Origin of the sequence: Youngiibacter multivorans, assembly GCF_017873395.1 — a bacterium.
In the GTDB taxonomy this organism is placed as follows: domain Bacteria; phylum Bacillota; class Clostridia; order Clostridiales; family Clostridiaceae; genus Youngiibacter; species Youngiibacter multivorans.
In genome coordinates, this window is record NZ_JAGGKC010000001.1 from 1 (window position 1) to 115343 (window position 115343).

The 115343-nt window shown below is 43.6% G+C and carries 107 protein-coding genes, 6 tRNA genes, 1 rRNA gene and 1 riboswitch (1 of these 115 running past the window's edge); of the genes, 80 read left to right on the forward strand and 34 right to left on the reverse strand.

The features are described from left to right. The 8 genes from J2Z34_RS00005 to dnaA all read right to left on the reverse strand — a co-directional run. Positions 1–78, reverse strand: a 16S ribosomal RNA gene (locus J2Z34_RS00005); the annotation flags it as partial. Between the two features lie 709 nt (positions 79–787). After that, positions 788–3298 carry a DNA gyrase subunit A gene (gyrA, locus tag J2Z34_RS00010; protein WP_245250455.1) on the reverse strand — a complete coding sequence of 837 codons (2511 nt, stop codon included), beginning with the start codon at positions 3296–3298 and terminating at the stop codon, positions 788–790. Between the two features lie 58 nt (positions 3299–3356). Further along, complete coding sequence (gene gyrB / locus J2Z34_RS00015) at positions 3357–5279, reverse strand: DNA topoisomerase (ATP-hydrolyzing) subunit B (RefSeq protein WP_245250441.1); 1923 nt, start codon at positions 5277–5279, stop codon at positions 3357–3359. A gap of 16 nt (positions 5280–5295) precedes the next feature. Beyond that, the gene (gene remB, locus J2Z34_RS00020) at positions 5296–5556 is read right to left on the reverse strand and encodes an extracellular matrix regulator RemB (protein ID WP_023386788.1); all 261 of its coding nucleotides are present in this window, start codon (positions 5554–5556) and stop codon (positions 5296–5298) included. 2 nt (positions 5557–5558) lie between these two features. Beyond that, positions 5559–6653, reverse strand: a complete 1095-nt coding sequence (gene recF / locus J2Z34_RS00025; RefSeq protein ID WP_209457797.1) for a DNA replication/repair protein RecF — start codon at positions 6651–6653, stop codon at positions 5559–5561. A 69-nt stretch (positions 6654–6722) separates the two neighbouring features. After that, positions 6723–6938, reverse strand: a complete 216-nt coding sequence (locus tag J2Z34_RS00030) for an RNA-binding S4 domain-containing protein (RefSeq protein ID WP_209457798.1) — start codon at positions 6936–6938, stop codon at positions 6723–6725. Between the two features lie 4 nt (positions 6939–6942). Beyond that, positions 6943–8043, reverse strand: coding sequence for a DNA polymerase III subunit beta (gene dnaN / locus J2Z34_RS00035; protein WP_209457799.1), 1101 nt, complete (start codon positions 8041–8043; stop codon positions 6943–6945). Positions 8044–8345: 302 nt separating this feature from the next. After that, positions 8346–9695 carry a chromosomal replication initiator protein DnaA gene (dnaA, locus tag J2Z34_RS00040; protein WP_209457800.1) on the reverse strand — a complete coding sequence of 450 codons (1350 nt, stop codon included), beginning with the start codon at positions 9693–9695 and terminating at the stop codon, positions 8346–8348. 560 nt (positions 9696–10255) lie between these two features. Between dnaA and rpmH the strand changes: the two genes are divergently transcribed. The 11 genes from rpmH (at position 10256) to J2Z34_RS00095 (ending at position 18848) form a co-directional block, all read left to right on the forward strand. After that, entirely contained in the window at positions 10256–10390 is a 135-nt protein-coding gene (gene rpmH, locus J2Z34_RS00045; protein WP_209457801.1) for a 50S ribosomal protein L34, read from the forward strand. Between the two features lie 55 nt (positions 10391–10445). After that, positions 10446–10814 (forward strand): ribonuclease P protein component, encoded by a 369-nt coding sequence (gene rnpA, locus J2Z34_RS00050; protein ID WP_209457802.1) that lies wholly within the window; start codon positions 10446–10448, stop codon positions 10812–10814. Next, complete coding sequence (gene yidD, locus J2Z34_RS00055) at positions 10795–11007, forward strand: membrane protein insertion efficiency factor YidD (protein ID WP_209457803.1); 213 nt, start codon at positions 10795–10797, stop codon at positions 11005–11007. Before rnpA ends, yidD begins: the two co-directional genes overlap by 20 nt. Positions 11008–11036: 29 nt before the next feature. Beyond that, positions 11037–11708 (forward strand): YidC/Oxa1 family membrane protein insertase, encoded by a 672-nt coding sequence (locus J2Z34_RS00060; protein ID WP_209457804.1) that lies wholly within the window; start codon positions 11037–11039, stop codon positions 11706–11708. Positions 11709–11732: 24 nt separating this feature from the next. Beyond that, positions 11733–12350: an RNA-binding cell elongation regulator Jag/EloR gene (gene jag / locus J2Z34_RS00065; RefSeq protein ID WP_209457805.1), complete on the forward strand. Its 618-nt coding sequence runs from the start codon at positions 11733–11735 to the stop codon at positions 12348–12350. Positions 12351–12453: 103 nt separating this feature from the next. Further along, on the forward strand, positions 12454–13824 hold the full coding sequence (gene mnmE / locus J2Z34_RS00070; protein WP_209457806.1) for a tRNA uridine-5-carboxymethylaminomethyl(34) synthesis GTPase MnmE: 1371 nt from the start codon (positions 12454–12456) through the stop codon (positions 13822–13824). Between the two features lie 9 nt (positions 13825–13833). Beyond that, positions 13834–15717 carry a tRNA uridine-5-carboxymethylaminomethyl(34) synthesis enzyme MnmG gene (mnmG, locus tag J2Z34_RS00075; RefSeq protein ID WP_209458076.1) on the forward strand — a complete coding sequence of 628 codons (1884 nt, stop codon included), beginning with the start codon at positions 13834–13836 and terminating at the stop codon, positions 15715–15717. A 1-nt stretch (position 15718) separates the two neighbouring features. After that, entirely contained in the window at positions 15719–16435 is a 717-nt protein-coding gene (rsmG, locus tag J2Z34_RS00080) for a 16S rRNA (guanine(527)-N(7))-methyltransferase RsmG (RefSeq protein WP_209457807.1), read from the forward strand. 261 nt (positions 16436–16696) lie between these two features. Continuing rightward, entirely contained in the window at positions 16697–17458 is a 762-nt protein-coding gene (locus tag J2Z34_RS00085) for a ParA family protein (RefSeq protein ID WP_209457808.1), read from the forward strand. A 13-nt stretch (positions 17459–17471) separates the two neighbouring features. Beyond that, on the forward strand, positions 17472–18317 hold the full coding sequence (locus J2Z34_RS00090) for a ParB/RepB/Spo0J family partition protein (protein WP_209457809.1): 846 nt from the start codon (positions 17472–17474) through the stop codon (positions 18315–18317). 3 nt (positions 18318–18320) lie between these two features. After that, positions 18321–18848, forward strand: coding sequence for a DUF4446 family protein (locus J2Z34_RS00095; RefSeq protein ID WP_209457810.1), 528 nt, complete (start codon positions 18321–18323; stop codon positions 18846–18848). Positions 18849–18868: 20 nt separating this feature from the next. Here J2Z34_RS00095 and J2Z34_RS00100 read toward each other — a convergent pair whose 3' ends face one another. Genes J2Z34_RS00100 through J2Z34_RS00110 form a run of 3 tightly spaced genes read right to left on the reverse strand, consistent with a single transcriptional unit; the run spans position 18869 to position 21565 of the window. Next, positions 18869–19291 (reverse strand): hypothetical protein, encoded by a 423-nt coding sequence (locus J2Z34_RS00100; RefSeq protein ID WP_209457811.1) that lies wholly within the window; start codon positions 19289–19291, stop codon positions 18869–18871. Further along, complete coding sequence (locus J2Z34_RS00105) at positions 19288–20415, reverse strand: AI-2E family transporter (RefSeq protein ID WP_209457812.1); 1128 nt, start codon at positions 20413–20415, stop codon at positions 19288–19290. The genes J2Z34_RS00100 and J2Z34_RS00105 overlap by 4 nt, the downstream gene beginning before the upstream one ends. After that, positions 20408–21565 carry an aminotransferase class V-fold PLP-dependent enzyme gene (locus tag J2Z34_RS00110; protein ID WP_209457813.1) on the reverse strand — a complete coding sequence of 386 codons (1158 nt, stop codon included), beginning with the start codon at positions 21563–21565 and terminating at the stop codon, positions 20408–20410. Before J2Z34_RS00110 ends, J2Z34_RS00105 begins: the two co-directional genes overlap by 8 nt. 257 nt (positions 21566–21822) lie before the next feature. On the opposite strand from J2Z34_RS00110, the gene J2Z34_RS17865 reads away from it, so the two are divergent. The 12 genes from J2Z34_RS17865 to J2Z34_RS00170 all read left to right on the forward strand — a co-directional run bounded on the left by J2Z34_RS17865 (position 21823) and on the right by J2Z34_RS00170 (position 31445). Then, positions 21823–22515 (forward strand): CPBP family intramembrane glutamic endopeptidase, encoded by a 693-nt coding sequence (locus J2Z34_RS17865; RefSeq protein ID WP_209457814.1) that lies wholly within the window; start codon positions 21823–21825, stop codon positions 22513–22515. A gap of 77 nt (positions 22516–22592) precedes the next feature. Next, positions 22593–22850: a putative Se/S carrier protein gene (locus J2Z34_RS00120; protein ID WP_209457815.1), complete on the forward strand. Its 258-nt coding sequence runs from the start codon at positions 22593–22595 to the stop codon at positions 22848–22850. An 11-nt stretch (positions 22851–22861) separates the two neighbouring features. Further along, entirely contained in the window at positions 22862–23041 is a 180-nt protein-coding gene (locus tag J2Z34_RS00125; RefSeq protein WP_209457816.1) for a DUF951 domain-containing protein, read from the forward strand. Positions 23042–23146: 105 nt separating this feature from the next. Continuing rightward, entirely contained in the window at positions 23147–23434 is a 288-nt protein-coding gene (gene rpsF / locus J2Z34_RS00130) for a 30S ribosomal protein S6 (protein ID WP_023389169.1), read from the forward strand. Between the two features lie 13 nt (positions 23435–23447). After that, positions 23448–23882: a single-stranded DNA-binding protein gene (locus J2Z34_RS00135; RefSeq protein WP_209457817.1), complete on the forward strand. Its 435-nt coding sequence runs from the start codon at positions 23448–23450 to the stop codon at positions 23880–23882. A gap of 22 nt (positions 23883–23904) precedes the next feature. Next, positions 23905–24165 (forward strand): 30S ribosomal protein S18, encoded by a 261-nt coding sequence (gene rpsR / locus J2Z34_RS00140; RefSeq protein ID WP_023389171.1) that lies wholly within the window; start codon positions 23905–23907, stop codon positions 24163–24165. A 155-nt stretch (positions 24166–24320) separates the two neighbouring features. Beyond that, positions 24321–25331 (forward strand): DUF2232 domain-containing protein, encoded by a 1011-nt coding sequence (locus J2Z34_RS00145; RefSeq protein ID WP_209457818.1) that lies wholly within the window; start codon positions 24321–24323, stop codon positions 25329–25331. Between the two features lie 28 nt (positions 25332–25359). After that, positions 25360–27324 carry a DHH family phosphoesterase gene (locus tag J2Z34_RS00150; RefSeq protein ID WP_209457819.1) on the forward strand — a complete coding sequence of 655 codons (1965 nt, stop codon included), beginning with the start codon at positions 25360–25362 and terminating at the stop codon, positions 27322–27324. A 2-nt stretch (positions 27325–27326) separates the two neighbouring features. Next, positions 27327–27773 (forward strand): 50S ribosomal protein L9, encoded by a 447-nt coding sequence (gene rplI, locus J2Z34_RS00155; RefSeq protein ID WP_209457820.1) that lies wholly within the window; start codon positions 27327–27329, stop codon positions 27771–27773. 54 nt (positions 27774–27827) lie between these two features. Further along, complete coding sequence (gene lonC, locus J2Z34_RS00160) at positions 27828–29663, forward strand: Lon family ATP-dependent protease (RefSeq protein WP_209458077.1); 1836 nt, start codon at positions 27828–27830, stop codon at positions 29661–29663. A 9-nt stretch (positions 29664–29672) separates the two neighbouring features. After that, positions 29673–31007, forward strand: coding sequence for a replicative DNA helicase (locus J2Z34_RS00165; RefSeq protein WP_209457821.1), 1335 nt, complete (start codon positions 29673–29675; stop codon positions 31005–31007). An 18-nt stretch (positions 31008–31025) separates the two neighbouring features. Continuing rightward, entirely contained in the window at positions 31026–31445 is a 420-nt protein-coding gene (locus J2Z34_RS00170) for an NUDIX domain-containing protein (protein WP_209457822.1), read from the forward strand. Positions 31446–31462: 17 nt separating this feature from the next. Here J2Z34_RS00170 and pgsA read toward each other — a convergent pair whose 3' ends face one another. After that, positions 31463–32038, reverse strand: a complete 576-nt coding sequence (pgsA, locus tag J2Z34_RS00175) for a CDP-diacylglycerol--glycerol-3-phosphate 3-phosphatidyltransferase (RefSeq protein ID WP_245250444.1) — start codon at positions 32036–32038, stop codon at positions 31463–31465. Between the two features lie 217 nt (positions 32039–32255). Between pgsA and J2Z34_RS00180 the strand changes: the two genes are divergently transcribed. Both J2Z34_RS00180 and J2Z34_RS00185 read left to right on the forward strand, forming a co-directional pair. Then, the gene (locus J2Z34_RS00180) at positions 32256–33542 is read left to right on the forward strand and encodes an adenylosuccinate synthase (RefSeq protein WP_209457823.1); all 1287 of its coding nucleotides are present in this window, start codon (positions 32256–32258) and stop codon (positions 33540–33542) included. 124 nt (positions 33543–33666) lie between these two features. After that, positions 33667–34560, forward strand: coding sequence for a hypothetical protein (locus tag J2Z34_RS00185; protein WP_209457824.1), 894 nt, complete (start codon positions 33667–33669; stop codon positions 34558–34560). A 57-nt stretch (positions 34561–34617) separates the two neighbouring features. Here J2Z34_RS00185 and J2Z34_RS00190 read toward each other — a convergent pair whose 3' ends face one another. Then, positions 34618–35571: a helix-turn-helix domain-containing protein gene (locus tag J2Z34_RS00190; protein ID WP_209457825.1), complete on the reverse strand. Its 954-nt coding sequence runs from the start codon at positions 35569–35571 to the stop codon at positions 34618–34620. 96 nt (positions 35572–35667) lie between these two features. Here J2Z34_RS00190 and J2Z34_RS00195 point away from each other — a divergent pair, with 96 nt between their 5' ends. Beyond that, positions 35668–36153: a hypothetical protein gene (locus J2Z34_RS00195; RefSeq protein ID WP_209457826.1), complete on the forward strand. Its 486-nt coding sequence runs from the start codon at positions 35668–35670 to the stop codon at positions 36151–36153. Positions 36154–36348: 195 nt separating this feature from the next. Here the strand turns inward: J2Z34_RS00195 and J2Z34_RS00200 are convergent, their stop codons facing one another. Further along, entirely contained in the window at positions 36349–37599 is a 1251-nt protein-coding gene (locus tag J2Z34_RS00200; RefSeq protein ID WP_209457827.1) for an aminoacetone oxidase family FAD-binding enzyme, read from the reverse strand. 182 nt (positions 37600–37781) lie between these two features. Between J2Z34_RS00200 and J2Z34_RS00205 the strand changes: the two genes are divergently transcribed. From J2Z34_RS00205 to J2Z34_RS00235, 7 genes are all read left to right on the forward strand, one after another. Then, complete coding sequence (locus J2Z34_RS00205; protein WP_209457828.1) at positions 37782–38168, forward strand: CoA-binding protein; 387 nt, start codon at positions 37782–37784, stop codon at positions 38166–38168. A gap of 130 nt (positions 38169–38298) precedes the next feature. Next, a tRNA-Glu gene (locus J2Z34_RS00210) sits at positions 38299–38373 on the forward strand. Between the two features lie 17 nt (positions 38374–38390). Then, a tRNA-Val gene (locus J2Z34_RS00215) sits at positions 38391–38466 on the forward strand. A gap of 13 nt (positions 38467–38479) precedes the next feature. After that, positions 38480–38556: transfer RNA gene (locus tag J2Z34_RS00220), tRNA-Asp, on the forward strand. A 34-nt stretch (positions 38557–38590) separates the two neighbouring features. Continuing rightward, a tRNA-Val gene (locus J2Z34_RS00225) sits at positions 38591–38666 on the forward strand. A 13-nt stretch (positions 38667–38679) separates the two neighbouring features. Continuing rightward, positions 38680–38756 (forward strand) — tRNA-Asp (locus J2Z34_RS00230). A gap of 3 nt (positions 38757–38759) precedes the next feature. After that, a tRNA-Thr gene (locus J2Z34_RS00235) sits at positions 38760–38834 on the forward strand. Between the two features lie 370 nt (positions 38835–39204). On the opposite strand, the gene J2Z34_RS00240 is transcribed toward J2Z34_RS00235, so the two are convergent. From J2Z34_RS00240 to J2Z34_RS00260, 5 genes are all read right to left on the reverse strand, one after another. Beyond that, complete coding sequence (locus J2Z34_RS00240; RefSeq protein WP_245250445.1) at positions 39205–40233, reverse strand: ATP-binding protein; 1029 nt, start codon at positions 40231–40233, stop codon at positions 39205–39207. Then, complete coding sequence (locus tag J2Z34_RS00245; RefSeq protein ID WP_209457829.1) at positions 40190–41140, reverse strand: DnaD domain protein; 951 nt, start codon at positions 41138–41140, stop codon at positions 40190–40192. The genes J2Z34_RS00240 and J2Z34_RS00245 overlap by 44 nt, the downstream gene beginning before the upstream one ends. A gap of 39 nt (positions 41141–41179) precedes the next feature. Next, entirely contained in the window at positions 41180–42001 is an 822-nt protein-coding gene (locus J2Z34_RS00250) for an MBL fold metallo-hydrolase (protein ID WP_209457830.1), read from the reverse strand. A 65-nt stretch (positions 42002–42066) separates the two neighbouring features. Next, the gene (locus J2Z34_RS00255; protein ID WP_209457831.1) at positions 42067–42516 is read right to left on the reverse strand and encodes a hypothetical protein; all 450 of its coding nucleotides are present in this window, start codon (positions 42514–42516) and stop codon (positions 42067–42069) included. A gap of 43 nt (positions 42517–42559) precedes the next feature. Continuing rightward, the gene (locus J2Z34_RS00260; RefSeq protein ID WP_209457832.1) at positions 42560–43099 is read right to left on the reverse strand and encodes a hypothetical protein; all 540 of its coding nucleotides are present in this window, start codon (positions 43097–43099) and stop codon (positions 42560–42562) included. A gap of 391 nt (positions 43100–43490) precedes the next feature. On the opposite strand from J2Z34_RS00260, the gene J2Z34_RS00265 reads away from it, so the two are divergent. From J2Z34_RS00265 to J2Z34_RS00295, 7 genes are all read left to right on the forward strand, one after another. Then, entirely contained in the window at positions 43491–44750 is a 1260-nt protein-coding gene (locus J2Z34_RS00265) for a UDP-N-acetylglucosamine 1-carboxyvinyltransferase (protein ID WP_209457833.1), read from the forward strand. Between the two features lie 10 nt (positions 44751–44760). Further along, a complete protein-coding gene (locus tag J2Z34_RS00270) occupies positions 44761–45543 on the forward strand; it encodes an MBL fold metallo-hydrolase (protein ID WP_209457834.1) in 783 nt (260 codons plus the stop codon). A 1-nt stretch (position 45544) separates the two neighbouring features. Next, a complete protein-coding gene (locus J2Z34_RS00275; RefSeq protein ID WP_209457835.1) occupies positions 45545–45760 on the forward strand; it encodes a CxxH/CxxC protein in 216 nt (71 codons plus the stop codon). Next, on the forward strand, positions 45761–46264 hold the full coding sequence (locus J2Z34_RS00280; protein WP_209457836.1) for an SEC-C metal-binding domain-containing protein: 504 nt from the start codon (positions 45761–45763) through the stop codon (positions 46262–46264). It abuts the gene before it with no gap. Positions 46265–46556: 292 nt separating this feature from the next. After that, on the forward strand, positions 46557–47096 hold the full coding sequence (locus J2Z34_RS00285; RefSeq protein WP_209457837.1) for a globin family protein: 540 nt from the start codon (positions 46557–46559) through the stop codon (positions 47094–47096). Positions 47097–47099: 3 nt separating this feature from the next. Beyond that, complete coding sequence (locus J2Z34_RS00290; RefSeq protein WP_209457838.1) at positions 47100–47549, forward strand: 23S rRNA (pseudouridine(1915)-N(3))-methyltransferase RlmH; 450 nt, start codon at positions 47100–47102, stop codon at positions 47547–47549. A 54-nt stretch (positions 47550–47603) separates the two neighbouring features. Further along, positions 47604–49610, forward strand: coding sequence for an LTA synthase family protein (locus tag J2Z34_RS00295; RefSeq protein ID WP_209457839.1), 2007 nt, complete (start codon positions 47604–47606; stop codon positions 49608–49610). Between the two features lie 165 nt (positions 49611–49775). On the opposite strand, the gene J2Z34_RS00300 is transcribed toward J2Z34_RS00295, so the two are convergent. The 3 genes from J2Z34_RS00300 to J2Z34_RS00310 all read right to left on the reverse strand — a co-directional run bounded on the left by J2Z34_RS00300 (position 49776) and on the right by J2Z34_RS00310 (position 53178). Next, positions 49776–50927, reverse strand: a complete 1152-nt coding sequence (locus tag J2Z34_RS00300) for an iron-containing alcohol dehydrogenase (RefSeq protein WP_209457840.1) — start codon at positions 50925–50927, stop codon at positions 49776–49778. Between the two features lie 605 nt (positions 50928–51532). After that, positions 51533–52891 (reverse strand): PFL family protein, encoded by a 1359-nt coding sequence (locus J2Z34_RS00305; RefSeq protein WP_209457841.1) that lies wholly within the window; start codon positions 52889–52891, stop codon positions 51533–51535. A gap of 17 nt (positions 52892–52908) precedes the next feature. Further along, a complete protein-coding gene (locus J2Z34_RS00310; protein WP_209457842.1) occupies positions 52909–53178 on the reverse strand; it encodes an ACT domain-containing protein in 270 nt (89 codons plus the stop codon). 103 nt (positions 53179–53281) lie between these two features. Then, a riboswitch (glycine riboswitch) is annotated at positions 53282–53365 on the reverse strand. A gap of 234 nt (positions 53366–53599) precedes the next feature. Between J2Z34_RS00310 and J2Z34_RS00315 the strand changes: the two genes are divergently transcribed. Continuing rightward, the gene (locus J2Z34_RS00315) at positions 53600–54160 is read left to right on the forward strand and encodes a hypothetical protein (RefSeq protein ID WP_209457843.1); all 561 of its coding nucleotides are present in this window, start codon (positions 53600–53602) and stop codon (positions 54158–54160) included. A gap of 60 nt (positions 54161–54220) precedes the next feature. Here the strand turns inward: J2Z34_RS00315 and J2Z34_RS00320 are convergent, their stop codons facing one another. After that, positions 54221–54976, reverse strand: a complete 756-nt coding sequence (locus tag J2Z34_RS00320; RefSeq protein ID WP_209457844.1) for a nitroreductase family protein — start codon at positions 54974–54976, stop codon at positions 54221–54223. Between the two features lie 100 nt (positions 54977–55076). Between J2Z34_RS00320 and J2Z34_RS00325 the strand changes: the two genes are divergently transcribed. Then, positions 55077–57626, forward strand: a complete 2550-nt coding sequence (locus tag J2Z34_RS00325) for a PEP/pyruvate-binding domain-containing protein (protein ID WP_209457845.1) — start codon at positions 55077–55079, stop codon at positions 57624–57626. Positions 57627–57728: 102 nt separating this feature from the next. Then, a complete protein-coding gene (locus J2Z34_RS00330) occupies positions 57729–58472 on the forward strand; it encodes a phosphatase (protein ID WP_209457846.1) in 744 nt (247 codons plus the stop codon). A gap of 110 nt (positions 58473–58582) precedes the next feature. On the opposite strand, the gene J2Z34_RS00335 is transcribed toward J2Z34_RS00330, so the two are convergent. Continuing rightward, a complete protein-coding gene (locus J2Z34_RS00335) occupies positions 58583–59176 on the reverse strand; it encodes a TetR/AcrR family transcriptional regulator (RefSeq protein WP_209457847.1) in 594 nt (197 codons plus the stop codon). Next, positions 59176–59766: a TetR/AcrR family transcriptional regulator gene (locus J2Z34_RS00340; protein WP_209457848.1), complete on the reverse strand. Its 591-nt coding sequence runs from the start codon at positions 59764–59766 to the stop codon at positions 59176–59178. Before J2Z34_RS00340 ends, J2Z34_RS00335 begins: the two co-directional genes overlap by 1 nt. A 239-nt stretch (positions 59767–60005) precedes the next feature. On the opposite strand from J2Z34_RS00340, the gene fdrA reads away from it, so the two are divergent. The 5 genes from fdrA to arcC all read left to right on the forward strand — a co-directional run bounded on the left by fdrA (position 60006) and on the right by arcC (position 66533). Further along, entirely contained in the window at positions 60006–61544 is a 1539-nt protein-coding gene (gene fdrA / locus J2Z34_RS00345; protein WP_209457849.1) for an acyl-CoA synthetase FdrA, read from the forward strand. Continuing rightward, positions 61545–62966 (forward strand): YlbE family protein, encoded by a 1422-nt coding sequence (locus tag J2Z34_RS00350; protein ID WP_209457850.1) that lies wholly within the window; start codon positions 61545–61547, stop codon positions 62964–62966. 66 nt (positions 62967–63032) lie between these two features. Beyond that, on the forward strand, positions 63033–64286 hold the full coding sequence (locus J2Z34_RS00355; RefSeq protein WP_209457851.1) for a dicarboxylate/amino acid:cation symporter: 1254 nt from the start codon (positions 63033–63035) through the stop codon (positions 64284–64286). A gap of 62 nt (positions 64287–64348) precedes the next feature. Further along, the gene (locus J2Z34_RS00360; RefSeq protein ID WP_209457852.1) at positions 64349–65566 is read left to right on the forward strand and encodes a dicarboxylate/amino acid:cation symporter; all 1218 of its coding nucleotides are present in this window, start codon (positions 64349–64351) and stop codon (positions 65564–65566) included. A gap of 22 nt (positions 65567–65588) precedes the next feature. Then, a complete protein-coding gene (gene arcC / locus J2Z34_RS00365) occupies positions 65589–66533 on the forward strand; it encodes a carbamate kinase (protein WP_209457853.1) in 945 nt (314 codons plus the stop codon). Positions 66534–66615: 82 nt separating this feature from the next. Here arcC and J2Z34_RS00370 read toward each other — a convergent pair whose 3' ends face one another. Beyond that, positions 66616–67818, reverse strand: a complete 1203-nt coding sequence (locus tag J2Z34_RS00370) for a DNA polymerase IV (RefSeq protein ID WP_280922286.1) — start codon at positions 67816–67818, stop codon at positions 66616–66618. A gap of 202 nt (positions 67819–68020) precedes the next feature. Here J2Z34_RS00370 and J2Z34_RS00375 point away from each other — a divergent pair, with 202 nt between their 5' ends. Continuing rightward, on the forward strand, positions 68021–69772 hold the full coding sequence (locus J2Z34_RS00375; RefSeq protein WP_245250446.1) for a flavocytochrome c: 1752 nt from the start codon (positions 68021–68023) through the stop codon (positions 69770–69772). A 54-nt stretch (positions 69773–69826) separates the two neighbouring features. On the opposite strand, the gene rpiB is transcribed toward J2Z34_RS00375, so the two are convergent. Continuing rightward, on the reverse strand, positions 69827–70276 hold the full coding sequence (gene rpiB / locus J2Z34_RS00380) for a ribose 5-phosphate isomerase B (protein WP_209457855.1): 450 nt from the start codon (positions 70274–70276) through the stop codon (positions 69827–69829). Continuing rightward, positions 70273–70725 carry an MOSC domain-containing protein gene (locus J2Z34_RS00385; RefSeq protein ID WP_209457856.1) on the reverse strand — a complete coding sequence of 151 codons (453 nt, stop codon included), beginning with the start codon at positions 70723–70725 and terminating at the stop codon, positions 70273–70275. Before J2Z34_RS00385 ends, rpiB begins: the two co-directional genes overlap by 4 nt. A gap of 483 nt (positions 70726–71208) precedes the next feature. Here J2Z34_RS00385 and J2Z34_RS00390 point away from each other — a divergent pair, with 483 nt between their 5' ends. From J2Z34_RS00390 to J2Z34_RS00420, 7 genes are all read left to right on the forward strand, one after another. Then, positions 71209–72627, forward strand: coding sequence for a sodium:solute symporter family protein (locus J2Z34_RS00390; protein WP_209457857.1), 1419 nt, complete (start codon positions 71209–71211; stop codon positions 72625–72627). Positions 72628–72797: 170 nt separating this feature from the next. Further along, positions 72798–73343, forward strand: coding sequence for an NADH peroxidase (locus tag J2Z34_RS00395; RefSeq protein WP_209457858.1), 546 nt, complete (start codon positions 72798–72800; stop codon positions 73341–73343). 461 nt (positions 73344–73804) lie between these two features. Then, a complete protein-coding gene (locus tag J2Z34_RS00400; protein ID WP_209457859.1) occupies positions 73805–74983 on the forward strand; it encodes a BMP family ABC transporter substrate-binding protein in 1179 nt (392 codons plus the stop codon). 137 nt (positions 74984–75120) lie between these two features. Further along, positions 75121–76656 (forward strand): ABC transporter ATP-binding protein, encoded by a 1536-nt coding sequence (locus J2Z34_RS00405; RefSeq protein WP_209457860.1) that lies wholly within the window; start codon positions 75121–75123, stop codon positions 76654–76656. Further along, a complete protein-coding gene (locus J2Z34_RS00410) occupies positions 76649–77743 on the forward strand; it encodes an ABC transporter permease (RefSeq protein ID WP_209457861.1) in 1095 nt (364 codons plus the stop codon). Before J2Z34_RS00405 ends, J2Z34_RS00410 begins: the two co-directional genes overlap by 8 nt. After that, positions 77743–78699, forward strand: a complete 957-nt coding sequence (locus tag J2Z34_RS00415) for an ABC transporter permease (RefSeq protein WP_209457862.1) — start codon at positions 77743–77745, stop codon at positions 78697–78699. Before J2Z34_RS00410 ends, J2Z34_RS00415 begins: the two co-directional genes overlap by 1 nt. 289 nt (positions 78700–78988) lie before the next feature. After that, positions 78989–79438 carry a phosphate-starvation-inducible PsiE family protein gene (locus J2Z34_RS00420; RefSeq protein WP_209457863.1) on the forward strand — a complete coding sequence of 150 codons (450 nt, stop codon included), beginning with the start codon at positions 78989–78991 and terminating at the stop codon, positions 79436–79438. A gap of 134 nt (positions 79439–79572) precedes the next feature. Here J2Z34_RS00420 and thrC read toward each other — a convergent pair whose 3' ends face one another. Continuing rightward, on the reverse strand, positions 79573–81054 hold the full coding sequence (gene thrC / locus J2Z34_RS00425) for a threonine synthase (RefSeq protein ID WP_209457864.1): 1482 nt from the start codon (positions 81052–81054) through the stop codon (positions 79573–79575). Positions 81055–81362: 308 nt separating this feature from the next. On the opposite strand from thrC, the gene J2Z34_RS00430 reads away from it, so the two are divergent. From J2Z34_RS00430 to J2Z34_RS00500, 15 genes are all read left to right on the forward strand, one after another. Then, entirely contained in the window at positions 81363–84065 is a 2703-nt protein-coding gene (locus tag J2Z34_RS00430) for a glycoside hydrolase family 3 protein (protein ID WP_209457865.1), read from the forward strand. Between the two features lie 71 nt (positions 84066–84136). Next, positions 84137–86590, forward strand: coding sequence for a beta-glucosidase family protein (locus J2Z34_RS00435; protein WP_209457866.1), 2454 nt, complete (start codon positions 84137–84139; stop codon positions 86588–86590). After that, positions 86590–87087 carry a GtrA family protein gene (locus J2Z34_RS00440; RefSeq protein WP_209457867.1) on the forward strand — a complete coding sequence of 166 codons (498 nt, stop codon included), beginning with the start codon at positions 86590–86592 and terminating at the stop codon, positions 87085–87087. Before J2Z34_RS00435 ends, J2Z34_RS00440 begins: the two co-directional genes overlap by 1 nt. Before the next feature lie 155 nt (positions 87088–87242). Next, a complete protein-coding gene (locus J2Z34_RS00445; protein ID WP_209457868.1) occupies positions 87243–87953 on the forward strand; it encodes a LytR/AlgR family response regulator transcription factor in 711 nt (236 codons plus the stop codon). Next, complete coding sequence (locus J2Z34_RS00450) at positions 87950–89296, forward strand: ATP-binding protein (protein WP_209457869.1); 1347 nt, start codon at positions 87950–87952, stop codon at positions 89294–89296. Before J2Z34_RS00445 ends, J2Z34_RS00450 begins: the two co-directional genes overlap by 4 nt. 93 nt (positions 89297–89389) lie before the next feature. Then, complete coding sequence (locus J2Z34_RS00455; RefSeq protein WP_209457870.1) at positions 89390–90406, forward strand: glycosyltransferase family 2 protein; 1017 nt, start codon at positions 89390–89392, stop codon at positions 90404–90406. Continuing rightward, complete coding sequence (gene glf / locus J2Z34_RS00460; protein WP_209457871.1) at positions 90406–91518, forward strand: UDP-galactopyranose mutase; 1113 nt, start codon at positions 90406–90408, stop codon at positions 91516–91518. Before J2Z34_RS00455 ends, glf begins: the two co-directional genes overlap by 1 nt. A gap of 252 nt (positions 91519–91770) precedes the next feature. After that, the gene (locus tag J2Z34_RS00465; protein ID WP_209457872.1) at positions 91771–92901 is read left to right on the forward strand and encodes an aldo/keto reductase; all 1131 of its coding nucleotides are present in this window, start codon (positions 91771–91773) and stop codon (positions 92899–92901) included. A gap of 165 nt (positions 92902–93066) precedes the next feature. After that, positions 93067–93762 (forward strand): FadR/GntR family transcriptional regulator, encoded by a 696-nt coding sequence (locus J2Z34_RS00470; RefSeq protein ID WP_209457873.1) that lies wholly within the window; start codon positions 93067–93069, stop codon positions 93760–93762. Positions 93763–94088: 326 nt separating this feature from the next. Continuing rightward, positions 94089–94436 (forward strand): CidA/LrgA family protein, encoded by a 348-nt coding sequence (locus J2Z34_RS00475; RefSeq protein ID WP_209457874.1) that lies wholly within the window; start codon positions 94089–94091, stop codon positions 94434–94436. Beyond that, positions 94436–95125 (forward strand): LrgB family protein, encoded by a 690-nt coding sequence (locus tag J2Z34_RS00480; protein WP_209458081.1) that lies wholly within the window; start codon positions 94436–94438, stop codon positions 95123–95125. Before J2Z34_RS00475 ends, J2Z34_RS00480 begins: the two co-directional genes overlap by 1 nt. A gap of 32 nt (positions 95126–95157) precedes the next feature. Then, entirely contained in the window at positions 95158–95946 is a 789-nt protein-coding gene (locus J2Z34_RS00485; RefSeq protein ID WP_209457875.1) for an electron transfer flavoprotein subunit beta/FixA family protein, read from the forward strand. 14 nt (positions 95947–95960) lie between these two features. After that, positions 95961–97160, forward strand: coding sequence for an electron transfer flavoprotein subunit alpha/FixB family protein (locus J2Z34_RS00490; protein WP_209457876.1), 1200 nt, complete (start codon positions 95961–95963; stop codon positions 97158–97160). A gap of 2 nt (positions 97161–97162) precedes the next feature. Continuing rightward, positions 97163–98560: an FAD-binding oxidoreductase gene (locus J2Z34_RS00495; protein ID WP_209457877.1), complete on the forward strand. Its 1398-nt coding sequence runs from the start codon at positions 97163–97165 to the stop codon at positions 98558–98560. Positions 98561–98889: 329 nt separating this feature from the next. Beyond that, a complete protein-coding gene (locus J2Z34_RS00500; protein ID WP_209457878.1) occupies positions 98890–99516 on the forward strand; it encodes a GntR family transcriptional regulator in 627 nt (208 codons plus the stop codon). 175 nt (positions 99517–99691) lie between these two features. Here J2Z34_RS00500 and nudC read toward each other — a convergent pair whose 3' ends face one another. Next, positions 99692–100534 (reverse strand): NAD(+) diphosphatase, encoded by an 843-nt coding sequence (gene nudC / locus J2Z34_RS00505; RefSeq protein ID WP_209457879.1) that lies wholly within the window; start codon positions 100532–100534, stop codon positions 99692–99694. A gap of 411 nt (positions 100535–100945) precedes the next feature. On the opposite strand from nudC, the gene J2Z34_RS00510 reads away from it, so the two are divergent. From J2Z34_RS00510 to J2Z34_RS00520, 3 genes are read left to right on the forward strand one after another with little or no spacing between them, the layout of a single operon-like run. Continuing rightward, positions 100946–101956 carry a ketopantoate reductase family protein gene (locus tag J2Z34_RS00510; protein WP_209457880.1) on the forward strand — a complete coding sequence of 337 codons (1011 nt, stop codon included), beginning with the start codon at positions 100946–100948 and terminating at the stop codon, positions 101954–101956. Between the two features lie 35 nt (positions 101957–101991). Beyond that, entirely contained in the window at positions 101992–103014 is a 1023-nt protein-coding gene (locus J2Z34_RS00515) for a ketopantoate reductase family protein (RefSeq protein ID WP_209457881.1), read from the forward strand. Between the two features lie 54 nt (positions 103015–103068). Further along, positions 103069–104379 carry a GntP family permease gene (locus J2Z34_RS00520; RefSeq protein WP_209457882.1) on the forward strand — a complete coding sequence of 437 codons (1311 nt, stop codon included), beginning with the start codon at positions 103069–103071 and terminating at the stop codon, positions 104377–104379. A gap of 140 nt (positions 104380–104519) precedes the next feature. Here J2Z34_RS00520 and J2Z34_RS00525 read toward each other — a convergent pair whose 3' ends face one another. Continuing rightward, positions 104520–105902, reverse strand: coding sequence for a sigma-54 interaction domain-containing protein (locus J2Z34_RS00525; protein ID WP_209457883.1), 1383 nt, complete (start codon positions 105900–105902; stop codon positions 104520–104522). A 319-nt stretch (positions 105903–106221) separates the two neighbouring features. On the opposite strand from J2Z34_RS00525, the gene J2Z34_RS00530 reads away from it, so the two are divergent. From J2Z34_RS00530 to J2Z34_RS00555, 6 genes are all read left to right on the forward strand, one after another. After that, positions 106222–107079 (forward strand): beta-keto acid cleavage family enzyme, encoded by an 858-nt coding sequence (locus J2Z34_RS00530; RefSeq protein ID WP_209457884.1) that lies wholly within the window; start codon positions 106222–106224, stop codon positions 107077–107079. Between the two features lie 131 nt (positions 107080–107210). After that, positions 107211–108527, forward strand: a complete 1317-nt coding sequence (locus J2Z34_RS00535; protein ID WP_209457885.1) for an acetyl-CoA hydrolase/transferase family protein — start codon at positions 107211–107213, stop codon at positions 108525–108527. Positions 108528–108587: 60 nt separating this feature from the next. Continuing rightward, complete coding sequence (gene fabG, locus J2Z34_RS00540) at positions 108588–109328, forward strand: 3-oxoacyl-ACP reductase FabG (RefSeq protein ID WP_209457886.1); 741 nt, start codon at positions 108588–108590, stop codon at positions 109326–109328. A gap of 29 nt (positions 109329–109357) precedes the next feature. Beyond that, complete coding sequence (locus J2Z34_RS00545; protein ID WP_209457887.1) at positions 109358–110515, forward strand: thiolase family protein; 1158 nt, start codon at positions 109358–109360, stop codon at positions 110513–110515. A 57-nt stretch (positions 110516–110572) separates the two neighbouring features. Further along, positions 110573–111235 carry an aspartate/glutamate racemase family protein gene (locus tag J2Z34_RS00550; RefSeq protein ID WP_209457888.1) on the forward strand — a complete coding sequence of 221 codons (663 nt, stop codon included), beginning with the start codon at positions 110573–110575 and terminating at the stop codon, positions 111233–111235. A 335-nt stretch (positions 111236–111570) separates the two neighbouring features. Further along, positions 111571–112857 (forward strand): DUF4317 domain-containing protein, encoded by a 1287-nt coding sequence (locus J2Z34_RS00555; protein WP_209457889.1) that lies wholly within the window; start codon positions 111571–111573, stop codon positions 112855–112857. Positions 112858–112949: 92 nt separating this feature from the next. Here the strand turns inward: J2Z34_RS00555 and J2Z34_RS00560 are convergent, their stop codons facing one another. The 3 genes in view from J2Z34_RS00560 to J2Z34_RS00570 are tightly spaced (each overlapping or abutting the next) and all read right to left on the reverse strand, a layout consistent with a single transcriptional unit that may run on beyond the window. Continuing rightward, a complete protein-coding gene (locus tag J2Z34_RS00560; RefSeq protein ID WP_209457890.1) occupies positions 112950–113720 on the reverse strand; it encodes an aminotransferase class IV in 771 nt (256 codons plus the stop codon). Further along, positions 113717–115084, reverse strand: coding sequence for an aminodeoxychorismate synthase component I (gene pabB / locus J2Z34_RS00565; RefSeq protein WP_209457891.1), 1368 nt, complete (start codon positions 115082–115084; stop codon positions 113717–113719). The genes J2Z34_RS00560 and pabB overlap by 4 nt, the downstream gene beginning before the upstream one ends. Continuing rightward, positions 115068–115343: the final stretch of an anthranilate synthase component II gene (locus J2Z34_RS00570; RefSeq protein ID WP_209457892.1), read on the reverse strand. 330 nt of this gene lie beyond the right edge of the window; only the last 276 of its 606 coding nucleotides appear in the window; its start codon lies off the right edge, out of view; its stop codon occupies positions 115068–115070. Before J2Z34_RS00570 ends, pabB begins: the two co-directional genes overlap by 17 nt.

Below are 115343 nucleotides of genomic sequence, written 5' to 3' on the forward strand. Positions count from 1 at the left end.
TTCTTCTCCCCGCTCGACTTGCATGTGTTAGGCACGCCGCCAGCGTTCGTCCTGAGCCAGGATCAAACTCTCAAATTAAAAGTTTGCCTTGGCTGTCTCTTTCGTTTCCTACTCGAGACGTCTTCCTCCAACCAATATGGAGGTGACTCAAAAAAATTTACTCTGGTCTTATTACCTATTTCTGTTTAATTTTCAAAGAGCTTGTTGCTTCATGTCAGAAGCGACATTGACTATCTTACCACCTTAATCAACGTCCCTATTTGAACTAAACGCGATTGATGTTGATTAGATGCTAAATGCTCTAAATATCTCACTAAATCTCCATTTTACTATTATTGATACACACGGTATTGTTTATTAACAAACATGATTTCAAAAATCCAAATCCATATCCTGAAACCGTTGTAATCACGGATGTTTTTGTAAAAAATAAAATTATCATCTGTTTTCTTGATATTTACGCTTGGATTCCAGATCTTTCAAAACCCGCTGTTTAAGCTGGTTTTACTGTTATTCCGTTGTCAAATCATTGAATTGTTGATATGCATTTGGCTGTAAGGCTTGAATTTGTGATTATTAATCAGGAGATTTCATTATATAAGTTATACTGGAAGCTTCACGAATTGAACATCTAAGCGAATAAGCTCTTTGATTTGCTACTCATTTTGCCAGCTTTTAGGTTTTCTAAAGGCTTGCTTATGCTTTTCAATTGAGTTTTTTCCTTTTCTACAATATATAAAGAGATAAAAAAAGGGATCGTATAAATACGATCCAATTGTAGCTTCAGTTATTCTTCAGACTCTTCGTTCGAGTCATCTTCATCGTAGACATCCAATTCTAATTCAATTTCATCATTGTCATTATGGATACCCTTGCTTATTGTTTCATCGCTGTCTATCTCTTCTACCTCAGGTCCCTCTTCGTCTCTTGATGCAATTATCTTTGCCATAGAAACAACCTTGGTAGTGTCAGATGTCTTCATCAGCTTTACTCCCATGGTATTCCTTGAAGTCTCCGAGATCTCAGCTATGCTGATCCTTATTGCAACACCATCGGAATTTATGAGCATCAGCTCATCTTCCTGGCTGCAGGATCTTGCGCCTACAACAGGGCCAGTCTTGGTCGATACCTTGTAGGTTATCAGGCCTTTACCGCCTCTTCTCTGCAGGTGGTATTCGCTTATAGGGGTCCTTTTGCCAAGTCCGCTTTCAGATACTACCAGGAGGTCTTCACCTTCTACTGCAATATCAAATGATACGCATATATCTCCGGATCTAAGGTCTATTCCCTTGACTCCAGACGCGGTTCTTCCCATGGTCCTTATCTCGTTCTCATTGAACTTGATGGAGTAGCCATCTTGCGTTACTAATATAAGGTCAGCGTCTCCCCTTGTGAACTTAACATTAAGCAGCTCGTCGCCTTCCCTTAGGTTTATGGCTATCAGACCATTCTTCCTTATGTTTGAATAGTCCTCCAGACCTGTTTTCTTGACTATTCCATTGGCAGTGCAGAACACCAGGAATCCATCCTGATCCATATCAGCTATTGAAATCACTGCCTGAATCTTCTCATCCTGATCCAATGGTATTATATTTACAAGGTTAGTACCCTTGGATACTCTGCCTGCATCAGGTATTTCATAAGCCTTAAGCTTATATACCTTGCCTTTGCTTGTGAAGAAAAGGAGATTCTTATGAGTGGACGTCACGAACACCTTGGATACAATGTCATCTTCCTTAGTTGACATTGCCTGAATTCCCCTACCGCCCCTCTTTTGTGAAGAGTATGTGGTAGCCTGAATTCTCTTTATATATCCGGATTGTGTGAGGGTTATTACTACATCCTCTTCTGATATGAGGTCTTCGTAATTGATCTCATCATCCTTCTTCTCTATCCTTGTTCTTCTTTCATCACCGTATTTTTCCTTGATCTCAATAAGTTCATCCCTGATTACGTTAAGGAGTATGGTCTCACTTCCTAGTATTTCTTTAAACCTAGCTATCTGGACCATAAGCTCATCAAACTCTTCTACGATCTTATCTCTTTCAAGTCCGGTAAGTCTTCTCAGCCTCATGTCCAGTATCGCTACAGCCTGCTTGTCAGAGAGTCCGAACCTGGTCATAAGCTCATTCTTGGCTATATCGGTTGTCTTAGAGCCTCTAAGTATCTTGACTACCTCATCGATATTATCAAGGGCTATGAGCAATCCTTCAAGTATATGCGCCCTCTCTTCAGCCTTGGCCAGTTCAAATATGGTCCTTCTGGTAACTACCTGTTTCTGGAAGTTCAGATAATGAACAAGCATCTCCCTCAGGTTCAATACCTTCGGCTCGTTATCGACAAGCGAAAGCATTATAATTCCAAATGTATCCTGGACCTTAGTATGCTTGTAAAGGTAATTGAGTGTTACATGCGCATTTGCATCCTTTTTAAGCTCAATTACTATTCTCATTCCGTCTCTGTCAGATTCATCCCTAAGGTCAGAAATACCAGTGAGCTTCTTTTCCTTGACATGGTCTGCAATATTCTCTATGAGCCTTGCCTTGTTTACCATATATGGAAGTTCAGTGATTATTATCTTCTGTCTGCCATTCTCTTCCTCGATGTCACTCTTGGCTCTTACAATAAGCTTGCCTCTTCCTGTCTCGTAAGCTTCCCTGATGCCTGATACTCCCATGATGGTTCCGGAAGTCGGGAAATCAGGACCCTTTATAAAGGCCATAAGATCAAGCACCGTAGCATCAGGATTATCAATAAGCAGTATTACGCCATCTATTACCTCTCTCAGATTGTGAGGAGGAATATTGGTTGCCATTCCTACCGCAATTCCTGATGATCCGTTTACCAGAAGATTTGGATATCTCGATGGAAGAACAGAAGGCTCTCTTTCCTCACCATCGAAGTTATCTACAAAGTCGACTGTATCCTTGCCAATGTCACGCAGCATTTCTACAGCTATCTTAGCGAGCTTTGCCTCTGTGTACCTCATTGCCGCAGCTGAGTCCCCATCGACAGAACCGAAGTTTCCATGACCATCTACCAGCAGATATCTTATCGAAAAATCTTGTGCAAGTCTGACAAGCGCATCATAAACCGAGCTGTCGCCATGCGGATGGTATTTACCCAGAACGTCTCCGACAATCCTGGCGCACTTTCTAAATCCCTTTTCAGGCGAAAGTCCCAGCTGCTGCATCGAATATAATATCCTTCTGTGAACAGGCTTCAATCCATCCCTTACATCAGGTAATGCTCGTCCTACAATAACACTCATTGCATAGTCGATGTAGCTGGTCTTCATTTCTTTTTTTATGTCAATTGAAATGACTTTTCCTTCGTTGTACAATTGCTACACCTCCCTAAATGTCCAGATTTACAACTTTTTTAGAATTTCTCTCTATGAATTCTCTTCTAGGTTCAACCTTGTCTCCCATGAGAATTGTGAATATCTCATCAGCAGCCTTTGCGTCCTCGACAGTAGCCCTAAGCAGTATCCTGTGTTCAGGATCCATTGTAGTATCCCAAAGCTGCTCTGCATTCATTTCTCCAAGACCCTTGTATCTCTGTATATTTACAGAGCTGTCCTTGCCGCCTATTTTTTCAAGTACTGTTTCAAGTTCCTTGTCTGAATATGTGTACTCGACGAATTTACCCTTAGTAACCTGATACAGCGGTGGCTGTGCAATATATACATGTCCGTGATCAATAAGGTCTTTCATGTACCTGTAGAAGAAAGTCAGAAGAAGTGTCCTTATGTGGGCACCGTCAACGTCAGCATCTGTCATTATTATTATTCTTGAATACCTTAGTTTTTCCTTGTCAAAATCCTTGCCTATTCCTCCGCCAAAAGCAGTAACCATAGACCTTATGGTATCGGACCCAAGTATCTTGTCCAATCTCTGTTTCTCGACGTTCATGATCTTTCCTCTGATAGGAAGAATAGCCTGGAACTGTCTGTTCCTGCCCTGCTTTGCTGATCCACCCGCAGAGTCTCCCTCTACGATGTAAATCTCGCACTCAAGAGGATCTTTCGAAGCGCAATCTGCAAGCTTGCCAGGAAGTGATCCTCTTTCAAGAACGCTCTTTCTGGTCAGCTCCCTTGCTTTTCTTGCCGCTTCCCTGGCTCTTGCAGCCATAAGGGCCTTATCTATGACAATCTTTCCAATCTGAGGATTTTCTTCAAGTATTGTCTGAACGCATCTTCCTACTACATTGTCCACAATGCTTCTTACTTCACTGTTTCCAAGCTTTGTCTTGGTCTGGCCCTCAAATTGAGGGTTCTCAAGCTTCACTGATATTACTGCAGTAAGACCTTCCCTTATGTCTTCTCCGGACAGGTTCTTATCATTTTCCTTGATATGCCCGAATCTTTTGCCATAATCATTTATGACCCTTGTCATTGCCCTCTTGAAACCGTCGAGATGTGTTCCACCCTCTGTAGTATCAATGTTGTTGGCATATGTGAATATGTTTTCGTTGTAGCTGTCATTATACTGAAGTGAGACTTCTACTGCGTATCCGTCTTTCTCTTCCTCCATGTATATAGGTTCCTTATGAAGAACTTCCTTGTTCCTGTTTAGGTACTCTACGAAGCTCTTAATTCCACCTTCATAGAAGTATGATTCCGTCTTTTCATCACGTTCATCATAAAGAGTAATCCTGATCCCCTTGTTGAGGAATGCGAGTTCACGCAACCTGTCTGAAAGTATCTCGAAGTCAAATTCAAGCTCCTCGAATATTTCATCGTCAGGCTTGAAATATGTTCTGGTGCCAGTTCCTGTACTTTCACCAATTACCTCAAGTATACCGAATGGGATACCTCTTCTGAATTCCTGCTTGTAGAGTTTGCCATCTCTCTTTACATAGACTATGCAAACTTCTGATAGTGCATTTACAACTGAGGCTCCTACACCATGAAGTCCTCCTGAAACCTTGTATCCTCCACCTCCGAATTTACCTCCTGCATGCAGCACTGTCATTATTACTTCCACAGATGATTTGTTTAGCTTCTTGTTTATACCAACAGGCATTCCTCTTCCATTGTCTTCAACGGTAATTGAGTTATCCTTATGGATATAAACCTCTATGTGGTCACAGAAACCTGCAAGTGCTTCATCTATGCTATTGTCCACGATTTCATATACAAGGTGGTGAAGACCCCTGGAAGAAGTGGTTCCGATATACATTCCCGGCCTTTTTCTTACAGCTTCAAGACCTTCAAGTACCTGGATCTTACTCTCGTCATATAATTCGCTATTTTCGATTTTCTCGATGTCTGTCATTGCTTTTCCTCCTTCCTTAGTCTTCAAAATTCAGTTCAGTTCTTTTGGTAAGAGTCCTGGATGAAATCGGCGACAGGTAAATCTTTGATTTCTTATCCATCTCAGTTATTATGAAAGATTTTGGTTTCTCATTGTTGATTCTTTCGACAAACCCATCTTCCTCAGCCAGTCTTAGAAACTGACTTGTATCCGGACTGTACATCGTGGTTTCCAGATCGAATATTCCTATAACAGACTTAAGAGGTACTACTATATTTTCTCCAAGGTGCAGAAACAATTTCAATCCTCCTTCCATGTCAGTGAACCGTCCGTGACATTAAACAGCCTGTAATCCCCTGTCAGATAATCCTCGATATTCTCGACTCCTGTGCAGGTTATCACAGTCTGTATGTTTTCTATGGATTTCAATATGAACTTCTTTCTAGAAAGATCAAGCTCCGAAAGTACATCATCCAGCAGCAGAACAGGATATTCGCCCTTGATATCCTTGATTATTCCAAGGGAGGCAAACTTCATGGTTAGAACCGCAGTCCTCTGCTGTCCTTGTGAACCGTAGCTTCTAACATCCACACCATTGATATTGATTATAAAATCATCCCTGTGTGTACCGACTGAAGTATTTCCTTTCTCCATATCTTTTTCTCTGTTCTTGGAAAGATTCATCAGAAAATCATCTTTCATCGATTCAGAATAAGGAACAGATGGGACATAAATGAATTCTACATTCTCACGACCAGATGTGATCTCGTGATGTATGTCCTTGCCCTTTGAATTCAGCATCCTGATATAGTTCATCCTCTGTTTCATGATATAGAGGCCACTATCAACAAGCTGATGGTCATAAACATCGATCATATTTCTGTCCATTCTCTTGTTTTTCATCAGCGAATTTCTTTCGTTAAGGACTTTATTATACGAAACGAGTGCATTGTAGTATTTCCTGTCAAGCTGACTTATTTCCATATCAAGGAATTTTCTTCTCAGCGATGGAGATTCTTTGACGATCTTAAGGTCTTCAGGAGAGAACATGACAATATTCAGGACACCTATAAGGTCTCCCATTTTTTTGATTCTGATTTTGTTTACTCCAATTGATTTCTTGCCGTCATTGAGGATGAATATGTCGATATCCTTGTCCAGTCGTTCCCTTTCGATGTGAAGTTTAATTCTTGCACTATCTTCTCCCCATCTGACAAGTTCTTTATCTTTTGAAGTCCTGTGAGATCTGCCAAATGCGCAGAAGTACATAGCCTCAAGAACGTTTGTCTTGCCTTGGGCATTTTCACCCTGGAAAACATTGACTCCGTTACCGAGATCCATATTCAGCTCTTTATAGTTCCTGAAATTCTGAAGAGTCAGTCCGTTAATTCTCATCGTAAAAAACACCCACAATATATTATACCACATACAAAGTTAACTTTGCATGTGGTATATGGTACGGACTTATTCAGCTTCCTTTACAGCACGGTATGTCTCTCCGTTGAATTCAACAACATCCCCGGGATATACTTTCTTGCCCCTCTGCAGTATGACCTCTCCGTTTATCTTTACCAAGCCGTCAAGTATGTATGCCTTTGCTTCAGATCCAAGTCCTACCGCCCCGCACCATTTCAAGAATGAGTCCAGCTTTATGAATTCTGTTCTAATAACTATATCCAATTCTTTACCTCGCAATTCTAACAGGCAGCACAAGATACTTGCAGTTGTCCTTGATCCTGTTCTTTATGATGCAAGGGCTGACGCTCGATGTCATCTCAAACAGTATCTCATCTTCTTCTATTACTTTGAGCACATCAATGAGATATCTGGAATTGAACGCAATCTCGATAGGCTCTCCTTTTGATGTTATGGAAAGCTCTTCCCTGACCTTTCCAAACTGTGAGTTGGATGTAATAACCATCCGGCCACCATCTATATTCATCTTGATCAGATTGCTCGTTCCATCCTTTGACATGAGTGATGCCCTCTCGATGGAATCATGAAGTACAGCTTTGCTTGTAGTAAAGCTGAGTCTGTAATCAGTTGGCAGGATTGATTCATACTTAATGAAGTCTCCAGACAAGAGTCGTGAGACTATCTTAGTGTCCTTTATTTTGAACATGATGTGGTTGTCGTTGAAGGATATGTTCACATTCTCAGTTGAGTCAGACAATATCTTATTGACTTCATTTAGTGTCTTTCCAGGTATAACTACAGAAAAATCATCGACAGAATCAAGATTTTCTGTTCTGAGCGCCAATCTGTATCCATCAAGAGCTACCATGTTGAGTACACTGTTCTTAACTTCAAACAACACTCCCATAAGTATCGGCCTTGCCTCATCCTGTGCTACAGCAAAATTGGTACCTGAGATAAGATTCTTAAGTAAAGATTCCTTTATTTCGACTCCACTTTCCCTTCCAATTTCTGGAAGATCTGGAAAATCATCAGCATTCAGAAAAAGAAGATTAAAAATAGAATTTTCACATGTAACAGTAATAGTGTTGTTTTCAGTTGTAACAACATCAACCTCACTATTGGGAAGCTTCCTTACTATCTCACCGAAAAGCTTGGAATCAATAACTATGGTTCCATCCTCAACTACAATCGCAGGTACTTTAGTCTCTATGCTCAGATCTATATCAGTACCCCTCAATATAAGTCCTTCGCTTGTTGTCTCAATATATATACCTTCAAGGACCTGCATGGTCGACTTCCCCTGAATAGCTTTTTGAACAGTAGATATGCCTTCGACCAAATCCTTCTTCTCACATCTGAAATGCATGAACAAAACCTCCTGAATTCATTGAATGTAACATTGTTTCGCAGTGGATGAATCGATCAACAGAATGGAATCCGCTATTTGCCTATATATAGATAATAATATATTAATTTTAGTTGTAGTAGTAGTAGGCTGCGGTATAGTGTGGATAAGTTCCAAACCTTATAATTCTGAGTGAAAATCATAGTTTTCAACATGTGGATAAAGGACATCATTTGACACCTACTTATCCACAGTGTTAGAACCCAAAAACGGAGTTCTATCTTATCCACAGCTTCTGATAATTTAAATCAACAATTTGTTAATTATTGGCTGCTCAGTTTCTTTGTTATCAGTTTTATTGCACCTGCGAGTGCGTCGTCAGTCTTCAGGGCCTCCGATATCTTTTCGTAAGCATGGATAACGGTAGTATGATCCCTGCCTCCGAACTCTTCTCCAATCTTTGGAAGAGACATGTCAGTCAGCTTTCTTGACAGATACATTGCTATCTGCCTTGGAAAGGCAACATTCCTGGTCCTTCGCTGAGACTTCAGTTCCTGAATGGACATATTATAATAGTTGGATACAACATCCTGGATCAGGTCTATTGTTATGCTCTTGGACTGAGTGGACGAAATGATGTCCTTGAGAGCCTCTGCAGCCAAATCTACAGTAATATTCTTATTGTTAGTAAGGGAAGAGTATGCCATTACCCTTATTAGGGCGCCTTCAAGCTCTCTGATGTTGGATTTGATTTTTGTAGCAATATAAACCATTACTTCACTTGATACCACATAATTTTCGGTTTCAGCTTTCTTTTTAAGGATCGCAATCCTGGTCTCAAAATCAGGAGCCTGTATATCTGCCTGAAGTCCCCATGCAAACCTTGTTCGAAGCCTGTCTTCAAGAGTGGGTATCTCATTTGGCGGTCTGTCGCTAGAGATTATTATTTGTTTCCTTGCTTCATAAAGCTCGTTGAATGTATGGAAGAATTCTTCCTGGGTGCTTTCCTTGCCGGCAATGAACTGAATGTCATCCACTAGAAGAACATCAACATTCCTGTATTTGTTCCTGAACTCAGCGTTCTTGTCGTATCTTATTGAATTTATAAGTTCGTTTGTAAATTTCTCAGATGATACATATACCACATTAGCCCTTGGATTTTGTGTAAGTATATGATGCCCTATAGCATGCATCAGATGAGTTTTTCCCAGTCCTACACCGCCATAAAGGAATAGCGGATTATATGCGTTTGCCGGAGATTCAGCTACTGCAACAGAAGCAGCATGAGCAAACCGATTAGAGTTTCCGATGACAAACGAATCAAATGTATACTTTGTATTGAGTGTTCCGGTATTACTCTTCTGAACCTCAGGAACCGGTGCAGCTGATTTGGTTTCAGCTGAAGGGGCTAAATCAGGAAGGCCTCCGATCACATAATCAACCTCAATATCTTCATCAAGAACATGCTTGACAGCTTCCTTGATTAGAACCTTGTATCGTTGTCTGAGTATGTCCAGGGTTAGTTCATTAGGGACATCGATGTAGAATACTCCACCCCTTGTACCGATTGGAACCAGTCCAGCTATCCATGTGTTGTAGCTGACCTCAGACATGATCTCCACTTTCAGCACTTTGAGTATATTATCCCAGTTTTCTTTGAGTCGGGCATCCATATGAAGTATCCTCCTAAAATGTTTATATAAATAATGAAAGATTTTTTAGCACGTTTTTAACCTTAACAGGTTGTATACAGGTTATAAACAGCAAAAGAAGAATAAAATCATCATGTTGACAAGTCTAATCAACATGATGTTAATATTGTAGATATTGAACAAAAACGGGCTGATTTGATAAAAAACCAGATAAAACAGCCAACATTGTTCATTTCATTTAATCATTGGTGCACTAAGGAAAAACTTTCTGGTCCATATTTATCCAAAGTGGAAGTAACAGCTTATGCACAGGTTTATCAACAGTTGTGGATAAACTCACCGTTTTAGTAAAGTTATCAACAACTCCACATAATAATAGCATATAAAAAAAGGGGTGTACAATAAGTTATCCACAAATAAGGTGGGCTAAATATAATGCAGCATCATGTTTCCAAGTTCCTTGACACTGATATGGTCCATGAGTATAATAGGAGAGTAAATCCTGATTATGATGTCCGTATTGGATAGTGTAAAGTTTTTAGGATATCAGCACCTATTAAACAACGAAGGGGGTGTCTAATATGTTTATGACATACCAGCCAAAGGTTAAGCAGAGAAAGAGAGAGCATGGTTTCATGAAGAGAATGGCTACCAAGAATGGTAGGAACGTGCTCAAGAGAAGAAGACTCAAAGGAAGAAAAAGACTAACAGCTTAAGGGCCGCATCACGTGGCCTTTTTCTGCAAATTGAGCTGAAAGGAAAATTGTCTCCATGAAACATGAAAAGATAAGAAAGAATACTGAATTCCGGAATGTCTACAGGAGAGGCAAGTCCTTATCGAATTACCTACTTGTTCTTTACTACATTAAAAATAGAAGGAACATTACTGATGGTGTAAAATTCAACAGGGTAGGCATATCGGTCAGCAAGAAAGTTGGAAAAAGTGTAGTCAGGAGCAGGGTCAAAAGACTGATTAGCGAAGCTTACAGGCTAAACAAACCGAACTTCACCGAAGGCCACGATTTTGTTTTTGTGGCCAGAACATCCAGTAGCGGTAAAAGCTATAAGGATATAGAGAAGGCAATGCTCGGTCTTTTTAAGAAGGCGGGACTGACAAAAATTGAAAACGATACTGATTAATATTATCAGGTTCTATAGAAAATATATATCACCTATGAAGCAACCAAGCTGCAGGTTTTACCCGACTTGTTCTCAGTATGCTATTGAAGCCATTGAAAAATATGGATCAATCAAGGGTACGTATCTGGCAGTAAGGCGAATTCTAAAGTGTCACCCATATCACAAGGGAGATCCCTATGATCCTGTAAAATAACTATTGGTGAAAGCCATGGAGGTAATAAGTTGTTAGAGCCATTAAACCAATTATTCATCAGCGCCTTTCACATTATCAAATCCTTTCTGGACCAGTTCGTAACTGATCCTGGAAATCAATGGGGATTGACCATAATAGTATTCACAGTACTCATAAACTTCCTTATGTTCCCATTGAACTATAAGCAGATAAAATCAATGAAGAAGACCCAGGCTATACAGCCTGAAGTTAAAAAGCTTCAGGAGAAGTACAAGAATGATCCTCAGAAGCTCCAGGAAATGACCATGAAGCTTTACAAGGACAATAACGTTAGCATGTTTGGAGGCTGCCTGCCTCTTCTTATTACCTACCCTATCTTCATAGCCATGTTCAGCGTATTCAGAAAGCTTGCTGAAGAAGGTTCCATAACTGGCATGAAGTTCGGTCCGCTAATACCGGATTTAGGATCTAAGGGAAATATAATCCTTTCAGTGCTTGCAGTTGTCACTATGATTCTTTCAACCTGGCTCAGCCAGAGTAAGAACAAGGCAGTCAAAGATGATGCGATGACAAAGCAGACGAATATGATGAGCTATAGCATGTCTCTTCTATTTGGATTCTTTACGTATACATCAACGGCAGCACTAGGACTATACTGGGTAACTGGAAATGTATTCAGGATAATACAGACACTTATTCTGAATTATGTAGAGAAGGAATAAATATCCAGATAAGGTGGTATTGATATGAAAGCATTAGAGTTTTCAGGAAAAACAGTTGATGATGCTCTCTCGAACGCACTCAAGGAACTCAAGGTCGAAAAGGATCGGGTTGAATATGAAGTAATTGAGGAAGGCAGCAAGGGTTTACTTGGAATCATTGGAACTAAGCCAGCTCTGATACGTGTTACTGTAAAGAAGAATGCGCCAGAGGAAGCTACAAGATTTTTGAGTGGTGTACTGGATTCAATGGGAATCGTTGCAGAAATCAAGGTCAAGGAAGAGGATGACGTACTCAGAATAAACCTCTCCGGACCCAAAATGGGTCTCATCATCGGATATAGAGGTGAGACACTTGATTCACTTCAATATCTTACCAGTCTTGTTGTAAACAAGATCAGCGGATACAAGAGAGTAGTGCTCGATACTGAAGGATATAGACAGAAGCGTGAAGACACACTTAAAAGACTTGCAGATAAGACAGCGTATAAGGTAAAGAAATACGGAAGGTCCATGAAACTGGAACCGATGAATCCATATGAAAGAAGAATCATCCACTCAGCTCTTCAGGGTGTTGATAGTATTAAGACATACAGCGTTGGCGATGAGCCATATAGAAGAGTTGTAGTTGAACTGGATAAGTAGAAGCGAGCCTGAGTGAACTCAGGCTTTTTTTTGTGATGTAACTACCAATTATTCGCTTATAATAAGGATTAACAGATTAAACCAGGAAGAGTAAGGAGATGCCATGAGAGACTTTGATACAATTGCAGCCATAGCTACACCACCAGGTGAAAGCGGCGTAGCCTTGATTAAAATATCTGGAACCGATGCAAAGACAATTGTCTCAGAGATCTTCAAAATGAAGACAGGAGGCATATTTCTCAACAGCAGGCCATGGACCATGCATTATGGACATATATTGGAACATGATAGCGGCGACGTAATCGATGAGGTTGTAGTAAGCTACTTTATGGCGCCTAAGAGCTATACCGCTGAAGATGTTGTGGAAATAACCTGCCATGGAGGGTATGCTTCAACAAGGCGTATACTGGAACAGGTTATGGTAATGGGTGCTAGACCCGCAGCTCCTGGAGAATTTACAAAAAGAGCATTTCTTAACGGGCGTATTGATTTGGCTCAGGCTGAAGCCGTTATTGATATTATCAATGCAAAGACGGATCAATCCATGAGAACAGCTATGGCACAGTCCCAAGGCCGCCTTTCAAGGGAAATTTCAACAATCAGGGAGAAGTTGCTGAATATGCTGGCTTTCATAGAGGTAACGGTTGATTTTCCTGAGGATGACCTTGAATCGGCCACTGCAGAAAAGGTGAAGGACAACGCTTTAGAGATAGTCGAAAAAATCGAATCACTGCTCAAGACCTCTGGAGAAGGAAAAATTATCAGGGATGGGCTTAGAACTGTAATTGCAGGGAAGCCTAATGTAGGGAAATCATCCCTGTTGAACACATTGCTTATGGAAAACAGAGCAATCGTAACAGACGTCCCAGGTACGACGCGTGATGTGATAGAAGAATATCTGAATCTTGACGGAATACCGATAATACTTGTTGATACAGCTGGAATCAGAGACACTCAGGATATCGTCGAGAGGATCGGTGTTGACATATCAAAGCAAAAATTGGTAGAAGCTGACCTTGTCCTGTTTATGCTCGACAGGTCAAGACCAATCGACAATGAAGACCTGGAAATAATTACTCGATTGGAAAATAACAGATATATTGTGCTATTGAATAAGACTGATCTTGAAGACCGGTTGGATTACGACCACCCTATTCTTCAGGATGCTATACAAGTATCGGCAACTAATGGATTCGGAATCAGCGAGCTTAAGAAGAGGATCAAGGATATGTTCTTTGATGGGACCGTAAAGGCTGGCGAGTATTCTGTTTCAAATGACAGGCATAAGGAAGCGCTCATGAGAGCAAATGAGAGTCTAAAGGATGCACTTGCAGCCTTGAAGGGAAATATGCAGCTGGATGTCGTATCAATAGATTTGAGCACAGCATGGAGTTACCTAGGTGAAATTACTGGAGATACACTGCAGGAAGACCTTATAGATAAGATTTTCTCGGATTTCTGTGTAGGAAAATAAGGAGTATCAATTATGTATGAAGCAGGAATATACGACGTCATTGTAGTCGGGGCCGGACATGCAGGTTGTGAAGCTGCCCTGGCGTCTGCCAGGCTTGGCTGCAGGACTTTAATGTGTACTATGAACATCGACAGTCTGGCATTTATGCCTTGCAATCCTAACATTGGCGGAACATCAAAGGGTCATCTTGTAAGAGAAATCGACGCTTTAGGTGGTGAGATGGGTATTAACATCGATAAGACATTGATTCAATCAAGGATGCTTAATTTGTCCAAAGGTCCTGCTGTTCACTCTTTGAGGGCGCAGGCTGATAAAATGAAGTATCAGCTGGAAATGAGGAAGATTGTCGAGAGTGAACCTAACCTCACCGTAAAGCAGATAGAAGTAACATCACTTATAAGCGATGGCAGCTCTATAGCTGGTGTAATGACAAAAAATGATGCCAGCTACAGGGCTAAGTCTGTAATATTGTGTACAGGAACATATTTGAAGAGCAGGATAATAATAGGTGAAACCTCATATGAATCCGGTCCTAATGGACTTTCGTCTTCAAAAACATTAACTGACAGCCTAAAAGACCTTGGAGTCAGGATAATGAGATTTAAAACAGGAACACCAGTTCGAATACATAGAAGAAGTGTTGATTTCTCTTTAACCGAAGAGCAAAAGGGAGACCAAAGGATCATACCGTTCTCCTTTCTGACTGAGAATATCGAAAGAGACCAGGAGAGCTGCTTTCTAGTATATACCAATGAAGAAACTCATAAGGTGATATCAATGAATAAGCACAGGTCTCCAATGTTCAATGGATCCATCGAGGGTGTCGGGGCCAGGTATTGTCCTTCCATTGAGGATAAGATATTCAGGTTTCCTGACAGGGAAAGACATCAGTTGTTCCTGGAACCAGAAGGACTCTATACACAAGAAATATATGTACAGGGCATGTCGTCTTCATTACCCGAAGAGGTTCAACTGGAAATGCTTCATACAATACCGGCTTTGAAAAATGCGGAAATAGTAAGATGCGGCTACGCTATCGAGTATGATGTCATAGATCCGCTACAGCTGTCCCCTACTCTTGAGTTCAAAGAAATAGGAGGACTATATGGTGCCGGCCAGATAAATGGAACATCTGGCTATGAAGAAGCTGCAGCTCAAGGATTGGTAGCTGGCATTAATGCGGCATTGAAAGTCACTGGTAAGGAGCCACTCATAATTGACAGATCACAAGCATATATAGGCGTACTGATTGATGACCTGGTAACTAAGGGTACAAATGAACCATATAGGATGATGACGTCCAGATCTGAATACAGGCTGCTGCTCAGACAGGATAATGCTGATTTGAGACTTACCGAGTTGGGAAGAAAGGTAGGTCTGGTTACAGATAATAGATACCATATATATGAGATTAGAAAAATGAATATAGAAAATGAAATTCAAAGGCTAAAAGCAGTACAAATTACAGGTACCATTGAAACAAATAGAATCCTTAATGAGCTAGGTACCGTTGAATTGAAAAAACCTACAAGTCTCTATGAGCTTATAAAAAGACCGGAACTTGATTACTTTAAGATTTCTGTTCTTGATGCTAACAGACCTGATTTGCCAATTGACGTAATGGAAGAAGTCAGTACAATCAGCAAATATGAGGGTTATATTGTTAAGCAGCTAGAACAGGTTGCACAATTTGAGAAATATGAGAAGAAAAGGTTAGATGCGATAAAGGATTACAAGGATATCAAGGGCTTGCGAATCGAGGCACAGCAGAAACTGAATAATATCAAGCCTTATAACCTAGGTCAGGCATCTAGAATTTCTGGAGTTAATCCTGCTGATATTTCAGTAATAGCAATTTATCTAGAGACGATCAAGAAAACCAGGGAGGAATAGTATGTACTTTGAGTATATGAAATCATGTGTAAATGAAATGGGTATTGAGTTTGATGAAATTGCATATGGTAAGTTCATCAGATACTCTGAAATGCTGATAGACTGGAATTCACGGATCAATCTGACTGCAATTACAGATATGGATGGAATAATAAAGAAGCATTTCATAGATTCACTTAAAATATTTGAGTTCTCACCAATAAAGAAGGCTCGGAAAATAATTGATGTTGGGACTGGTGCCGGTTTCCCTGGAATTCCAATGAAAATCATAAATGATGATTTTGAACTGACTTTACTCGATTCACTTAATAAGAGAATTGATTATCTCAAAGAGGTTTGCAAGGAATTAAAGCTTGAGAATGTCGATTTTGTCCATGCAAGGGCTGAGGACGGAGCAAGGATGCCGGAACACCGAGAAAAATATGATTTAGCTGTTTCAAGGGCTGTGGCTAACATGGCAGTTCTTTCAGAGCTCTGCTTGCCTTTTGTAAAGACGGGAGGTTATTTCATAGCATTAAAGGGTCCTGGAGTGGAAACTGAACTTAGCGAAGCCAAGAAAGCCATTACTGAGATGGGCGGGAAGCTTTTAAAGGTAATTAACGTTGCAATAAAGGACACCGACTTAAATCATAATATTGTTGTTGTAGAAAAAATAGCCAAAACACCATTAAAGTACCCCAGACAAGCAGGGCTTGTATCTAAAAATCCAATAAAGTAGAAGACGCGATGTTTCACGTGAAACATCGCGTCTTCTACTTTTAATCATTACGCTATTTATTGCTGGTATAACAAGAGTAGACAGTATTGTTTCACGTGAAACAATACTGAAACTACACTTTGCTTAATGTTTCACGTGAAACATTAATAATCAATCTACTCCACCTAATGTTTCACGTGAAACAATTTACAATTCGACTGTTAAATGCAATCACTGAAGGTTATAATAGAATAGTATGAGAATAAGAATTCGGGGGATAACATGAAAGTAGTATGTGTATTTAATCAAAAGGGTGGGGTCGGTAAGACAACAACCAATATCAATATAGCTTCATATGTCGCCTTGAAGGATAATAAGGTCTTGGTGATTGATATGGATCCACAGGGGAATACAACCAGTGGATTTGGAATTGACAAGGAAAAGCTTGAGTATTCAACCTATGACCTCCTTCTTACGGATGCTGAGCTTGATCTTGTGATCCAGCCGGTTGAAAGCACAGGCAATATTAAAATTATTCCATCTAACATTGAACTGGCAGGAGCAGATCTTGAACTTGCTATGCTGCCTGACAGGGAAAAAATACTAAAGAACAGGTTGGAAGGAATCGTTGAAAGATATGACTATGTTTTCATAGATTGCCCTCCATCACTTGGGTTACTTACTATTAACGCTCTAACAGCTGCCAATTCAGTTATAATCCCAATGCAATGTGAATATTATGCTCTTGAAGGGATAAGTCAGCTGATTAAGACAATTAACCTAGTGAAAAAAGGCTTAAACAAGGATTTGGAGATTGAAGGTGTTGTTTTGACAATGTTCGACTCAAGAAGAAATCTTCAACTTCAGGTAGCTGAAGAATTGAAGAGTTATTTTGGAGAGCTGGTTTATGAAAACACAATACCTCGAAATATCAGATTGGCTGAGGCACCAAGCTTCGGTATGCCAATATTTGCGTATGACGATAAATGCAAAGGAGCAGAGTCGTATTCTGATCTGGCAGATGAATTTCTAAGGAAGCAATAAAGGAGTGAATTTGGTGGCAAAAAAATTCGGATTAGGAAAAGGATTGAATGCGCTGTTGCCTGAGTCTGAAGACGCATCAGGAGCAGTCGATAGCATTGACATAAATAGGATCAAGCCCAATAAGGAACAACCCAGAAAATATTTTGATGAAGAAAAGATATTCATGCTTTCAGAGTCAATAAAAGAACATGGAATGATCCAGCCTATAATAGTAAAAAAAGAGGGCGAAGACTATAGTATCATAGCTGGCGAAAGACGCTGGCGGGCAGCTCGAAAAGCGGGACTCAAAGAAATACCTGTCATAATGATGGACCTTTCAGAGAAGGATGTACTTGAAATATCCCTTATAGAAAACATTCAAAGACAGGACCTGAATCCTATGGAAGAAGCCAGTGCTTTCAAGAGGCTGCTTGATGACTTTAACCTTACTCAGGAAGATCTCTCTAAAAAGCTGGGGAAGTCAAGGACAGCTATTGCAAATACGATTAGGCTCCTGAATCTTGATGCGAGAGTACAGGAATTTCTAATTGAAGGAATATTGTCTGAGGGCCATGGTCGTGCCTTGCTTGGACTTGAGAACTGCGATGACCAGTATCATGCTAGCCAGAAGGTAATTGATTTTAGTCTGAGTGTAAGAGAAACTGAACAACTTGTAGCAGGTTTCCATACAGAGAAGATAGAGAGACATAAAAAAGCTCTGGACCCATATTTGTCTGACCTTGAAAAAAGGCTAGGAGAAGCACTTGGTACAAAAGTAAGATTTAAGTCAAAAGCAAAGAACAAAGGAAAAATCGAAATAGAGTATTACAGTTCGGACGAACTTGAAAGAATACTGGAATTTCTGAAGGTAGAGGATTAAATAATGGATATCAATTACATATATGAACTAATATATAATAATATATCTACAATTTCAATTGTGCTTGCTTCTTTGTTTCTGATTTATACAGTGGTCTTCCTAATACTCCTTGTAAGAACAAATAAGCTTCAGCGGAAATTAAATAGACTCATGAAGGGGACCAGTGCAGTATCACTTGAAGAAATGATCGGTTCTTATCAGGAAAAGGTAGATACTGCTAAACAGAATTCAGAAATGTGCGTGGACAATTTAAAGCTATTGAACAGCCAGATAAGGAATTGCGTACAGAAGGTTGGAGTAGTGAGGTTCAAGGCGTTTGAAGATGTTGGAAGCGATCTCAGCTATTCTGTTGCCTTACTTGATGACCATAATGATGGAGTTGTAATAACAAGCCTTTTTGGACGTAATATCAGCACATCATACGCAAAGCCAATAGAAAAAGGAGAATCAAAGTATGCTCTCTCTGATGAAGAGATGTATGCTATGAATAAGGCCATGGGCCTCGAGAAAAAGAGCAGGAACGGCAAATGATGCTGTCCCTGCTCCTTTTACTATATATCATTTTTTATTTCGTTTAGTTTGGAATCTGCCCACTCCCAAAATTCGATCAATTTGGTCTTGATAGTCTGAAAATCCTCGTTATCTGTAAGCTCATTTAGAAGGGTCTCATATCTGGATGTCATTTCAGTCTTGAATTCAGCATACTTTTTCTGGGTAGCCTCGCTTGCTGCTGAAAGGTCGATTTCTTCCATCTTTTTGCTGAATTCTGAGAAGTCTCTGGCAAACTCTGATCCCTCGAGTAAATCTTCGCTTTTATACTTGTCAATTATCGAATTTGAGTAATCAACCGCGCTATTTAGTATTGTCTCAGCCTTTTCCAGCAATTCCTTTCCTTTGTCTGGAACTTGGAAGCTGCAGCCTGCGAGCAGGAAAGTAAGACAAATTACAGATGCTGTTTTTTTGATGTGATTCATTGAATACCTCCTTGGTTTTCCGCATTTCCAGCAAAGGTATCGATGACCTTTACCTTCTGCATAACCTTGAATCCAACAGCCATGAACATCAGATAGAACATTCCAGGAACTCCATTCAGCTTCAGTCCGATGAAAATTGCCATGATTGTTATAATTGGACTCATATCCAGGGTGCTCGCCACGATTCTCGGTTCCCAAATATTCCTGCCAACTGCTACAATCACCCACAGTATTACAAGTCCGAAAGGCACTACAATGTTCCCGTGTGCAAAAAAGTAAATCCCGAGAGGAATATACGCTGCCGAAACACCAAGTATAGGCAGAAGATCCAGGAAGGCCGTTACCAGGCCAAGGAGCAGGGCATATGGTATACCGAGTATCATATATCCAACGCTGGAAATCATGCCCGTTATAAATATTACAAGCAGATATGAAAGTGCATACTTTATAACCATATCCTTGCCTTCGTTAAAAATACCGATAAATCTTCCTTCATGTTCCTTTTCAATAGGCATGTATTTCAAAAGAAAATGGGGTTCCTTGACCATAAGCCGAGTAAACAGGAATGTACAGACAACAGTAAAGATGATTACGAGCAAGAGTGACGGAATACCAGTAATTGAAACCATAGAAAATTTACCTATGGCAGTCCCCAATGAAAGTGAAATATCCCTAATAGACATTAAGGCACTGTTGAGCATCTGGTTTCCAGATTCTATCAATCTTGGATCAAGATTTTCAATTTGAGATATGAGCCAGTGATATCTTTCGTTGAACCAGAACATTATGCTTTCGCCATTCTCAGTGAAATAATTTACAACAGATACTCCGAAAATCACTGCCTGGTTTGCAATGCTGATAACGAGCATTGTTAGCAGAGTTCCAATTATGCCGAAAAAAAGTGCTATTATGGGAAGTCGAATATATTTTTGATCTATCCCAAATTTGGAGCTTAACCTCCTGATCAGTTTAGAAAGAACCGATGCAAATATGAATGCCAGCACAAATGGAATGGTATAGCGAAGGGTAGTGGTGAATATTATGAAAGTCAGAGTGTAGCATACAAAGTATATTACAATCTGGTCATATCTTTTAATATGGTCCTTAACGGCACCGTTAGTCATGGCTAACTCCTTTCAACATTGAGAATGCGCTGAATAGAGCATCAATATCGCCTTCATTGGTCATATGGTTGAAGCTGATACGCAATGAACCGGAAATCTCAGTTCCAAATACCCTATGGGCAAGAGGAGCACAATGCAGTCCAGACCGGGTTGTGATACCAAATTCATTATCTAGAACATAAGATACAAACGAAGGGTCCAGATCATTGACTGTAAGTGAGAAGCAAGGTATTCTTCCTTCATTGCAGTTCAGACCATGCAGATTTATGTAGCTGAACCTTTCAAGTTCATCTAGAAAATAAATCATGAGGTCGCGGCTTTTACTCAATATGGAATCTAAGCCTTCTTCAAGTATATGATTCACGCCAGCAGACAGTCCTGCTATGCCTGGAATATTTGCAGTACCTGCTTCATATTTATCAGGAAGAAACATTGGGTGTGATAAACTTGATGAATCGGATCCTGTACCACCTGTAAATACCGGAACCATTTCGCTGTCAAGTCTGTCATTAACTATGAAACCACCGGTACCCTGCGGTCCTAAGAGCCCCTTGTGGCCTGTGAATGCAATTGCATCAGCTGACAGTTCATTGATGTTGACAGGAATGTAGCCAGCAGTCTGTGCTGCATCTATTGCGATAAAAATATCTTTGTTGCGCAGAACTTGTCTTGCAGAAGTAATATCCTGGACAGTACCGCATAGATTTGAAGCATGTGTCAGCACAATTAGTTTCGTCTCTTTTTTCTCAAGATTTCTTATTTCTTCAATTTTGATGCGTCCGAAATCATCAGCACCTAAAAGGTCATAGGTTATGATTCCATTCTGCCTAAGCCTTTCGAGGGGTCTCAGGACAGAATTATGCTCCATGACAGATGATATTACGTGGTCTCCTTTCTTTAGAAGACCAATCATTAATGTATTAAGCGATTCAGTGACTGATGACTTCAAGATAACATTATCAGGTGACTTAATACTAAATAATGCTCCGATATTCTTCCTTGCATCCAATAGTAACCTTGAACTTTCAAGCGAAGAAGAACCAGAACCTCTTCCTGGATTTCCAAAATTGCCTGACATTGCGTTGCAAACCGCATCAGATACACTTATGGGTTTTATTAAAGATGTAGATGCGCAATCTAAATATATCATTTATTTACTCCTGCTTTTCGAAAAGTGAATCAAAATATGTAGAGCAGTACATCTACATTTTATCATTTGCTGCCTTAAGAAACTACTTGCTAAATGAGCCTGGTAATCCACGAAAGGTTTATAATCATTCAAAGATGGTTTGCTGACTCCGCAAGTGTAAGTCGAAATCATTCAAATCGTTAATTAATGATTAAAATACATATGATTATAGGGTAAAAGGATATAATATTAAGTAATATAATGAATAGGGTGATTTTGTGAAATCTGTTAAAAATGAAGCTATGGCAATTTCCATGTTGATCTTAGCTAGCTGCGGCATTATATTCTTTGTCGATAAAGTGATTATGCCAGTTTACTTGGTGAAATCAATTTTTAAGGTCATTACGTTCATCGGAATTCCAGCTGTCTATTCAGTTGTAACCGGCAAAAACCTATTCAAGGGTTTGTTTTCCGGAAAGTCTGGGATTATAAGGCCTGCAGCGCTTGGAATAGCTATCTATATACTAATGATTATAACATTTTATCTGGTAGCAGGATTTATTGATCTTGAAAACATAAGGCAAAGGCTGTCATCAAACCTTGATGTTGAACGTGATAATTTCATAATTGTTGCTTTGTACATCTCAATCATAAATTCCTTGATTGAAGAAATCTTTTTCCGTGGAATTGCCTTCATCAGGATGAAGGAAGTTTCTGGTAGAGCATACAGCTATGTATTATCTGCAGGGAGCTTCGCTGCCTATCATGTTGCCATTCTTGAAGGTTGGGCTGATATGCTGATAGTAATATTGGCAATCGTCGGGTTGTTCGTTTCCGGTCTATTCTTCAATTACATTGACGGATACTCTCAAGATATCAAATTTTCCTACCTTGTCCATATGTTTGCCAACTTTGCGATAAATACAATAGGATTGCATATGTATGGGTTCATTGATCTTCCATTTCTCTGATTAACTTGTTGCATTGGTGCAGGATTTGCTATAATAAAGTTTGCGGAACAGCTTGAAACAAGATTCTGGGAGGAAAAATGAACATTTATCTGATTACCTTCAAAAATACACAGGATGCCATGAAAGCTGAAGAAATATACAAAGCTGAAGGAGTAAAGTTCAGTGTCTATCCGACTCCTCCAATGATACTTGGAAGCTGCGGGCTAAGTCTGAGGCTGACTGAAGATGACTATATTGAAAAAGGCAAAGGGTTGCTTGAAAAAATATCCTATAAGGCAGTATACAGTTTCACTGTAAATGGAATAATAAAGGTAGAGCATGGGAACACGCTGTGAAAGGAGCAGGTATGATCAAGGAATATGATATCGGCACGAAAGTGCAGATGAAAAAACAGCATCCGTGCGGGAGCTATGAATGGGAAATAATAAGAGTTGGTGCTGACATAAAGATAAAGTGTCTCGGATGCCAGCGAATAGTGATGCTGCCCAGGAACAAATTTGAAAAAGATGCGAAAAAAACTGTATAGACCAGATTTTTATTTGCATAATGTAATCAATAGTGATAAAATAATTTGATGTAATCCCTGCTATGCGAAATGCATGGCCGTAGTCCGGGGGGAGGAGGTGACATGATGAGAAAGTATGAAACTATATTCATATTGCATCCATCATTCGACGAAGAGGCAGTAACTGCTTCAATCGAAAAGTTCAAGGGTGTAATAGAAAATGGTGGAGGCACTATCGACAATGTTGATCTTTGGGGCAAGAGAAGACTTGCTTACGAGATAGACAAAGTCAACGAAGGCACGTATGTGCTCGTGAATTTCCAGGCAGAGCCTGAATTACCGAAGGAGCTCGACAGGATATTCAGAATCACTGACGGCGTAATCAGACACATCATAGTAAACTTGGAAAAGTAAAAGGTGGTGCAGTATGAACAAGGTAGTATTGATAGGAAGACTAACTAAGGATCCTGAACTCAGATATACTCCGGGGTCGGGGACTGCAGTAACTACTTTGACCCTAGCGGTCGACAGGAGATTCACCAAAGATACCCAGCAGAAAGAGGCAGATTTCATACCTGTAGTAGTATGGGGAAAGTCAGCTGAATCCACTGCTCAGTACATGAGCAAAGGTAAGCTTATGGGTGTTTCTGGAAGAATACAGACCAGGTCATATGAAGCCAAAGACGGTGGAAGAAGATACGTCACGGAAGTAGTAGCAGAAGAGGTCCAATTCCTTGAGTGGGGCGCAAAAGGCCAGAACTCAGGTGAGGGTGGATTCGGAGGCTATGGTAAAGAGGATTCTGGATTCGGATCGTCATTTGACGATATGACTCCGGTTGATGATGGAGAGATTCCATTCTAAACTTAGGTAAGGAGGTTAAACAATGAGCAGAGAGAACTCAAGGGATTTCAAAAAAGGCAATCCAAGAGTTAGAAGGGCAAAGAGAAAAGTTTGTTCATTCTGTGTGGACAAGGTTGACAGCATAGATTACAAAGATGTAGCAAAACTCAGAAAGTATGTCACTGAGAGAGGAAAGATTCTCCCAAGGAGGATTTCCGGTACTTGCGCAAAGCATCAGAGAGCGCTGACTGAATCCATAAAGAGAGCAAGAAACATAGCTCTTCTACCATTTACAACAGAGTAAGAAGTTGGAACCGTGATCCATATTGGGTCACGGTTTTAGTATATATTCAGGCATTGTTGCATTAGGTATCAAAAAAATTTACAATTAGAATAGTATTCGTCTGAATAGACCTATTCTAAGCTTAAGCGGAAGACCGCATTTAAAGGATGATATAAATGAGAAACAGCAAGACCGAGAAGCTTGTCAAAGCTTCGATTTTAACTTCAGCAATTGTAGTGCTGGCACTTGCCGGCTTCTATCTCCCTTTCGTCGGTATCATTACTGTCGTGGCAGCGCCAATTGTTACAGCGATGATATATAAGACAAGCGGAAAAGGATTTACGGTAATCTCCTTTTTCTCGACTCTGTTCATACTTGGCATGATGATCGACCCGATATCCGCGCTTAGTCAGACTATTGTCTTCTACTCAACTGGAATTGGACTGATGTTTATGCTGAGTCATGATTTTTCACCACTTGTGGAAATCCTGATCATCGCATTTTTCATAGCGATTGGATATGTCGCAATGGTAGGAATAGATCTTGCTTTCATTACCAATATGAGCCTGACTGAAATGGTTGATATGAACATAAAGGTTCTCCAGGAATCAATGAGGGAAGCGGTCAAGATGTATGAGGGAATGGGGGCTGATTATGCTAACGAGCAGTCAGTTAAAGACATCATGGCGCTTACTGTCGATAAGGTCATGATTATGATACCAGCTTCACTTGCAATGTATTCCCTGGTATCAGCGTATATTTTGAGGAAGGTATCCGAGAGGGTATTCAAACCATTTGGCATAACTTTGAGCAAGCTCCCAAGTTTTGACAGCATCAAACCGAACATGATGCTGATTTCAGCAACGCTGTTCCTTTCCATAATCGGAATTTCTTTGATGTACTTCGAAATACCTGCAGGTTCATCAGTGATGTATTTCGGTAAGACCATGTTTGACATTACTGCAGGCATAGGCGGCTTGTCACTTATAACCTATTACATGGTCAGGAAGCTCAAATTCAACAAGTTCACAAGATTCATGGCAATATTTCTCATCCTGACTACACCAATACTAACTTATATAATGATGATTGCTGGTGTAGTAGATAGCGCATTTGACTTTAGGAATACCAGGGAGGATGGCTTGTTCAGCATTCTCCGCAGGAAACTAAAGGGAACGGAAAAATAGAAACATCCACATGAAAGGATTGATCTGAATGGACAAGTACTACAAGTTCAAGAAAAGTGATCTCCTTTATGCTGCGATAATTGCGGCTTCTTTGGGTACGTTAGCCTATTATGGGCATCATAAGGAAGCTACAGTGCTATTTATCATGTCTGTTGCCGCACTTGTGTATCTTGATTCCTTATATATCTATAAAAGGAAGAAATGGGATCGCTTCGTCGATACAACTATAAAGAAGATGTACAAATCAGTTTATGAATCCGCTGAAAGCGCTGATTTCCCGATAATACTTGTGGGGAGAGGCGGAGATATTGTATGGAGCAACAAATCTGCCCAGGATGCATTCGGATGGGAAGAGATTGAATCAGGATTTGAGGTAATTACGGGAAAGAAAGCTGATGATCTTTTCGTTGAAAATAGTCCGGAAAGCATTGATATTGAAATCAAAGAGAAAGTCTATCATATAAATAACGTATATATTAAAAGCAATGAAGGAGAGTTCGATGAAGAGATGTCCCTCTTGACCTTCATTGACATTACAGACATCAGAGATGCTGAAGAGAAGAGTGTATCTGTAATGCTGCTCGAAATTGATAACTTCAGCGACCTGATGCAAAGTATAGAAAATGACAAGAAGCCGTTTCTGCTTGCGGAGCTGGAAAAAGCCATTTTCGGATATGGTCAGAACACAATGTCTCTTGTTAAAAGATATGAAGCAAATAAGTACATGCTCATTGTTCCCAATAAGTTCCTGGATGAGGAAATCAGGAAAAAGTTCAACATCCTTGATAAGATCAAGGAAATTGACCAGGGAAACACTATAGAACCAACAATCAGCATAGGTGTAGGAACCGATGGTCAGAATCCAAGGGAGAACGCTCAGCTTGCCAATGCGGCCAAGGAGCTGGCGCTTGGAAGAGGCGGGGACCAGGCAGTAGTGAAGACTAAGGAAAATCTTCAATTCTTTGGTGGAAAATCCAAGGAGATTGAAAAAAAGTCGAGGGTTCGTTCCAGGGTGGTTGCACATGCACTTCGGGATCTTATGGCTGAGAGCGGTAATATATTTATCATGGGGCATAAGAATCCGGATATGGATTGTCTTGGTGCTGCTATCGGAATAAATGTGATTGCAAGGGGACTTGGTAAAGAAGCCAGGATTCTTCTCGAGGAACCAAATTCCAACATTTTGCCTCTACTGAATAAGTTCAGGGCAGCAGAAGCCTACAAGGACACATTCGTAAGCGTCGATTATGCTGCAAGAACGATGAAAAGTGATGATTTGCTGATTATCGTCGATGTTCATTCAGAGAATTATGTATTAGATAAAGAAGTGATCAAAAATTTCAGCAAGAAGATAATTGTGGACCACCACAGGAGAGCTCCGGACCAGATACAGGGGAGCACGATGTCTTATATTGAGAATTATGCATCATCAACATCTGAACTGGTTACTGAGCTGATACAGTATATATTTGAAAAACCGAACCTTTCAATATTGGAGGCTGAGGCTTTGTTCGCGGGTATAAGGGTGGATACTAAAAGCTTCAATTTCAAGACAGGTGTAAGAACCTTTGAAGCGGCATCTTTCCTGAAGCGGCTTGGTGCAAGCAGCCAGGATATCCGGGAATTATTTGCTAGTGACCTTGAATCTTATGTGAAGAAATCTGAATTAATCAGGAAAGCTGTAATTGAAGATAATATTGCAATTACAACCTACGATGGTGATGATGCAGACCTGCTCCTTGCAGCACAAGCCGCTGACGAGCTGGTAGGCTTTAAGAACATCAACGCATCATTCGTGCTAACAAGAGATAAGGGTGATGTTGTCATTAATGGGAGGTCAATGGGTATCCAGAATGTCCAGGTTATTCTTGAAGCCCTGGGAGGCGGAGGTCATATGACCATGGCTGGAGCCAGGCTTAAAGGAGTTTCTTTAGAGGAGGCCCTTCAAAGGCTAAGGGATGCAATTACAGAAAACAAGAAAGAGGAGGAGTAGAATTGAAGATTATTCTGCTTAAAGACGTTAAAGATTTAGGGAAAAAAGGTGATGTTGTAGACACATCAGATGGATATGCAAGAAACTATTTGTTCCCCAGGAAGCTTGCTCAGGAGGCTACGTCTGAGAATCTTCATGTCGTTAACATGAAGAAGGACAGCGAGAGAAAGCTAAAGCTTAAGGAAATTGAAGAAGCGCAGGCAATTGCTGAGAAAATGAAAAACAAGGAAGTTACTGTCAATGTAAAGGTCGGTGAAAATGGAAGATTATTTGGAGCCGTTACAAGCAAAGATGTGGCTGAGATAATAAAGAAGAACTTTGGGATCGATGTAGATAAGAAAAAGGTTGTTGTCGAAACAATCAAGATGGTTGGCAGCTATGATGTCGAGGTCAAGGTATACCCTGAGATTTCTGCAAAGTTCAAGCTGAGCATTGCACCGACAGAATAGGAGGTAGTTTTGGACAAGACGAACAAGAGACCTGTCCTGGATGAGTCTGACCTCATGGCAGAAGTTAAGGTCCAGCTGGAGATACTTGAAAATGTCCTGGATAAGGGGGCAGTCAAGGCCAGGGCTGTGAAGTTCAAACTTAACAAGCTGCTGAATGGTTCAGTTTATCAAAAAGCATATGCTGTTAACATGATTGCATCAGATGGCACAAGCAAGGTTAAGATTCCAAATCAGGAAGATATTTTTGATGTAATCGAAGATACAAATAAGTGGATATCGGAGTCAATAGCACGGAACTTTGTTCAGAGCAACATAGAGAAGGAAGTCGAGATTGCTATCATGAACAAGCAGGACAAGTATATCGATGAGATGAGGCTGTCAGTGCTTAGCAAAAAGAAGGGTCCGGAAAATGCAAAAACAAGGAAGAGATACAATGATCTGGTGAAACTGGACAAGAAGAATCTTACAAAAAGCCTTCAGTCGCTTTTAAGACCGGAGACCTTTGATGAACTTGTAGGTCAGGAACGCGCTGTGAAGTCGCTTCTGTCAAAGATTGCATCTCCATATCCTCAGCACATAATATTATACGGACCGCCTGGTGTTGGAAAAACTACTGCGGCAAGAATCGCGCTTGATGAAGCGAAGAAGCTGAAATTCACCCCATATGGCAAGGATGCTAAATTTGTTGAGGTAGATGGAACGACACTGAGATGGGATCCAAGGGAGATTACAAACCCACTTCTTGGTTCGGTGCATGATCCAATTTATCAGGGCAGCAAACGGGATCTTGCCGAAGGTGGAATTCCTGAGCCAAAACCAGGACTTGTTACCGAAGCCCATGGTGGCGTGCTCTTCATAGATGAGATCGGAGAGCTTGATGAAATACTCCAGAACAAGCTGCTTAAAGTCCTGGAAGACAAAAGAGTGGAATTCTCATCCTCATACTATGATCCTGATGATGAGAATACTCCTGAATATATCAAATACCTGTTTGAAAAAGGAGCACCAGCTGACTTTGTGCTGATTGGTGCAACAACGAGGGAGCCTCAGGACATTAGTCCTGCATTAAGGTCAAGATGTACAGAAGTATATTTTGAACCTCTTTCGCCATCAGACATTCAGGTAATCGTGAGAAATGCTGCCAGGAAGCTTCAAGTTGAGCTTGAGGAAGGGATAGAAGAGACAATCTCAAGATATACAGTTGAAGGCAGAAAGGCCATCAATCTTCTTGCTGATGCTTATGGGCTTATATTGTACAATACAAGATCAGCTGACCTGATGAACGTCAGGATAAAAAACAGTGATCTGGCTGAGGTAATAAAGATAGCCAGGCTTTCTCCATTTGAAATGAACCATGAGGGTGAGAAAAAGGAAGTCGGTCACATTTATGGCCTTGCTGTATCAGGTTATATCGGATCGACACTGGAAATAGAAGCGACGGTATATCCTGCCCGTGAAAGTGGAAAAGGTGCTGTCAGATTCAATGATACTGCAGGATCAATGGCCAAGGACTCGGTATTCAACGCGGCTTCTGTCATAAGAAGTGTTACCGGTAAGGATATGGCTGATTATGATGTACATGTAAATGTTATTGGAGGTGCCAATATTGATGGTCCTTCAGCAGGTGCTGCAATAACAGTCTGCATAATAAGCGCGCTGCTCGACAAACCTATAAGGCAGGACATTGCAGTCACCGGTGAGATATCCCTTAGAGGAAAGATAAAACCGGTTGGTGGCATATTTGAAAAGATCTATGGCGCAAGGAGAAAAGGTATCAGGCTAGTTCTGATTCCCGAAGATAACAAGGCGGAAATGCCTGGAGACATTAAGGACATTGAGGTAAGGACAATTAGGGATATAGATGCTCTGCTGAAGATTGTGCTGGAATAGGGGGATTATATGGAAGGAAATACATTGAGAATAATGCCCAATAACCAGGATGCAGAGCAATCCGTGCTGGGTTCAATGATACTTGACAAGAATTCCATAGCTCAGGTGCTTGAAGTGCTGAAGGCTGAGGACTTTTACAGGGAAGGTCATAAGACCATTTTCCTTGCCGTACTGGACTTGTTTCAAAGGGATATTCCAATAGACCTTGTTACAATGACTGAGCTTCTCAGGTCAACTGAAAAGCTGGACCAGGTCGGAGGGATATCCTATCTTACTGAACTTGCAAGCTCAGTGCCATCTACTTTGAACCTAAGCTCATATATCAAGATAGTCTCAGAAAAGTCGCTTCTCAGGAAACTGATAAGGGCTTCTACAGAGATAATGGATGACAGCTACAGCAAGCAGGATAACGTTGAAGGTGTACTGGACAGCGCAGAGAAAAGGATATTCAACATTGCTGAAAAGAGGTCTTCTGGTGGATTTGAACCGCTTAGCACAATACTTGAACGAGGCTTCATTGAGATTGAGAGGATGTTCAACAACAAGGGAGCGACGACGGGCGTGCCGTCACCATTTCCTGAGCTGGATGCTAAGACCTCAGGATTCCAGAAGGGCGACATGATCCTTATCGCTGCAAGGCCCTCCATGGGAAAAACAACACTTGCTCTAAATCTTGCTGAACATGCTGCGTTAAGGGCAGGAAAGAGCGTAGCGATTTTTTCTCTGGAAATGTCAACTGAACAGCTAGCCTACAAGCTGCTGTGCTCTGAAGCTAATGTTGATATGCTTAAGCTTAGGACAGGAGAGCTTGATGACAAGGACTGGGAAAATATTGCAAGGGCATCAGGACCGCTATCTCAGGCTAAGATATTCATTGACGATACTGCAGGTATCTCAGTTACTGAAATGAGGTCCAAATGCAGAAGACTGAAGCTTGAACACGGTATCGACATGATTATGGTCGATTACCTTCAGCTCATGAGCGGATCGGGTGAAAACAGGCAGCAGGAAGTATCAGAGATCTCCAGGTCAATAAAAGCACTGGCCAAGGAGATGAGCTGCCCTGTGATAGCGCTATCGCAGCTTTCCAGAGCTCCGGAGCAAAGGGCTGACCACAGGCCGATGCTGTCGGACTTGAGGGAATCAGGCTCCATAGAGCAGGATGCAGACCTTGTCATGTTCCTTTACAGGGATGAATACTATAATAAGGATTCTGAAGACAAGAATATCGCTGAATGCATAATAGCTAAGCAGAGGAACGGTCCCGTAGGAACAGTAAAACTTGCATGGCTTGGACAATTCTCAAGGTTTGCAAGACTTGATACTGTACACAGGGATTATTGATATCCAGTGGGAGATAAAATGAAAGAGAGATCCTTTGGAGCGGTTGTAATTGATGAAAAAGGAAGATATCTTCTCGTAAAGCATAGATATGGCAGGCACTGGGACTTTCCCAAAGGACATATGGAAGGGGACGAGAGCCCTCTGGAAGCTGCACTAAGGGAAGTGCTCGAGGAAACTGGACTGGAGCTTGAATTGTTTGGAGAGCATGTTCTGAAGTCAACCTATTCGCCTAAGGCCGGAATCGAAAAGACAGTAGACTTTTATATAGGCAGGGGAATAGGAATTGTTGAGATTCAAGAGGCCGAGATTGAGGATTGTGGATACTTTTCCTTTGAAGAAGCTCTTATGAAGATAACCTATGAGGAGAGCAAGGCAGTACTCAGAGAAGCTTCTGTGCTGATCGCCGAGCGAAACAAGAGAAGATACAATGATAAATAACAAAAAAAGGGCTTGAATTACAAGTCCTTTTTCTTTTCCAGGGTTATTCTGATATAGGATATCATAGCTACCATACCCACCAAGGCTGCCGCAACAAGAATAATGAGACCCATGTTCCTGTTGAATACCAAAGTGACCATTGATACATGAAAGAGAAAGGTAGCGGTTTTTCCGAATTTGTTCGCTGGGTTTATAATTCCCTTACGGTAGGTAAAAATTCCACCGACTATCATGAAAATCTCTTTTGCGAGTATTATAATTAAAAGAAACAATGGAACAATACCAGTGATTGTAAAGGACGTCAGGGCTGTTATAAGCATCAGCTTGTCTGCAAGAGGGTCCATTACAGTGCCGAACTTGGTAATCTGGTTGTATTTTCTAGCTATATAGCCATCCAGTACATCTGTTGCGCCAGCTAGAACGAAGATACCTACAGCCTGAAGCAGATGGGTTTCCGGTGAAGAGAAATAAACGGCCAGGAAAATGGGAATAAGAAATATCCTGAATACTGTCAGCATGTTTGGTATGTTCATATCAATTCGGTCAGCCTTTAGCCGACCCTCCTCCTTCCCAAGGGAGTACCCATGCTTCATTTGTCAATTTACAAATTTGAGAGTTCTTTCAATTTCATTATATCCTACTTATGTAATTTTTTTGGGGTGTTATCAATAAATTAACAACCATAAACATTAACAGGGATAGTATAAAAAACACGAATGATAAAAGTCTATTTGATGATTTCTTTTGTTTCTGTTAATATAGTTATTGGTAATGGTGTGAAATTGTTTCGTTTATGAGGGGAGATATATTATGTCAACTTTAGTAATAGTAGGTGCTCAATGGGGAGACGAGGGCAAAGGAAAGATAACTGATTATCTTGCAGAAACTGCTGAAGTGGTTGTGAGATTTCAAGGTGGCAATAATGCTGGTCATACAGTTGAAGTAAATGACAAGAAGTACAAACTTCATCTGATACCTTCAGGAATATTATACGATGACAAGCTGAATGTAGTAGGAAATGGTGTGGCCTTTGATCCCAGAGCATTTTTTGAAGAAATTGAATACCTTGAGAATCTTGGAATAAAGATTGATAGCAGCAAATTGATAGTGAGCGACAGGGCTCAGCTTATAATGCCATATCATAAAGTTCTCGACCAGCTAAAGGAAAAGGCCAGAGGAAAGAATGACATTGGAACTACAGGAAAGGGTATCGGACCTTGCTATACTGACAAGTATGAGAGGTCAGGAATAAGAGTTTGCGACCTGATGCATGCTGAAAGCTTCAGAGAAAAGCTTGCGGACAGCCTGGCACAGAAGAATGAGTATATCGTTAAAGTTCTCGGTGGCGAAGCGCTTGATTTCGATACCATTTATAATGAATACATTTCATTGGCAGACAAACTCAGACCTTTCGTAAAGGATACCTCTGTAGTTGTATACAACGAGATCAGAAAGCAGAAGAGGGTGCTATTTGAAGGTGCACAGGGAATGCTGCTTGACATCGATTATGGAACATATCCGTTTGTAACATCATCGAATACCACTGCCGGAGGCGTTGCAAGCGGCGTAGGCATTGGTCCCAACATGATTGAGAAAGCAATTGGAGTTACCAAGGCGTACACTACCAGAGTAGGCAAGGGGCCATTCCCGACTGAACTTAATGATTCAACCGGAGAATGGATCAGAGAAAAAGGCTTTGAATACGGTACGACAACTGGAAGAAGCAGAAGATGTGGTTGGCTTGACCTGGTAATTGTAAAGACTTCAATGAGAGTATCGGGACTAACATCCCTTGTACTTACTAAGATAGATACGCTCGCCGGTCTTGAGACAGTCAAGGTTTGTACCGGGTACAAGCTGAGAGATGAAATCATCGACTATGTTCCCGCTAGCCTTGTTGACCTTGCTGAGTGTGAACCGGTGTATGAGGAGTTCGAGGGCTGGGACAATTCGGTTGAAAAGGCTACATCCATTGATGAAATGCATCCGAATGCAAGAAAATACATTGAAAGAATTGAGGAGCTCCTGGATATCAAAGTCTCGATTGTTTCTGTGGGACCTAGAAGAGACCAGACGTTCAAAAAATCATCCTTATGATCAATGCATAAAAACAAATAATAAATACAAGATGTGTAAAAATCCCGATTTCAACCGGGATTTTTTTCATTGCATTTGTGTTACTATACAATCACAGGAAGAGTCTAAATGCGGAGGTGGAATAATGTTTGAGTATGGATTGGCAACTATGATTATATTGCTTGCAGCTGCGTTCTTGAAATTAGCCTATACTCACATTAATTCGCTCCCGATAAAAGTAGAGAGCTACAAGGTTAATGAATACATGGCCTTGAAGGAAAAAGAGCGCTCAATAAAAAGGAATATATTGCTGTCAGACAGACCAATCCCCGAATACCTTGGAAATGATTTAAGCTATATAACTGAAAAGTTAAATCATTTCGATGAAAAGATCGAGGATCTGAAGAATCTTGCAGACGATAGTCTTTCTGCCCGTGGATACAGCAGAAGCCAGATATCCGCAATCAGAAATTTCGACAGGACAGATAAAATGAGAGAAGCAGCATCACCAGAAATGATAGGTGAGCTTACAATATGCAGAAAATACTCCAAATCAAAAGACAATACTGCTTTCAAGATAGTTGTTGATTTCTGCTGGAATGGTGCGCCACTAATTGACACAGGAGATTTTTATTCTGTAGAAGGAATTACCAGAAGCGGAAACGTGTATGTATCAGATGCTGTAACTTCACTGCATTACTGCGATTCTAACGGAAAGATGGTTAAATCACATAAAGCAGTTTGGAAGCCCGAAGAGACAATAAGAGGAATGGAAGTAGCATTCACAGCACCTGTGAAGAGAATATTCAAGATGGATACAGAATGGGAAGGATCTCTTAGAAAAGGAACAATCATGTACGAGGCTGTTGCAGACGGTAACATAAGAGAAGTAGATGCAATAGTAAAGTACAGCCATACTGGAAGCGAAATGACAGAGGGATTGGAGTACGCCTGGACAACTTCAGAAAAGTACGGAGATATGGCAATTAATCCTCTCTGCAACATAGGTGAACTTTATGGAAGCAGCATAGCTAAATGATAACTCCTCCAAATAAATCGGAAGGGCCAAAATGGAGCAGCATTTTGGTCCTTCAAATCAGTTTATATCAATATTGTAATTCTTCTTGGTTGATTCGATATAAAGCCTTTTAAGTTCATGTCTGTCGAGTATTTCGAGGATGTATATGGACTTTCTCAATGAATCCATGTAGTCCGGATATTTAAGGTGGTATTCTGCGATTCCCTTCCTATAATAGAGGAAAAAAAGATTCGAGAAGTCATTGGTTGATTTTCCCAATTCAATACCTTCAGCCGCATAGTTATAAACCTTTTTATGGTTATACAGATTGTGGTAATTGTAAGATAGATTGAAGTATATGATCAGCTTGAACTTAACTGGTACAAGCTCATACTTGTCAAATATTGACATCTTCTTAAGGATGAATTCCATGATTGAATTGCTAAGGGCATAATTTTCAGAATCCGATTCAAAAAGTGCAATCTGAAGAAGCATCCTCAGCTCAAGAAAGTTGTAATTAAACTTCTTGAAAGAGGAAATCGAAAAATCTGGATTATTGATTTTAAGTGTCTCAATGAGTGAGTTCTTTGAAGCAAATTTTGCCTGGCTGGAAGATTTCTTGTCATAGTAAACAAGAATAGAGTCTGAATAAGACAGCAGCATATCAAAATCTGAAAACTGAACTAGATTATCCATTGATGCACTGCCCTTAATGTCAAACAGATTGTCGCGAATGGAGTATAGCTTAGTTACATCATTGTAGGTTATCGCTTCATCTAGCTGCTCGTATAATGCAAGAATATTAGTTTCATTCTTGAAGTAAAATAACAATCCCATAAGATCGAATTTATAAACATGGGAAAGAATTTCAATAGTATCATATCTTGGTATTACAAGTCCGTTTTCCAGGTTAGTGAGCGTGTCTTCGTTAAGTCCAGATATTCTTCTTACATCAGATTGATTAAGTCCGAGATATTTTCTGATTTTTCTTAATTCAGCCCCGTATTTCTTCATATCATAGGTCGAAAACATACACACACCCCCAAAATCCAGATTCAAACCCAGAAAATATTTTTTTAAAATATGATAGTATTATAGCATAAATAAGAATCATTGGGGGATGACGTAATGAAGAAACTACTTAACAGGGTGATGCTACTTATTTCAGTGACTGCACTGACCGTTTCGGTATTATCATATAATCCTGTAGCACTAAAATCCATAGCAGGCAAGAATGATGATATACCAAGAATCTCGGGAGTTGAGCTCATCGCAGGCAAGAATGATGACATACCAAGAATTTCAGGAGCAGAGCTCATAGCAGGCAAGAATGATGACATACCAAGAATCTCGGGTGTAGAGCTCATAGCAGGCAAGAATGATGACATACCAAGAATCTCGGGTGTAGAGCTCATAGCAGGCAAGAATGATGACATACCAAGAATCTCGGGAGTAGAGCTCATTGCGGGCAAGAATGATGACATACCAAGAATTTCAGGAGTTGAGCTCATTGCAGGCAAGAATGATGACATACCGAGAATCTCGGGAGTAGAGCTAATTGCAGGCAAGAACGATGATATACCAAGAATTTCGGGTATTGTACTGGGAGCATAATTTGTGGACCCCGTTGCCAGGTACTACTGCCAAGGTCCTGGCACTCCAAATATAACTACTAAGGGACTGGGACATTGAGTCAATTGAACGATGATCCTGGACCCTATAGTAATTGCAACTCCAAATCCATATATAGACTGAAGGAAGCCCATGCTGTTACTCGCCTTGCAGCTGGGCTTCCTTATTTCGCTGAATTTATTTTTTTGTCTTTTTTTCCATTTCAATTCCTTCAAGGACAGAATGAGCAGATGACCATGCCCACTGCAGATTGTAGCCACCGCATGCTCCTATTACGTCAATTACCTCGCCGGTAAAGTACAAGCCAGGTAATTTTTTTGATTCGAGGAAATCAGTCAGCTCCCTGGTGTCAACACCTCCGTATGTGCCTTGTGCCATATTGAAGCCCTGTGTTCCGGTTACTGCAAATCTCCAGTCCTTCATTAAAGAAGATAACTTTGAAAAGCATGAATAATCTATTGCCATGGACGCACTTGAAGGCTTGTCAACGCCGCTTTCCTTCAACAGGGTAGAGATCATCTTTGAGTTTATAACGCCCTTTAGAAGGTCCAGGGCGCTTCGTGAGCCGAATATGGCAACCCTTTCTGAAATCATGGCCTTGACCTGTACTGAATCCATTTCAGGCATCATGTCCAGTCCTAGTGTAAGCTTCCTGCCCTCAGCAATCAGAGGTGCCGCGAATCTGGAAAGCTGTAATATTGGAGGACCTGAAATTCCGTAATCAGTGAACAGAAACTCGCCGAATTCAGTGTGAACCTTCTCCAACCCATCGTATAGGGTTCCGAAGCCATCAAATTTGATGCCGCTGAGAGCCTTAATATTGGGATAGTCCAGCTTTAGCTGTACAAGTGCCGGAACCGGCGCTAACACGTTGATTCCGAGGCTTCGAATAACTTTGTACATCGAGCCGTCTGACCCGGTAGAGGGCATTGAGGCACCGCCAGTGGCTATTACAAGCAGATCGCAGCCAAATGAGGAGGTATCGGTAACTACTGTGAATCCTGAGCCCTGTTGTATTGACTTGACCTTCTCATCAAGGTAAAGGGCAACGCCCTTCTCCTGAAGGGACATCCTCATGACATCCACAACCGATGATGCCTGAAGGGACATTGGATACATCTTCCCCTCCTCAAGAGTTATGAGCGGCAGCCCCAGGCTATAGAAATATGCCTCTGCTTCATCGCTTCCATACTTTTTAAGAGGAGGGTAAGTATAATCTCTATTATGTGACGAATACATTACAGGATTTCCCGCAAGGCTCGAATTATTCGATATGTTGCATCGGCCGTTTCCTGTAGTAAGCAGCTTTTTAAGTATCCTGTCCTTCGATTCAAGGATGGCTACATCATGGCCATAGTCTTTCAGCAGAAGTGAAAGATAAATGCCTGAAGCACCACCACCTATGATAATAATCTCGTGTCTGTTCATAACATACCTCTCATTCCAGGTTTCCCTGTATTGGATTAATCATAGCAAACTAAGGTGCAGGAGTAAACAAATGCAAATCTAGCAGCGACATGGCAAATGTCAGAAAAAGTTCACTAATATTCGATTCAGGAAATGTATAATAGAATCATATCGTTTAACCTATTTGGAAGGAAGTGGCGTAAATGGATGACAAGTGGTATGAGGCTGAGGACCTGCTCGAGTTCAAAAACTGGGTAGTTGCTGGAAATGTTATGGAACCCTACAAGTATGCTTTCAGGATAATGAATGCTCTGGTCAGGAATGGCTACAACGTGCATGGCCTTCATCCATTGGATATTCATGAGGATGTTGCCAGGAGCTTTTCTGAGATAAAGGACAGGATTGATGTACTTAACCTTTGTGTAAACCCTGAGAGAGGAATTGAAATAGTCAAAGATGCCAAAGCCCATGGAGTAGACAAGGTGCTGGCGCAGCCTGGTGCAAGAAGCAGAGAGATTGAGGAATACTGCAAGGAGAACGGTATGTCATATGTTGAAGGCTGCACTCTGGTAGAGCTTGGAAAGCTATAATTTCAGACCAAATTGTTTCTTAGGTTTTATAAAAAATCAGTTGACAGCATTCCTAAAATTGGGTATTATAGTCTTTGTCAGGTTAAGGCCTGTTAAACATGCGTGAAAAAAGTAAACATATTTATGACGCGGCCCCTTGGTCAAGCGGTCAAGACACCACCCTTTCACGGTGGTAACAGGGGTTCGATTCCCCTAGGGGTCACCATTTACTTTTTTTATTCTGGGAGCATAGCTCAGCTGGGAGAGCATCTGCCTTACAAGCAGAGGGTCACAGGTTCGATCCCTGTTGTTCCCACCATTTTCCTTAATATGGCCCAGTGGCTCAGATGGTTAGAGTGCCGGCCTGTCACGCCGGAGGTCGAGGGTTCGAGTCCCTTCTGGGTCGCCAATTTAATCTTCACAGCATAGCTGTGATTTTGCATGGGAGCATAGCTCAGCTGGGAGAGCATCTGCCTTACAAGCAGAGGGTCACAGGTTCGATCCCTGTTGTTCCCACCATTTTTCTTAATACGGCCCAGTGGCTCAGATGGTTAGAGTGCCGGCCTGTCACGCCGGAGGTCGAGGGTTCGAGTCCCTTCTGGGTCGCCATATGCTGGTGTGGCTCAATGGTAGAGCAGCTGACTTGTAATCAGCAGGTTGATGGTTCGATTCCGTTCACCAGCTCCACAAAAATACCGAAGCTTTATTGCTTTGGTATTTTTTTTTGTTCCCAGTTTGTATAGCCCTTATAAGAAGAAGTTTAGAGCCTCGGCAACCTAATAATCCACAAATATGTGCATAAGTGTGGATAACCTGTGACTAACTACGGAAAATTGTGGATAAGTCCATATGAAATTAGCCCAGATAGGTTAATGAAAACATTGACAGGACTGTTAGTACTGTATTTGGATATACTAAATAGTGTGTAGCAACTTACAATATACACAACATATTGTAAGAACTTGATAAATATAATGTAAACGAGTTGCAATACTAATACTATTTTTTTGGTTGTGGATAATATCTATTTTCAAAGATATTGAGAAGGACTCTGGAATTAGCCCAGAGCCCTTCTTTTTTCCGTATTAATCTTAATTCTTAGGTCATCTCCAGAAAACTTGTATAATGAGAAGTCTCCCATCAGCCTTGAAAAGATTCTTTCCTGATACTTTGATTTCAATCCGTCAATCGTCAGGTTTGTGGATATGAGCATCTTCTTCTTTCTAAGAAGCTTTGTGTTGATGAAGTTGAAAAGTTCTACCTTTGCAAATTCAGTAGTCAGCTCTGTACCCAGGTCGTCAATTATAAGTAAATCGCAGTTCATAAGGACATCCATGAGTTCATCATTGTCATTGAACTTTATGTCCTTGAGGTTCTGAATAAGTGAGTCTGATGTCCTGTAGACAACGAACCAGCCCTGATTGAGCAGTTCGCCAGCCATGCATGTCGAAAGGAAAGTCTTGCCGACACCAGGATTGCCATAAAAAAGCAAATTTTCCTCAGATGAATTAAAGTTCTTCATGTAGTCATATACCGACTCTAATATCGATTCTATGTTTTTTCTGGGACTAGGATCCTCACTGGAAGAATTGGAATAAAGATCAAGCCTGAAGTCCTTGAAGGAATATTTCCTGATCATATCGTTGAAGTCCGAGTTCTTATAATAAAGGTTCACGAGCTTCTGTTTATAGCAGTTGCACTTTGCGGTGCCAACATACCCGGTATCAAGGCATTTTCCGCATCTGTGCCTTATGCTGAGGTAGTCCGGAGTCAGCCCTCTCTCTACAAGAGCCTCCATCTTTTCTCCTCTGAGCTCAGTTATCTCAGATTTTAGCCTGTCGAATGTCTCCTCACGGTTATCCCTTTGCTTGAAATTCAACATCGCAAGCTCCAGACTGAGTTTGGCTATTCTTTTTTCTATGTCGACAACGCGGGGCATGTTCTGTTCTGCCCACCTTTTCCTTTCCTGAAGGGCGTCGCTCTCTTCTTGACGTATTTTTTCATACTCTTCCATTATCAGAGAATGGTATCCTCTTATCATTCTACTCCCTTCCCAGAAGCTTCTTCTCGAGCTCGCTGTAGTCATACTCTCTTTCTGTGAAATCTGGATTATCCTTCTTGCCAGTCTTACCCTTTGCCTTTGGCGGCTTTTTCCTTGAATCTACTTCATCTGGTGTCTTTATGTTCTCTTCATTCCATGACCTGAGTATCGCATCAATATACTTCATTTCACCTTTCCCGAGGTTATTGAAGCTGATATCGCATGCCTTTAGTATCATTTCTGTTGAGAAGGCATAGGCCGTGAACCATTTGTCCAGAAGGTCCTCCTGAGGCTTCATGATCTCAGCTTCCTTCATTCCCAGATAAGTAAGCACCTTTCTGTAGCTTGACCACTTGTCTTCATGCTTCCTGATGTTGCTTTGTGCAAGCGCGACTGTGTTGATGCCAAGAGAGTTCCAGTTAATGGCGACCTTCTCCATATATCTTAAGTCAGACACACCTCTGTTGAGACAATGCTGAACTAGCAGCATTACGACCTCTCCGGGGAATGAATACTCTGACTTAAAGGACAGGAAGGTATCCATTTCACGTGTGCTCAGCGGTCTGCCCATCATCGACTCGATTTCCACAAGCATTCCATCGGAATATTCCTTTTGGACATCTGGCTTAGCTGATGGCGATGCAGGTCCCTTAACGGCAATGTCACTATTTAGCTGTATGGATATGTTACCTGCGGCATCTATTGTCTTCATGCTTATGAGCTCTTTCTGGTTCCAGTACTCCAGCGCTTTCAGAACATCTGTCTCAAGAAGTCCCAATGTGTCCGCCAGAAAGGATGTGGTTACTCCTATCTCGCCTATCTGCATGTATCGTACAAGCATGATATATACCTTCACGTATTCTCCACGAGCTGCAGGCATGAACTCGTCGACAAATCTGGCACTTAATGGAACGATATTATAGTTTTCCTGTTTGAGCATGAGAGTAGTCATGAATATCTCCTAATTGGGATTTGTTCTCCCATAAATATGTTAAGGTCTGGGTAACGGATACGTCCTGCCAATTTCTCCTGGCAGCACTCTTGGATCGGATGACTGCAATGACAGAAGCTTCATAACCGTGTTTTCATCATCATCAAGGGCAAACTGAAATGCCTGATAGTGAATCGGGAAAAAAAGTCCTCCACTCATACCCTTAAACATCCTGTAGGCGTCGTCAGGGCTTGAATGCATATAGCTCAATGATTCAGGAAGGTAGTTTCCAACAGGAAGGAATGCGATTGAACATTCATTGCCATCCAATACGTCCGTATAGGCGGTATCTCCCATTACTATTATGCGTTCTTCACCATATATTATTTCATAGCCGTTGGTGGGCTTACCGGTTCCTTTATAATATCTTCTGCCGTCATGGGCAAGCTCGATTGCCCTTATAGTAACCGGACCATGATTGTAGGTCTCCTCATGCTTCAGCTCAGTTACGTTCCTGAAGCCTGTTGAAATTAAATTTGCACCGTATCCCGGGGGTACTATGATCCTGGGATTGCCTTCAAACCTTTTAAGCGACTTTAAGCTGTAATGGTCCATGTGCTCATGAGATATCAGTATGAGATCGGTCCTCATATGATTACGGGAATCAAGTATGTACTTCCTTCTGAAAAATCCGAAGCTGTTCTCAAAGACAGGATCAGTTATGATCCTGACTCCGCGAATATTCATAGATACGGTCGAATGCCCGAGCCAGTTGAATGAGGTTTCTTCAAGCGGTTCAGGTACGATTACCTTTCTTTGCTTCAAAAGCATGCTCAGGTTCAATTTAATCAGATTATAAAGGAATCTGTTTCTGTTTTCCATTGGTTCCTCTTTCATTTTAAGTTGGGTCAGATAAAAAAGTAGACCGGGCATTTAGAATATGCCGGTCATTGAATCTTTTCAAACTCTCCGGCAATCTCCTCTTGTGTCAATCCAAGAGACCCTGCCAGCATAAGCATGTCTTCCAGGAGATTTTCATAACTGTCTGTTGTTGGAGACATGAACAGTTCGTTTACGTTGATAAATAGATTTATAAGCTGGGTAGTGATATCTACATCACTGCCTTTCGGTTCCCAGGAATCCATGGTTGAGCCTGTTTCCTTACCAAGGAAAAGCACGTATTCAAGTGATAGCGTGAAATAGTGAATTATTTCTTGCCTGGTTGCACCTTTCTGAAGCGCTTCCGAAGACGTGGTCATAGTCGCTCCTGATAGTGCCCCGAGCAGAGTCAGAAGCTTAAGGTATGACTTCTTCCTGGCGTTTCCTGGTTTAGCATATGATGTTATGGCATCGCTTTGGATGCCGCTGGATTCGGAAAGAAACTTCTTAAGATCCATTTCACTACCTCCAAGCGTCCAGCTTAGTTGTGAAAAAATGACTTCATATTATATTGGGATCTACAAGTTCAAAAACGGTATAGACCGATTCCTTTTTGAAGTTCAGATTTTTCCATAGCTCAAATCTATCCACCCTGAACAGCTTATCGTCCCCGGACTTGAGAACAGGTTCGACTTTATCAAGCTCCTTTGACCGTTCTCCAGAAAACAGGATCAGCTGAGCTGTGTTATCTACGGATTCCTCAGGTCTTACCTTGAAGCCGTGAAGACCAAGCATGGTGTTGAATTTTCTGGAAATTCTCTTGAGGTAGCCAAAATTGACAACCTCCAGGCCTATGGTCTTGTTCTCCTCATCAAAAACAAGATTGCCTTTGACGTCGATCTTAAAATACCTCATTGCCTTGATCATGTCCTTAAGGATCGGTTCAAGCTTTGCAGGATCCGGATCTTCGATGACTTCCATGATCACGCCATAATAGGAGGTCTTTTTTTGGGGCCTTAGTTTTTTTACCAGATTCCGGGTTGCATTCTCTATGATTTTTCCGGAGTTGCGGTCAAGCAGTGCGACAAGATAATACTTCATAAACGGGGATCATTGCAACATGTGCAGGATCCCTTCACCTCGCTTCCAAGAATGTCGTCGTGATTATAATTTCTTCATAACTTTAATGTAAAATCCATTTGGCGGCGTTTCGAAAGCTGTAGGCTCCGATTTCTATGCCAGTAGAATAATTATAGCATAAATCGCAGATAAAGAGGATTCATTCGGTTCTTGACAGGCTCGTGGGCTATGTTTAGAAGGTACAATTCATATGAGTGCAAAATGAATTTTTTACAGCGCTACTTTATGCTATAATATAGTGGTTATAAAAAATGGGCTGACCATATACATAGGTCGGGTTGAGTGAGTTTTCAGCAACAAATAATGGATATGCGGGCTTTATAAGCAATGATTGAATATGAGGGTGGAAAAAATGGAGAAACTTGTTGTCAGAGGTGGCAAGAGCCTATATGGGGAGATTGACACCAGCGGTGCAAAAAATGCCGCTGTAGCTATACTTCCTGCAACTATAATGGCATCAGAAGGTGTGTGCGAAATAGAAAACATACCAGATATTGACGATGTCAATTGTCTTGAGAGGATTATCGGGTCACTTGGCTGCAAGATAAACAGAAGCGGAAGCAGTGTCACAGTTGACGCCAGAGGAGACATTAGGAAAGTTGCAGACACTGAAGATGTAAGAAAGATGAGAGCATCCTATTACCTTATTGGGGCTTTGCTTGGCAGGTTCAAGGAAGCAAGGGTGGAGCTTCCGGGCGGCTGCGCTATCGGAGTAAGGCCTATAGACCAGCATATTAAGGGCTTTGAGGCACTTGGAGCAACTGTCAAGATGGAGCACGGGTCAATATATGCTGTCGCTGACAGGCTCATAGGAGCTAACATATACTTTGATGTTGTGTCCGTTGGAGCGACAATCAATGTCATGCTTGCTGCGTCACTTGCTGAAGGGCAGACTATTCTTGAAAACTCAGCGAGAGAGCCCCACGTGGTTGATGTAGCCAACTTCATGAATACAATGGGAGCTGACATCAAGGGAGCCGGTACTGATGTCATCAGGATAAATGGAGTAAAGTCCCTAAAGGGATGCTCATACAGCGTTATTCCTGACCAGATTGAAGCGGGAACATACATGATTGCAACTGCCGCTTGCGGTGGTGAAGTGAAGATAATGAATGTCATACCGAAGCATCTGGAATCAATATCTGCAAAGCTTATTGAGATGGGAGTATCCATAAAGGAATATGACGACTACGTAGTCGTAACATCTGACAGGTCCAAGCTAAAGGCTATCAACATAAAGACCATGCCATACCCGGGATTCCCGACTGATGTCCAGCAGCCTATGAGCGCACTCATGTGCATTGCCAAGGGCAGGAGCATCATAAACGAGAACATCTGGGAATCAAGGTTCAAGCATGTTGATGAGCTCAAGAAGATGGGTGCCAGCATCATGGTGGAAAGCAGGACGGCAATCATCGAAGGCGTTGAGAAGCTGACAGGCGCAGTAGTAAGGGCAACTGACCTTAGAGCTGGCGCGGCTATGGTCATAGCAGCACTCATGGCAGAAGGAAAGAGCGAAGTGCTGGACATAGAGCATATAGACAGAGGCTACCCTCACATCGAGGATAAATTCAGGAAGCTGGGAGCCGACATAACCAGAGAGAAGTGCTAGGAGTGTTAGAATGATATTTTGCTCCCTATATAGCGGAAGCAGTGGAAACAGCATATTCACCGGGTCTGAAAAGACCAAGGTCCTGATTGATGCAGGACTGACCGGAAAGAGCATAATAAGTGCACTTGAGAACATAGGGGAAAACCCTGCTGAACTGAAGGGCATTCTGGTAACTCATGAACATGTTGACCATATCAAGGCAATAGGGATATTGTCACGACGATTCAACATACCCGTATATGCCAATGCAAAGACATGGCAGGCCATGCAGTCATGTATAGGGAATGTCAGCGAGTCGAACATCAGGGTCTTCGACAGGTCATTCATTATAGGAGACCTTGAAGTTTCAACCTTCAGAGTTCCGCATGATGCAGCCGCATGTGTGGGATATACGATCAGCGACGGGAAAAAATCGGTCAGCGTCGCTACTGATATCGGCGTTTTCACTGAAGAAATCAGGCTTGGAGTAAAGGACTCAGACCTGATACTTCTTGAAAGCAACCATGATATCGAGATGGTAAAGTTCGGACCTTACCCGTATCCGTTGAAACGGAGAATACTTGGCGAGCTGGGACATCTTTCAAATGTTGATTCTGGCCTGGCGGCACTGGAACTTCTCAGGTCCGGTAAAAAGAAGATAGTGCTGGGGCATTTGTCAGGAACCAACAATGTTCCTGAACTGGCATACAAGACTGTCGAGAATATCCTGATTGAAGGTGGTCTGACTCTGGGAGCGGATGTTGACCTTTCTCTGGCCAGCAGAATAAGGCCTTCAAGCTATAGCGAGGTGTAAAGTGAAGGAAATATTCTGTTGCATAGACCATTCAGATATTGCCATTGATGACTTTGTTAATGAGAATGAAACATTTCCAATAATGGAAATTTCAGAAGCAAACAAGTGCGGTTATTGCATGAGTGCTGCTGCATACGTGCTTAAATTGCCGGCAGACCATAATATTATGGAAGCTGGAAACCAAAATAGAAGTAATGATCAAGGAGAGATTGACTAAATGAGCTTATACAAAGATTGGAACGACATGGTAGTAGATTTTGTACAGACAAAAGGTGAGAAGGCATTCTGGGATGTGTATTCTGACATTGAGAAGAGGATATACGAGGAAATCCTGACAAAAGGCAGTGAGAAATTCACCTATACAATGAAAGGACTTGCTGAGAAGATAGACACAACAGTAGAGTTTGCAATGGGGTTTACAGACGGAATCAATGATTCTTTAAGGAATACTCTGAATCTTGAAGAGCTGGGTGCAGAAGATGAAGTTGAGCTGGATATTGACTTTGAGAAGCTTTATTTCAACATGCTCGATGCGAAAGCAGAGTATCTGTACACAATCAGCGCGTGGGAGAATCTTCTGAGTGATGAAAAGCGCGAAGATATAAAGAAAACATGGAAGAATTCCAGAACAGTTAAAAATGAGGTTAAGATTGGAAGGAATGACCCATGTCCATGTGGAAGCGACAAGAAATATAAGAAGTGCTGCGGAAAGGCATCGTAATATTGCTGAAGCGAAACCCCGGTGATTCCGGGGTTTCATCATTAATATTGTATATCAAAAATATACAAATCAAGTTTTACGTGATGTGTAGTTGAATATTTGAAAAGAATACTGACTTGACTAGAAAATTACTGAAGATATCTCTAAAAACTGAAAATTTCATTAAATTATCCGAAATGAAACCATTTTATGTGGCAATAATATTAATATGAATATGATGCGGGGAGATGACCTCTTTGCAAAAATGGCCAGATTGGCATTAATGAGTTGGCTTAAGAGGGGTGAACCCTGTATGAAGAAACGGTTTGTTCTCATGGCAGCAGTCATGTCTCTATTCCTTTCATCCTGTGCACTTGGAGATTCAGTAAGCCTCCTGGAGGTAAAACAGAAGACATTTAAGGATTCTTCCGGAAGCTTTTCTGTTGAAGCTACGACAAAATGGAGTGAAGACAGTTCGCTGCATGAGGAGTCAAGGCTTTCGCTGGCAAATGTTGATGAAAGTGCTTATTTCATTGCACTTCTAGACCATAAGTCTGGATTTTCAAGTGAGATGACACTCAAGCTATACTCAGAGTTGGCGGGGGAAGCTACCTCTGAAGGACTTCAGGATGCGGTAACCGATGGAATGGAGAACATAACAGTAAACGGCCTGGAAGGCTATGGCTTTACTATAACAGGGACCATAGAAGGCGTAAGGATTACATACATGTTCGTTATTCTGGAGGATGATGAGAATTTCATTCAGCTGGTTGTCTGGAGCAGCGAGAAAATGGTGGGCGAAAATAGGCAGGAGTATATGAAGATTCTGTCATCATTTGAAAGGATAGAGTAGTTGTTGGAAATCAGGATATTGTCAGTTGGCAAACTGAAGGAAAAATACCTATCTTCTGCACAGGAGAGCCTGTTGACAGAAATTTCAAAAAGACACAGGGTCAGGCTTGTTGAAATCAAAGACGAAAAGACAATTGATGGAGCAGGCACGAAGGAAGAGGAACGAGTCAGGAATATTGAGGGTCAGAGGATACTATCGACAATAAAGGAAAAGGGCAGAGTAATCGTCCTTGATGTCAGCGGAAAAGCAGTAAGCTCAGACTATTGGTCTAAGAAAATCAGAGAATCTGACGATGAAAAGGGACTGCTCTACCTGATCATTGGTGGCAGCCTTGGAATCTCAACGGATGTGCTGAAGCTCTCAGATGAGAGGGTAAGCTTTTCCAGGATGACATATCCGCATCAGCTTTTCAGGATCATGCTTCTGCATGAGATTGCAGCAGCTTCAAAATAGTAGAAATGAAGTTTATCAGAGTGAAAAAATCAGAAGTATAAAAGAGGTAAATTGATGAGAAGAAAAAAGAGACTTGCCCATGCATCCCACGGAAGTACGCTTGAAGGACTTGACCTCCTTGTTTATATCCTTATTTCCGTGTTTTACATGGAGCTGATATTAAGATTCAACACTTCAGAGAAGTTCGTATCTATCGGCCTTGTGTACTCACTTCTTTTTTCATTGTCACTTAGCGCAGGAGTTTATCTGCTTGCGACTCTGTTCAGGGATAAGGCAAGAAATTTCATAACCTCATTCGCACTAATCGCACTGGGGCTTTTATTTTCTTCCCAGCTCATATACTTCAAGTTCTTCAAGACATTCTATACGGTATATTCCGCAGGGAATGGAGCCACTGTCATGGAATTCATGAATGACATAATCACTCAGGTAATAAGAAATATTCCCTGGCTGATTGCGATATTCATACCTGCCATCGCATATATAGCTTTTTTCAGGACGAAAATAAGCTCATACAGGATATCTGGAGTGGAAAGGGCTGTGATTGCAACTCTGATTGTCATTCCTCATATACTTGCCCTTGGAGGGATATATATCGGTGACAAGGAACAGAACTCTGCATATGATGTTTACTTCAAGACAAATTACCCGATTGCATCGGTTGACAATCTTGGTCTGTTTACAACAATGAGGCTTGATCTGAAAAGAACGATCTTTGGATTCGATCCCGTTATCGATGTACCTATAGTAGAGGTTCCTGCCAAGGAAAATGAGCCGGGACCAACTGGCCCTACAACTCAGACACCAACTGAGGAGCCAGTGAAGCCAGTCGAATACAATGTTATGGATATTAATTTTGATGACCTAATTGCAGGAGCAGGTAGCGATACAGTCAAGAAGATGCACCAGTATTTTTCCACACTGGAGCCAACTGCAAAGAATGACTATACTGGAATGTTCGAAGGTTACAATCTTATACTTATAACTGCAGAAGGCTTCTCGAAGTATGCGGTTGACAAGGATGTCACCCCGACGCTCTACAAGATGCAGACCGAAGGATTCAACTTTACCAACTTCTACAATCCTATTTGGGGAGTATCCACATCAGATGGAGAGTATGTTGCAACCACGAGTCTGATTCCAAAAAGCGGTGTCTGGAGCTATTACAAATCAGGAAGCATATACATGCCATTTGGAATGGGAAATATGCTGTCTCAGTACGGATACTCAACAAGGGCATACCACAACCACACCTATACTTACTACAAGAGAAACATTTCCCATCCGAACATGGGCTATGATTACAAGGGTGTCGGAAATGGACTTGATGTAAGGAAGACATGGCCGGAGTCAGACATCGAGATGATGGAGAAAACAGTTGATGAATTCATAAACGATGAGAAGTTCCACACCTATTACATGACTGTAAGCGGACACATGATGTATACATTTGACGGTAACTTCATTGCAAAAAAGAACAAGAGCCTGGTAGATAGCCTCCCTTATAACTCAAGCGGCAAAGCTTATATGGCAACTCAGATAGAGCTTGATAAGGCAATGGAGTATCTTCTTAAGAGGCTTGAAGAGGCAGGAGTTGCAGACAAGACTCTTATAGCTATAAGTGCGGACCACTATCCTTACGGACTTGAAGAGAATGACCTGAACAATCTGGCAGGACATACAGTAGAGAAGAACTTTGAGCTCTATTCAAGCAGCTTCATACTATATGCAAAGGGAATGAAACCAGAGACGATAGACAGGCCGGTATCGAGCCTTGACATCATTCCGACTATAAACAACCTTATGGGAAATAAGTATGACTCAAGACTTCTCATGGGTATTGATGCTTTCTCGGACACACCTCCGCTTGTAATATTCTCTAACAGGAGCTTCATATCAGACAAGGGAAGGTACAATTCGACTACGAAGGTTTTCACACCAAATGATGGAGTAACAGTCGAAGAGGACTACAGGAAGAACATCTCAGCTCTGATAGACAGGAAGTTCACGTATTCCGCCCTGATCCTGGACACAGACTATTATGCGAAGGTCCTGAAATAACAGAAATCAGGAGGTATTTAAGAGGCGGGCTTCTTAAGTACCTCCTGTTCATTTGTTCAAGAACCGGATGATCGATGAACATTGACCACACTAGTGATAAGCAAATATAGCTGCAGCAATAAGCCACCTTGTCAGACAACAAGGTGGCTTAGGTCGTTTAATTAGTTACATTGCCTTCCTGAAAAGCTCTATTACCTGCTCGAGCGTTGCAAGTCTCGGGTTAGTCAGCTGACATGCGTCAAGCTTGGCGTTCTTCGCCATTACTTCGAAGTCCACTTCCTTTACATTGAGCTTTGATAGTCCGTCAGGGATACCAACAGCCTTGGACAAGGTCTTTATGGCTTCAATAGCGACCTGGCCGGCATCATTGACTGAAAGTCCATCTACACACTCACCCATTGCAACTGCTATGTCCCTGAACCTGTCTGCCTTGGCAAGAAGGTTGAACTGCGATACTACAGGAAGAAGTATTGCGTTGCAGACTCCATGAGGAAGATTGTAGAAGCCGCCCAGCTGATGAGCCATAGCATGTACATAACCAAGGCTGGCATTGTTGAATGCCATACCTGCAAGGAACTGAGCATAGGCCATCTTCTCTCTTGAGACCATGTCGGTTCCATTAGCTACAGCCTTAGGCAAATACTCTGCGACAAGCTTGATTGCCATGAGGGCTGCTGAGTCAGTAAGTGGATTCGCTATAGTCGAAACATATGCCTCGACTGCATGCGTAAGTGCGTCCATACCTGTTGCTGCAGTAAGTGAAGGAGGCATTCCTGCCATGAGTTCAGGATCATTTATGGATACCTTGGCTGTTACTCTCCAGTCGATAATAGCCATCTTTACTTTTCGGGAAGTATCGGTGATTATACAGAAGCGTGTCATCTCTGAAGCAGTACCAGCAGTAGTATTTAATGCAACATATGGTACAAATTCGTTCTTGGATACATCAACGCCTTCATAGTCCTTTATGTTGCCGCCGTTTGACGCAAGTAGACCGACCCCCTTGGCGCAATCATGTGATGATCCTCCGCCTAGGGATACAAGTGAATCGCATTTGTGCTTTTTCCATGCCTTCAATCCAGCTGCAACATTCAGGTCTGTCGGGTTTGGCTCTGCTCCGTCAAATATGACTGCTTCAAGCCCGGATGCCTCGATAATGCCTTTAACCCTGTCGGCCATTCCGAACTTTGCCAGCATTGCATCCGTGACTATGAGGACTTTCTTTCCTCCGAGTACCTTAATCTTTTCACCGACTTCGTTGACTGTTCCAGCTCCGATAAGATTGACTGTTGGGATGAAATACGCGCTTACTGCCATGCTTCTACCTTCCTTTCAAATAAGTTTTATTGGAATAACAGTTACATGAAGAATATAACATGATGTAAACGTAAACAGAAGATGGGAAAAGCATATATATTCAAGTAGGTCAGTTAAAAAAATGTCTATATGCATAAATATGCTATATATTACAATAAAAACGCAAATATATGCATAAGAATTTATAGCCTGACCAATATAATGGAAAAGGAGTATCTGTTGCGCTGCAAAATTTCACTTCAAGCTTTTGTTAATCAAAAAATAAACAGATAAGTGTGCATCTGATTGGCTGTTTTAAGCCATTTTCGAAATCCGTGTAATACCATTAAGCGTATATTTAGAATATTTGAATATTTAAGCAATAAAAAAGCTGTGGTTAACATAGATTGTTCCATTACCGGACAAATTAATTTGTGGTTGTAAAGTCTATTTTCGCGAAAATGTGCCAATATATGACATAAAATAGCGAGAAAACTGGATTCAACTAGAATTGTCGCAATTATCAGCAATCAGTTTATCAAAGGCGTGTTTAGAGTGTATCAAAGAAGAACAAAAAACAACATCCGACACTTTAGCGCCGAATGTTGTTTTTGTTCCATTATGGATCAATTCTTGAAGCTGTGAACCGGGGCAGGTATCCTGCCTCCACGATTTATGAAATCTGCGCTGGAGAATTTACTTACAGCCATTACTGGTGCGGTGCCCAGAAGTCCGCCGAATTCTACTGAATCGCCGACTTCCTTTCCGTAGACAGGGATTATCCTGACACCTGTGGTCTTGTTGTTTATAACACCAATGGCGGCTTCATCAGCGATTATGCCGGATATCGTCTCAGCAGGAGTATCTCCGGGAACCGCGATCATGTCAAGTCCAACCGAGCATACGCATGTCATCGCTTCTAGCTTGTCAAGCGACAGAGCTCCTGTCACAACAGCCTCTATCATGCCTTCATCCTCACTTACAGGTATGAAAGCTCCACTAAGGCCTCCGACATGGTTTGCTGCCATGATTCCACCTTTTTTAACAGCATCATTAAGAAGTGCCAGAGCTGCGGTCGTTCCATGACAACCGGTTCGCTCAAGTCCCATTTCTTCGAAGATCCTGGCGACGCTGTCGCCGACAGCAGGAGTCGGAGCGAGGGAGAGGTCCACTATTCCGAACGGGAATCCGAGGCGTCTTGATGCCTCAGTTGCTATTAGCTGGCCCATCCTTGTTATCTTGAAGGAGGTCTTCTTGACAGTCTCTGCAAGGACATCAAAGCTTGCTCCATGGACCGACTCAAGTGCCTTCTTGACGACTCCAGGTCCGCTGATTCCCACATTTATTACGCATTCGGCTTCACCGACACCGTGGAAGGAGCCTGCCATGAATGGATTATCCTCCACTGCATTGGCAAAGACTACAAACTTTGCACATCCTATGCTATCGTTATCCTTCGTGAGATAAGCTGTCTTCTTTATAATATGGCCAAGGTCACGTACAGCATCCATGTTAATTCCACTCTTGGTGCAGCCTACATTGACCGATGAACATACCTTGCCAGTAGAAGCAAGAGCTTCCGGTATGGAGTTCAGGAGTATCCTGTCGCCCTTTGTGTAGCCTTTTTGAACCAAAGCGGAAAATCCACCAATGAAATTAACGCCTAAGGTATCGGCAGCTCTGTCGAGAATCTTGGCGTACTCAACATAATCAGTGTCATCTGAAGCCTGGGCAATAAGGGATATGGGAGTGACTGATATCCTCTTGTTGATTATCGGAATTCCATATTCCAGCTCAAGGTCTTCTCCGACAGATACGAGCTTCTCAGCATATCTTGTTATCTTGTCGTATATCTTCTGTCTTGATTTCTTTCCGTCACTGTCACTGCAGTCAAGGAGGGAAATACCCATAGTTATGGTACGGATATCGAGCTTTTCCTGCTCGATCATGTTAATGGTCTCCATTATGTTCTGGTAGTTTATCATAAGATTGCCCTCCGGTGTTAAAGCTTGTGCATTGAGTTGAATATGTCCTCATGCTGGATCTTTACAGTAACGCCAAGCGTTTCTCCGGCAGCATCCAGAGATGATTTAAGTACCTTGTAGTCCGTTGACATACCTTCCAGGTCTACGAACATTATCATGGTGAAGTAAGACTCCACTCTGGTCTGGATAATATCAAGGACATTTACATTGCAGTCCTTTAGAACGGATGTTATACCATGTATGATTCCGACCCTGTCTTTTCCGATTACAGTTATGAACGCTTTCATCTTTTTCCCCCTCGATTCATTAGTAAAAAAATAAGACCCAATCCACGATTCGGTCTACGATAATGAGATGGGAATGAAAGGCGACTTTAAGCTGCCTTTAGTTCCATCATCCTCTGTCCTTTTACCTGAGAGTTTCGCCATAGGCTTTCCCCTTCGGTGCTCACTGAGTCTCTCCAGAGGCTCGTCCGACTACGGTCTGAATTATCCCGCAGCCATCAACCGAACTATTGATTTATATGGAATTATAGCATATCAAAGAGTACAGGGCAAACACGAAATCAGGCAGACTGTGTTCCCTGACATAAACAAAATGGAGAATCAACTATAGGTTTTATGATCCATAAAGTTGACAAGACAGCTGTATATGCTACAATTATAACCAGACTGTTCACAAACTGTTAATTTCTTATGAGGTGATAAAATGAAAACAAGTGACAAAGTGTACAAAATGACAATTGCAGCCCTTCTTTGCGCCATAGGAATCATAATCCCAATGTATTCCCCAATCAAAATATTACTTGAGCCAGCTTCTTTCACTCTGGCAAGCCATGTGGCTACGATGATCGCAATGTTCATATCTCCTGCAACAGCAGTAGCCGTAGCCATAGGAACGACTCTTGGTTTCTTCATCGGAGGATTTCCGATAGTTGTCGTGCTGAGGGCTGGAACACATCTGGTATGGGCATTGATAGGTTCAAGCATAATAAAGAACAGAAGGAACATAATGGATGGTACTGCTTCAAGGGCTGGATTATCTCTGCTCATTGCTATCATACATGCCATCAGTGAAATGCTCGTTGTAATGCCCTTTTACTTTGGGAACGGAATGTCACAGGCCTACTATGCAAAAGGATTCATTGTTTCCATAGTACTCCTCGTTGGAGTAGGGACATTTGTTCACAGCCTCGTTGACTTCGCCATAGCGTCATTCATATGGAAGCCACTTGCAAAGACTACAAAAGTCTCACAGCTGCAGGGATAGTTATAAAGGCACTCGGAAGAGTGCCTTTTTTGGAAAATATATTATTGAGATATTCTGCATCTACTTTTTAATGCTGTGATCGAATGAATCCAGGTAAACTCGGGCGGACCTGTTCATCTCCAGTGAAAAATCAGACATGTACTTTCTCCTGCAGAGTGCCCTTACAGATTCAGTGATATCCTTGTCCGGGAATCCTGATCTTATGTTAAGGTCTTCCTGCATGGATTTGTGCTCATCAACTGAAAGCCTGCGATAGCTGTTCTGGTGGACAATATGTTCTACGGAGAAGCGTTCAGGCTTTTTTCTTCTTAACTGTGATTCACTTGGATACCCATACACAACCATTGCAGCTGGAATCACATATTCAGGGAGTCCGAGTATTTCCCTTACATCTTCGCAGTTCTCTATGATGTCTCCAATATAACAAGAGCCAAGACCAAGTGAATTGGCTGCAACAACCGTATTCTGGGCTGCAACAATCGCATCAGCGCATGCAAGGAGAATGTCACCAGTACCTGGCCTTCTTGGCTCACATCCTTCATATCCAAACGCATCGAACCATCTCTGCCAGTCTGCAAGAAAGACGAGTACTAGTGGTGCATCGGCTATGAAGGGCTGATTATCGCAGGTTACTGATAGTTTCTTCTTTTTCTCGGTATCAGTGACATCTATTATTGTATATAGCATCATGGCTCCGGCAGTAGGTGCTTCCAGCGCTGACTTTATGATTTCGTTCCTTATCTCAAATTGGACCTCTTTTTTCTCAAAGATCCTGCATGACTTTCTTTCTCGCAGCTGCTTGATCACTTCGTTCATGATGCCCTCCAGTTAATCTGAAATACGTTGTACTACCAACAATTATAGCATAATTGTTGTATAATCATTTTAATGAAAGTCCTTAAAGGGAGGCGTGTTTATGGCTATGCACGAAAGAGTAGGAAGCGGATTGCGGGGATTTGACAGAGTCATAGATGATATGCGCCTGGGGGACAATGTTGTCTGGCAGGTCGATTCGATAGATGACTACAGGAACGTTGCCGTGCCATTTGCTGAAAATGCGTTGTCTGAAGGAAGAAAGCTCATATACTTCAGGTTTGGAATGCATGAACCCATTCTGAGTGATTCCCTGTTTACAAGAAAATATGAAATTGATTCGAAGAAGGGATTTGAAAGCTTCGCTTCGGAGATCAGGAAACTCATTGAGAAAGAGGGCCTGAAAGCCCTGTATGTTTTTGACTGCCTTACAGACCTTCTTGAATTCTGGCATTCGGACCTGATGATCGCAAACTTTTTCAAGGTTACATGCCCATTCCTGTATGACCTGGAAACGATAGCCTATTTCGCAATAATGAGGAATTCCCACACATACAGCACCATAGCCGGAATAAGGGAGACAACTCAGCTTCTGCTTGATCTGTACAATGTCGGTGGAAGAAGGTACATACACCCGCTTAAGGTGTGGCAGAGATATTCTCCTACCATGTTCTTCCCGCATCTTGTAGAGGGAGATGAGGCCTCAAGCATTACCTCAAGCATGGAGGTGGCGGAGCTTTTCTCAAGCCTCGACAGGGGAAAGGACAAGCTTGACCATTGGCAGATAATGCTAGGGAAAGCCGGAGATACTTTGACCAAGGACAAGATGGCCCAGGAGGATATCAAGAGGGAGCTCATGTCCACCATAATTGGCGGCGGGCAAAGGATGTTCGACCTATGCGATCGCTACTTCACGCTAGCAGACATACTTGCTGTGGCATCGAGGGAGATCGGGACAGGGTTCATTGGCGGAAAGAGCGTCGGTATGCTAGTAGCAAGAAAAATACTTGAGAAGGATGCCGGTGAGAAATTTTCAAGGTATTTGGAGCCTCACGACTCTTTTTATCTTGGCTCAGACATATTCTATACCTACATTGTGCAGAATGGCTGGTGGAGCCTGAGAACAAGGCAGAAGACAAAGGATGGCTATTTTTCGCTTGCACCTGAGCTGAAGGAGAAGCTTCTTAAGGGTAAATTCCCTTCGATCATAAAGGAACAGTTCTACCAGATGCTGGAATACTACGGGCAGTCTCCGATAATTGTCAGGTCCAGTTCGCTACAGGAAGACAATTTCGGGAATGCGTTCGCTGGAAAGTACGATAGTGTATTCTGTGCGAATCAGGGTACTCCTGAAGAGAGATATGAGGCATTGGAGCAGGCGATAAGGACTGTATACGCCAGCACCATGAGCGATGACGCACTGAACTACAGGCTGAACAGAGGCTTATCGGAAAGCGATGAGCAGATGGCGATTCTGGTCCAGAGGGTTTCGGGTGATTATCATGGACCAAACTTCTATCCACACCTTGCTGGTGTAGGAAACTCAACGAACCTTTATGTCTGGGACAAGGACATCGACACCACGGCAGGCATGCTCAGGATGGTCTTCGGACTCGGTACCAGGGCAGTTGAAAGAAGCGTAGGTGATTACGCTCATGTTGTATGCCTTGATAATCCAATGAGGACACCGCATATAGGCTACGGTGATGAAAAGAAGTTCTCCCAGCATTATGCGGATGTCATTTCCATAGTGGAAAACAACCTGCTCACAAGAAACGTGGACGAGCTGGTCAGCGGTGAAATAGGTACTGACAGGAGCCTGTTCGCAAGCATTGATTTCAGAAGCGAGGAGTACCTGAAGGAAAGAGGATATTCGCTAAAGTATCGTCCGATAATCATGGATTTCAAAAAGCTTCTATCTGAAACAGAATTCCCAAGCCTTATGAGAAACATGCTCGAGCTCATATCCAGGGTGTATGAATACCCTGTGGACATTGAATTCACAGTAAACTTCACTAAGGACGGCAGGTTCAAGGTAAACCTCGTACAGTGCAGGCCTCTCCAGACAAGAGGACTTGGAACTCCTGTTGAAATGCCGAAGCCAGGTGACTGTGAAAATTGCCTGATCAGGTCGAAAGGCAATTTCATGGGTGGAAATGTGAGGCTTCCTCTTGATTACACCATACTCGTGAAGACAAAAGAATACCTGAAGCTTGATGAGCAGGGCAAGTATGAGGTGGCGCGAACTATCGGAAAGCTCAATGAGAGCCTGAAGGGCTATGGCGTGATGCTTGTCGGACCGGGAAGATGGGGGACTACTACTCCGACACTTGGAGTACCGGTACATTTTACAGAGATAGCCAACATGGCTGTAATTTGCGAGGTATCTTCCGCAGAATCAGGATTGATGCCTGAGCTTTCGTTCGGCAGCCATTTCTTCCAGGACCTTGTAGAGACAGGGATATTCTATGCTGCCATATTTGACGGGAAAAGTGATGTAACATACAACCCCCTGCTGATAATGATGAAGAAGAACCGCCTGAACAATTTAATTGCCGGAGCTGACCACCTCTCTGATGTCATACATGTCGCAATGACTGAAGGCATGGAGATATTTGCAGATATTGTAAGCCAGACTCTGGTATGCAGATAGGCAGGATTTTAGGGGAAAACTGGCCAATTAACAAACTTCTAAATTTGCAAATCAGCATAACCATTGTATAATTGACAGGCAAAGCAAAGGAGAAGATAACAGATGAGATTTGTCGTAGATACACATACACATACTATTGCAAGCGGGCATGCTTACAGTACGATTCAGGAAATGGCGAAAGGTGCAGCAGATAAAGGAATTGAGATGATGGCTGTGACCGAACATGGCCCGGAACTTCCGGGAGCACCAGGCTTCCTTTATTTCCATAACCTTAAGATCCTGCCACCTACAATACATGGGGTAAGGATAATTAAGGGCGTCGAAGCCAACATCATGGATTTCGACGGAACTATAGACCTGCCGGAAAGATTCCTAAGTAAGCTTGATTTCTGCATGGCAGGATATCATGAGCCCTGTCTTAAGCCAAGTAAGGTCCATGACCATACGAAGGGAATGATAAAGGCTCTTTCAAATCCATTAATAGATGCTGTATCACATCCAGGGAATCCCAAGTACCAGGTGGATATCGAGGAAGTCGTTCTTGCAGCCAAAGAGCATGGAAAGCTGATCGAGATCAACAACCATTCCTTCGCTGTAAGGACCGGAAGCGAGGAGAACTGCAGGCAGTTTGCAATACTTTGCAAAAAGCATGGGGTAAGGATAGTTACTGGAAGCGATGCGCACTTCAGTGACAGTGTAGGAGAGTTTGGGAAAGTATACAAGCTTCTCGAGGAGGTCGATTTTCCTGAGGAGCTTATCCTGAATACCTCGGTCCAGAAGGTCGATGCTTATATCAAAGAGAGGATTGAGAGGATACACAGTCACACCGAGACAATTTTGTTCTGATATTCGGACGTTCGAAAGAACGTCTTTTTTTACATGGAATTTCAGGAGAAATTGAAGAAGCAGCCTCAGGCTGCTTCAATGCAAGAACATATTATAAGGGTTACCTTAGCTCATAGCATGAGATTCAGAAGAAGTAGCCTTTTTTGCCATTTTTCTTCAAGATGAGACAGTATTTTCTCATCAAGCACTTCTACCTTGCTAAAGGTTGTAAGGAAAGCAACATCTTTGACCATGAAGGACATGACAAGGTCGGAAACCCTGATGATGAGTTCCTCGCTGATTTTTCCGCGTATGTTCATTTCCTTCAGGTAGCCCTCAAGAAATTCTCTGAGCTGAGGGAAGGATAGGTAATTAAAGCCCTTGATTTCACTGAATTGTATCGCATTCGAAATATAGATTCTAGTTATGTGGATGTTGTCAAAGTAAAACCTATAGAAGCTTTCGACTATGACCTTCAGGTCGGATTCAAGGTTTTCGAATGAAAGCTTGTGGAAGATGCTGTTATAGCTTAAATCCGCTTTGCGGCCATATTTGTCAAGCACGTTAATATACAGGTCGTGCTTCGTCTTGAACATCCTGAAAATGGTTGCTTCACTTACATTTGCAGCTTTGGCGATCTCAAAGGTGCTGGTTTCGTTGAAGCCTTGTCTCGAGAAAAGGAGAAGCGCGGCTTCTTCAATCTGATCTTGCAGTGACCTTCTCATTACTTCACCTCCCGTATACGTGTCAGATCCAGGAAGTATCCAGTAGTTTCTTCTACCATATCATCCAGCCTTGAGCTGAACCCGTCCTGGTCTCTGCTTGTCAGGAGTTCAAAGGTCTTGTTGAACACGTAGCTTGAAATGAAGTCGACCAGCACATCAGATTCAGCTTCCGCCATAATACCCCTGCTCATGGCTCCTGTAAGATAGTGGCTGAACAGCTCGTTCTGGTCGGAAAGAGCCATTGAGATGTCCTCAAGAACACTTTCCTTGACAAGAGATCTTTTTATGAGAAGCCTGAATGAAGGTATCAGCTCAAGGTCAACATCGAACATTGTCTTTACCATTCTTTTCAAATCGTCATGCAGATTGCCGGTGTATTCAAAAATATTGAATTCAATGCCGATTGCCTTGTTGGCGAAATGCTCTATGGATGCATGGAAGAGCTTTTCTTTGGATTTGAAGTTCCGAAACAGTGTGCTCTCATTTATCTCGGCAGCCTTTGCAATATCTGCCGTTGCTGTGCCCTTGTAGCCTTTTTCCATGAACATGGGATATGCAGTTTCGATAAGCCTTGTCCAATTGTCACTCATATAATAACACCTTTCCGCTTTTTGATCGGTTCACCTATAATATACCATATTTGCGAGCAGACTCCACACTATGGCAAGCGACAGAAAACATTTCTGCACGTAATCGCTATCATTTATTTTTCAGCCATATTGACAACGTTTAACAGCAGAGCTAATATTGAAGTGACCACTTGCATAATTGAAGTATAAAACATGCAATCAAATAAGTAAATACATGCGCAAGATAAGGAGTGATATTTTTGCAAATCAAAGGAATGATACGCAGCAATGTCTATTATGACTCTGTGTCACTGATGCAGATTTCAAGGGCGGTTGAAGAGCATCCAGGAGTCAGGAGCGCCATGGTAGGCATGGGAACGGACATGAACAAGGAGCTTCTGCAGACAGCCGGTCTGCTTTTCGATGATGCCAGGGCAGCAAAGCCAAGTGACCTTATAATAGCTTTTGTTGCTGATGAAGGCACCAGTGAAGAGGAGGTGCTCGCTCTAGTTGAAAGGAAGCTGAATGAGAAGGCCAAGGACGAGAAGAAGGAGGATGCTCCACCATCGTCGCTTGGATCAGCCTTGAAGAGGTATCCTGATATAAACATCTCGCTGATATCCCTGCCCGGGACATATGCAGCTCAGGAGGCCAGAAAAGCGCTGAACAAGGGGATCCATGTCATGCTCTTTTCTGACAATATTTCAGTAGATGAGGAAATTTCACTAAAGAAGCTTGCCCACGAAAAGGGTCTGCTGATGATGGGTCCTGACTGCGGTACTGCAATCATCAATGGCATGGGACTATGCTTCGCAAACAAGGTAAGGGCAGGCGGAATAGGAATAGTCGGGGCGTCCGGAACAGGAACTCAGGAGGTAAGTGTACTGATTGACCATATGGGTGGCGGAGTATCACAGGTACTTGGCACAGGTGGAAGAGACCTTAGCCTGGAGGTTGGAGGCACAATGATGCTTGATTGCATAGATGCCCTTGACAAGGATCCATCCACTAAGGCAATAGTGCTCATTTCTAAGCCTCCTGTAGAATCAGTTGCCGCGAGGATACTTGAAAGGGCGGGAAGCTGCAGCAAAGATGTGGTCGTGTGCTTTATCAACAGCCCTGAAAAAGATGATGATGGAAGACTGCACTTTGCATCAACTTTAGAGGAGGCAGCCAGAAAAGCAGTTGTCCTCACAGAGGGACATGCAGTATCCCTGGTTGATGAATGGAACATGGACGAACTCCGCGGATTGTCAGAAAGGCTCTCAGCAAAAGGACAGAAATATGTCAGGGGCCTCTATTGTGGAGGGACGCTGTGCGATGAAACTGCAGCTATTTTCGGAAAGGTGCTGCCGGATGATGTATACAGCAATGTTGGGAAGGTCAAGCAGCTGCCAGATCCTTCGGTCAGCATCGCCCATAGCTTTGTAGACCTCGGTGATGACAAGTTCACTGTAGGCCGACCTCATCCGATGATAGACCCTGACCTGCGGAACAAGCGGATTGTGACCGAAGCCCTTGACCCGGAGACTGCAGTGGTATTATTCGATGTTGAGCTTGGCTACGGGTCACACAGGGACCCGGCAGGGGAAGCAGCCAGGGCTATTGCAAAAGCAAAGTCCGCTCTTAAGGAATCCGGACGTGAGGTGCTGTTTGTCGCATATGTGCTTGGTACAAAGGATGACCTTCAGGGATATGAGAAGCAGGTCAGTCTGCTCAAGGAACAAGGGGCAGTCGTCGCAAGCAGCAATGCAAGGGCAGCGAGACTTTCGCTTGAATTGACAGGAGGTACCAGATAGATGGGTGCGATAAATGAACTTTTTTCAAAAGAACTTAAGCCTGTGAACCTGGGCATGGACATGTTCAGGGAGGATCTTGAAGCACAGGGGACTGCTGCAGTGCAGGTGAAGTGGAATCCACCGGCTGGGGGAGACAACAGGCTCATGGAAGCGCTTATAAAAATTGGAGATAGCGATGTTGTAGACAGGGCAAATGACAAGACCATAGAGATCATGATGAGCTCGAAGCTCGTACTGACAGGAGTATCCAGGGCGATAGACGTTGTTCCCGGTATGACAGAAAAAACGATACTGCATGCAGGACCTCCGATAAGATATGAGGATATGCCTGGTCCGATGAAAGGAGCCGTCATAGGAGCTCTGATATATGAAGGGCTTGCGGATGGACCTGAAGCGGCGGCAGAGCTCGCAGTGTCAGGAGAGATAACCTACTCCCCATGCCATGACCACCAGATGGTCGGGGCAATGACCGGAGTAACCTCAGCACATATGCTGGTCCATGTGGTCAAAAATGAGACTTACGGCAACTATGCATTCTCAACAGTCCATGAAGGGTCAGGATATACAGTCCAGAGGTACGGGTCATGGGATGAAGGGGTAATAAGAAGACTGAAGTGGCTGGACAGCGAATTCAGACCGGTGCTGAACGATGCTCTTGTGAGGGCAGGAGGTATTGATGCCGGAGCAACCATATCGCAGGCACTGCATATGTCTGACGAATGCCATAACAGGAATAAGGCATCGAGCGTGCTTTTCTACAAGCAGATACTTCCGCATCTCCTAAGGTCAGATTATGACAAGGAGACAATACTCAGGGTATCCGAGTTCATCAACGGCAACGAGCATTACCATCTTAGCATTACAATGGCAGCGAGCAAGGCTCAGCTGGATGCTGCGACAGGTGTTGAAAACAGCACTATCGTTACGGCTCTTGCAAGAAATGGAAAAGACTTCGGTATAAAGGTAAGCGGAATGGGAAAGGACAAGTGGTTCACGGGACCGGCACAGCTGGTCGACGGACTGTTCTTCCCAGGATTCAGTCAGGCGGACTCAACTCCTGACATGGGGGATTCGGCAATTTCTGAAACTGCCGGCCTTGGAGGATTCTCGCTTGGCAATGCCCCGGCAATAGTACAGTTCGTTGGAGGTACTGTTTCGGATGCTATGGCCTATGTAAAGAAAATGTACGAGATAACCTGGAGCGAGAACCGGAACTATACGATACCCTTCCTGAATTTCAGGGGAACTCCGGCGGGGGTTGACATAAGGAAGGTCATAGAGACGGGAATACTTCCCATAATAACAACTGGTATAGCCCACAAGGAAAGGGGTAGAGGCCAGATAGGAGCAGGAATAGCAAATCCTCCTATGGAATGCTTTGAGAAGGCGATCCTGGAGTTTGCGGAGAAATTTGACTCATAGCCAATACTGAAATGGTAATCAGCTGCCGGAAATACCGGCAGCTAATATAAAAAAAGGAGTAAAGAAATGACAAAGTCAAAGGGTAAGATCAAGCTAAGCACATGGATGATAATTGCCTCGGCTCTGGGAATAATATGCGGACTGCTCTTCGGAAAGACCATGGGGAACATCAAGTTCCTGGGTGACATTTTCCTTAGGCTCATGCAGATGTCGGTCGTCTTCCTTGTCATGGGAGCCATAACAGAAGCTATAGGAAGCCTAGACATGCATGATATCGGCAAGCTCGGTGGAAAGACAATCGCACTATTTGTAGCCTCCACTCTCTTCGCTTCATTCGTAGGAGTCATACTTTCATTAATCATCAGACCGGGTGTTGGAGTTACCGGAGTTGAAGGTGCAGCATTCACGGGTACTCTTCCTGAAGGCAACCCGCTTAACCTTCTTGTAAACTTCTTCCCGAAGAATATTGTAGAGTCGATGGCAACAGGAAGCATACTTCAGATAATAGTATTTTCAATTTTCCTTGGCCTTGCACTGTCTATGCTTAAGGGAAATTCAAGCGCCCAGGCAGTGTTCGGATTCGTCAAGGATTTCAACGTCATAATAATGCAGATAGTAAAGATAGTCATGAATTTTGCTCCTATAGGAATATTCGCCCTGGTAGCTGCGCTTACAGGAACCTCAGGAATAAACATGCTCATGGCTCTCGGAAAATTCCTTATCGCCCTTACTGTCGGATGCATTGCAGTTCTCCTTCTCATGGTAGGAATCGTATCGGCATACGGAAGGCTCAATCCGTTAAGGCTTATAAAGAAACTCAACAATACGATAATAGTAGCGATAACCACCACTTCATCAGCAGTTTCACTTCCGGTGCAGATGGAGGATTCAGAACTCAGGATTGGTGTAAGCAGAAGGGTTTCAAGACTGGTAAATCCTCTTGGAATGAACCTTAACAGCCATGGACTGGCTATAACCGTTGCAGTGGCATGCATAACTGTTGCCCAGTTCTTCGGAATCGAAATGAACTTCACAAACTACATAATGATTGGCGTCATGTCCACACTTGCCACATTTGCCAATCTTGCAGTACCTGGCGGTGCCCTCGTAACCATGGCAATAGGATTCTCTATGACAGGCCTTCCTCTTGAAGGTGTTGCGATAATGGCTGGGGTAGACTGGTTCGCAGGTATAATCAGGACACTTCTCAACGTGGTTGATGATGTTCTTATTGCGGTAATCGTCGCCATAAGCGAAAATGAACTGGACAGGGACATTTTCAACTCAGACGAGTCTCCGAAAGCAGAGACTGCAGCCTGACAAAGGATAAAGTGCTGAGGGTATGACGGCACTAATCCAGGATTTGTCCGGGAGGTGTGGTATTGAAAAAAATCAGTTTCAGCATACAGATATTGATAGCATCTGCGCTTGGTATACTTGCTGGCATGATATTTGGCGAAGGCATGGGCAATGTGAGCTTCCTCGGAACAATATTCCTGAGGCTCATCCAGATGTCAGTGGTTTTGCTAGTAATGTCAGCCATAATTGAATCCGTGGGCTCAATCGAGCCCGCGGACCTTGGCAAGATCGGAATCAAGGCGCTTGTGCTGTTTGTCGTGACTACAGTTATCAGTGCGGTGATGGGCGTTTTCATGGTAAACATAATAAAGCCTGGTGTCGGCATCACCGGAGTACTTCCAGGCAAATATGAGGGGCAGATATTCAGTATCAGCATACCTCAGCTGATTACAGAATTCTTCCCTAAGAACGTCATGCAGTCAATGGTTGAGGGAAACATGGTTCAGGTTATCGTGTTTTCAATTTTCTTCGGACTGGCCATATCACTTACAAGACATAGCGAGGGTTCAAAAAGGGTATATGCTCTCGTAGTGGATTTCGGAAAGGTGATAATGGAAATAATAAAAATAGTAATGAGGTTTGCACCGATTGGGGTTTTTGCCCTTCTGGGCAGCATTACCGGAACGATTGGCATAGGGGTCATCGTTCCGCTTGTGAAGTTCCTTGCAGCGACTTTCATCACCTGCCTTGCAGTGCTTGTTTTCAATCTGGGCATCGTATCGGCGTATGCGAGGGTAAATCCGATAAAGGTACTTTATAAGCTTAAGAATACGATAATCGTGTCAATAGCGACAACATCTTCAGCAATTTCACTTCCTGTACAAATGGAGGACTGTGAGAAGAAGCTAGGTATTAGTCCGAGGATATCAAGGCTTGTAAATTCTCTTGCAATGTCCTTGAACAGTGACGGCCTTGCGGTGACTATAGCAATATCGTGCCTTATGATCGCGCAATTTTACGGTATAGAGCTTAATCTTCAGCAGCAGATAGTACTGGTCGCAGTTTCGACGCTGTCCACTCTTGGTAACCTTCTGGTCCCAGGAGGAGCATTGGTTGCAGTGTCGATAGCACTTAACATGACCGGACTGCCGCTTGAAGGAATAGCACTTATAGCCGGAGTGGACTGGTTTGCGGGTATTGCCAGGACCTTCCTAAATGTCGTTGATGACGTGTTATGCACATTCTTCATTGCAGTAAGTGAGAAGGAATTTGACAGGGATATATTTGACAGAAACACATAAAATCATATGGGAGGCTAATTTTTTGGGAAAGAGGATAGTTGTTGCTCTGGGGGGCAACGCACTCGGAAACAGCGTAAGTGAACAGCTGGCTCAGGTATCAGAGGCTGCGGTTTCGATTGCGAACCTGGTAGAAACTGGGAATGACCTTGTGATAACCCATGGGAACGGGCCGCAGGTCGGGATGATACATAAGGGGCTGAACCACTCATATTCTGAAGGGGTCATAGGAACAGAAATGCCTTTCGCAGAGTGCTCTGCACTAAGCGGAGGATACATAGGATATCATATCCAGAATGCACTGATAAATGAATTCAAGAGAAGAGGCATAGAAAAACAGGTAGCGACGGTCATAACCCAGGTGGTTGTGGATCCTCAGGATCCGGCATTTTTGAATCCATCCAAGCCAATAGGAGAATTCGTATCTTTAAATGAAGCTGAAAGGATCTCAGAAGCGAAGGGATATGTCTTCGTGGAGGATTCAGGCAGAGGCTACAGAAGGGTCGTGCCTTCGCCGCTTCCGATTGACATCGTTGAGATTGAAGCTATCAGGAAGCTTTCTAATGAAGGCATGGTTGTAATTGCGTGTGGCGGCGGTGGCATTCCTGTAATCACAGAAGGCAGTGGCTACAAAGGGGTTGATGCGGTCATAGACAAGGATGCGACCTCGAATCTTCTGGCTGAGATGCTTGACGCAAACGTACTTATGGTACTGACAGCTGTTGACAATGTTGCCATAAACTTCAATAAGCCTGATATGGAGAAGCTTCAGAGGGTATCTAGGACAGACCTTGAGAAATATGTGAATGAAGGTCATTTCGCCAAAGGCTCCATGCTTCCGAAGGTGCTGGCTGCAATAAGCTTTGTCAGGAACAGGCTTGGCAGGGAGGCAGTGATAACTTCACTTGAAAACTCAGCACATGCCATTGCAGAAGGAAATGGGACCATAGTCTATGAGGCAGCAGTTTAGCTGGTGCATGCTGACAATAATGAAGTAATATTTGAAGTATTGGAAGGACCTGTGGTGATGACCACAGGTCCTTCCTGTCAGTTCATTTATGCTTTTTGAGAAGGGTTCCCCAGGATACTTTGTCTTTTCCGAATTTGTCCCGTATGTCATCTATAGCCTTCTGGATCTTTTCCTCTTTGTCGTCAGCTGGAAATGATTCATCAGCAAGCGTCGAGAAAAGGTCCAGCTGGATTTCAGACTGGACTTCAAATCCAGACAGGCTGATGCCAAGCAGACGGACTGGTTTTCGAATATCCCAATTTTTTTCAAGCAATTCGCAGCCAAAGGCGAAGATCCTCTTGGAAATGTCAGTGGAGGGTACCGTCATCTGCCTTGTAATGGTAGTGAAGTTGCTGTATTTTATTGTGATTTGGACTGTATGCCCGCTTTTGCCGTTTTTTCTTGCTGTTGCAGATATTTCATCAGAGAGCCGCATCAGAATTTGTTTTGCCTTATCGATATCAGTGATGTCCTCTGATAGGGTTACCGACTTACCGATTGACTTCATATCCTCATGATGCCTGGGAGTTACAGGATCACAGTCAATGCCGTTTGCATGGTCATGCATAGCCCTGCCGGCTTTTCCGAATTTCCTTAAGAGAGCTGCTTCATCTGCTGAGGCAAGGTCTCCAATGGTCCTGATACCAATCTCTAAAAGCTGCTCTTCAGTCTTTTTTCCGATGCCGTACATTTCCCTTACAGGAAGAGGCCAAAGCCGTGACTTATAGTCGTTGCCCTGGAGCCTTGTTATTCCGAGGGGCTTCTTGAGCTCGGAAGCCATTTTTGACAGGAACTTATTTTCTGCTATCCCAATGGAACACCATAATCCAAGGGTTTCCCTGATATCATTCATGATGAGGCCTGCAGCGTGGATTGGATCACCAAAGTGCACTTCCATTCCGGTCATGTCCAGCCAAGCTTCATCTATGCTGTTCTGCTCCACTGCAGGTGAGTAATGTGAGAGAATTTCCATGACCTTGTCTGACATTTCGCTGTAGAACCTGTGGTCTGGAGGAACAACAACGAGGTCAGGGCAAAGCCTCAGGGCCTGGCTAAGAGGCATTGCAGTCTTTACTCCGCAAGCTCTTGCATCATAGTTGGCTGCAAGGATTATGCCGGTTCTCTTCTTCGGATCTCCGGCAACAGCTGAAGGCTTCCCTTTGAGGTTTTCGTTTCTGGTCATCTCGCAGGTGACGAAAAAGGCGTTCATGTCTACAAGGAAAATCACTTTACTTTCAGGTGCCAATTCCATCCCTCCTCGAAATCTTTATCTTCTCTTGGATTCTATCATCTTCTAAGAATTTTCAAAATATGGAAAATCTAAAATTTATTTTTATGATAACGATTCAAGTGTGAAAAAATAATTTTAAACTGTTGAACTTGATCAAAGCTTTTGTTAATATATTAACGTTGCGAATGGTATTTGTTATTTGGAGGGAAAAAAATCAATGAAAAGAATGCTCAAGACAATATTGGTTTGCCTGGCATTGGTTACTATGGTAGCTGGAACTGCAGCATGCGGAACCAAGAAAGCTGAAGGCAAGTTCAATCCTGGAACATACGAAGGCACTGCAAAGGGCCATGGCGGAGATGTTAAGGCGAAGGTTACTGTTACAGCAGACAAAATAACTGAAATTGTGATAGATGCACCAAATGAGACCGAAGGTATAGGTTCAGGTGCTGCGAAGGTTGTTATTGAAAACATCATGAGCGGTCAGAATCTTGCAGTCGATACAGTAAGCGGAGCTACGGTTTCCAGTACTGCAATGATTGCTGCCATTACTGCGGCACTTGAAAAGGCCGGTGCTGATATAGATGCACTCAAGAAGGCGACTTCTACCGCTACTGTAGCGAAGCAGGAAGACCTTTCTACCGATATAGTCATAATCGGAGCAGGCGGAGCCGGAATGTCAGCAGCAGTTGAAGCTGCAACTGCAGGCAAGAAGGTAATAATAGTAGAGAAAATGCCGATTGTAGGCGGAAACACTACAAGGGCAACTGGCGGAATGAATGCGGCTGAAACTTCAATACAGGCTGCAGCGGGAATCACAGACACGAAGGAAACCTTCTACAACGACACAATGAAGGGCGGAAAGGAAAAGAACGATCCTGCGCTTCTTCAGACAATGGTAGACAATGCTGCGACTGCAGTTGACTGGATAAACGAGCTCGGAGGAGACCTCAAGAGGGTAACCCTCTCAGGAGGAGCTACTAATCCGAGAATCCACACACCTGTTGACGGTTCAGCAGTAGGACCGGTTGTAGTCAAGGTTCTCTCAGCGAAGCTTGAAGCACTAAAGGTAGAGATAATGCTCAATACCGAGGCTACAAAGATCATTACCAAGGATGGAGCGGCAGTTGGTATCGAAGCAAAGGATGAAAATGGAAATCCTTTCAAGATCGAGGCAAAGGCAGTAATCATAGCTACAGGCGGATTCGGAGCCAACAGTGAAATGGTAGAGGGCTTCAGGCCTGACCTTGTTGGATTCTCCACAACCAATCACAAGGGAGCAACAGGAGATGGAATCGTCATGGCTCAGGCGGTTGGAGCTGACCTTACCGATATCGGTGAGATTCAGATACATCCTACTACTGATCCTGGAACAGGCTACATGTTCACTGAAGGACTCAGGGGCGATGGTGCCATACTTATAAATGCTGAGGGAAAGAGATTCACAGATGAGCTTCTCACAAGGGATGTTGTATCTGCTAACATACTCAAGCAGACTGATGGAATCGCATACCTAATAACAAATGAAGAGATGAGAGCGGAGAATGCTTCACTTGCAGGATATGTCAAGAAGGGATACGCTGTTGAGGCTGCAACCCTTGCTGACCTTGCAAAGGAGCTTGGAATGGATGCGGATGTCCTTGTGAAGACCATGGCTACATACGCTGAGGCTGTCAAATCAGGAAAGGATGCAGAGTTCAACAGAACTCACCTGACAAAGTCTCTCGAAGCGGGACCATACTTTGCACTTAAGGTAACACCTGGAATCCACCACACTATGGGCGGACTTAAGATCGATACAACAACTCATGTAATAGGCACAGATGGAAAGGCAATTGCCGGACTGTATGCTGCTGGTGAGGTTGTCGGAGGAGTTCATGGAGCAAACAGGATAGGCGGCAATGCCGTAACGGACATAATAGTATTTGGTAAAATCGCAGGAAAGATAGCTGCAGAAGAAATGAAATAATCAATTGGACCGGCTTAAGACGTGAGGTTATCTCATCGCTTTAGCCGGTCCATTTCATTTGAAATTACGGTTCTCGATTTCTGTGACAAGGTCATATGTGTACTGACGCTTTCCGCCTTCAAATTCAGCGGTGAGCCAGGTCTCCGCGATCAGCGCTGCCAGCTCAGTGCCAAGCACCCTGCCGCCAAGGGCAAGAACATTCGTATTGTTGTGGCTTCTTGACATTTTTGCGGTATATGGATCTGAACAGACTACGCATCTTATACCCTTGAACTTGTTTGCGGCAATCGACATTCCGACTCCTGTTCCACAAATAAGTATTCCCCGGTCTGTTTCGCCTTTTGTTACAGAATTTGCGACCTTCTCGGCTATCGGTGCTGAGTAGCAGTGGGCCGGACCGTTTGTACCGTAGTCAATTACCTCTATTCCAAGCCTTGATAGGAGCTTCAGGATGGTTTCCTTCAGCGAGAGTCCGGCATGGTCGTTTCCGAGTGCAATTTTCATGCTTTTTCATCCCCCATATCAGGTATCACCTTAATCTGGTCGCCAGGATGAACTGTTCCACCTCTTATCACCTTGCTGTAAGCACCATGAAGATGCATTCCGCAGTTCCCTTCCCTTTTGAAAACCGGGCATTCGGGATGACATTCCTTTCCAGACTTCGTTATTTCAATTATTGCGTCACCGATCGCCAGTCTTGTTCCACATGATGTCGAGGGGTAATCAATACCTCTTGTAAGGAGATTTTCGGCAAACCTTACGGTGCAGAAGCCATCCTTTCTTTCTTCATACCGGTACAGCCTTGAAGATTCGTCGAACAGGCTGATTTCTCTTTCTGCCTTTCCTCCGAATACATCACCTTCAATTCCGAAGCCTTCAACTAATACAGCTTCATCTGCGGCTTCTGCAGGAATGCCTCGCACCCTCTTTATCCTTAATTCTACCAGCTCCACTTTGTGCATGCCTCCTTAGCTCCATTTTTCTTGAGTATATCATCATTATGGTAAAGGTGCACAATAGCATTTCATAAATTGAGATTTTGGCAGGTATTTACTAAATATTTTTAAGACTAACTAAAATCAAAGAAGGAAATATTTGCGTGTTTGATTGCTGAATCCTAAAAATAATTTAGATATCCAGAAAAATAATGAGAATATTACACTAAAACGCACCTGTAAACGTTTAACTTAGTTAATTGATTAACGTGATAACGTTGACATGTGAAAATAGCTAAAGTATAATTTGAATCGTACTTAGGAAAGCATATGCGACCCTGTCTTAAGAACTTATACACATATCCCGCACGATCAAAGTCATGGGAAAAAGCGTCTGTAAAGAAAACGTTTACGGGGCTTACCTGACTTGGACAAAACCAAGGGCATTTATTTGTCTAATTAGAGTTGGATTAAAAAAATATCGGATTAGGAGTGTTAAAAATGGGTCAAGTCCATATTTTACCTGTCATCATACTGGTTGTCTACATGACCATGATGTTCTCCATCGGTTACCTTACCAATAAGTTCTTCATTAAGACCAGCACAGACTATATGCTTGCCGGAAGAAGAATGGGAGTGCTTATGATAGCGAGCTCTCTTTCAGCTAACAACATCGGCGGAGGAAGCACGACCGGAGTTGCTGCAAAGGCTTTTGCCGGATGGGGAATGAGCGCAGCATGGTACGTCCTGGCTGCTGCAATAGCGATGATACCTCTTGCATTCTTTGCTCCAAAGATAAGGAAGACAATGGCAGTCACGATCCCAGAGGTTGTTAACCGAAGATTCGGTGATGCAGCAGGAACCTTTACAGCTATTTTGAATGTACTTTCACTGTTTTTCCTGACATCTTCACAGATACTTGCTGCAGCTACGGTCATAAGCGCCATAACTGGCATACCTCTCAATGTAGCGATACTTATTAGCGGAATCATAATAATTGCTTACACAAGCCTTGGTGGAATGTTCGCGGATGCGCTTGCAGACGTAGTACAGTTCTTCATCATATTCTTCGGACTTCTCATAGCTCTTCCTTTCATTATTGAAGGAGCAGGCGGATGGGAAGCTGTATCCAGTATGCTTCCACCTGTAGAGCTGAATTTCTTCAAGATAGGACTTCCGACAATACTCGGACTCATATTCAATTACTTCTGCACATTCCTGTCAGGACCTGAGATGGTAAGCCGTTTCGCATCCGCACAGGATGAGAAGACTGCCCAGAAGGCAGCTGTGCTTTCAGCGGTAATGATGGCAATGCTTGCCTTCATTCCAACACTGATCGGACTGATAGCTCTTGCAGAAAATCCTGGCCTCGATGGAGGCAAGGGAACATCAGCGCTCATGTATGCGACAACGAACTATGCACCGAGCTTCGTAACAGGCCTTGTTTCAGCTGCGATAGTCGCAGCAACGACTTCAAGCGCCGATTCGAACCTGCTTTGTGCTTCGACAATACTCGTAAAGGACATCTATCAGCGCTACTTCAATCCAGATGTTGAAGACAGAAGGCTGATTACAATAACAAGACTCAGCAATGCGGTGATTTGTATGGTGTCTATGGGAATAGCACTATTCAAGATAAACCTGATAACCCTGAACCTGTTTGCATTCGCACTCAGGACTGCAGGACCTTTCGCGGCATATGCTCTGGGAATGGTAGTGCCTAAGGCGACCAAGAATTCAGGTATAGTATCGATAGTAGTAGGATCTATAGCGGTAGTATCATGGCAGCTGCTCGGAGGACCATTCAAGATACTTCCAATAGTATTCGGAAGCTTCTGTGGTGTAGTTACATTCTTCCTCGTAACTAACATAGAACTTAAGATGGGCAAGCCTTCAGCACCTTCAGCATTCCTTGAATAGGGAATAAAAAAGTAATCCTCAAAACAAATACCATACCGGGATGGCGAAATTGCTGTCCCGGTATAATATTTTGCAGACAAAACACAGAAATTTTCTCTTGGTCTATTTACAAATTATAATAATTATTAAATAATAAATAATATCAACTAAATGAATAAGGGGAGAAAAGAATGAAGAAATTTGTATGTACCATATGTGGCTATATTCACGAAGGTGACATGCCTCCAGAACAGTGTCCGATATGCAAGGCACCCGCAGGCAAGTTCATCGAGCAGTCAGGAGATCTGTCATTTGCTGACGAGCACGTGATTGGAGTTGCACAGGGAGTTGATGAGAGGATAGTAGAAGGACTCAGGGCTAACTTCATGGGCGAGTGCACAGAAGTGGGAATGTACCTTGCGATGTCCAGACAGGCAGACAGGGAAGGATTCCCTGAGATAGCTGAAGCGTATAAGAGGATAGCATTTGAAGAAGCAGAGCATGCTGCAAAGTTTGCAGAGCTTCTAGGAGAAGTGGTGGCTGCAGATACCAGGAAGAACCTCCAGGTAAGGGTAGACGCTGAGCATGGAGCATGCCAGGGCAAAAAGGATCTCGCAACACTTGCAAAGCAGCTTAATCTTGATGCAATCCATGACACTGTACATGAGATGTGCAAGGATGAGGCAAGGCATGGCAAGGCCTTCAAGGGTCTGCTCGACAGGCATTTTACAAAATAGAAGATACAAACGAGGACATGGCTTGGATGCCATGTCCTCACTGCATTAGGGGACTATCATAATGGCCTGATACTTCTGGCAGTTGGGATTTTTCTTATGTGCGAAAACTGGTTCAGGATTGCAGGGAAAAGGCTAATTCTTCAATTTCTTAAACTACGAACATTGTTAAGAATAGGAATAATCAGCGTACGGAAAAATGAGGACTTTGGCATATTTAGATGGCAAAATGATTAGAAAAAGTACATCTAAACGATTACATAAAATAAATGGATAAATTGTAAAGATTACGAACAAAAAGACTTGCACGGGCTTTATCATTCGCATAAAATAAAGTCAGGGTCATATTGAAATTGCAGGTGGTGCACGGGGAGCGCTATTGAAACACAATCGAAGTTAAATATGTATCTGCACTTTTTTCAGGCATTTGTACTGACGGTATCTTAACTTATTAGGAGGGAAACATGAAAAAGATAATCAGCATGATTTCAACACTGGCACTTGTACTTTCATTCACCGCTGCCTGCGGAACCAAGACCACCCCGACAACACCAAGCGCAACCGCTGCGCCTACAACAGCGCCATCCGCTACAACTGGAGGCAAGTTCAAAGCAATCGCCAAGGGGGACATCAAGGTAGGAGTCATACATATCGGTAACCCTGCAGACGGCTCAGGCTATACCTACGCACATGACCAGGGAATAGTTGCAATGCAGAAGGAACTGGGACTTGCAGACAATCAGATTATAAGGAAGAACAACGTAAATGACACCGACCCTACAGCTACGGAAACTGCAGTACGTGAGTGCATTGAAGAGGGCGCCAACGTGATTTTCGCTACAAGCTGGGGATATATGGATACAATGGAAGCTCTTGCAAAAGAGTATCCTGAGATTATCTTCTCACATGGAACAGGCTACAAGAGCAACGGAACTAACATGAACAACTATTTCGGCAGGATCTACCAGGCAAGATATCTTTCAGGCATAGTTGCCGGAATGAAGACTGAGTCGAACCTGATCGGATTTGTTGCAGCGATGGGACAGGATAACTCAGAGGTTACTGGTGGAATCAACGCATTCGCGATGGGTGTATACTCAGTGAATCCTGATGCCAAGGTATACGTTAAGGTAACTAACAGCTGGTACTCGCCAAGCGAGGAGACAAATGCAGCGAAGGCCCTTCTTGCTGAAGGCTGCGATGTCATTGCACAGCATGTTGATACTCCAAACCCACAGCTTGAAGCTGAAAAGGCCGGAGCATTCGGAATTGGCTACAATTCAGACATGTCCAAGGATGCGCCGAAGGCTACACTTACATCTGCTGTCTGGAACTGGGGAGCATACTACACATGGGCTGTAGAGAAGCTTATCGATGGAACCTGGGAAGGTGAGAACTACTATGGCGGAATGAAGGAAGGAATGGTCGACATTTCCCCTCTTAATGAGAGCATAGTTGCACCGGGAACTAAGGAAGCTGTTGAAAAGGCAAGGGCAACAATACTTGACGGTACATTTAACGTATTTGACGGTGTTATAGAGACTAATGATGGAAAGACTGTCGGAGAAGCTGGAAAGACTCTTGATGATGGAACTATAACCGGAAAGATCAACTGGTACTTCAAGACCGTTACATTGAAATAACGAAGCAGGCAAAGTAAGGGGTGGGTCATCTCTCTGGTTTTCGGATACGAAATGAGATGGTCTGCCCCATAATTCTTTTCATCGTCAAATTACAGGACTGGCTATATATGCCAGGGGTCAGAAAGATGGGAGAAAGTATGACAAAAACAAGCGAAACTAATTATGCAATCGAACTTAAGGGAATAACCAAGACCTTCGGCAGTGTTGTCGCAAACAGCGACATCAACCTTACCGTCAAGTGCGGCGAGATACTGGCACTTCTCGGTGAGAACGGTTCTGGAAAGACAACCCTCATGAATATGCTGTCAGGGATTTACTATCCTGACAAGGGCTCGATTTCAGTTGCCGGGAAAGAGGTAACCATCAGCTCTCCAACAGATGCGATAGAGCTGGGCATCGGCATGATACACCAGCACTTCAAGCTGGTTGAGGTATTCAGCGCCATGGATAATATTGTGATTGGAACGAAGGAGAAGCACCTGAAGCGGAAGGTCCTGAAGGATAAGATAGTGGCTATCAGCGAAAGGTTCGGACTTGAGATAGATCCTGAGAACAAGGTATACAATATGTCTGTAAGTGAAAAGCAGACAGTTGAGATTATGAAGGTTCTTTATCGCGGAGCTGAAATCCTGATACTGGACGAGCCAACTGCTGTACTAACTCCTCAGGAAACCGAAAAGCTTTTTACGATCCTCAGAAGGATGAAGGAACAGGGAAGCGCCATAATCATAATAACTCACAAGCTTAATGAGGTAATGGCAATAAGCGACAGAGTGGCAATTCTTAGAAAAGGCCACCATGTGGCTACAGTCATGACCGCAGAGACCAATGAGAAGCAGCTTACAGAGCTTATGGTTGGAAGACCGGTAAGCCTTGAAATCAACAGACCGGAGACAGAGGACCGGAAGCCTATCCTGAAGGTTCTGGACTTGTCTGTAGAAAATGAACACGGCAACCTGGGGCTCAATAATGTGAGCTTCAGCTTAAGGAGCGGCGAGATACTGGGTGTTGCAGGTATAGCGGGAAGCGGCCAGAAGGAGCTTTGTGAGTCTATAGCAGGTCTTGTGGATATCAAGGAAGGGGCTGTCCTATATAACAAGAAGAATATAATCGGTATGAGTCCCGATGAGATCATAGACCTTGGCATAAGTATGAGCTTTGTTCCGGAGGACCGTCTTGGAATGGGTCTTGTCGGATCAATGGGCATGGTTGAGAACATGATGCTGAAGTCCTACAAGAAAAATCCCGGACCCTTTGTTGACAAGAAACCAGCCAGAAAGCTTGCTGAAGAGCTGATCGAGAAGCTTTGCATAGTTACACCCAATGTTGATATGCCAGTAAGAAGGATGTCCGGAGGAAATGTGCAGAAGGTGCTCCTTGGAAGAGAGATTGAATCTAAGCCGAATGTGCTTATAACTGCATATCCTGTAAGGGGTCTCGACATAAACTCCTCATACCTAATATACGACCTGCTTAATGAGCAGAAGGAGAAGGGTGTAGCAGTGCTTTTCGTAGGCGAGGACCTTGACGTACTGCTCGAACTTTCTGACAGGATCATGGTTCTTTGCCATGGTGAGCTTAAGGGCATAGTGGATGCCAAAACCACAACCAAGGAAGAGCTTGGACTTATGATGACGGGGCGCAGCCTGGAAGGAGTGGATTCAGATGAGTGAAAGGACATTGAAAGCCAGTGAGCCGTTCGTAAGGACCGTAAAAAGGGTTGAGAGATCAAAAAGCGGGATTTTCAAGCTCAGGATACTTGCGCTGGTGCTTGCCCTTGTTGCAGGCGGCCTGTTCCTGATGTTCATAGGGTTCAACCCGATAAAGCTATACTCTACAATAATTTCAGGCGCTTTCCGAAGTGAAATGGCAATACAGGCGACTATCAAGATCATGATACCACTGCTGATGGCCTCCCTCGGAGTCACTCTCGCATTCAAGATGAGGTTCTGGAATGTAGGAGCTGAGGGTCAGATTATCATGGGTGCAATATTCTCATCCTACTTTGCGCTTTTCCACAATGACTGGCCGCATCTTCTGCTGCTTGCAGTCATGTTTCTTGCGGGCTTTCTTGGCGGAGGCCTCTGGGGACTTATACCTGCTTTCTTCAAGGCGAAATTCAATACGAATGAGACGCTGTTTACACTTATGCTAAACTACATAGCTCTCCATACGATATCATTCTTAAGGGATGGTCCATGGAAGGACCCTGAATCATCGGGATTCCCCAAAATCGCCAGATTCGTTTCCAATGCACAGCTGAACAAGGTTTTTGGGGTGCAGATAGGCTGGATAATCGGACTTATCCTTGTCGTTATTGTGTTAATATACCTCAAATACACCAAGCAGGGCTATGAGATCAGCGTTGTCGGCGAAAGCCATGCTACAGCCAAGTATGCAGGCATGAACGTACAGAGGATAATTCTGAGGACCATGCTGCTCTCTGGTGGAATAGCCGGCATTACAGGCATGGTACAGTCATCAGGTTCAGACATGACTCTTGCTGCATCTGTCGCAGGAGGAGTAGGATTCACAGCAATCATAATCGCATGGCTTGCAGACCTCAATCCTGTCAGCATACTGGTCATATCGTTCCTGTTCAGTGTTTTGGAGAAGGGCTCAAGCGTAATGCAGTCTACCTATGGCCTTTCGGCTTACTCGGCTGACGTACTGCAGGGCATCATACTCTTCTTTGTACTTGGATGCGAGTTCTTCATACGCTATAAATTCATATTCCGTGGAAAAGGAGGTGGCAGATAATGAATATGTTCCTTAATTTCCTTACAGCTGCAGTATTTGCCGGTACGCCACTCCTATTCGGTACCTTAGGCGAAATCATGAATGAAAAATCAGGCCATCTTAACCTTGGTGTGGAAGGAATGATGGCAATGGGAGCCTGTGCAGGGTTCATGGCAGGCTTCCTGACGGACAGCCTTGCAATTGCAATTGCAGCAGCCTTCGCAGCAGGCTTGGCAGGAGCGCTGATATATGCAGTTCTAACCATCACCTTCATGGCAAACCAGAACGTGACTGGTCTGACTCTGACAATTTTCGGAGTAGGCATTTCGAACTTCATTGGAGAATATATGCTGACAAGCACTAAAACTACCTCCATGAAGCTTCCTGAAAATATCACGCTGCAGCTTGCTAACCTTGATATTCCAGGACTCAGCTCGATTCCGGTAGTAGGAAAGCTGCTTTTCTCCTACAACCCTTTCGTATATCTCGGCATAGTCATTGCGGTGATTTGCGGAATTTACCTCAACCAGACCAAGCTCGGACTTAACCTTAGGGCGGTAGGCGAGAATCCGGGAGCTGCAGATGCAGCCGGAATAAAGGTCACGAAGCTTAAGTACCTCAACGTACTTCTTGGAGGAGGCATCTGCGGAATCGGTGGAGCCTACTGTTCAATGGTAATAAATGGCGGAGTATGGATGAACAACAGTGTCAACGGACTTGGATGGATAGCAGTGGCACTCGTCATATTTGCAGCATGGAGCCCAAACAGGGCAATATTCGGTTCATTCATTTTCGGAGCCTTCAACATCCTGAAATATTACCTTCCGAAGGATATCATTTCAGTTCCCAATGCATTCTTTGACATGCTGCCCTTCATAATAACTGCATTAGTGCTTGTAATGACTTCAATACGCAAAGAGAAGGAAAATTCTCAGCCAGCAAGCTGCGGATCAAATTACTTCAGAGAAGAAAGATAATTTAAGTGTTCGACGAGAAAGAAGCTTGATTAGATTAGCAAATTTCATTATAGGATTTGAGCAAAGGATTTGGATCAGCTCAAGTCCTTTTTTCACAATACCTGGCAATGGCAGCTAAAGCTGTCATGAAAATTGAAATTGACAGTTTGATAATTATTTTGCAATTTTCATGTAAATATTTACATGAGTCATGGGCTCTGTTATACTCATAAAAAGCTGTAAATCAATGCAATTGGGTAGCAGATAAATCTGTTTGGCAGCTATGGAACTAATGAAAGGTGGATAATTGATGTACAGCAAAAAGTCGAAATTCTATGAGAAGATGTCAAACCGGGTTTCCACAGCAATAAGCAGCATAGAGCTGTTCATTTCTGGGCTCCTGGTTATGGCAGTAGTGATCAACTCATTCTTCTTCGTGGTTTCCATGTTCAGGGATATCACGCAGCTCAAGGAGCTTATCAATTACAGCAGTTTCCAGCATTATCTCTCGTACCTTCTGCTCCTTATAATCGCCCTTGAGCTTGCTATAATGCTTATAAGGCACAAGCCAAACAACGTGGTTGATGTCATGACACTGGCAATAGCAAGGAAGATGCTCATATACAACACTGAGGCCTACGAGCTTCTTATCGGCGTAGTGACGATAGGTCTGCTCTTTGCGATAAAGACGTACATCCTCAAGGAGTCCCCTGTTACCGGACATACTCATGATAGTGTACTGGAAGAATCGGAAAAATAATCTGGAATAAAACAACAGATTTGAACTTTTGAGACAGCTATAGTTATCTTCAAAGTAAAATGCTCCCCAAATCGCAGACTAAGCTGCAATTTGGGGAGCATATCATTTATTAGGCTTAATATTGACAGGTTTTGTTAAGAAAGGATGATCTTCCTGACTGTATCCTTCATTCCAGCCACTGGAATAACCAAATCATGCCTTACAGGTGCATCCTTGAGGTCATGTATGGCCTTGGGAATAGCTACTTTAGAGACAGCGTTAAGCTGATTAATCAGAGCGTCATCTGTAATGTCTTCCGGCAGCCTGCCAAGCGCCTTGAGCACAGCTTCAGGGAACTTGTACGGGCTCGCTGTGGAAACTATGACGCATGGTGCCCTGTCACCGGTCTTTTCCACATACTTTTCGTAGCTTCTTGATGCTACTGCAGTGTGAGGATCCATGCAATATCCGGTCTTTTCGAAAACCTTCCTTATCTGGTCCATGGTTTCTTCTTCTGTGGCATATTCTGCAGCATAATCCTTGAAATTCACCATGACCTCAGGAGTAACTGTATAGGTTCCGGAGGTCTCCAGGCTTCTCATGAGCTTAAGGAGCTCTTCAGTATTGTTTGAGGCTGCGTGATAGAGCATCCTTTCAAAGTTGCTTGATATGAGTATGTCCATTGAAGGGGATATTGTAAGTACGAATTCTCTGTTCCTGTCATATGTACCGGTCTCAAAGAAGTCATAAAGCACCTTGTTGTCATTGGATGCGCAGATGAGCTTACCAATAGGCACTCCCATCATCTTTGCATAGTATCCAGCTAGTATATCGCCGAAATTCCCTGTAGGTACGCAGAAGTTGATGGCTTCACCGTATGCGACCTTTCCTCTTTCAACTTCCCTGAGGTATGCCCATGCATAATAGACTACCTGTGGAAGAAGCCTTCCGATGTTCATGGAATTTGCGCTTGAAAACTGGAAGCCCCTGTCATCCATTTCCTTCCTGAGATCTATATCATTGAATAGCTCCTTGACCTTGGTCTGGGCGCTGTCAAAATTGCCCTCTATGGCAACAACGTGTGTGTTTTCACCCTTTTGAGTAACCATCTGGCGTTCCTGTATCGAGCTTACACCGTTTTTAGGGTAGAATACGATTATGCTGGTTCCCGGAACGTCTGCGAAGCCTGCCATTGCCGCTTTTCCGGTATCGCCGGATGTAGCTGTAAGGATCACTATGTCCTTGTCGCTCTTGTTCATGACGGCTGAAGTCTTCATTAGATATGGGAGTATGGAGAGAGCCATGTCCTTGAAGGCTATTGTAGAGCCATGGAAAAGCTCCATGTGGTCAACTTCTCCAACCTTTACTACAGGTGCCATTCCTGGATCATCGAACTTTTCGTCGTATGCTCCATTAATGCAGGCCCACAGGTCATCGGAACTGAAATCATCAAGGTATGCAGACATTATCTCATATGCCAGCTCCTGATAACTCATTTTACCAAGTGAATCAAGGTTTTTTTGAAGCTTCGGGAATGAGACCGGGACGAACAGGCCACCGTCTGCAGCCAATCCCTGAAGGATAGCCATTGAAGGTGTCACGATATTGCTATTATCTCTGGTGCTTTTGAAATTCATAATTTCTCTCCTGTTTCTTTGACAATTTTGAAGTTAATCAAGCTTCGATAAATCTGCTTGTTATAATAATACCCTTTCCATGGAGTTAGTCAACCTTGAAAGCTCTCTGTGTGCTCATTTTACCTGATATTCCTGAAGCCAGGGGTATATTGGATTCGGGAGCATGCGATTAATGGTTTACAGAAACCCGTTACAGTTTATGCGCGCAAAATGACAGTCTGTGCAAAACTGTTAAATATGGTTTTTGAACGTGCTATAGTTGAAAAAAACATATGAGGAAATCATATGAAGAAGAGGGGAAAAGATCAATGGCAGAAACTGCAAAGAAAAGAAAAAAATTGCCCGTAGTTATTGGTGTGACAGCAATAATACTTGCGGCAATCCTGGTATATGGATTCGTGATAACAAAATCCGGATACTGGCTTATAGCGAAATTCAAGCCTGATACAGTTGAACAGAAAGCGTCATTCACATCTGCAGCGGATACGACAAGGGCTATTTCGGACGAAGGCTTCGTGCTCATGCAGAACAATGACAATCTGCTTCCGCTGAAGACTTCAGCTGACAGCAAGATGAACATTAATGTATTCGGTATGAGAGGTGTCCAGCTCGTGTACAATGCAGGAGGATCCTCCGCATCTAACGTTGAGTCTGCAACGAAGCTTGAGGATTCCCTAGCTGGACCAAAGGGTAACTTCAATGTGAATGAAGACCTTCTTTATCTTTACTACAACTACTACAAGAATGGAAAAATATCCATAGAAGAGACAGTAGCACCTGTGAACAGCAGCGCTTCTGAATTCATCGAAAAGCCGAGCAACATAACTGTCCCTGAAGTGCCTGTAAGTGCTTATACAGCTACGACACTCTACAGCGATGGCAAGACGATACTTGACAAGGCTAAGGAATTCTCCGATACTGCAGTGATCGTAATCGGACGTGGTGGCGGAGAGGTCTTCGACTTCACAGTTGAGCAGCTTCAGCTTCTGCCTGATGAGGAAGCCATGGTAGATGCGGTTGCAAAGAAGTTTGACAAGGTGGTACTTGTCGTCAACTCTGCAAATGCAATGGAGCTTGATTTCGTCAAGGACTATCCTTCAATAAAGAGCATAGTCTGGATTGGATATCCAGGACAGTCAGGAATCGACTCACTTTCAGGAATACTGAATGGAACTGTAAATCCTTCAGGAAGGCTGGCAGACACTTGGCTCAAGGACAACCTTGCGAACCCGACCTCAAACAATTATCTTGAAAGAGAAGCAGACGGCAGCTGGAACAAGAACAGCTATCATTATACCAACGCACCTGAAAACAATGGATTCTTCACGAATTACAGTGAAGGCATCTACGTAGGCTACAGGTATTTCGAGACAAGGTCAATGACAGACAGCACTTTCAAATATGATGATGCAGTAATGTTCCCGTTTGGACATGGCTTAAGCTTCTCGAAGTTCGAGAAGGAAATCATGGCGATAAACGAAGAGGACGGCAAGCTTACCGTAAGGGTTTCTGTTAAGAACACAGGAACTGTCGCTGGCAAGGATGTCGTGCAGATTTACTACAATCCTCCATATACAGGAGCAATTGAAAAGGCTACTGTGAACCTGGTTGACTTCAAGAAGACAAACGTCATAGCACCGGGAGCTACTGAATACTATTCGATCACATTCCCGATCGAAGATATGGCTTCCTATGACTACAAGGTAAACAAGAGCTATATGCTTGAGAAGGGCGACTACTCAATAATGCTCAGGGAAAATGCCCATGTGGAGCTGGATTCTGAAATATTTACACTGAGCGATGAGATAATATACAATGAAGCAAATGACGGGAAGCGTTCTACAGACCTTGTGGCAGCAACAAACCTGTTTGATGATGCGATTGGAACAGGAGATTACCTGACAAGGGCATGGGATCCTGCAAGCAGGGCCTTCACAGGACCTAAGGCTGCTGATTACACTGCAACTGATAAGATCTTGGCTGCAATGAAATACACAGTACCGACTGATGCTGAGCTTGGGCTTAAAGCTTCTGACCTTCCTGAATATGGAAAGACGCTGGCTAAGCAGATAGATTTCTCCGAGATGGTAGGACTTGAATATGACGACCCGAAATGGGATGAATTCGTATCACAGCTTACACTTAAGGAAATGAGCGTACTTGCAGGGACTGGAACCTGGCAGATAGCAGGCCTTGACAGGCTTGGAGTGCCTCGTACCCTTACACCTGACGGAACAACAACAATTGGAGCGAGCGTTTACTCGGGTGCAATAATGGGTGCTGACGGAAAGGGAGTAACATATCCAACTCCAGTAGTAATTGCATCAACCTGGAACGTTGATATAGCGAACCTCATGGGGACAAGCGTTGGAAACGAGGGTAAGGCAAATGGATACAGCGGCTGGTACGCACCTGCAATGAATACACATAGGAGTCCATTTAATGGCAGAAACTTCGAATACTACTCTGAAGACGGACTTCTGGCAGGAAAGATAGCCGCGAATGTTGTCAAGGGAGCAAGGGACCAGGGTATGATCACATTCATAAAGCATTTCGCGCTTAATGAACGTGAATCGAATGTAAGGAACTTTATGTTCTCATGGAGCAATGAGCAGGCCATAAGGGAGATTTATCTTAAGCCTTTTGAAATGGCAGTCAAGGAAGGCGGAACTCTCGGAGCAATGTCATCGTTCAACTTCATAGGATACTCATGGGCAGGTGGAAACTCAAACCTTCTCACAGGAGTTCTTAGGAACGAATGGGGCTTCAAGGGACTTGTAATAACCGATGCTAATATTTACCCTCATATGAATCCGATTGCTATGCTCAATGCAGGCGGAAACCTGTCGCTTGATGTCATGGGTGCTTGGACAGGCAAGAACGGACACAATGAAGTTATGCTGAAAGCAACTGAAGATCCTGCAATAAAGATCAGCGTCATAAAGAATCTATATGAGTCAAGCAAGCATATGCTGTATGCAGTCTCCAATACCTGGAAGGCTCAGAAGTAGAACATCAGAAAAATTTCTAAGGACAGGGACTGCCACCCAATAGGGAGGGCAGTCCTGACTATAGGTGAGATATGAAAAATTTAGAACTTATAAGACTAATGACGCTCGAGGAAAAAGCTTCTTTGATGTCCGGTGAGAACTTCTGGATGTCTAAGAAAATTGACAGGCTGAGTATTCCGACCATTTCCTTTGCAGATGGTCCTAACGGCGTAAGAAGCCAGACTGATCAAGTTGACCATCTGGGCCTTAATCCGGGGAAGCCGTCAACCTGCTATCCCACAGCTTCGGCAATGGCCAGCAGCTGGGATACGGAGCTTGCAGAGACTGTGGGTCAGGCGCTTGGGGAAGAGGCTTCAGCACAGGGAATCAACGTGCTGCTCGGTCCGGGACTTAACATGAAAAGAAATCCTCTTTGCGGAAGAAACTTCGAGTATTTCAGCGAGGACCCAATATTAAGCGGAAAGATGGCCGCCGCGTTCACAAGGGGAATTCAGAGCAATGGAGTTTCAGCATGCATCAAGCACTTTGCTGTCAACAATCAGGAGCTTCACAGGATGTCGAATGATTCGGTGCTTGATGAGAGGGCGCTCAGGGAGATTTACCTGACAGGTTTTGAAATCGCGGTAAAAGAAGGGAAGCCACTTTCGGTAATGTCATCCTACAATAAGGTAAATGGCAGCCATGCCAGTGAAAACAGGCATCTTCTTTCAGATATACTGAGAGATGAGTGGGGATTCGAAGGTATCGTTGTGACGGACTGGGGCGGAAGCCATGACAGGGTAGCCGGCCTTAACGCTGGAACCAATGTTGAGATGCCATCATCAGGAACAAACAGCGACATTGAAATCGTAAATGCTGTCAGGTCCGGACTGATTCCTGAGACGGTCCTTGATAGAAGGGTTGATGAATATCTTAGCTTCCTTAAAGACCTTGGAGTCATGGGAAGCAAAAGTGACGCAAGGACTGCTTCTTCAGGCAAGGATCCGGACTACTTTCATGGCATCGCAAGAAAGGCTGCTGAAGAATCGATTGTGCTTCTGAAGAATGATGAAAGCTTGCTTCCACTTGCAGAAGGCACAAGGGTTGCAGTAATTGGAGACTTCGCTAAAGTACCACGCTACCAGGGTGGGGGATCAAGCAATGTAAACCCTACAAGGGTCGATAATTCAGTGGATTGCATCAGTCTGACAAGCCTTGACATGGCTGGCTATGAGCCGGGATTCAGGAGAAACGGTACGGAAGACAAGGAACTGCTTAAGGCGGCACTTGAGCTTGCAGGCAATGCACAGGTCACCCTCCTTTATATCGGTCTCGATGAGATGAGCGAGGTTGAGGGACTTGAGCGAAGCCACATGAGGATCAGCGAGAACCAGATTTCGCTGCTAAAAGCCCTGAAGGAAGTCAATCCGAATTTGGTCGCAGTTCTCAGCTGCGGCTCCGCTATCGAAATGCCATGGGCTGATGACTGCAAGGCGGTCCTTCACGGTAGCCTTTCGGGTCAGGCAGGAGCCATGGCGATGCTTAATGTAATCACGGGCAGGGTCTGTCCCGGAGGAAAGCTAAGTGAAAGCTATCCGATGAGATATGAGGATGTCTCAACCTGCAAGTATTTCCCGGGAACTGAAAGTACTACGGAGTACAGGGAGTCAATATTCGTCGGCTACCGCTATTTCGGGACTAAGGGCATAATGACAAGGTTCCCGTTCGGATTCGGACTTAGCTACACTTCCTTCGGATACTCTGACCTTATGGTGGATAATGGCGGAGTTACATTCACGATCACAAATACAGGGAATACTTATGGAGCTGAAATTGCACAGCTGTATGTAGGTCTTGAGAACTCTGAGATATTCAGGCCTAAGTCTGAACTCAAGGGCTTCGTGAAGGTAAAGCTTCAGCCTGGTGAGAGCAGAAGGGTCGCGATACCCTTTGATGACAGGACCTTCAGATACTACAATGTAAAGACAGGAAGGTTTGAGATAGAAGCCGGATCATACAGCATACTTGTCGGGGCATCATCTGAAGACATACGCCTGAGGGGTGAAATAAGTAAAGTTGGTACCGGTGCAGAGTCACCATATGTTAGGGCTGAGCTGGAACATTACTACACTGCTGATGTGGAGTCTGCAACAGATGAGGAATTTGAAGCTCTTCTTGGAAGGAAAGCTCCTAAGCCACATTGGGACAAGTCTTTGCCGCTCACAAGAAATGACACAATATCCCAGCTCTACTATGCAAAAAGCGGTATGGCAAGGCTTCTCCACAGGATGATCAGGCACATGAAGCTTAAGGCTGAAGAAAAAAGGAGCCCTGACCTCAACTTGCAGTACATTTACAATATGCCGTTCTATGGACTGGCGAAGATGACAAAGGGTATGCTCAGCATGGAAATGGTAGACAGTCTGCTTATGATCGTAAACGGAAGATTCTTCAAGGGGATGTCAAACCTCATAGGAGGATACTTCAGAATGAGAAGAGCAAAGAAGGATTTCAGAGAAAGCCTGTTGAAGGCAGGAAAAATATGATGAACGATGCATTTCGGAATTTCAAGGAAAGGCATGCAGACCTGTTTGAGTTCATCATGTTCAACGTGTTCAGCAACATCGCAACAATCGTAAACTTTGCAGTGCTGATTTTCAGCAGGAACTACTTGTTTTCGGGACTGTCAGGCACCGCCTTCAGGTTCTGGATCTATGATTATTCCATAAAAAACGGAGGCCTGGCGGCATTCCTATCATTTCTTCTCAGCTTCTTCATAGCCCAGGCAGTTAACTTCGTTGTGCAGAGAAAGATCGTATTCGGAGCCAACAACTCCCTTAGGGGAGCAGTGCCAATATACCTGGTCACCGTACTCGCCGTATATCTTATCTGTCTCTATATCCCCACAGTAGCTTTAGCGCCTCTTACTGGAGTTTTCGGCAGCTTCTGGGCTACAAATCTTACCAACATGATTAACATAATAGTTCAGGTACTGATAATATACCCGGTGCTCAAGTATGTTGTAATGAGGAAGGAAAACTGAAGATACAAACGGACAGCTGAGGCATAGACACTTCAGTTGTCTTTTATGCTATCGGGGAATTGTGCTGGACAATTGCTTATTGATAGTTGCGCAGTAATGGCTTAATATTCAGATATCCGGGTTGATATTTTGCTTAAAACACAGGAGGTGATGGAATGATACGGATAGCTATCGTTGATGACGAGGCTGAAGTAAGGAATATGCTTGAGAGCTGCATAGCCGAGTATTCAAGGACTGCCGGAGTTAAATTCGAGGTCACAGCTTTTAAAGACGGCTCTGAGATCGTATCAGGCTACAGGCCAGTCTATGACATCATATTCCTGGACATACAGATGCCTGTGATGGATGGCATGACAGCCGCAGAAAAGATAAGGTCAATGGATGAGGATGTCATTTTGATTTTCATCACCAACATGGCTAATTATGCCATCAAGGGTTATTCGGTAAATGCACTTGATTTCGTAATCAAGCCGGTACTTCCGTTTGCTTTCTCACAGCAGCTAACTAAGGCCATAGGGCAGATGAAAAAGAAAAAGGATAACTTCCTGGTAGTGCAGCATTCAGGCGGCATAGTAAAGCTCGACCTGGCAAAGGTGACCTATTTTGAGAGCCTCGGGCATAGGATCACTGTACATACTTTGAATGAGGAGTACACCTTCAACGATTCTCTCAAGAACATGGAGCAGAAGCTTCCTGCATCCTCCTTCACGCGCTGCAACAACTGTTATCTTGTCAACCTGGCTCATGTTGAGAGTGTAAACCAGGATATTGCAACAGTAGGCGGGCACAAGCTCAAGATAAGCAGACCACGCAAGGCTGACTTCATGAACGCTCTTGCTGACTATATCGGAGGTGTGCTCAGATGAGCTATCTTCAGTTTTCTGAAATCCCTAGGCTATATACAGCAATTGCTGAGTTCGCAGCCTGCGCCGTGTTCATTCTGGTATTGAGACGCAGGATACGAGGGCTCAGGTTCGCCGTAACAATTGCTGCCTTCGGCATAATCCAGTTTGCAATACAGTACATTGCGGGCTTGCTTCCGATAGCCTTCTGGGTCCCGAGCATGATGGTGGCTGTTGCATCTATGTTTGCATTCATATATGTATGCAGTGATGTTTCGCTGCTTGACGCAGGATATTGCACATCAGTAGCATTCATAGCCGCTGAATTCATCGCAGCCTTCGAATCACAGGTTTACTTTTACTTTGTCCTGCTGACAAAGCATGATTCAATGACAGCCTCAATGATAATAATGGCGGGAGTATATTCGATCCTTTATGTGCTATTTTACCTCATTGTAAAAAGACAGGTTCCCGGAAACAGGAGGCTGGACGTCAACAGAAAGGAGCTCGGGAGTGTTGTTCTTATAACCCTTGCTTCATTTATAATCAGCAACATCAATTTTGCATTCAAGGATGCTGAAATTTTCACTACAGTGGGTGCCGGTATATTCTACATAAGGACTCTTGTTGATTTCAGCGGTCTTACGATGATCTATGCCCAGCAGGAGCAGCGCAAGGAAATGCGGATGAAGTTCGAGCTGGAAGCAATAAACAATGTGCTGTACAGGCAGTATGAACAGTACCAGAGCTCCAAGGAAAGCACTGAACTGATAAACAGAAAATACCATGACCTGAAGCATCAGATAGCGATAATCAGGGCAGAAACAGACGTTGCCAAGAAGGAGTCCTACCTTGTCGAAATGGACAGGGCGATTAGCATGTACGAATCGGACATAAAGACTGGCAACTCAGTGCTCGATACCGTACTTACAGGAAAAAGCATATATTGCAGGGAAAAGGGCATAAACCTGACCTGCGTCGCTGACGGCAGCCTGCTGAACTTCATGGATGTCATGGACATATGCACCATATTCGGCAATGCCTTCGACAATGCAATTGAGGGAGTAGAAAAGCTCGAGGACATGGACAAGCACCTGATAAGGGTTGCGGTATTTTCGAAGAATGATTTCCTTATGGTGAGATTCGAAAACTATTTTGAAGACAGCATAGACTTCGAGGACGGACTGCCGACCACAACCAAGGCAGACAGCGATTATCACGGTTATGGCATAAAGAGTATAATCAGCACTGTCAATAAATACGGTGGCAATGTTACAATAAATACGAGCGACAACTGGTTCATACTCAGGATGCTGATTCCTCTGCCAAATGGTGGTAGTTCAGCTGATGCCCGCTCCGATGCCTGATTTTTGTGCACAAAGATATATGACATAGCAAATCTACGTACTGAGAAAATATATTTATTTAAGTCAAATTTTAATTGAGTTGAGGTTTTGCAAATGAAGCTTTTGTCCATAGCCGTTCCCTGCTACAATTCACAGGACTACATGAGAAACTGCATTGAATCCCTGCTTCCAGGAGGAGAGCTCGTAGAGATCCTTATCGTGGATGACGGATCTTCGGACCAGACCGGAATTATAGCGGATGAATATGCTGAAAGATTCCCATCTATTGTACGTGCGATCCATCAGGAAAATGCCGGGCATGGCGGAGCTGTCAATACCGGCATGAGAAATGCCACAGGAAGGTATTTCAAGGTGGTCGACAGCGATGACTGGGTTGACCTCGACTCGTACATGCGTATTCTCGAAGCAATCAGGATCTTTGTTGAAGAGGAGTCTCCTGTTGACCTTGTAGTCAGCAATTTTGTCTATGAGAAGCAGGGAAACATTATCAACATGGCTATGCGATATAGAAACGCATTGCCGGTGGAGCAAATAATAACCTGGGATGAAGTGAAGAGGTTCAGAAAAGGCCAGTATATGCTCATGCATTCAGTGATATTCAGAATGGATGTACTGAGGGAATCAGGGCTCAAGCTTCCAGAACATACCTTCTATGTGGATAACCTGTTTGTGTATGTTCCCATGCAGTATGTTAAGACGCTGTACTACATCGATGCAGATTTCTACAGGTATTTCATTGGAAGAGATGATCAGTCTGTAAATGAAGCAGTGATGATTAGAAGGATAGACCAGCAGATAAAGGTCAACAGGCTCATGTTCGAGCAGGTGGACCTTGAAAAGGTTGATAATGTCAGGAAGAGAAGATACATGCTCAACTACCTTGAGATTGTGACTATAGTTACATCGATAATGCTGATAAGGTCCGGAACAATAGAAAACCTTAAGAAAAAGCGCGAGCTGTGGCAATTCATCAAGACAAAGAACAAGAATATATACAGTCATTTTCTGAGGGGATTCCTGGGAGTCACAGTAAATCTTCCTGGAAGATTCGGAAGGATCGTATCCATTGCGGTATACAAGGTATCACGAAAGGTAGTGGGGTTCAACTGATGTATGATTATCTTATAGTGGGGGCGGGACTTTACGGAAGTGTGTTTGCCCATGAGATGACAAATGCTGGGAAGAAGTGCCTTGTAATTGACAAGAGGGGCCATATCGGAGGTAACATCCATACCAGTGAAACAGAAGGAATAAATGTCCACGAATACGGGGCACATATTTTCCATACCGACAACAAGGCAGTCTGGGATTATATGAACAGGTTTGCTGAATTCAACCGCTTCACAAACGAGCCTATAGCAATATTCAAGGACGAGGTATACAATCTTCCTTTCAACATGAACACCTTCCACCAGATGTGGGGGATAAGGACTCCTGAGGAAGCAAAAAGGATAATAAAAGAACAGGTAGAAGCTGAGGGGATAATTGAGCCGAAAAATCTTGAGGAACAGGCGCTAAGCCTTGTAGGGCGTGATATCTACGAGAAGCTGATAAAGGGATATACTGAAAAGCAGTGGGGGAAGAAAGCCACCGAGCTCCCTGCCTTCATCATAAGGAGAATTCCTGTAAGGTTCATATACAGCAACAACTACTTCAATGACAGGTACCAAGGCATACCAGTCGGAGGCTATACAAGGATAGCTGAAAAGCTTCTTGAGGGCACCGAGGTGATCCTGAATGCTGACTTCTTCAAGGACCGTGGCAGGTACTCCTCAATGGCTAAGAAGATTGTCTTTACAGGAATGATCGATGAATACTTCGATTATGTGCATGGCGAGCTTGAATACAGAAGCCTGAGGTTCGAGCATGAAATCCTGGATACCGACAATTACCAGGGAAGCGCAGTAGTGAACTATACAGAATTTGAGATACCATACACCAGGATAATAGAACACAAGCATTTCGAATTCGGGACACAACCAAAGACTGTAATAACCAGGGAGTATCCAGAGAAATGGGAACGGGGGATTGAACCATATTATCCTGTCAATGACACAAGAAACGGTGAAATATACGAGAAATACAGGCAGATGGCAGAAACTGAAAATGGTGTGATTTTCGCCGGGAGGCTTGGAGAATACAGATATTACGATATGCACCATATAGTGCAGAGGGCTCTGGAAATGGCAGCTCTTGAAAGAGAATCACAAGCATTGATATAATATTCCGAATTAAAATTCGTCTGTTGGCTTAGCCTGGCAGGCGATTTTCTTCTAATTAGGGGATTCAGGCTTTATAATTATTCGACCAGAGAATCGACCGGAAAGCCGGTCGAAGAAAAATCGTCCAGGTAGCTAGTAGCTATTTCTGATAATAAGTTGGTGGAAAAAAAGCTTGTTGACATGGAGCGTACTCCAGGTGCTATGTTAATGTTAAGAATATTCGCGAATTAACCAAGAGATGTGGGAAAGGAAATGAAGAAATTAGGGTTCGGATGTATGAGACTGCCGCTTTTGGATAAGAGGGACCAGACCTCCTTTGATGTTGAGACCTTCAACAGTATGGTGGATACATTTTTGGCCAGGGGCTTTGAATACTTTGACACCGCGTATACCTATCATGTATACAGGGCTGAAGCTGCTGTCAGGGAATCACTTGTCAAAAGGTATGACAGGGACAGATTCAAGCTGGCTACCAAGATGCCCATGCGTGATTTCAATTCACAGGAGGATATGGAAAGGATATTCACCGAGCAGCTTGAAAACTGCGGTGTAGAATTCTTTGACTATTATCTTCTGCATAATATTGGTGTAACCTCCTATAAGAAGGCTTGTGATTATGACAGCTTTGGCTTCTGCTTAAGGAAGAAGCAGGAAGGCCGCATCCTGAATTTTGGAATATCCTTCCACGACACACCTGAGCTTCTCGATGAGATACTTACGTCTCATCCGGAACTGGACTTTGTGCAGCTTCAGATAAATTATGCGGATTGGGAAAATCCTGGGATTCAGTCAAGGAAATGCCTTGAGGTTGCCAGGAGGCACGGTAAGCCTGTAGTTGTAATGGAGCCGGTCAAGGGCGGTAATCTTGTGAATATGCCAAGTCTTGCTGAAAAGCTTATGAAGGAATATGATCCGGAGGCATCTGTACCTTCATGGGCAATAAGATATGCTGCAAGCCAGAAGGGTGTATTCATGGTCCTCAGCGGAATGAACACAATGGAACAGCTGCTGGATAACACATCTTACATGGCTGAATTCAAGGAACTTAATAAAGATGAGAATGAGATCATAAGGCAGGTCACCAGTATCCTGAATGAGGACACTGCCATTGCCTGCACCACCTGCAGATACTGTGAGAAGGACTGCCCCATGAACATAGCGATACCTGACTATTTCGCCCTATACAACAGCGCGAGCCGGTCAGCAATGAGCAATGAAATCCTGTTCTACATGAACCTTGCGACAAACCACGGAAGGGCGAAGGACTGTATAGCCTGCGGCCAGTGTGAGAGCGTATGCCCTCAGCATCTGCACATCATCGACCATCTGAAGGATGTTTCTGCAAAGTTCGATATTACATTTGCTTTCACTACAAAGAAATAGAAAACAGGAACCTGACCTTAAGATGAAGAGGATCGCATCATTAGCGGGAAAGATTGCAAATGTTGATACTTTGGGTGATAATTGGTTTAGTGGACTGTCCAGATAACCTATAGATCATCAGGACAGTCAGTAGAATCAAGAAGTCGTCTGAAGGATGTGTAGAGTATGTTTACTCCAGTGAAGAATACGAAGGTATATGAGCAGGTAATTGAACAGATAAAATATATGATTGTGAGTGGTGAGCTAAAGAAGGGGGACAGGCTTCCTCCTGAAAGGGAGCTCGTCGAAAGGCTGCAGGTATCAAGGACCTCGGTAAGGGAAGCGCTCAGGGCTCTCCAGATAATCGGCCTTGTAGAGTGCAAGCAAGGCGGCGGCAACTTCATACGCGAGCAGTTTGAAGACAACCTTATAGAGCCACTTTCCCTGATATTTACGCTTCAGGAAAGCAGAAACTCAGAGATTCTTGAGCTAAGAAGGGTGCTTGAGGTAGAGACCGCCTCATTGGCTGCCAAGAACATTTCTGATGAGGACCTTGATACTCTTGCCGAAATCATTAAAAGGATGAAGTCGCATCCCGACGAGCAGGAAAATGTAGTCCTCGACAAGAAGTTCCATTATGTCATCGCCAGGGCTTCAAGGAACAACCTCATCGTAAGCATACTTACAGCTGTTTCATCCCTGATGGATTCCTTCATAAAGGAAGCCAGAGAAGCGATAATAAACAGGGACGAGAACAAGGAGACGCTACTTGAGCACCATGAGAAGATATACGAGGCCCTTGCAGCCCATGATGTGAAGAAGGCTGCCAAGGTAATGGAAGAGCACATGAACATGATAATCAAAAATATGGACCTGTATTAAAAGAGCAATCGTAGAAATAAGGAGATTACTTTTCGATTTGAGAGGTAATCTCCTTTATAATGGTCATTAAAGTTAAATATTTAACAAAGTATATTGCTGATGATAGTAAAAGCGATCTTTGCAAAAAGTTTTTTTGAGGCATGAATTGTATACGGGTGCAGGCAGTTTGCGGTTTCCTGCAATTTGAAATGTAAAAGATTACAAATATTGGGTGTTAAATAAAAAACTATGCTTTAAACGATATCAGCAGTGTGATACTATCATCTCAAGAAATTGGTCATACCAAATGACCATACGACCAAAATTTAAAAGTAAGGGGTTAAGCTATGAAAGTGCTAAGACAGCTCGCGATCATCCTTGGGATTCTGCTTGCAGGTGAGGCTATAAGGTCAGTGACTAAAATCAGCATACCCGGAACTGTCATTGGAATGGTGATCCTGTTCCTCGGACTGATGACGAAGGTAATCAAGCCTGATGACATCGGTATGGTCACAAAATTCCTGCTTGACCATCTGGCTTTCATGTTCGTTCCTGCCGGAGTGGGGCTAATAAGCAGCCTTGACGTAGTTGGAGCAGCGTGGCTGCCTATACTTATGATTGTGGTTATCTCAACTGTTCTGGTAGTCGGCGTAACCGGCTGGACAGTACAGCTTCTGAAGAGGAGGAGAATATGATGGCATCAATCCTTAATACTCCGGCATTTGGAATACTTCTTTCCATTGCGGCATTCGAGATAGGAATCCTGATCAGCAAAAGAACAAAGAGCCCGCTGATGAATCCGCTGCTTGTAGGCATTGTGATTGTGATCCTTGTCCTGATGGGTACCGGTATCCCAAAATCCAGCTATGACCTGGGAGGAAGTTTCATCCTGTTTCTATTGGGACCTGCGACTGTAGTTCTGGCGCTGCCATTATACAGGCAGATCGAGATGCTGAAAAAGGATATGTTTCCAATACTTGCTGGAATACTTGCTGGAAGTGTAACCTCGATCCTTAGCGTTGTGCTTCTCTCAAGACTTTTTGGGGTTGATATTGCAGTGGCAGTATCAATGATTCCGAAATCTGTTACTACAGCGATAGGAATGGAGATTTCGAAGGAGATAGGCGGAATTGTATCCGTATCGGTTGCGGTTATAGTACTGACCGGTATAACAGGAGCAGTTATAGGACCAGGACTCCTTAAGATTTTTCATATTAAGGATGAGGTTGCTCAGGGGGTTGCCATTGGTACAGCATCACATGCTGTCGGGACCTCTAAGGCTATGGAGCTTGGAGAGACACAGGGTGCTATGAGCGGACTTTCAATCGGGATAGCAGGACTTGCGACGGTTATACTTGCCCCATTGCTCATGGGATTGTTATAAGAAAAAGCAAAAAGCATATACGGAGGGAAAAGATGAATATTTTGGTATGTATCAAGCAGGTTCCGGGTTCCACGAAGGTAGAGGTGGATGAGAAGACTGGAGTACTTAAGAGAGACGGTGTTGATTCGAAGATGAACCCATATGACCTTTATGCTCTTGAGACAGCTCTGAGAATCAAGGAAAAGAGTGGCGGAGCGATAACTGCAATGACAATGGGACCAAGGCAGGCTGAGGATGTCATCAAGGAAGCCTTCATGATGGGAGTGGATGAGGGAGCACTGATCTCTGACAGGAAATTTGCAGGGTCTGACGTACTCGCCACATCATATACGCTATCACAGTCTGCAAGGAAGCTGGGGAATTTCGATATCATACTCTGCGGAAAGCAGACAACGGATGGAGATACTGCGCAGGTGGGACCTGAGATGGCGGAGTACCTGAACATTCCTCACATAGCCAATGTAACTAAAATATTTGAGATAGCTGAAGATTCAATAACTGTTGAGATGGACATGCCAAATACCATCGAGAAGGTAAGGGTAAAGTATCCATGTCTACTGACTCTTGAGAAGGACATATTCCAGCCAAGGCTTCCTTCCTACAGGAGAAAGATAGCAACGAAGGACAAGGCAATAAGGACAATAACCTTCGCTGACTTTGAAGACCAGGATGCCAAGAAATACGGCCTTGACGGATCACCGACACAGGTTGAGAGGATATTCCCTCCGGCAGTGAATGGCAAGAGGGAAATGTTCAGAGGTGAATCAAATGATGTTGCAATGAACGTTTCGAGCAAGCTCGTAGAGCTCAAGCTGGTTTAGGGAGGTATGAATTAATGGGAACTTTAAAGGTCAATGACCATCTGGTGACGCCTGAGAACATGGCTGAGCTGATAAAAATATGTCCCTTCAATGCACTTGAGGATAACAATGGCAAGCTCGAGGTCAATGCTGCCTGCAAGCTTTGCAGGATATGCGTGAACAAAGGGCCCAAAGGTGTCATGGAGTTTCTCGAGGATGAGAAGAGACAGGTTGTAGACAAGAGCCTCTGGAAAGGTATTGCAGTATATGTGGATCATGTGGAGGGAGACATCCATCCAGTTACTATGGAGCTGCTTGGTAAGGCGAAGGAGCTTGCGGCTAAGGTGGGCTTCCCCGTATACGCGCTTTTCCTGGGTCATGGAATAATGGATAAGGCTTCCGAGCTTCTCCACTATGGAGCTGACAGGGTATATGCATATGACCATGAGGAGCTGAAGGATTTCAGAATTGAGCCTTATGCTGCCGCTTTCGAGGATTTCATAAATAATGTCAAGCCATCATCGATACTGGTAGGAGCAACCACAATAGGAAGGTCGCTTGCACCAAGGATCGCAGCCAGGTTCAGGACAGGACTTACGGCTGACTGCACCGTACTTGATATCAAGGAAAATACTGACCTTGTACAGATAAGGCCGGCTTTCGGTGGAAATATCATGGCACAGATAAAGACTCCAAATACGAGGCCGCAGCTTGCTACAGTAAGATACAAGGTAATGAATGCACTTGAGAGGTCTGTTGAGGCTCATGGCGATGTGATTGCCTGCAGCATAGATGAAAGCAAGCTTGCTTCAAGGATAGAGGTCCTTGAGGTAAGGCAGAAGGATAAGGAAACAAGCATTTCGGATGCAGAGACCATAATAGCTGTCGGCAGGGGAATTAAGAGCGAAAAGGACATGGAAATGGTGAGAGAACTTGCAGGTCTGCTTGATGCGCAGATAGCAGGAACAAGGCCTCTGGTAGAGTCCGGGTGGCTTGATTCCAAGAGGCAGGTAGGCTTAAGCGGGCGTACTGTCAAGCCAAAGCTCATAATTACACTGGGGATTTCAGGGTCGGTTCAATTTGCAGCAGGAATGAACGGGTCGGAACATATATTTGCAGTGAACAGCGATGAAAAGGCTTCAATCTTCAATATAGCCCACTATGGAATCGTAGGGGACCTGTATGAGGTGCTGCCGCAGCTCATTGAAAGAATCAAGCTTGAGAAGGGAGCATAAAGATGGGATACAAGATTATAGATGATAGAGATTTGGCTTTTCTCAAGCAGGTGCTTGAAGATGAGAGAGTGTATACAGGAGAGGCTATAAGCGAAGACTATAGCCATGACGAGCTTGGCGGAATAAGCCGGATGCCTGAAGTCATGGTTGAGGTCCTCTCCACTGAAGAAGTGTCTAAGGTCATGAAATATGCGCATGAGAACAACATCCCTGTGGTTATAAGAGGTTCAGGAACTGGCCTGGTCGGAGCCTCAGTGCCCATACATGGCGGAATCATGATGAACATGACCAAGATGACAAGGATCAAGGAACTGGATGAAAACAACCTTACCCTGACGGTGGATCCTGGCGTAATGCTTATGGATATCGCCAAGTATGTAGAGGAAAGGGATTTCTTCTATCCTCCTGATCCAGGCGAGAAAACCGCAACTATCGCCGGCAATATCAACACCAATGCCGGAGGAATGAGAGCTGTAAAGTATGGCGTGACAAGGGACTACGTGCGTGGCCTTGAACTCGTAATGCCAAACGGCGACATCATGAAGGTTGGCGGCAAGGTCGTCAAGAACAGCTCAGGATACAGCATCAAAGACATGGTGTGCGGATCTGAGGGAACCCTTGCAGTAATCACAGAGGCTACACTGAAGCTTCTGCCACTGCCCAAGAAAGTCATCAGCCTTCTGATCCCATTCCCGAACCTTGATATGGCGATAAGCACCGTCCCGAAGATAATTAAGTCAAAGGCGGCACCTACAGCCATAGAGTTCATGCAGAGAGAGGTCATTCTTGCTGCTGAGCAGTTCCTTGACAAGAAATTCCCTGACAATTCATCCGATGCATATCTTCTTCTTTCCTTTGACGGCAACAGCACTGAAGAAATCGAAAGAAGCTATGACATGGTTGCTAAGCTTTGCCTCGAGGAAGGTGCCCTTGATGTGTTCATATCGGACACAGATGAAAGGAAGCAGAGCATCTGGTCCGCAAGAGGTGCATTCCTTGAGGCGGTCAAGGCATCCACAACAGAAATGGATGAATGCGATGTATGTGTCCCGAGGGACAAGGTCGCTGATTTCATCAAGTACACCCACGAACTGGAAACTGAGTTTGATGTCAGGATCAGGAGCTTCGGGCATGCAGGCGACGGAAACCTCCATGTGTACGTTCTTAGAGATGACATGAACGATGAGCAGTGGAAGAAGAAGCTGACTGATGTCTTTGAGTGCATGTACAGCAGGGCACGGAAGCTTGAAGGTGTCGTTTCAGGAGAGCATGGAATAGGCTTCGCCAAGAGACCTTACCTTTTCGAACAGTACGATGAATCCTACATCTCTCTGCTAAAGAACATCAAGCTTGCGTTTGACCCAAGGAACATCCTTAATCCAGGAAAGGTCTGCCAGTAGGCAGAAATGGACTGTTGCATCATAAAAATGCAATCGAATGAGACTGCTATACCAAACATTTAAATATGCCAAAAATACTCCAACGCATAAAGAGTTGTTCGTCCCAGCGCTTTATACGTTGGAGTATTTTATATCTTGAATGCAGTATAAGACAGATCGTATCGCTGTTCCTTGCATTTTCAGGACAAGTTAGTGATTTGCAAAAAACGTCAGCGTTTTAAGTGCCATAATCCTATGTGACTTTTATGTTCTAACTTTGTATACAATATACTATAATGGTTATAAAGAAATTACCTAAGGTATGCGATTGGTGCAGGAATGGTGAAGTTATGAAAAAAATCGGTTTGGTACAGACCAAGGATCAGATAGCTGACGTGCTCAGAGAGTATGTCATATCCGGAAGGCTGGTTCCGGAACAGGAAATCGTGCAGGAAGAGCTGGCTGACAAGCTCCAGCTTTCCAGGACCCCGGTCCGGGAGGCTCTTCAGCTTCTGGAGAAGGAAGGCTATCTGGAGAGGCTATCCAACAGGCATATGAGGGTAAGAGCAATCTCACACGATGAGATAGCCAAGGCTTTCAAGATCATAGCGGGAATTGAGTATGAGCTCATGGATATCATACTTGTCAGGGATATTGATATATCTGGATTGAATGAGAGCTTTGGCAAGTATCTGAATTCCTGTGACACAGAACTGATGCATCAGGCAAGGGTGTATGAGCTTGAACTGCATAGGGCAGTTTCTGAGATTACCGGCTATGGATATCTCGCAAACCTTCATCAGAGGCTTCTTGCAGGTTATCCGGGATATGTGATCATGAAGTCAGATAAAGGACCGGCAGGCCGGGTGAAGAGCGTGAAGCGAATTTTGGAATCTCTCAGTCTCAAAAGAAGGCCTGAGCTGAAGGCTGCTGTCGAGGAGTATTATTCTGATCTGGCTGAGTGCTATGCTAAGTAAACCAGGATGTGAAAAACAATAAAGCTGGTTAGGACGCAGACAAGATAGAGGTATATGTCGTTATTGCGGCGGTTCATTACAAGAAATAGCAAGGGTGCTTATGCTTTCCTCTTAAATAAAGAGTTGTATATGAAAGGACCTCACTGCCAAAGTTTGGCAGTGGGGTCCTTTCTGTTCAAAGCTCGAATGTACGTGTTCTGAAGGCCTCCATCATCTCACTTGTAAGGCTTATCTTGAGCTCAGCTGGTGGGATATCTTCCCTCTCCATCCAGACTCCAAGTGCAAGCTCATCCTCCTCGATGGTTATCTTGTCGTCGCCATCAAGTTCTGCGTAAAAGCCTACAAGCAGTGTGTCGGTAAACGGCCAGGGCTGGCTTTTGTAGAATCTGAGATTCTTTACCTTAAGCCCCACCTCTTCAAAAACCTCTCTTTTCACAGTCTGTTCAAGGGTCTCGCCAATCTCAGCAAAGCCTGCAACGAGGGCATAGTTGGCATATGCACGTCCGGCATACTTTGTAAGGAGCAGCCTGTTACCATCATGCACACCAACTATTACACAGGGTGATATGGTAGGGTAGATCTGAAAGCCGCAGGACTCGCAGTAAAGCATGCGTTCCTTGTCCGAATGGGTCATTGGCTTTCCGCATCTGCTGCAGAATCTATGGTTTGCATACCAACGGTTCAGCTGCCATCCTACAACACCTGCGAATGAACGCCAGTACTTCGGTTCAGTCCTGAATCTGCTGGTACTTACATACGTCCAGCCCTCCACTGAATCCAGTCCTTTTTCATCGGTCAGGTAGTAGTTGATGTCATCAATGCTGAAGAGGAATGTGGCATTCTCCATGAGGTGAGTATGACCTGCCTCGAAATCAAAGAATGAAGGGTACCACAGCTTATCCTTGTCTTCTCTTACAAGAACCTTGTCACCCTCATATGAGAGGAAAAGGTCTGTGGATTCTGGCTTCTTGTTCTTGTAGTTGTTGTCGAATATTCTTGGCTCTATATCCTGTATCATGATAAAACACCTCATCAAATTTATATCTGATTTCATTATACAGCTTCATTCTAACAGAACCATGAAGCTTAACCAACAGAATATCACCTGATGTGAGCTTTCGTGTAATCTTATGTGGATAACTTCAGTAAGGCTGGGGATTATCCAGCGTTTTTCAGCCGCTTTTGATGGAATTGAGGAGGTGATTGGCGGCCGAGGAAAAGGAAGGTCAGGCAAATCAGCATGTCAGGCCGAACCTGTTCGGTGTCGGATAAGTTGACGCAATAAATGGCAAATCGTTGCTTTTTGCGACGAAACATATTGATGAATCTGTCAAATGGCCTGATTTCAGGTCTTTTTTTTATTGGCATGGATATTGCTAAATAGGAATCGTCAATGTAATTGTTTACTTCAAAAAACAAGGAGGGAAAAATGGAAAGATTAGCAATTATGGGAGTCGGATCGCTGGGAACAATACTTGGAGCCCACATAGCACAATCGGGAAGAAAAATCGACCTGATAGATGTCAACAGGGAGCATGTGGATGCGCTGAAGAAGAATGGCGCAAGGGTGATAGGGCAAAAGGAGATGCTTGTTCCGGTTAATGCAATGACACCGGACGAGATGGAAGGAATCTACGACCTGGTATTCTACATGACCAAGCAGACGTACAATGAAGCGGCGTTTGCACAGCTGAAGCCGCATGTGGGGGAAAAGACGATTATCTGCACTCTGCAGAACGGACTTCCGGAAATAGCGGTAGCTGAAGCTTTCGGTGAAAACAGGACTATGGGTGCACCTGTAGGCTGGGGAGCAACGTGGGTTGAGCCCGGAGTATCAAGGCTCACTACAGAAGTCCAGGACATGTTCTTTACACTTGGAACCGTAAACGGGGAAATAACTCCTGAGGTATACGAGATCAAGGAAATACTTGAGTGCATGTGTCCGGTTGAGATCTCGACGAACCTCATGGGTCTGAGATGGGGAAAGCTGCTTATGAACGCTACGTTCAGCGGAGTATCAACAGCGCTTGGATGTAAATTCGGGGATGTCATGGAAAATGACAAGAGCTTCAGGGTGATTCAGGTAGTAGGGAAAGAATGCATCGATGTAAGCAGGGCAGCAGGAATCAGGATGGAGCCATCCCATGGATTTGACTTTGACCAGAGGCTGGATTACTGGGATGAACCGAGCAGGCTTGAGGCGGAGAAGGCATACAGGTTCTTCTGGAGACCTCACCTTGAGCTGGTGGCAAGCATGCTGCAGGACCTTCAGAAGGGCAGGAAGTGCGAGATCGATGCCATAAATGGAGTAGTCTGCGAGACTGGTAGAAAATTCAATGTCCCTACCCCCATGAATGATAAGGTGGTTGAAATAGTAAAGAAGATTGAAAACGGAGAACTGAAGTATGAGTTCTCAAATCTGGATCTCTTCGAGGTCTAGTCGGAAGATAAGTGAAATAACCTTAGGAGGAAAAAATGAGGACAGCAATTTTGGGAGCAGGCTCCCTTGGAACAATAATGGGAGCGGTTGTATCGAAGAATGGCGGAGATGTGGTGCTGGTTGATTCATACAAGGAGCATGTGGACGCACTTAACGAGAAGGGTGCAACTGTAACAGGCTATCTTGACCTGAAGAATATACCCGTAAAGGCAATCACACCAGATCAGATGGACGGCATTTATGATGTGGTCATAGTGCTTCTTAAGCAGACTGCTAATGCGGTAGCGCTAAGAAACCTTTTGCCATTTATAGATGAGAACAGCGTAGTTTGCACATTACAGAACGGAATACCTGAGGAGGCGGTAGCGGAGATAGTCGGAAGCGACAGGACAGTTGGTGGAACAGTTGGCTGGGGCGGCGGATGGATAGCACCTGGAGTATCACAGCTCTACACAAAGCCTGAACACATGAGGATTGAGATCGGCAGCCTTGATGGCGCAATCACTGAGAAGCTTAAAAGGGTTGAAGCGTTCCTGAAATTGGCGGGAGACGTGGAGATCAATACTAACCTGCTGGGTATCAGGTGGTCAAAGCTTCTGATGAACAGCGCATTAAGTGGAATGTCAGCAGCTCTTGGTTGTACCTTCGGAGAGATAATCGACGATGAGAAGGCAGTCAGATGTGCAGCTCATGTTGCTGATGAGCTTATCAGGGTAGCTGACCTTAAGGGAATAGGCCTTGAAGTTATAATACCTGGAAAGGACTTCAATGAACTGAAGTTTGATGACGAATCCGGAAGAGACCATGCGGTGGAATTCCTGAGAGATGTATATTCGGTCCACAGACCTCAGAAGGCCAGCATGATGCAGGATATGGAAAAGGGAAGACCCTGCGAGATTGACTACATCAACGGGATAGTTTCACAAAATGGCGACAAGTTCGGACTTGATACACCATTCAATGACCTGATCGTTAAGATAGTCAAGGAGTTTGAAGCGGGTGAAATACCATTCCCGACAATGAAGAACCTTGAGAGATTCACGGTACCTAAGCTTTAATCTGGCGATTTCAATTGATTTGGCTCATAATAATAAAAAGGAAAGAGGGATACAGTGTTAGGAATAATCGGACTTTTGATAGCAATCTTGATTCTTGCGGTGCTCGCCTACAAGGGAGTAGGAGCACTGCCGCTTACTATAGTAGCAGGTATGGTTGTCATTCTTACAAACGGCATGGGCATATGGGAGTCATTTTCGGAATTCTACATGACCGGCTACCTGAACTTCTTCAAGAACTATTTCTTCATTTTTGCAGCATCCTCACTTTATGCAAAGCTCATGGAAGAATCAGGCGCAGCCATAGCCATAGGCTACAAGTTCGTTGACTGGTTCGGATCAAAGAGGGCAGTCCTCATTGTATATCTGATTACCGTAGTCCTTACCTATGGCGGAATAAGCCTATTCGTAGCCATATTCGCTGTAACACCTATAATCATGGTACTCTTCAAGGAGGCTGACATACCGAGGAGACTCGCAATCGGAGCATTTGTTGCAGGATCGGCAACAGTCAGTATGACAGCAATGCCAGGTACTCCTGCGCTCACAAACGTCATACCTACAAGATTCCTTGGAACATCAATCACTGCTGCTCCGACACTTGGAATAGTTGCGACTATTATGATGTCTGTAATGATCCTTGTATATCTCAAGTGGGAAGAAGGAAGGCTCAGAAAGCTGGGAGAGCATTTCTCCTATATTCCTGGAACTGACCACACAATGTATGAAGTGGACAGGACAACTCTTCCATCGGCAACAATGTCATTCATTCCGCTGGTTATAGTTGTTGGAATGATAATAGGGCTCAAGGGAGTTATACCTACCGCCACAGCGCTTATAGTACTTGCAATGCTTACAGCATCAGCAGTAGCACTTGCTTTCTTCTGGAACAGGATAAAGGACAAGAAGACTACGATAAACACAGGTCTTGGCGGTGCCATAGGCGCCATTGCAGGTCCTTGTGCGGTCGTCGCATTTGGAACACTCGTGCAGAAATCTCCAGCATTCATCGACGTGGTTGCCTGGATCAACAGCTTCCAGATGAACCCTTACTGGACTGGAACCCTTGCTACAGCAATAATATCCGGCGTAACAGGATCATCATCAGGCGGAGTTACAATAACTCTCCAGACCTTTGCTGAACAGTTCAAGGCGTCAGGCGCAAATCTTCCGATACTTCACAGGCTTATCTCGATTGCGGCAGGAAGCCTTGACTCACTTCCACATTCCAGCGGACTCTTCATCATGTTCAGCTGGCTTGGTCTTACACATAAGGAAGGCTACAGGTTCGTTGGAGTCGTATCGGTAATCGTGCCACTTATAACCTTTGTCATACTTACAACTGCTGTCATTGCAATGGGACTTTAACTAGGGTAAATTGAAAGATTCTGAAAGGCTTAACGCCGATCAGAATCTTTTTTATATACTTATCTCATTATGCTTATCAGGATATGCTGATAGGACCAGGATATACTAAGAGATTTTGATGTTTTGCCCGAAGCCCGGCATCAGTCTATGCCATGCTTCTTCATCTTGTCATAAAGTACGCTTCTGTTTATCCCAAGTGCTTCTGCTGCCTTTGTCTTGTTGCCCTTCGATGTAAGGAGTGCTTTTATTATCAGTTCTTTCTCTGCCACATCCTTGAAATCATCCAGTGTCTTAGGGACTTCAGGAGCTGCTGGATTCTCTCCGTTCTTGAATATCTTCTTCATCAGGAATTCGAAGTCATCAACCTCGAGAATTCCGATCCTTTTCATCACAGATGCCCTTTCGATGACATGTTCCAGTTCACGGATGTTGCCCGGCCAGCTGTAGTTCCTGAAAAGCTTCAATGCAGAGCTGTCAATACTTGAGATACCTAATCCATGGGTCCGGTTGATCTTGTCTATGAAGAGCTCGCATAGTGCAGGGATATCCTCATAGCGCTCCCTAAGGGGAGGAATGCTCAGCTCAACTACATTGATCCTGTAGTAAAGGTCTTCCCTGAACTTTCCTGTTCGTACAAGCTCCTCGATGTTCTGGTTTGTGGAGCTGATGACCCTTACGTCTATCTTGATTGTCTTTAGTCCGCCTACCCTCTCTATCTCACGTTCCTGAAGGACCCGCAGCAGCTTTGACTGGAGCTCCAGGGACATCTCACCGATCTCATCAAGGAGTATGGTACCGTTGTTTGCATTCTCGAACTTGCCTATCTTCCCACCCTTCACAGCTCCAGAAAATGCACCATCCTCATAGCCGAACAGCTCTGATTCAAGAAGGTCCTTGGGTATGGCAGCACAGTTTATCTTGACGAACTTGTTCTCATAGCGATTGCTCAGCATATGGATTGCATTCGCGAATACTTCCTTGCCTGTTCCGGTTTCTCCGGTAATAAGGACTGAAACCGGAGAGTCAGCAATCTTTTCCACAACTGATTTTAGCTTCTGCATTGAAATTGAGTTGCTGGCTATTGAATCAATTGAGTAGATCTCTTTCCTCAGCTTCTTTATTTTACTTTTATAAACAAGGTTTTCATTCCTCAGCTTTTCGATGGTTTTGCTCATCTCATCAACTTGTTCCATGCCAAATGTGAAGTTAGAAAGTGCACCCAGAACTTCACCTTTGTCATCCCGAATGAGTATCCTGTTGCAAAAGGTAAGGTCGCCATTTCTCAGTACAAAAACATCACCTATTATCTCTTTACCAGTTTTCAGGACATATGGGAGTTTCGAATTTGGAATTATCTCAAGTATAGGTTTGCCGATATAGTCATCATCATAAATCCCAAGCAGTTCCTTATAGGACCTGCTGATGAAGACTACGTTTGCATTCTCGTCCGTAATTATCGACAGCGGCATCGAGTTAACAGCATGCTTCATAATGTTTTCAATCTTTTCCCTTGATAGATCCAAACCTTTTACCTCCCATGAAAACGAAATCAATTAAAAGTATAACACTACTTTCATGCAAATATACAATTGTGAGGAAATTAACAGTATTTGTTTTTTGTTGGCGCACTAATTGAAGGAGTGTTGTCTTGATATGCCACAATTATTGTCTTGAACTGTCGGATTGGGATACATAATTTTGTCGGTTGTCTTAAAAATTCACTGGGAACACTACAATTGCAGGGATTGGGTGTTTGGCATGGATATTGCTTTATAGGTATTGAGATAAATCATGCACAGCAATGAAGCTGATGCAAAAATACATAACTGAGAGGAGATTAATATGGGAACTGAACTCAAGAACAAGGTAGTCATAACTGCAGCGCTTACTGGTGCTGTTACCAAGAAGGAGCTTAATGAGGCAATACCGCTGACACCGCATGATATAGCAGAGGACGCATATGCATGCTGGAAGGCTGGAGCATCAGTCGTTCATCTTCATATGAGGGATGAGGACGGCAATGGGACAATGGACAGGGAAAGGTTCGCAGAGACAATAAGGCTTCTCAGGGCTCATGAGGACTGTGATGTGGTAATATGTGCGACCTCGTCGGGAGTAACCACATACAGGGCAAATGAAGATGAAAGGATGGAGCATTTCAAAACAATACCTGAAATTGAACTGGGATCCTACGATGCCGGATCTATGAATTTTGGAGGGGCTTTCCTTTTCGACAATAACCCTCAATTCCTGGACAAGCTTGGAAAGACATATCTTGAGAACAACGTTAAGCCGGAGATTGAGATATTCGACATGGGCATGCTTAGCAATGTTGAGTACCACCTCAAGCAGGGCACGCTTGTAGGTCCTCAGTACTATCAGCTGGTGCTCGGTGTAACAGGCGGAATGAAGGCGACAGTTGAGAATCTCGTATATCTCTACAACCATCTTCCTGCAGGCTCCGTATGGTCAGCATTCGGAATAGGGACAGGTCACATGCCGATAATGTATGCTACACTGGCGCTTGGCGGAAACATAAGGGTTGGGCTTGAGGACAACGTCTACTATTCCAAGGGAGTCAAGGCTACAAATGTAATGCTGGTAGAGAGAGCGGTAAAGGCTGTAGAGGTGTTCGGCAAAGAAGTGGCTACATCATCTGAGGCGAGAGAGATCCTTGGATTGAAGCAACTGGAGAGATAGGACCAGACATTCTATTGGTGAGTGATCTGGCATAGCATTGTAAAAAAGTGTCTCATCACTGGGACACTTTTATAATAGCTATAGAATTGTATAGAGTATTTCGAATTTGAGTTTATGGGAGCAAGAGAAGCATGGAATGGAAGGAAGAATATCATAAAAAGCTGAAGACCGCAGCTGAGGCAGTGAAATGCGTAAGATCCGGTGACCGGGTTTTCATAGGCGCAGCGTCCAGCATAGCACAATCCTTAGCAGATGCCCTTTATGAAAGAATGGATGAACTCAAGGGTGTAACGCTCAGTGGAGCACTTATATTAACTCCTCAGAAGTGCTTCGAAAAGAGTGCAAAGGGGCACTTCAGCTTTTCCACCTTCTTTATGGGACCGCAGGAACGAATAGGCTTTGAGAACGGGGTAGTTGAATACTGCTCCATCCATCTGAGCAGGATTGACCATTGGTGCAGGACAGTAGCAAGACCTAACATTGCTTTCCTTGATGTGTCAAAGCCAGATGATGAAGGATATGTAAGCTTTGGAGCCACAGGTCCGGCACTTTTTAGCAGTATTATTGAAGCCTGTGAAACCATAGTCCTGCAGGTAAACGACAGGACTCCTTATGTCTATGGCCAGGAAAGCCGCATGCATATAAGTGAGGTAGACATCATTATCGAGACCAGCCATCAACAGCCATTTGTCAGAGACTCTGAGCCAAATGATGAGGAGAAGGCCATCGCCTCACATATCATAAGCCAAATACCTGACGGTGCTACTATCCAGCTTGGAATAGGCAGGATAGCAGGTGCTGTCGGATACGGGCTTGGAAACCACAGGGACCTTGGAGTACATACTGAGCTCATGACTGATTCAATGAAGTACCTTTATGAAAAAGGCGTTATAACGGGTAGAAAAAAGAGGCTGCTGCCGGGAAAGATGACAGCATCCTTCACATTTGGCTCACCAGAGCTGTATGACTTCCTGGACAGAAATAATGACATGCATTTCGCCCCTTATACCTACGTGAACAATCCTTACACAATAGCCCAGCTCGATGACTTTATGTCAATAAACACTGCGCTTATGGTTGACCTGACAGGACAGGTCTACTCTGAATCTCTTGGAACAACGCAATATAGCGGCACCGGAGGTCAGCTGGATTTTGTCCGCGGAGCACAGATGTCAAAAGGCGGGAAATCCTTTATCGCTCTCTCCTCATCGGTAGATAGCAGGAAGCTAGGGAAAACCAGCAGGATAGTTCTGTCTGCTCCTGCGGGCACTGCAGTAACCACTCCAAGGACCGAAGTCCAGTATGTGGTTACAGAATTCGGGTGTGTTAACCTAAAGGACCTGACGATGCAGAAGCGGGCTCTGGCGCTTATAGAACTGGCACATCCTGACTTTCGTGAGGAACTGATTGAACAGGCGGTTAAGTCGGGTCTTCTGGTTAAAGGGTGATTCGGACAGCTTACTGACTATGAATATTCAGGGAGATTTATTTGGCAAAGGGGTGAAAAAATGGATTCAGATATAAAGGTTGCATTGGTTACTGGTTCAGGAAGAGGCTTGGGGAAGGCAATCGCATTGAAGCTTGCTTCTGAAGGAATAGATATTATCGTGAATGATATGGATGCAAGGACGGCTATGGAGACTGCTGACGAGATAAGGGCATTGGGTAGGAAGGTGCTTGTATCGGGTGCAAATGTTGCGGATGCGGTCCAGGTTGAAGAAATGTTCGAGGATATCAATGAATGCTTCGGAAGACTGGATATTCTTGTGAATAATGCCGGTATAACCAGGGACAGCACGTTCCTGAAGATGACATCGGAGCAGTGGCATCAGGTTCTTGATATCAACCTGACAGGAGTGTTCAACTGCACGAAGCCTGCTGCGATTATGATGAAGAATGCTGGTAGCGGTAAAATTGTGAACCTGTCTTCCATTGCAGCCCAGAACGGAAACATCGGTCAGGCGAACTATTCGGCTACAAAAGCTGCTGTCATAGGAATAACAAAGACGCTTGCTAGAGAACTTGCGGTGTATAATATTAATGTAAACGCAGTTGCACCAGGACTAATTAGGACTCCGATGACTGATGCGATTCCTGAAAAGGTCATGGCAATGATGATTGACTCCATACCTCTTAAAAGGGTAGGGAAGCCTGAAGACATAGCCAACCTTGTCAGGTTCCTCACTTCAGAAGACTCAACATATATTACAGGTCAGGTCATAGGGTGCAATGGCGGCTGGTACATGTAGCATTCGTCTAACAGGGGGGGGGAAAATCAATGAAGGAAGTTGTTATTGTCAGTGCTTCAAGGACACCAATAGGAAGCTTCATGGGTGCTTTTTCTGATGTACAGGCTAAGACTCTTGGTGCTGTGAGCCTAAGGGAAACAATCAGAAGGTCGGGAATTGATCCGAGGATTATCGATGAAGTGATAATCGGAAATATCAGCGGGACTGACCCCAAGGGCAATCCTGCAAGGGAAGCGGCACTTGATGCCGGGGTTCCAATAGAGGTACCCGTTTTCACAGTCAACAAGAACTGCGCATCCAGCATAAAGAGCGTATCCCTGGCTGCTGCATTGATCAAGGCCGGAGAGGCTGACATAATGCTTGCTGGTGGTATGGAAAACATGACCAGAATTCCCTACATAATTAGAAATGCCCGCAAGGGACTCAGAATGGGTAAGGACACCATAGATGATCTCTTGTCAGACCTTCTTGAGGGAATGGGAATGACAGCAGAGCGGCTTGTGGAAATGTATAATATCAGCCGTGAGGAGCAGGACAGGTTCGCTTATTCCAGCCAGATGAAGGCGGCTAAAGCCATGGAATCGGGAGCTTTCGATGATGAGATAATTCCTGTGGATGTAATCACCAGGAAAGGTACTGTCACAATATCAAAGGATGAGGGTGTAAAGCCGGGCACTACGCTTGAAGGACTTGCAAAGCTAAGGGCTACCTTCAAGAAGGATGGAACTGTGACTGCCGGAAATTCATCAACAATAAATGATGCAGGCGCATCGGTGCTTCTGATGAGCGGTGATAAGGCAAAGGAGCTTCAGCTTAAGCCCATGGCTAAAGTTGTAGGCTGGGCATCTGCAGGCTGTGACCCGGACATCATGGGAATCGGACCCGTACCTGCAACCAGGAAGCTTCTTGATAAGACTGGAATGAAGCTTTCTGACTTCGGACTTGTAGAGCTTAATGAGGCGTTTGCTGCACAGAGCCTTGCGGTACTCCGGGAACTTGATTTCGACATTGACAAAGTTAACGTAAATGGCGGAGGAATTGCCCTTGGTCATCCTACTGGAGCTACAGGGTCTGTACTGATAACAAAGCTCATATATGCAATGAAGAAACGCAATGTGGAAACAGGCCTTGTCACACTTTGCATTGGCGGAGGCCAGGGCATGTCCATTGCGATTGAGAACATGTAACTAGCTATTTTGGCTGTCGAACATTATGTAGTAACAGCATAATTACTGGGGGGCATTATGAAGAGGAAAATTGCAGTGATCGACGCTACCAGAGTTTCGCTGGCGCCTGTAGACAATACAGTGGCGTCACTATATCCTGAGCTTGATGTGATCCACCTCATGGATGAGGGGATGTCTGTGCTTGCAAAGGAAGAGGGCAGGATTTCTGGAGCGAATCTTTCCAGAATGGTTTCACTTATAAATCGGGCGGAGAGTCTGGGAGTTGAGGGAATACTTCTCTCATGCACCATATTTTCCCCTTATATTGAGATCCTAAGGTCATTTGCTGACATACCCATAGTTGCTGCTGATGTTGCGATGTTTGAAAAGGCAGCGACGGACTACAACAATATTGGCGTGGTAATTACCTTCCAGCCTACAGTAAAAAGCGTATCAGCGGTACTTGAGAAGTGCAGAGAAAAGGGAATGGAATTCAATGCTGAGATAAGGGTAGCCGAAGGCGCATTCTCTGCGCTTGCTGGAGGAAATGAAGACGAGCACAATAGGCTTGTCTCCGAATGCGCAAGAAGCCTTTCTGAAACCTGTGATGCAGTGGTCCTGGCACAGATGTCCCATATGCGTGTCGTTCCATTGCTTTCTGACCTCAAGGTTCCATTGCTAACGAGTCCGCCTGTCAGTTTGAGGCTGCTTATGGATATGATTGAAGAGAGAGAAGTCTGACCAGAACAGAAGGGTAGCTTGAATAAACTTAAAACTTCATAGAATTGCAAAGAATCCCGAAACGAGCATTAAAATAAGCTTGCTTCGGGATTCTTTTATAAGCTCATTTTGCTATCTTGTCTCAGACCTTACAACTTTAGCAAACCATAAAAGAGATTTGTGGTAAATCATGCTAGAGACTTGCTGTGGAATGCTAAAAATTTCTAATGTATCAGAGGGATGACAATTTTAACATCAATGTAATGTGCCATTAGAATTGTTTTTGGAATTACAAATCCAATATTGGTGGTATAATTTACTGGTCGGAAAAATGAAATTGGAACTGAGGAGTTAGTATGAACAAGAAAGATATATTGGAGCTTAAAAGAAGGCTTAAGAAGGATTACTGCACGTTCAGCAAGGTTTGCGGCTGCTATGTCAATGGAGAGAAGAATATCATACTCAAATTCCGGGAGAACTTCCTGAATCTTGAGGAGGCTGAGTACCATAAGTACCTGGATATCTCTAACAAGGTGCTTTCCGGGACTGTTGGAAACAACCTGCTAGAGCTGAATTTCCCGATTGGAGGGGCTGATTCCAATGAGAGGCAGATTTCGCTGATGCAGCTTAAGAACAGCCAGCTGAAGGATGATGATATTCTGGACGAGTTCTACCAACTGGTAATTGAAAACTATGAGTATACAGGCAACTTCATCATCCTGATCTACCATGACAGGTATGATGTCATGACCAGGACAAAGGACAACATCAAGCTCGATGAGTCCGAGGAGACTTTTGAATATGTGCTTTGTGCGATTTGCCCTGTCACACTTACTGACCCGGGACTTAGCTACTCGGATGCTGAAAACAGGATCAAGGCGCGCCACAGGGACTGGGTTGTGGATGTACCAACAAATGGCTTCCTGTTTCCTGCATTCATAGACAGAAGCTCGGATGTAAACTCTGTTATCTACTACACGAAGAATGCCAAGGACCCGCATCCGGAGATTATGGAGACTGTGCTTGGATGCCCTGAAAAGCAGACTACAGCCATTATAAAGGATTCTTTCCATGCGATGGTTGTTGATGCCTTCGGTGGTGATGATGAAAAGGGTGATTTGGTGTACCTGGAGCTTCAGGAAAACATCAATGCCATGGTTGAGGAGTTCGATGCAAACTATGGAGATACCGACGCCGATCCGATTACCCTGACTGCCAAGGATATCCAGGAACTTTTGGAGGATTGCGGAGTTTCTGGAGAAATTGCAGAAGAACTTGAAAAGGCATTCTCGGAGTATTTCGAGGATGGATTCCCTTTGGCAGAGACTCTGATTGATAATAAAGCCCTTAAGGCAAATGAGCAGAGGAAGAAGGAGGGCAGGTTAATCAAGCAGGTTGAGACTCTACAGGGAAAGCTTGAGGAAATGAAGCAGATGACTGAAGATGTGGAAAGGTCAGAAGACGTTGGACAGGCTGAAACTGTCCAGGATGCTGCCATTTCTGAGTTTGATATTGTGCTTCATGTTAACCCGGAGAAGGTACCATACATCAAGGCCAGGGTGATTGACGGGCAGAAATGCATTATAATCCCTGTTAATGATGAGGAGCAGGCTACAGTAAACGGAAAGACTGGCCTGATATAGGAACAAGGAGATGCAGATTTACTTCCATTGAAAGCAGTTTCGCATCTCCATGTTTCAGTCAGGATAATTCGGATGATTCAGTGCTGTGTGCATTAAGTAAAACTATTAGCCTGGTGGAGGCATTCCCTCTCGTATGCATCCTGAACTTCCCTGATTATAGTGGATTCATAATAGAGCGTGTCGTTCAGTGACTTTAGCTTCATGATACCCATGATGCTGTTTGTAAGGAAAGCGCTGTCTGCTGACATTAGGTCTGCTTCAGTGAACCTTCCCTCAATGACGGTGAAGTGGTCTATGACAAATCTCCTTACGATACCGTCAAGCAGCCCGCAATCTAGGGATGGTGAAAATACTTTGCTCCCTTTTATGAAGAAAATATTCGAAAAGCTGCCTTCAGCAAGGAACCCCTGGGTATTCAGGAACAAGACTTCATCGAATCCGGAACCTAAGAACTTTTCATGCTCCAATATATTATCCAGGTAATTCAGGGATTTCAAATAGACAAGGGGTGAGGTCTCGTTTCTCCTGACTGAGCTTATTGCAGCACTGAAGCCATTCGTATAATGCCCTTCGGTATATCTGCTGCTTCTTGTTGTGAATAGGGTGTTCTTTTCGGTAACCATAAGCTTCAATACGCTGTTTGTACATTGAAGCCTTTGAGCTGCATCCAGTACCTCAACCTTGCTGATTGACTTATCAATACCGATAGTTTTTAGACTTTTGTTTATCCTGTCCAGATGTTGCTGGAGGAAAAGAGGCTGGTCCTTTACAAGCATGGTCTCAAACAGACCTCTTCCAAAGCAAAAACCGCTGTCAAGATTGATTATCTCAGAATTTTCCGGTTTGCCGTTCAATAGGATCATAGCGTTTCCCCTCCTTCCAGCGCTCTCATTAGTGCACGGGCCTTGTCCAGCGTCTCATCGTACTCTGCATACTTTTCAGACTCCCATGTTATACCGCCGCCGACTCCAAAGTTTGCTATCCTATCCTTCATAAGTATGGTCCTGATTATTATATTGAAGTCAGCATTGCCATCAAAGCCAAAATAGCCAAGGCAACCTGTATATATGTTTCTTCGTGTTGGCTCAAGCTCTTCGATCACTTCCATTGACCTGACCTTGGGTGCACCGGTGATTGATCCGCCTGGGAAGCATGTCCCTATGCAGTCTACGGCAGAAAACCCTTTCTTCAGTTCACCTGTAACTGTGGAAACCAGATGAAATACTGTGCTGTACTCCTCAAGCTTGAAAAGCTCTGTCACCTTTACTGTATGCGGTTTGCATACCCGGCTTAGGTCATTTCGCTCAAGGTCCACTATCATTAGCAGTTCTGACTTGTCCTTCTCACTGCTTAAAAGCTCCTGCCTGTTAAGGGCGTCTTCAATCTCATTCCTGCCCCTTGGTCTAGTACCTTTAATCGGCCTTGTTTCAACCTTGTTGTCCTGAACCTTAAGGAACCTCTCAGGTGAAGAGGAAACTATGCTGAAGCCTTCAAAATTCATGAAGGCTGAAAATGGTGCCGGATTGATACGTCTGAGGTACCTGTAAACCTCGTATGGATCCTTTTCTGTCTCGCATCGGAACTTCTGGGTCAGATTCGTTATGTAGACATCCCCCGATCTTATATAGGACCTCACCTTTTCAACCCTGTCTGCATACTCATCCTTGCTTAGGTTCGCGATGAATTCCACTTTTCTTGCTGTTGGCTCCGAAGCAGCCTGCCTGATACCACCTGAAATTGCATCTTTCAAGCGCCTGAGACTGGTCTCCTTTTCAGAGAGCATTCCTAAGGCTGCTATATAGGTCTTCTTTTCTAGGTTGTCGGTTATAATGACGTTGTCATAGAAATAAAAATAGCAGTCAGGTGTCTTTACCTCTTCTGCTGCTGTAGCAGGGATCTTCTCCAGTATCCTTCCGAAGTCATAGGAAAAGAATCCCATGGCTCCGGCAACATATGGAAGGCTTGTATCGTTATCTACCTTGTAGATATTGAGCAGTTTCTTAAGCATGTCCAACGGATCTCCGGCAACCTTGTTTCCGTCAATGAAGCAGCGGCCTTCTTCATATTTGAAGGTAGTGAACGGATTAATCCCAATGAAAGAATATCTTCCAATAGGGTCGACTTTCATGCTGCTCTCAAGAAGGGTGACTGTCCTGTCATCCCTGAATATTGAATATATGTCGAAGGCATCCAGGTCTGAAGCTATTTCTTCAATCAATGGTCTCATTATGACGCCTCCTGTTGAAGCCTTTTGCTTCTTCGATGAAATTTCTGAGCATCTCATGTCCGAATTCAGTGAGTTCTGCTTCCGGATGAAACTGTACTCCTTCAAGCAGGAATTCCTTATGCCTGATTCCCATGATTACCCCATCTATGGTTCTGGCAGTGACTTCGAAGCATGTTGGAAGTGAATCCTCATCCACTATAAGTGAATGGTACCTTGTAACCTCGACAGGATTCCAGATGCCAGCAAACATACCTTTGTT

Coding starts and splice junctions, on each gene's coding strand:
- J2Z34_RS00475 (WP_209457874.1), top strand. CDS start 94,089: ATGAAAGTGCTAAGACAGCTCGCGATCATCCTTGGGATTCTGCTTGCA.
- gyrB (WP_245250441.1), bottom strand. CDS start 5,279: ATGACAGACATCGAGAAAATCGAAAATAGCGAATTATATGACGAGAGT.
- rsmG (WP_209457807.1), top strand. CDS start 15,719: ATGTACTTTGAGTATATGAAATCATGTGTAAATGAAATGGGTATTGAG.
- J2Z34_RS00355 (WP_209457851.1), top strand. CDS start 63,033: ATGACAAAGTCAAAGGGTAAGATCAAGCTAAGCACATGGATGATAATT.
- rpmH (WP_209457801.1), top strand. CDS start 10,256: ATGTTTATGACATACCAGCCAAAGGTTAAGCAGAGAAAGAGAGAGCAT.
- J2Z34_RS00310 (WP_209457842.1), bottom strand. CDS start 53,178: ATGAAAGCGTTCATAACTGTAATCGGAAAAGACAGGGTCGGAATCATA.
- nudC (WP_209457879.1), bottom strand. CDS start 100,534: ATGATACAGGATATAGAGCCAAGAATATTCGACAACAACTACAAGAAC.
- lonC (WP_209458077.1), top strand. CDS start 27,828: ATGGCAGAAGTTAAGGTCCAGCTGGAGATACTTGAAAATGTCCTGGAT.
- J2Z34_RS00100 (WP_209457811.1), bottom strand. CDS start 19,291: ATGAATCACATCAAAAAAACAGCATCTGTAATTTGTCTTACTTTCCTG.
- rpsR (WP_023389171.1), top strand. CDS start 23,905: ATGAGCAGAGAGAACTCAAGGGATTTCAAAAAAGGCAATCCAAGAGTT.
- J2Z34_RS00330 (WP_209457846.1), top strand. CDS start 57,729: ATGAGATTTGTCGTAGATACACATACACATACTATTGCAAGCGGGCAT.
- J2Z34_RS00185 (WP_209457824.1), top strand. CDS start 33,667: ATGTTTGAGTATGGATTGGCAACTATGATTATATTGCTTGCAGCTGCG.
- J2Z34_RS00395 (WP_209457858.1), top strand. CDS start 72,798: ATGAAGAAATTTGTATGTACCATATGTGGCTATATTCACGAAGGTGAC.
- J2Z34_RS00265 (WP_209457833.1), top strand. CDS start 43,491: ATGGAGAAACTTGTTGTCAGAGGTGGCAAGAGCCTATATGGGGAGATT.
- J2Z34_RS00510 (WP_209457880.1), top strand. CDS start 100,946: ATGGAAAGATTAGCAATTATGGGAGTCGGATCGCTGGGAACAATACTT.
- J2Z34_RS00145 (WP_209457818.1), top strand. CDS start 24,321: ATGAGAAACAGCAAGACCGAGAAGCTTGTCAAAGCTTCGATTTTAACT.
- J2Z34_RS00340 (WP_209457848.1), bottom strand. CDS start 59,766: ATGAGTGACAATTGGACAAGGCTTATCGAAACTGCATATCCCATGTTC.
- J2Z34_RS00470 (WP_209457873.1), top strand. CDS start 93,067: ATGTTTACTCCAGTGAAGAATACGAAGGTATATGAGCAGGTAATTGAA.
- J2Z34_RS00555 (WP_209457889.1), top strand. CDS start 111,571: ATGAACAAGAAAGATATATTGGAGCTTAAAAGAAGGCTTAAGAAGGAT.
- J2Z34_RS00105 (WP_209457812.1), bottom strand. CDS start 20,415: ATGACTAACGGTGCCGTTAAGGACCATATTAAAAGATATGACCAGATT.
- J2Z34_RS00515 (WP_209457881.1), top strand. CDS start 101,992: ATGAGGACAGCAATTTTGGGAGCAGGCTCCCTTGGAACAATAATGGGA.
- J2Z34_RS00280 (WP_209457836.1), top strand. CDS start 45,761: ATGAGCTTATACAAAGATTGGAACGACATGGTAGTAGATTTTGTACAG.
- J2Z34_RS00430 (WP_209457865.1), top strand. CDS start 81,363: ATGGCAGAAACTGCAAAGAAAAGAAAAAAATTGCCCGTAGTTATTGGT.
- J2Z34_RS00390 (WP_209457857.1), top strand. CDS start 71,209: ATGGGTCAAGTCCATATTTTACCTGTCATCATACTGGTTGTCTACATG.
- J2Z34_RS00450 (WP_209457869.1), top strand. CDS start 87,950: ATGAGCTATCTTCAGTTTTCTGAAATCCCTAGGCTATATACAGCAATT.
- J2Z34_RS00125 (WP_209457816.1), top strand. CDS start 22,862: ATGATCAAGGAATATGATATCGGCACGAAAGTGCAGATGAAAAAACAG.
- glf (WP_209457871.1), top strand. CDS start 90,406: ATGTATGATTATCTTATAGTGGGGGCGGGACTTTACGGAAGTGTGTTT.
- thrC (WP_209457864.1), bottom strand. CDS start 81,054: ATGAATTTCAAAAGCACCAGAGATAATAGCAATATCGTGACACCTTCA.
- J2Z34_RS00375 (WP_245250446.1), top strand. CDS start 68,021: ATGAAAAGAATGCTCAAGACAATATTGGTTTGCCTGGCATTGGTTACT.
- J2Z34_RS00480 (WP_209458081.1), top strand. CDS start 94,436: ATGGCATCAATCCTTAATACTCCGGCATTTGGAATACTTCTTTCCATT.
- J2Z34_RS00405 (WP_209457860.1), top strand. CDS start 75,121: ATGACAAAAACAAGCGAAACTAATTATGCAATCGAACTTAAGGGAATA.
- J2Z34_RS00305 (WP_209457841.1), bottom strand. CDS start 52,891: ATGATAAACTACCAGAACATAATGGAGACCATTAACATGATCGAGCAG.
- J2Z34_RS00560 (WP_209457890.1), bottom strand. CDS start 113,720: ATGATCCTATTGAACGGCAAACCGGAAAATTCTGAGATAATCAATCTT.
- J2Z34_RS00245 (WP_209457829.1), bottom strand. CDS start 41,140: ATGACTACTCTCATGCTCAAACAGGAAAACTATAATATCGTTCCATTA.
- J2Z34_RS00550 (WP_209457888.1), top strand. CDS start 110,573: ATGAAGAGGAAAATTGCAGTGATCGACGCTACCAGAGTTTCGCTGGCG.
- fabG (WP_209457886.1), top strand. CDS start 108,588: ATGGATTCAGATATAAAGGTTGCATTGGTTACTGGTTCAGGAAGAGGC.
- J2Z34_RS00315 (WP_209457843.1), top strand. CDS start 53,600: ATGAAAACAAGTGACAAAGTGTACAAAATGACAATTGCAGCCCTTCTT.
- J2Z34_RS00530 (WP_209457884.1), top strand. CDS start 106,222: ATGGGAACTGAACTCAAGAACAAGGTAGTCATAACTGCAGCGCTTACT.
- jag (WP_209457805.1), top strand. CDS start 11,733: ATGAAAGCATTAGAGTTTTCAGGAAAAACAGTTGATGATGCTCTCTCG.
- dnaA (WP_209457800.1), bottom strand. CDS start 9,695: ATGGATGCCCGACTCAAAGAAAACTGGGATAATATACTCAAAGTGCTG.
- J2Z34_RS00445 (WP_209457868.1), top strand. CDS start 87,243: ATGATACGGATAGCTATCGTTGATGACGAGGCTGAAGTAAGGAATATG.
- J2Z34_RS00415 (WP_209457862.1), top strand. CDS start 77,743: ATGAATATGTTCCTTAATTTCCTTACAGCTGCAGTATTTGCCGGTACG.
- rpiB (WP_209457855.1), bottom strand. CDS start 70,276: ATGAAAATTGCACTCGGAAACGACCATGCCGGACTCTCGCTGAAGGAA.
- J2Z34_RS00260 (WP_209457832.1), bottom strand. CDS start 43,099: ATGAAGTATTATCTTGTCGCACTGCTTGACCGCAACTCCGGAAAAATC.
- J2Z34_RS00295 (WP_209457839.1), top strand. CDS start 47,604: ATGAGAAGAAAAAAGAGACTTGCCCATGCATCCCACGGAAGTACGCTT.
- J2Z34_RS00485 (WP_209457875.1), top strand. CDS start 95,158: ATGAATATTTTGGTATGTATCAAGCAGGTTCCGGGTTCCACGAAGGTA.
- J2Z34_RS00435 (WP_209457866.1), top strand. CDS start 84,137: ATGAAAAATTTAGAACTTATAAGACTAATGACGCTCGAGGAAAAAGCT.
- J2Z34_RS00085 (WP_209457808.1), top strand. CDS start 16,697: ATGAAAGTAGTATGTGTATTTAATCAAAAGGGTGGGGTCGGTAAGACA.
- J2Z34_RS00135 (WP_209457817.1), top strand. CDS start 23,448: ATGAACAAGGTAGTATTGATAGGAAGACTAACTAAGGATCCTGAACTC.
- J2Z34_RS00165 (WP_209457821.1), top strand. CDS start 29,673: ATGGAAGGAAATACATTGAGAATAATGCCCAATAACCAGGATGCAGAG.
- J2Z34_RS00195 (WP_209457826.1), top strand. CDS start 35,668: ATGAAGAAACTACTTAACAGGGTGATGCTACTTATTTCAGTGACTGCA.
- J2Z34_RS00440 (WP_209457867.1), top strand. CDS start 86,590: ATGAACGATGCATTTCGGAATTTCAAGGAAAGGCATGCAGACCTGTTT.
- J2Z34_RS00150 (WP_209457819.1), top strand. CDS start 25,360: ATGGACAAGTACTACAAGTTCAAGAAAAGTGATCTCCTTTATGCTGCG.
- J2Z34_RS00300 (WP_209457840.1), bottom strand. CDS start 50,927: ATGGCAGTAAGCGCGTATTTCATCCCAACAGTCAATCTTATCGGAGCT.
- J2Z34_RS00455 (WP_209457870.1), top strand. CDS start 89,390: ATGAAGCTTTTGTCCATAGCCGTTCCCTGCTACAATTCACAGGACTAC.
- pabB (WP_209457891.1), bottom strand. CDS start 115,084: ATGAGACCATTGATTGAAGAAATAGCTTCAGACCTGGATGCCTTCGAC.
- J2Z34_RS00120 (WP_209457815.1), top strand. CDS start 22,593: ATGAACATTTATCTGATTACCTTCAAAAATACACAGGATGCCATGAAA.
- gyrA (WP_245250455.1), bottom strand. CDS start 3,298: ATGAAGACCAGCTACATCGACTATGCAATGAGTGTTATTGTAGGACGA.
- J2Z34_RS00205 (WP_209457828.1), top strand. CDS start 37,782: ATGGATGACAAGTGGTATGAGGCTGAGGACCTGCTCGAGTTCAAAAAC.
- J2Z34_RS00325 (WP_209457845.1), top strand. CDS start 55,077: ATGGCTATGCACGAAAGAGTAGGAAGCGGATTGCGGGGATTTGACAGA.
- J2Z34_RS00490 (WP_209457876.1), top strand. CDS start 95,961: ATGGGAACTTTAAAGGTCAATGACCATCTGGTGACGCCTGAGAACATG.
- J2Z34_RS00410 (WP_209457861.1), top strand. CDS start 76,649: ATGAGTGAAAGGACATTGAAAGCCAGTGAGCCGTTCGTAAGGACCGTA.
- J2Z34_RS00495 (WP_209457877.1), top strand. CDS start 97,163: ATGGGATACAAGATTATAGATGATAGAGATTTGGCTTTTCTCAAGCAG.
- J2Z34_RS00465 (WP_209457872.1), top strand. CDS start 91,771: ATGAAGAAATTAGGGTTCGGATGTATGAGACTGCCGCTTTTGGATAAG.
- recF (WP_209457797.1), bottom strand. CDS start 6,653: ATGAGAATTAACGGACTGACTCTTCAGAATTTCAGGAACTATAAAGAG.
- J2Z34_RS00400 (WP_209457859.1), top strand. CDS start 73,805: ATGAAAAAGATAATCAGCATGATTTCAACACTGGCACTTGTACTTTCA.
- dnaN (WP_209457799.1), bottom strand. CDS start 8,043: ATGCATTTCAGATGTGAGAAGAAGGATTTGGTCGAAGGCATATCTACT.
- J2Z34_RS00420 (WP_209457863.1), top strand. CDS start 78,989: ATGTACAGCAAAAAGTCGAAATTCTATGAGAAGATGTCAAACCGGGTT.
- mnmE (WP_209457806.1), top strand. CDS start 12,454: ATGAGAGACTTTGATACAATTGCAGCCATAGCTACACCACCAGGTGAA.
- J2Z34_RS00270 (WP_209457834.1), top strand. CDS start 44,761: ATGATATTTTGCTCCCTATATAGCGGAAGCAGTGGAAACAGCATATTC.
- J2Z34_RS00095 (WP_209457810.1), top strand. CDS start 18,321: ATGGATATCAATTACATATATGAACTAATATATAATAATATATCTACA.
- J2Z34_RS00250 (WP_209457830.1), bottom strand. CDS start 42,001: ATGGAAAACAGAAACAGATTCCTTTATAATCTGATTAAATTGAACCTG.
- J2Z34_RS00500 (WP_209457878.1), top strand. CDS start 98,890: ATGAAAAAAATCGGTTTGGTACAGACCAAGGATCAGATAGCTGACGTG.
- J2Z34_RS00335 (WP_209457847.1), bottom strand. CDS start 59,176: ATGAGAAGGTCACTGCAAGATCAGATTGAAGAAGCCGCGCTTCTCCTT.
- rnpA (WP_209457802.1), top strand. CDS start 10,446: ATGAAACATGAAAAGATAAGAAAGAATACTGAATTCCGGAATGTCTAC.
- J2Z34_RS00545 (WP_209457887.1), top strand. CDS start 109,358: ATGAAGGAAGTTGTTATTGTCAGTGCTTCAAGGACACCAATAGGAAGC.
- J2Z34_RS00240 (WP_245250445.1), bottom strand. CDS start 40,233: ATGACTACAGCGAGCTCGAGAAGAAGCTTCTGGGAAGGGAGTAGAATG.
- J2Z34_RS00320 (WP_209457844.1), bottom strand. CDS start 54,976: ATGAACGAAGTGATCAAGCAGCTGCGAGAAAGAAAGTCATGCAGGATC.
- J2Z34_RS00110 (WP_209457813.1), bottom strand. CDS start 21,565: ATGATATATTTAGATTGCGCATCTACATCTTTAATAAAACCCATAAGT.
- J2Z34_RS00190 (WP_209457825.1), bottom strand. CDS start 35,571: ATGTTTTCGACCTATGATATGAAGAAATACGGGGCTGAATTAAGAAAA.
- pgsA (WP_245250444.1), bottom strand. CDS start 32,038: ATGAAGCATGGGTACTCCCTTGGGAAGGAGGAGGGTCGGCTAAAGGCT.
- J2Z34_RS00535 (WP_209457885.1), top strand. CDS start 107,211: ATGGAATGGAAGGAAGAATATCATAAAAAGCTGAAGACCGCAGCTGAG.
- J2Z34_RS00350 (WP_209457850.1), top strand. CDS start 61,545: ATGGGTGCGATAAATGAACTTTTTTCAAAAGAACTTAAGCCTGTGAAC.
- J2Z34_RS00170 (WP_209457822.1), top strand. CDS start 31,026: ATGAAAGAGAGATCCTTTGGAGCGGTTGTAATTGATGAAAAAGGAAGA.
- J2Z34_RS00255 (WP_209457831.1), bottom strand. CDS start 42,516: ATGGATCTTAAGAAGTTTCTTTCCGAATCCAGCGGCATCCAAAGCGAT.
- J2Z34_RS00285 (WP_209457837.1), top strand. CDS start 46,557: ATGAAGAAACGGTTTGTTCTCATGGCAGCAGTCATGTCTCTATTCCTT.
- J2Z34_RS00200 (WP_209457827.1), bottom strand. CDS start 37,599: ATGAACAGACACGAGATTATTATCATAGGTGGTGGTGCTTCAGGCATT.
- J2Z34_RS00180 (WP_209457823.1), top strand. CDS start 32,256: ATGTCAACTTTAGTAATAGTAGGTGCTCAATGGGGAGACGAGGGCAAA.
- rpsF (WP_023389169.1), top strand. CDS start 23,147: ATGAGAAAGTATGAAACTATATTCATATTGCATCCATCATTCGACGAA.